General features: G+C 43.1%; 117 protein-coding genes and 2 rRNA genes (2 of these 119 only partly in view). 49 read left to right on the top strand and 70 right to left on the bottom strand.

What is annotated here, in order from left to right:
* Nucleotides 1-9, top strand: the 3' portion of a protein-coding gene (locus FTU44_RS15170; protein WP_257226389.1) for a hypothetical protein. 402 nt of this gene lie to the left of the window's left edge; 9 of the gene's 411 nt are visible here — the last part of the coding sequence; the start codon falls outside the window, past its left edge; its stop codon occupies nt 7-9.
* A protein-coding gene (locus FTU44_RS04005) for an LA2681 family HEPN domain-containing protein (protein WP_257226387.1) crosses the window boundary here: on the top strand, nt 1-1,142 show its 3' portion. 13 nt of this gene lie to the left of the window's left edge; only the last 1,142 of its 1,155 coding nucleotides appear in the window; its start codon lies off the left edge, out of view; its stop codon occupies nt 1,140-1,142. The genes FTU44_RS15170 and FTU44_RS04005 overlap by 22 nt, the downstream gene beginning before the upstream one ends.
* Before the next feature lie 286 nt (nt 1,143-1,428).
* Here FTU44_RS04005 and FTU44_RS15320 read toward each other — a convergent pair whose 3' ends face one another.
* The gene (locus tag FTU44_RS15320) at nt 1,429-1,545 is read right to left on the bottom strand and encodes a hypothetical protein (protein WP_086044934.1); all 117 of its coding nucleotides are present in this window, start codon (nt 1,543-1,545) and stop codon (nt 1,429-1,431) included.
* Between the two features lie 268 nt (nt 1,546-1,813).
* On the opposite strand from FTU44_RS15320, the gene FTU44_RS04000 reads away from it, so the two are divergent.
* Entirely contained in the window at nt 1,814-2,794 is a 981-nt protein-coding gene (locus FTU44_RS04000; protein WP_100534915.1) for an MBL fold metallo-hydrolase, read from the top strand.
* A gap of 77 nt (nt 2,795-2,871) precedes the next feature.
* On the opposite strand, the gene FTU44_RS03995 is transcribed toward FTU44_RS04000, so the two are convergent.
* Nucleotides 2,872-3,495, bottom strand: a complete 624-nt coding sequence (locus FTU44_RS03995) for a LysE family translocator (RefSeq protein ID WP_005097872.1) — start codon at nt 3,493-3,495, stop codon at nt 2,872-2,874.
* Nucleotides 3,496-3,598: 103 nt separating this feature from the next.
* Nucleotides 3,599-3,781, bottom strand: coding sequence for an NF038215 family lipoprotein (locus FTU44_RS03990; protein WP_005169654.1), 183 nt, complete (start codon nt 3,779-3,781; stop codon nt 3,599-3,601).
* A gap of 178 nt (nt 3,782-3,959) precedes the next feature.
* Here FTU44_RS03990 and FTU44_RS03985 point away from each other — a divergent pair, with 178 nt between their 5' ends.
* Complete coding sequence (locus FTU44_RS03985; RefSeq protein WP_180049556.1) at nt 3,960-4,841, top strand: 1-aminocyclopropane-1-carboxylate deaminase/D-cysteine desulfhydrase; 882 nt, start codon at nt 3,960-3,962, stop codon at nt 4,839-4,841.
* Here the strand turns inward: FTU44_RS03985 and FTU44_RS03980 are convergent.
* Nucleotides 4,838-5,161, bottom strand: coding sequence for a hypothetical protein (locus FTU44_RS03980; protein WP_005169649.1), 324 nt, complete (start codon nt 5,159-5,161; stop codon nt 4,838-4,840). The genes FTU44_RS03985 and FTU44_RS03980 overlap by 4 nt on opposite strands.
* A 191-nt stretch (nt 5,162-5,352) precedes the next feature.
* On the opposite strand from FTU44_RS03980, the gene FTU44_RS03975 reads away from it, so the two are divergent.
* Nucleotides 5,353-6,552 carry an NAD(P)/FAD-dependent oxidoreductase gene (locus FTU44_RS03975; protein WP_180049554.1) on the top strand — a complete coding sequence of 400 codons (1,200 nt, stop codon included), beginning with the start codon at nt 5,353-5,355 and terminating at the stop codon, nt 6,550-6,552.
* A 29-nt stretch (nt 6,553-6,581) separates the two neighbouring features.
* On the opposite strand, the gene FTU44_RS03970 is transcribed toward FTU44_RS03975, so the two are convergent.
* The 4 genes from FTU44_RS03970 to FTU44_RS03955 form a co-directional block, all read right to left on the bottom strand.
* Complete coding sequence (locus FTU44_RS03970; protein ID WP_167381268.1) at nt 6,582-6,734, bottom strand: hypothetical protein; 153 nt, start codon at nt 6,732-6,734, stop codon at nt 6,582-6,584.
* 125 nt (nt 6,735-6,859) lie between these two features.
* Nucleotides 6,860-7,027: a hypothetical protein gene (locus FTU44_RS03965; protein WP_005097883.1), complete on the bottom strand. Its 168-nt coding sequence runs from the start codon at nt 7,025-7,027 to the stop codon at nt 6,860-6,862.
* Nucleotides 7,028-7,095: 68 nt separating this feature from the next.
* Nucleotides 7,096-9,045, bottom strand: coding sequence for a mechanosensitive ion channel (locus FTU44_RS03960; RefSeq protein ID WP_074383455.1), 1,950 nt, complete (start codon nt 9,043-9,045; stop codon nt 7,096-7,098).
* 203 nt (nt 9,046-9,248) lie between these two features.
* A complete protein-coding gene (locus FTU44_RS03955; RefSeq protein WP_005097890.1) occupies nt 9,249-9,554 on the bottom strand; it encodes a hypothetical protein in 306 nt (101 codons plus the stop codon).
* A gap of 567 nt (nt 9,555-10,121) precedes the next feature.
* Here FTU44_RS03955 and FTU44_RS03950 point away from each other — a divergent pair.
* The 5 genes from FTU44_RS03950 (at nt 10,122) to FTU44_RS03930 (ending at nt 13,996) form a co-directional block, all read left to right on the top strand.
* Nucleotides 10,122-10,544 carry a hypothetical protein gene (locus FTU44_RS03950; RefSeq protein ID WP_005097893.1) on the top strand — a complete coding sequence of 141 codons (423 nt, stop codon included), beginning with the start codon at nt 10,122-10,124 and terminating at the stop codon, nt 10,542-10,544.
* Nucleotides 10,545-10,837: 293 nt separating this feature from the next.
* On the top strand, nt 10,838-11,770 hold the full coding sequence (locus FTU44_RS03945) for a transporter substrate-binding domain-containing protein (protein ID WP_074383456.1): 933 nt from the start codon (nt 10,838-10,840) through the stop codon (nt 11,768-11,770).
* A 59-nt stretch (nt 11,771-11,829) separates the two neighbouring features.
* Nucleotides 11,830-12,573 carry an amino acid ABC transporter permease gene (locus tag FTU44_RS03940; protein ID WP_074383457.1) on the top strand — a complete coding sequence of 248 codons (744 nt, stop codon included), beginning with the start codon at nt 11,830-11,832 and terminating at the stop codon, nt 12,571-12,573.
* Entirely contained in the window at nt 12,573-13,256 is a 684-nt protein-coding gene (locus tag FTU44_RS03935) for an ABC transporter permease subunit (RefSeq protein WP_100329146.1), read from the top strand. Before FTU44_RS03940 ends, FTU44_RS03935 begins: the two co-directional genes overlap by 1 nt.
* Nucleotides 13,257-13,270: 14 nt before the next feature.
* Nucleotides 13,271-13,996 (top strand): amino acid ABC transporter ATP-binding protein, encoded by a 726-nt coding sequence (locus FTU44_RS03930; RefSeq protein WP_171063342.1) that lies wholly within the window; start codon nt 13,271-13,273, stop codon nt 13,994-13,996.
* 71 nt (nt 13,997-14,067) lie between these two features.
* On the opposite strand, the gene FTU44_RS03925 is transcribed toward FTU44_RS03930, so the two are convergent.
* Nucleotides 14,068-14,829: a ferredoxin--NADP reductase gene (locus FTU44_RS03925; protein ID WP_100329147.1), complete on the bottom strand. Its 762-nt coding sequence runs from the start codon at nt 14,827-14,829 to the stop codon at nt 14,068-14,070.
* 85 nt (nt 14,830-14,914) lie between these two features.
* On the opposite strand from FTU44_RS03925, the gene gigC reads away from it, so the two are divergent.
* Nucleotides 14,915-15,793 (top strand): LysR family transcriptional regulator GigC, encoded by an 879-nt coding sequence (gene gigC / locus FTU44_RS03920; protein ID WP_005169640.1) that lies wholly within the window; start codon nt 14,915-14,917, stop codon nt 15,791-15,793.
* Nucleotides 15,794-15,841: 48 nt separating this feature from the next.
* Here the strand turns inward: gigC and FTU44_RS03915 are convergent, their stop codons facing one another.
* From FTU44_RS03915 to ndhC, 17 genes are all read right to left on the bottom strand, one after another.
* Entirely contained in the window at nt 15,842-16,564 is a 723-nt protein-coding gene (locus FTU44_RS03915) for a cold shock domain-containing protein (RefSeq protein WP_180049552.1), read from the bottom strand.
* 172 nt (nt 16,565-16,736) lie between these two features.
* A complete protein-coding gene (locus FTU44_RS03910; RefSeq protein WP_005097909.1) occupies nt 16,737-17,096 on the bottom strand; it encodes a hypothetical protein in 360 nt (119 codons plus the stop codon).
* Between the two features lie 202 nt (nt 17,097-17,298).
* Complete coding sequence (locus tag FTU44_RS03905; RefSeq protein WP_005097911.1) at nt 17,299-17,592, bottom strand: cold shock domain-containing protein; 294 nt, start codon at nt 17,590-17,592, stop codon at nt 17,299-17,301.
* 84 nt (nt 17,593-17,676) lie between these two features.
* On the bottom strand, nt 17,677-18,312 hold the full coding sequence (gene upp, locus FTU44_RS03900) for a uracil phosphoribosyltransferase (RefSeq protein WP_005097912.1): 636 nt from the start codon (nt 18,310-18,312) through the stop codon (nt 17,677-17,679).
* Between the two features lie 123 nt (nt 18,313-18,435).
* Nucleotides 18,436-19,980, bottom strand: a complete 1,545-nt coding sequence (nuoN, locus tag FTU44_RS03895) for an NADH-quinone oxidoreductase subunit NuoN (protein WP_074383461.1) — start codon at nt 19,978-19,980, stop codon at nt 18,436-18,438.
* A 3-nt stretch (nt 19,981-19,983) separates the two neighbouring features.
* Entirely contained in the window at nt 19,984-21,597 is a 1,614-nt protein-coding gene (nuoM, locus tag FTU44_RS03890) for an NADH-quinone oxidoreductase subunit M (RefSeq protein ID WP_100329150.1), read from the bottom strand.
* A 1-nt stretch (nt 21,598) separates the two neighbouring features.
* The gene (gene nuoL / locus FTU44_RS03885; protein ID WP_005097915.1) at nt 21,599-23,494 is read right to left on the bottom strand and encodes an NADH-quinone oxidoreductase subunit L; all 1,896 of its coding nucleotides are present in this window, start codon (nt 23,492-23,494) and stop codon (nt 21,599-21,601) included.
* Nucleotides 23,491-23,799 carry an NADH-quinone oxidoreductase subunit NuoK gene (gene nuoK, locus FTU44_RS03880; RefSeq protein ID WP_004280769.1) on the bottom strand — a complete coding sequence of 103 codons (309 nt, stop codon included), beginning with the start codon at nt 23,797-23,799 and terminating at the stop codon, nt 23,491-23,493. Before nuoK ends, nuoL begins: the two co-directional genes overlap by 4 nt.
* Nucleotides 23,799-24,317, bottom strand: a complete 519-nt coding sequence (gene nuoJ / locus FTU44_RS03875) for an NADH-quinone oxidoreductase subunit J (protein ID WP_171063341.1) — start codon at nt 24,315-24,317, stop codon at nt 23,799-23,801. Before nuoJ ends, nuoK begins: the two co-directional genes overlap by 1 nt.
* On the bottom strand, nt 24,317-24,859 hold the full coding sequence (nuoI, locus tag FTU44_RS03870; RefSeq protein WP_005097919.1) for an NADH-quinone oxidoreductase subunit NuoI: 543 nt from the start codon (nt 24,857-24,859) through the stop codon (nt 24,317-24,319). The genes nuoJ and nuoI overlap by 1 nt, the downstream gene beginning before the upstream one ends.
* 16 nt (nt 24,860-24,875) lie before the next feature.
* A complete protein-coding gene (nuoH, locus tag FTU44_RS03865) occupies nt 24,876-25,883 on the bottom strand; it encodes an NADH-quinone oxidoreductase subunit NuoH (protein ID WP_005097920.1) in 1,008 nt (335 codons plus the stop codon).
* 3 nt (nt 25,884-25,886) lie between these two features.
* Nucleotides 25,887-28,565 carry an NADH-quinone oxidoreductase subunit NuoG gene (gene nuoG, locus FTU44_RS03860; protein ID WP_180049550.1) on the bottom strand — a complete coding sequence of 893 codons (2,679 nt, stop codon included), beginning with the start codon at nt 28,563-28,565 and terminating at the stop codon, nt 25,887-25,889.
* Nucleotides 28,566-28,576: 11 nt separating this feature from the next.
* On the bottom strand, nt 28,577-29,908 hold the full coding sequence (gene nuoF / locus FTU44_RS03855) for an NADH-quinone oxidoreductase subunit NuoF (RefSeq protein ID WP_005097923.1): 1,332 nt from the start codon (nt 29,906-29,908) through the stop codon (nt 28,577-28,579).
* Entirely contained in the window at nt 29,905-30,414 is a 510-nt protein-coding gene (nuoE, locus tag FTU44_RS03850; protein ID WP_004280775.1) for an NADH-quinone oxidoreductase subunit NuoE, read from the bottom strand. The genes nuoF and nuoE overlap by 4 nt, the downstream gene beginning before the upstream one ends.
* Nucleotides 30,415-30,428: 14 nt before the next feature.
* Nucleotides 30,429-32,216, bottom strand: coding sequence for an NADH-quinone oxidoreductase subunit C/D (gene nuoC, locus FTU44_RS03845; protein ID WP_005097924.1), 1,788 nt, complete (start codon nt 32,214-32,216; stop codon nt 30,429-30,431).
* A 90-nt stretch (nt 32,217-32,306) separates the two neighbouring features.
* Nucleotides 32,307-32,987 carry an NADH-quinone oxidoreductase subunit B family protein gene (locus FTU44_RS03840; protein ID WP_005097925.1) on the bottom strand — a complete coding sequence of 227 codons (681 nt, stop codon included), beginning with the start codon at nt 32,985-32,987 and terminating at the stop codon, nt 32,307-32,309.
* Between the two features lie 6 nt (nt 32,988-32,993).
* Nucleotides 32,994-33,539: an NADH-quinone oxidoreductase subunit A gene (gene ndhC / locus FTU44_RS03835; RefSeq protein WP_005097926.1), complete on the bottom strand. Its 546-nt coding sequence runs from the start codon at nt 33,537-33,539 to the stop codon at nt 32,994-32,996.
* A gap of 572 nt (nt 33,540-34,111) precedes the next feature.
* On the opposite strand from ndhC, the gene FTU44_RS03830 reads away from it, so the two are divergent.
* Nucleotides 34,112-34,468, top strand: coding sequence for a hypothetical protein (locus tag FTU44_RS03830; RefSeq protein ID WP_100329152.1), 357 nt, complete (start codon nt 34,112-34,114; stop codon nt 34,466-34,468).
* A gap of 70 nt (nt 34,469-34,538) precedes the next feature.
* Here FTU44_RS03830 and bfmS read toward each other — a convergent pair whose 3' ends face one another.
* Entirely contained in the window at nt 34,539-36,206 is a 1,668-nt protein-coding gene (bfmS, locus tag FTU44_RS03825) for a sensor histidine kinase BfmS (protein WP_005097929.1), read from the bottom strand.
* A 42-nt stretch (nt 36,207-36,248) separates the two neighbouring features.
* A complete protein-coding gene (bfmR, locus tag FTU44_RS03820; RefSeq protein WP_005097931.1) occupies nt 36,249-36,965 on the bottom strand; it encodes a response regulator transcription factor BfmR in 717 nt (238 codons plus the stop codon).
* 566 nt (nt 36,966-37,531) lie between these two features.
* Between bfmR and FTU44_RS03815 the strand changes: the two genes are divergently transcribed.
* The 4 genes from FTU44_RS03815 (at nt 37,532) to FTU44_RS03805 (ending at nt 43,078) form a co-directional block, all read left to right on the top strand.
* Complete coding sequence (locus tag FTU44_RS03815; RefSeq protein WP_180049548.1) at nt 37,532-40,369, top strand: ribonucleoside-diphosphate reductase subunit alpha; 2,838 nt, start codon at nt 37,532-37,534, stop codon at nt 40,367-40,369.
* Between the two features lie 346 nt (nt 40,370-40,715).
* Nucleotides 40,716-40,844 (top strand): hypothetical protein, encoded by a 129-nt coding sequence (locus FTU44_RS15315; RefSeq protein ID WP_005169615.1) that lies wholly within the window; start codon nt 40,716-40,718, stop codon nt 40,842-40,844.
* 140 nt (nt 40,845-40,984) lie between these two features.
* On the top strand, nt 40,985-42,268 hold the full coding sequence (locus tag FTU44_RS03810) for a ribonucleotide-diphosphate reductase subunit beta (RefSeq protein ID WP_004645882.1): 1,284 nt from the start codon (nt 40,985-40,987) through the stop codon (nt 42,266-42,268).
* A 201-nt stretch (nt 42,269-42,469) separates the two neighbouring features.
* Nucleotides 42,470-43,078 (top strand): DUF805 domain-containing protein, encoded by a 609-nt coding sequence (locus FTU44_RS03805; protein WP_005169600.1) that lies wholly within the window; start codon nt 42,470-42,472, stop codon nt 43,076-43,078.
* Between the two features lie 47 nt (nt 43,079-43,125).
* Here the strand turns inward: FTU44_RS03805 and FTU44_RS03800 are convergent, their stop codons facing one another.
* The 4 genes from FTU44_RS03800 to FTU44_RS03785 form a co-directional block, all read right to left on the bottom strand.
* A complete protein-coding gene (locus FTU44_RS03800) occupies nt 43,126-43,539 on the bottom strand; it encodes a TM2 domain-containing protein (RefSeq protein WP_005169598.1) in 414 nt (137 codons plus the stop codon).
* Nucleotides 43,540-43,728: 189 nt separating this feature from the next.
* Nucleotides 43,729-44,319: a DUF4142 domain-containing protein gene (locus FTU44_RS03795; protein ID WP_180049546.1), complete on the bottom strand. Its 591-nt coding sequence runs from the start codon at nt 44,317-44,319 to the stop codon at nt 43,729-43,731.
* Nucleotides 44,320-44,623: 304 nt separating this feature from the next.
* Nucleotides 44,624-46,735 (bottom strand): TonB-dependent receptor, encoded by a 2,112-nt coding sequence (locus FTU44_RS03790; RefSeq protein ID WP_180049544.1) that lies wholly within the window; start codon nt 46,733-46,735, stop codon nt 44,624-44,626.
* A gap of 961 nt (nt 46,736-47,696) precedes the next feature.
* A complete protein-coding gene (locus FTU44_RS03785; RefSeq protein ID WP_005169586.1) occupies nt 47,697-48,344 on the bottom strand; it encodes an HAD family hydrolase in 648 nt (215 codons plus the stop codon).
* A gap of 98 nt (nt 48,345-48,442) precedes the next feature.
* On the opposite strand from FTU44_RS03785, the gene FTU44_RS03780 reads away from it, so the two are divergent.
* Complete coding sequence (locus FTU44_RS03780) at nt 48,443-49,210, top strand: hydroxymethylpyrimidine/phosphomethylpyrimidine kinase (RefSeq protein ID WP_100357951.1); 768 nt, start codon at nt 48,443-48,445, stop codon at nt 49,208-49,210.
* A gap of 75 nt (nt 49,211-49,285) precedes the next feature.
* Here FTU44_RS03780 and FTU44_RS03775 read toward each other — a convergent pair whose 3' ends face one another.
* From FTU44_RS03775 to acnD, 17 genes are all read right to left on the bottom strand, one after another.
* Complete coding sequence (locus FTU44_RS03775; protein WP_180049542.1) at nt 49,286-50,341, bottom strand: DUF1176 domain-containing protein; 1,056 nt, start codon at nt 50,339-50,341, stop codon at nt 49,286-49,288.
* 122 nt (nt 50,342-50,463) lie between these two features.
* Nucleotides 50,464-50,673, bottom strand: coding sequence for a hypothetical protein (locus FTU44_RS03770; protein ID WP_227523645.1), 210 nt, complete (start codon nt 50,671-50,673; stop codon nt 50,464-50,466).
* 50 nt (nt 50,674-50,723) lie between these two features.
* Nucleotides 50,724-51,164, bottom strand: coding sequence for a nuclear transport factor 2 family protein (locus FTU44_RS03765; RefSeq protein WP_159138664.1), 441 nt, complete (start codon nt 51,162-51,164; stop codon nt 50,724-50,726).
* A 487-nt stretch (nt 51,165-51,651) separates the two neighbouring features.
* On the bottom strand, nt 51,652-52,017 hold the full coding sequence (locus FTU44_RS03760; RefSeq protein WP_005097963.1) for a 5-carboxymethyl-2-hydroxymuconate Delta-isomerase: 366 nt from the start codon (nt 52,015-52,017) through the stop codon (nt 51,652-51,654).
* A 124-nt stretch (nt 52,018-52,141) separates the two neighbouring features.
* Entirely contained in the window at nt 52,142-52,480 is a 339-nt protein-coding gene (locus tag FTU44_RS03755; protein ID WP_005097964.1) for a zinc ribbon domain-containing protein YjdM, read from the bottom strand.
* Nucleotides 52,481-52,602: 122 nt separating this feature from the next.
* A complete protein-coding gene (locus tag FTU44_RS03750) occupies nt 52,603-53,049 on the bottom strand; it encodes an SRPBCC domain-containing protein (protein ID WP_005169565.1) in 447 nt (148 codons plus the stop codon).
* 234 nt (nt 53,050-53,283) lie between these two features.
* Nucleotides 53,284-53,673, bottom strand: coding sequence for a ribonuclease E inhibitor RraB (locus FTU44_RS03745; RefSeq protein WP_005097967.1), 390 nt, complete (start codon nt 53,671-53,673; stop codon nt 53,284-53,286).
* Between the two features lie 259 nt (nt 53,674-53,932).
* Entirely contained in the window at nt 53,933-54,865 is a 933-nt protein-coding gene (locus FTU44_RS03740) for a DUF4041 domain-containing protein (RefSeq protein ID WP_159138663.1), read from the bottom strand.
* A gap of 585 nt (nt 54,866-55,450) precedes the next feature.
* Complete coding sequence (locus FTU44_RS03735; protein ID WP_005169561.1) at nt 55,451-56,116, bottom strand: pseudouridine synthase; 666 nt, start codon at nt 56,114-56,116, stop codon at nt 55,451-55,453.
* 83 nt (nt 56,117-56,199) lie between these two features.
* A complete protein-coding gene (locus FTU44_RS03730; RefSeq protein WP_159138662.1) occupies nt 56,200-56,913 on the bottom strand; it encodes an SIMPL domain-containing protein in 714 nt (237 codons plus the stop codon).
* 96 nt (nt 56,914-57,009) lie between these two features.
* Entirely contained in the window at nt 57,010-57,258 is a 249-nt protein-coding gene (locus FTU44_RS03725; RefSeq protein WP_180049540.1) for a DUF6868 family protein, read from the bottom strand.
* Nucleotides 57,259-57,789: 531 nt separating this feature from the next.
* The gene (locus FTU44_RS03720; RefSeq protein ID WP_159138661.1) at nt 57,790-58,053 is read right to left on the bottom strand and encodes a hypothetical protein; all 264 of its coding nucleotides are present in this window, start codon (nt 58,051-58,053) and stop codon (nt 57,790-57,792) included.
* Between the two features lie 113 nt (nt 58,054-58,166).
* Complete coding sequence (locus tag FTU44_RS03715) at nt 58,167-58,388, bottom strand: hypothetical protein (protein WP_005097977.1); 222 nt, start codon at nt 58,386-58,388, stop codon at nt 58,167-58,169.
* A 149-nt stretch (nt 58,389-58,537) separates the two neighbouring features.
* Nucleotides 58,538-58,915 carry a hypothetical protein gene (locus FTU44_RS03710; protein ID WP_171509129.1) on the bottom strand — a complete coding sequence of 126 codons (378 nt, stop codon included), beginning with the start codon at nt 58,913-58,915 and terminating at the stop codon, nt 58,538-58,540.
* Nucleotides 58,916-59,187: 272 nt separating this feature from the next.
* Complete coding sequence (locus FTU44_RS03705) at nt 59,188-59,331, bottom strand: zinc ribbon-containing protein (protein ID WP_004645925.1); 144 nt, start codon at nt 59,329-59,331, stop codon at nt 59,188-59,190.
* Between the two features lie 110 nt (nt 59,332-59,441).
* Nucleotides 59,442-60,950 (bottom strand): hypothetical protein, encoded by a 1,509-nt coding sequence (locus tag FTU44_RS03700; protein WP_159138660.1) that lies wholly within the window; start codon nt 60,948-60,950, stop codon nt 59,442-59,444.
* Between the two features lie 69 nt (nt 60,951-61,019).
* Complete coding sequence (acnD, locus tag FTU44_RS03695; protein WP_180049538.1) at nt 61,020-63,635, bottom strand: Fe/S-dependent 2-methylisocitrate dehydratase AcnD; 2,616 nt, start codon at nt 63,633-63,635, stop codon at nt 61,020-61,022.
* Between the two features lie 785 nt (nt 63,636-64,420).
* Here acnD and FTU44_RS03690 point away from each other — a divergent pair.
* Nucleotides 64,421-66,538: a multicopper oxidase family protein gene (locus tag FTU44_RS03690; protein ID WP_180049536.1), complete on the top strand. Its 2,118-nt coding sequence runs from the start codon at nt 64,421-64,423 to the stop codon at nt 66,536-66,538.
* Nucleotides 66,539-66,654: 116 nt separating this feature from the next.
* Entirely contained in the window at nt 66,655-67,380 is a 726-nt protein-coding gene (locus FTU44_RS03685; protein ID WP_180049534.1) for a folate-binding protein YgfZ, read from the top strand.
* Between the two features lie 52 nt (nt 67,381-67,432).
* Here FTU44_RS03685 and FTU44_RS03680 read toward each other — a convergent pair whose 3' ends face one another.
* A complete protein-coding gene (locus FTU44_RS03680) occupies nt 67,433-67,678 on the bottom strand; it encodes a hypothetical protein (protein WP_005097984.1) in 246 nt (81 codons plus the stop codon).
* Nucleotides 67,679-68,105: 427 nt separating this feature from the next.
* On the opposite strand from FTU44_RS03680, the gene FTU44_RS03675 reads away from it, so the two are divergent.
* Both FTU44_RS03675 and FTU44_RS03670 read left to right on the top strand, forming a co-directional pair.
* Nucleotides 68,106-68,903, top strand: a complete 798-nt coding sequence (locus tag FTU44_RS03675; RefSeq protein WP_005097985.1) for a tetratricopeptide repeat protein — start codon at nt 68,106-68,108, stop codon at nt 68,901-68,903.
* Nucleotides 68,904-68,918: 15 nt separating this feature from the next.
* Nucleotides 68,919-69,161: a hypothetical protein gene (locus FTU44_RS03670; protein ID WP_180049532.1), complete on the top strand. Its 243-nt coding sequence runs from the start codon at nt 68,919-68,921 to the stop codon at nt 69,159-69,161.
* Between the two features lies 1 nt (nt 69,162).
* Here FTU44_RS03670 and FTU44_RS03665 read toward each other — a convergent pair whose 3' ends face one another.
* From FTU44_RS03665 to FTU44_RS03655, 3 genes are all read right to left on the bottom strand, one after another.
* Nucleotides 69,163-70,089: an AEC family transporter gene (locus tag FTU44_RS03665; RefSeq protein WP_005097988.1), complete on the bottom strand. Its 927-nt coding sequence runs from the start codon at nt 70,087-70,089 to the stop codon at nt 69,163-69,165.
* Nucleotides 70,090-70,151: 62 nt separating this feature from the next.
* Nucleotides 70,152-71,261, bottom strand: coding sequence for an NADH:flavin oxidoreductase/NADH oxidase (locus FTU44_RS03660; RefSeq protein WP_180049530.1), 1,110 nt, complete (start codon nt 71,259-71,261; stop codon nt 70,152-70,154).
* 93 nt (nt 71,262-71,354) lie between these two features.
* Nucleotides 71,355-72,620, bottom strand: coding sequence for a carbohydrate porin (locus FTU44_RS03655; RefSeq protein ID WP_180049529.1), 1,266 nt, complete (start codon nt 72,618-72,620; stop codon nt 71,355-71,357).
* A 397-nt stretch (nt 72,621-73,017) separates the two neighbouring features.
* On the opposite strand from FTU44_RS03655, the gene mutM reads away from it, so the two are divergent.
* Complete coding sequence (gene mutM, locus FTU44_RS03650; RefSeq protein ID WP_180049527.1) at nt 73,018-73,878, top strand: bifunctional DNA-formamidopyrimidine glycosylase/DNA-(apurinic or apyrimidinic site) lyase; 861 nt, start codon at nt 73,018-73,020, stop codon at nt 73,876-73,878.
* Entirely contained in the window at nt 73,875-74,159 is a 285-nt protein-coding gene (locus FTU44_RS03645) for a peptidylprolyl isomerase (RefSeq protein ID WP_004281718.1), read from the top strand. The genes mutM and FTU44_RS03645 overlap by 4 nt, the downstream gene beginning before the upstream one ends.
* Nucleotides 74,160-74,260: 101 nt before the next feature.
* Here FTU44_RS03645 and mscL read toward each other — a convergent pair whose 3' ends face one another.
* A complete protein-coding gene (gene mscL / locus FTU44_RS03640; protein ID WP_005097993.1) occupies nt 74,261-74,701 on the bottom strand; it encodes a large conductance mechanosensitive channel protein MscL in 441 nt (146 codons plus the stop codon).
* A 182-nt stretch (nt 74,702-74,883) separates the two neighbouring features.
* Nucleotides 74,884-76,722, bottom strand: a complete 1,839-nt coding sequence (typA, locus tag FTU44_RS03635) for a translational GTPase TypA (RefSeq protein ID WP_005097994.1) — start codon at nt 76,720-76,722, stop codon at nt 74,884-74,886.
* A 174-nt stretch (nt 76,723-76,896) separates the two neighbouring features.
* Between typA and FTU44_RS03630 the strand changes: the two genes are divergently transcribed.
* The 3 genes from FTU44_RS03630 (at nt 76,897) to FTU44_RS03620 (ending at nt 80,831) form a co-directional block, all read left to right on the top strand.
* Nucleotides 76,897-78,267 (top strand): uracil-xanthine permease family protein, encoded by a 1,371-nt coding sequence (locus FTU44_RS03630; RefSeq protein ID WP_005097996.1) that lies wholly within the window; start codon nt 76,897-76,899, stop codon nt 78,265-78,267.
* 66 nt (nt 78,268-78,333) lie between these two features.
* The gene (locus tag FTU44_RS03625; protein ID WP_074383488.1) at nt 78,334-79,368 is read left to right on the top strand and encodes a methyltransferase; all 1,035 of its coding nucleotides are present in this window, start codon (nt 78,334-78,336) and stop codon (nt 79,366-79,368) included.
* A complete protein-coding gene (locus FTU44_RS03620) occupies nt 79,368-80,831 on the top strand; it encodes an amino acid permease (protein WP_005097999.1) in 1,464 nt (487 codons plus the stop codon). The genes FTU44_RS03625 and FTU44_RS03620 overlap by 1 nt, the downstream gene beginning before the upstream one ends.
* Nucleotides 80,832-80,883: 52 nt before the next feature.
* Here the strand turns inward: FTU44_RS03620 and FTU44_RS03615 are convergent, their stop codons facing one another.
* On the bottom strand, nt 80,884-81,417 hold the full coding sequence (locus FTU44_RS03615; RefSeq protein ID WP_074383489.1) for a peptidase C39: 534 nt from the start codon (nt 81,415-81,417) through the stop codon (nt 80,884-80,886).
* A 101-nt stretch (nt 81,418-81,518) separates the two neighbouring features.
* Nucleotides 81,519-82,580 (bottom strand): outer membrane protein Omp38, encoded by a 1,062-nt coding sequence (gene omp38 / locus FTU44_RS03610; protein WP_180049525.1) that lies wholly within the window; start codon nt 82,578-82,580, stop codon nt 81,519-81,521.
* 375 nt (nt 82,581-82,955) lie between these two features.
* Between omp38 and FTU44_RS03605 the strand changes: the two genes are divergently transcribed.
* Together FTU44_RS03605 and FTU44_RS03600 are read left to right on the top strand one after the other, a co-directional pair.
* Nucleotides 82,956-83,477 carry a GspH/FimT family pseudopilin gene (locus FTU44_RS03605; RefSeq protein ID WP_180049523.1) on the top strand — a complete coding sequence of 174 codons (522 nt, stop codon included), beginning with the start codon at nt 82,956-82,958 and terminating at the stop codon, nt 83,475-83,477.
* A gap of 110 nt (nt 83,478-83,587) precedes the next feature.
* Complete coding sequence (locus tag FTU44_RS03600) at nt 83,588-84,763, top strand: acetyl-CoA C-acyltransferase (protein ID WP_180049521.1); 1,176 nt, start codon at nt 83,588-83,590, stop codon at nt 84,761-84,763.
* A gap of 174 nt (nt 84,764-84,937) precedes the next feature.
* Here the strand turns inward: FTU44_RS03600 and FTU44_RS03595 are convergent, their stop codons facing one another.
* The 4 genes from FTU44_RS03595 to FTU44_RS03580 form a co-directional block, all read right to left on the bottom strand.
* Nucleotides 84,938-85,924 carry a diaminopimelate dehydrogenase gene (locus FTU44_RS03595; protein ID WP_074383493.1) on the bottom strand — a complete coding sequence of 329 codons (987 nt, stop codon included), beginning with the start codon at nt 85,922-85,924 and terminating at the stop codon, nt 84,938-84,940.
* Between the two features lie 287 nt (nt 85,925-86,211).
* Nucleotides 86,212-86,697, bottom strand: coding sequence for a DUF934 domain-containing protein (locus tag FTU44_RS03590; RefSeq protein WP_005098005.1), 486 nt, complete (start codon nt 86,695-86,697; stop codon nt 86,212-86,214).
* The gene (locus FTU44_RS03585; RefSeq protein ID WP_005098006.1) at nt 86,690-88,333 is read right to left on the bottom strand and encodes a nitrite/sulfite reductase; all 1,644 of its coding nucleotides are present in this window, start codon (nt 88,331-88,333) and stop codon (nt 86,690-86,692) included. Before FTU44_RS03585 ends, FTU44_RS03590 begins: the two co-directional genes overlap by 8 nt.
* A gap of 256 nt (nt 88,334-88,589) precedes the next feature.
* Nucleotides 88,590-89,711 carry a CaiB/BaiF CoA-transferase family protein gene (locus FTU44_RS03580; RefSeq protein WP_180049519.1) on the bottom strand — a complete coding sequence of 374 codons (1,122 nt, stop codon included), beginning with the start codon at nt 89,709-89,711 and terminating at the stop codon, nt 88,590-88,592.
* 213 nt (nt 89,712-89,924) lie between these two features.
* Between FTU44_RS03580 and FTU44_RS03575 the strand changes: the two genes are divergently transcribed.
* The 4 genes from FTU44_RS03575 (at nt 89,925) to FTU44_RS03560 (ending at nt 95,245) form a co-directional block, all read left to right on the top strand.
* Nucleotides 89,925-90,935 (top strand): AraC family transcriptional regulator, encoded by a 1,011-nt coding sequence (locus FTU44_RS03575; protein WP_005169495.1) that lies wholly within the window; start codon nt 89,925-89,927, stop codon nt 90,933-90,935.
* Nucleotides 90,936-91,105: 170 nt separating this feature from the next.
* Complete coding sequence (locus FTU44_RS03570; protein ID WP_180049517.1) at nt 91,106-92,311, top strand: acetyl-CoA C-acetyltransferase; 1,206 nt, start codon at nt 91,106-91,108, stop codon at nt 92,309-92,311.
* Between the two features lie 296 nt (nt 92,312-92,607).
* Entirely contained in the window at nt 92,608-94,743 is a 2,136-nt protein-coding gene (locus tag FTU44_RS03565) for a 3-hydroxyacyl-CoA dehydrogenase NAD-binding domain-containing protein (RefSeq protein ID WP_180049516.1), read from the top strand.
* Between the two features lie 160 nt (nt 94,744-94,903).
* Nucleotides 94,904-95,245, top strand: a complete 342-nt coding sequence (locus tag FTU44_RS03560) for a hypothetical protein (RefSeq protein ID WP_034608399.1) — start codon at nt 94,904-94,906, stop codon at nt 95,243-95,245.
* Between the two features lie 70 nt (nt 95,246-95,315).
* On the opposite strand, the gene FTU44_RS03555 is transcribed toward FTU44_RS03560, so the two are convergent.
* Both FTU44_RS03555 and FTU44_RS03550 read right to left on the bottom strand, forming a co-directional pair.
* A complete protein-coding gene (locus tag FTU44_RS03555; protein WP_005169487.1) occupies nt 95,316-95,747 on the bottom strand; it encodes a GNAT family N-acetyltransferase in 432 nt (143 codons plus the stop codon).
* Nucleotides 95,741-96,964 carry an SAM-dependent methyltransferase gene (locus FTU44_RS03550; RefSeq protein WP_005169484.1) on the bottom strand — a complete coding sequence of 408 codons (1,224 nt, stop codon included), beginning with the start codon at nt 96,962-96,964 and terminating at the stop codon, nt 95,741-95,743. The genes FTU44_RS03555 and FTU44_RS03550 overlap by 7 nt, the downstream gene beginning before the upstream one ends.
* A gap of 103 nt (nt 96,965-97,067) precedes the next feature.
* Here FTU44_RS03550 and FTU44_RS03545 point away from each other — a divergent pair, with 103 nt between their 5' ends.
* The 3 genes from FTU44_RS03545 to FTU44_RS03535 all read left to right on the top strand — a co-directional run bounded on the left by FTU44_RS03545 (nt 97,068) and on the right by FTU44_RS03535 (nt 99,694).
* On the top strand, nt 97,068-97,712 hold the full coding sequence (locus tag FTU44_RS03545; protein WP_074383498.1) for a hemolysin III family protein: 645 nt from the start codon (nt 97,068-97,070) through the stop codon (nt 97,710-97,712).
* A 142-nt stretch (nt 97,713-97,854) separates the two neighbouring features.
* On the top strand, nt 97,855-99,162 hold the full coding sequence (locus FTU44_RS03540) for an MFS transporter (protein WP_074383499.1): 1,308 nt from the start codon (nt 97,855-97,857) through the stop codon (nt 99,160-99,162).
* Between the two features lie 130 nt (nt 99,163-99,292).
* Nucleotides 99,293-99,694: a hypothetical protein gene (locus FTU44_RS03535; protein ID WP_100357973.1), complete on the top strand. Its 402-nt coding sequence runs from the start codon at nt 99,293-99,295 to the stop codon at nt 99,692-99,694.
* A 24-nt stretch (nt 99,695-99,718) separates the two neighbouring features.
* Here the strand turns inward: FTU44_RS03535 and FTU44_RS03530 are convergent, their stop codons facing one another.
* Nucleotides 99,719-100,729 carry a metallophosphoesterase gene (locus FTU44_RS03530; RefSeq protein ID WP_034608396.1) on the bottom strand — a complete coding sequence of 337 codons (1,011 nt, stop codon included), beginning with the start codon at nt 100,727-100,729 and terminating at the stop codon, nt 99,719-99,721.
* Between the two features lie 101 nt (nt 100,730-100,830).
* Here FTU44_RS03530 and FTU44_RS03525 point away from each other — a divergent pair, with 101 nt between their 5' ends.
* Nucleotides 100,831-102,465, top strand: coding sequence for a phospholipase D family protein (locus FTU44_RS03525; RefSeq protein WP_100535391.1), 1,635 nt, complete (start codon nt 100,831-100,833; stop codon nt 102,463-102,465).
* Nucleotides 102,466-102,759: 294 nt separating this feature from the next.
* Here the strand turns inward: FTU44_RS03525 and FTU44_RS03520 are convergent, their stop codons facing one another.
* Nucleotides 102,760-103,566: a 1-acyl-sn-glycerol-3-phosphate acyltransferase gene (locus tag FTU44_RS03520; protein ID WP_005098020.1), complete on the bottom strand. Its 807-nt coding sequence runs from the start codon at nt 103,564-103,566 to the stop codon at nt 102,760-102,762.
* A gap of 189 nt (nt 103,567-103,755) precedes the next feature.
* Between FTU44_RS03520 and FTU44_RS15160 the strand changes: the two genes are divergently transcribed.
* From FTU44_RS15160 to FTU44_RS03485, 8 genes are all read left to right on the top strand, one after another.
* Nucleotides 103,756-103,887 carry a hypothetical protein gene (locus tag FTU44_RS15160; RefSeq protein ID WP_257226382.1) on the top strand — a complete coding sequence of 44 codons (132 nt, stop codon included), beginning with the start codon at nt 103,756-103,758 and terminating at the stop codon, nt 103,885-103,887.
* 77 nt (nt 103,888-103,964) lie between these two features.
* On the top strand, nt 103,965-105,305 hold the full coding sequence (hflX, locus tag FTU44_RS03515; protein ID WP_005098022.1) for a ribosome rescue GTPase HflX: 1,341 nt from the start codon (nt 103,965-103,967) through the stop codon (nt 105,303-105,305).
* Between the two features lie 35 nt (nt 105,306-105,340).
* The gene (locus FTU44_RS03510; RefSeq protein ID WP_180049514.1) at nt 105,341-105,712 is read left to right on the top strand and encodes a hypothetical protein; all 372 of its coding nucleotides are present in this window, start codon (nt 105,341-105,343) and stop codon (nt 105,710-105,712) included.
* A 9-nt stretch (nt 105,713-105,721) separates the two neighbouring features.
* Nucleotides 105,722-106,396 carry an LrgB family protein gene (locus tag FTU44_RS03505; RefSeq protein WP_005098028.1) on the top strand — a complete coding sequence of 225 codons (675 nt, stop codon included), beginning with the start codon at nt 105,722-105,724 and terminating at the stop codon, nt 106,394-106,396.
* Between the two features lie 86 nt (nt 106,397-106,482).
* A complete protein-coding gene (locus FTU44_RS03500; protein WP_180049512.1) occupies nt 106,483-106,929 on the top strand; it encodes a DUF2147 domain-containing protein in 447 nt (148 codons plus the stop codon).
* 183 nt (nt 106,930-107,112) lie between these two features.
* Nucleotides 107,113-107,562 carry a DUF2147 domain-containing protein gene (locus tag FTU44_RS03495; protein ID WP_005098031.1) on the top strand — a complete coding sequence of 150 codons (450 nt, stop codon included), beginning with the start codon at nt 107,113-107,115 and terminating at the stop codon, nt 107,560-107,562.
* A 61-nt stretch (nt 107,563-107,623) separates the two neighbouring features.
* Complete coding sequence (locus FTU44_RS03490) at nt 107,624-108,073, top strand: DUF2147 domain-containing protein (protein WP_005098033.1); 450 nt, start codon at nt 107,624-107,626, stop codon at nt 108,071-108,073.
* A gap of 148 nt (nt 108,074-108,221) precedes the next feature.
* Nucleotides 108,222-108,668: a DUF2147 domain-containing protein gene (locus FTU44_RS03485; RefSeq protein ID WP_005098035.1), complete on the top strand. Its 447-nt coding sequence runs from the start codon at nt 108,222-108,224 to the stop codon at nt 108,666-108,668.
* Nucleotides 108,669-108,720: 52 nt separating this feature from the next.
* On the opposite strand, the gene FTU44_RS03480 is transcribed toward FTU44_RS03485, so the two are convergent.
* The 3 genes from FTU44_RS03480 to pdxA are packed head-to-tail and all read right to left on the bottom strand — an operon-like array spanning nt 108,721 to nt 111,387.
* Nucleotides 108,721-109,566, bottom strand: coding sequence for a symmetrical bis(5'-nucleosyl)-tetraphosphatase (locus tag FTU44_RS03480; protein WP_179999777.1), 846 nt, complete (start codon nt 109,564-109,566; stop codon nt 108,721-108,723).
* 6 nt (nt 109,567-109,572) lie between these two features.
* Entirely contained in the window at nt 109,573-110,385 is an 813-nt protein-coding gene (gene rsmA, locus FTU44_RS03475) for a 16S rRNA (adenine(1518)-N(6)/adenine(1519)-N(6))-dimethyltransferase RsmA (protein WP_005169455.1), read from the bottom strand.
* Between the two features lie 33 nt (nt 110,386-110,418).
* Nucleotides 110,419-111,387: a 4-hydroxythreonine-4-phosphate dehydrogenase PdxA gene (pdxA, locus tag FTU44_RS03470; protein WP_180049510.1), complete on the bottom strand. Its 969-nt coding sequence runs from the start codon at nt 111,385-111,387 to the stop codon at nt 110,419-110,421.
* A gap of 305 nt (nt 111,388-111,692) precedes the next feature.
* Between pdxA and rplM the strand changes: the two genes are divergently transcribed.
* The 5 genes from rplM (at nt 111,693) to FTU44_RS03445 (ending at nt 114,617) form a co-directional block, all read left to right on the top strand.
* Nucleotides 111,693-112,121, top strand: a complete 429-nt coding sequence (rplM, locus tag FTU44_RS03465) for a 50S ribosomal protein L13 (RefSeq protein WP_004281682.1) — start codon at nt 111,693-111,695, stop codon at nt 112,119-112,121.
* 13 nt (nt 112,122-112,134) lie between these two features.
* Complete coding sequence (gene rpsI / locus FTU44_RS03460) at nt 112,135-112,521, top strand: 30S ribosomal protein S9 (RefSeq protein WP_005007735.1); 387 nt, start codon at nt 112,135-112,137, stop codon at nt 112,519-112,521.
* A 337-nt stretch (nt 112,522-112,858) separates the two neighbouring features.
* Entirely contained in the window at nt 112,859-113,512 is a 654-nt protein-coding gene (locus FTU44_RS03455) for a glutathione S-transferase N-terminal domain-containing protein (protein ID WP_005098044.1), read from the top strand.
* Nucleotides 113,513-113,521: 9 nt separating this feature from the next.
* Nucleotides 113,522-113,950 carry a ClpXP protease specificity-enhancing factor gene (locus tag FTU44_RS03450; protein WP_005098047.1) on the top strand — a complete coding sequence of 143 codons (429 nt, stop codon included), beginning with the start codon at nt 113,522-113,524 and terminating at the stop codon, nt 113,948-113,950.
* 19 nt (nt 113,951-113,969) lie between these two features.
* Nucleotides 113,970-114,617 carry a hypothetical protein gene (locus FTU44_RS03445; protein ID WP_005169443.1) on the top strand — a complete coding sequence of 216 codons (648 nt, stop codon included), beginning with the start codon at nt 113,970-113,972 and terminating at the stop codon, nt 114,615-114,617.
* Between the two features lie 292 nt (nt 114,618-114,909).
* Here FTU44_RS03445 and rrf read toward each other — a convergent pair.
* Together rrf and FTU44_RS03435 are read right to left on the bottom strand one after the other, a co-directional pair.
* Nucleotides 114,910-115,024 (bottom strand): 5S ribosomal RNA (gene rrf, locus FTU44_RS03440).
* A 215-nt stretch (nt 115,025-115,239) separates the two neighbouring features.
* Nucleotides 115,240-115,343, bottom strand: a 23S ribosomal RNA gene (locus FTU44_RS03435); the annotation flags it as partial.

Genomic DNA, 115,343 nt, shown 5'->3' with positions numbered 1-115,343 from the left:
AAACTATAGATAAAGATGCGGAATCTTCTCTCTATTATCAAAATATAATTAATTTGGCTAATACTCTAAAACAGCAGTATCGATTTTCCGAAGCGATGCATCTGTATGAGAAAATAGTCCGAACAAAATTAGATTATCCTGAAGCCTTTATCAATAGAACTACATGCTTAGAAATGTTTGATAAATTTCTAAATCATCGTAGTGAAAAAATGATTCAAGAAATTATAAAAGGTTATACCTTTGCATATTTTTCCCCATTTTCACCCAATGCATATAAGCAAGGTTACTTAGAAAAAATTCATTTTTTACAATCACAGATTAATAATTTTGATGAAGACACTGATATTAAAAAAAATAAAGAAGAACTATTGCAAATGTCTAAATTTAGACAATGGTGTATTAAGGAAAATTTAACACTTAATGTTCATGGCATGTACTGTTCATGTATAGCTAATGAACGAGATAATTTAACATTATTAGAAGGGATTATTTTTTCAAACAAAATTCTTCAACACGAGCAGTATTTGAACCGCATTAAAGCTGAATTTTCCCTAGTCAGAACTTTATACTATGAAGCAAAATTTACTGATAGTTCTATATTTGATTTTGAAAGTTGTTATTCGGAACTGCATGAACAAGAAATTATAAATATTGGGTCAGAGAAATTAAGGACGTGTTTTAGACTATGCTTTTCTATACTAGATAAATTAGCAATTTTTCTTTGCCAATATTTCGGATTAACAATTAATAAAAATACCGCTTTTAATAATTTTTGGCATACAAATAAATTAAAACTTGAAGAAAAAGAAAATTTTGCTTTGATTGCAATTAATAGTCTTATATACGATCTAAATGAAAAAAATGGGCAATTTGGATTTTATAAAATTTGGCGAAACTCGCTAGAGCATCATATTTTATTTTTAGTACCTGATTCATTTGAGTTCTCAAATGATTCGACACATACTTATGTAAAAATCAGCGATTTTGAAAGTAGTCTTCAGAATTTACTTCAATTTACTAGATCTGCTATTTTTTCGACTGTGTTCGCAATTGTTGAAGATTTACGCCAAACACAACCTAAAGATCACGTAAACGCAATGAGTATTACAATACATAAGAAAGATTTTAATCAAATTTACTAATATGATAAAAAAGAAACAATCCTTTAGAACCTAAAAGAAATCTATGAAAACTATAAAACCATTATTCCTAACGCTAGCTCTAAGCAGCCCTTACCACCCAAGCAACTGAACCCACAATTATCCAACCTCAAAAACAAGTCGCTGGCTACTACCATCACCAAATCGGCAACACCCAAATCACCATCCTACTCGATGATACAAACTACTTAAACCCATCCATGTTTAAAGGCTTAATCAATACATAAAAAAGCCTCTATCTCTAGAGGCTTTTTTATTGCTGGGTCACTTAGCCTTGCAACACAAATTCCCAAATCACATAGCCCAGTCCAAAACCAAGTAGTGAATATAAGGTAATAATGAAAAATACAAAGCTGGCATTGTTTTTTCTTTTCCAAAAACTCATCGCGACACCCAAAGCTTGTTCGTAATACCCTATGTTAACGAGCTTTTAATAAAAAGTGAAATACATCTAAGCATTTTATTTATAATAATATTTTTACAAAAAACACATTCTTTACTTTCAAAAAATCAATATACAGATTCACACTGAATTTTTAGTACAGATGCTAAATCGCCATTTCGATTTAAAAAAATAGTAAATATATTCATATTCTTTTTTATCAATATCCATGCTAATACATAGAGTTGACTTTAATTACATAAGAATAGCCATGAAATACCTCAGCTCTTCTCTTGTCGGATCACTCCTTGCTTTAGGTTCATTGGCAGGTATTTCCCCAACACACGCACAAACGCCTTCCACTTTAGAACAACAAAAACAGGTTCCCGGATATTATCAATACAGCTTTGGAGATTACCAGATTACTGCCCTGCTGGATGGCACCAATTATTTAGCCAAAGCCTTGTTTAAGGATATTCCTGAAGCAGAAGTGAATCAGATTTTAAAAAAATATTATGTTGACCAAAGCAAAGGCATCCAGACCTCCGTCAATGCTTTCCTGGTAAATACAGGCAAAGAACTGGTCTTGGTGGATAGCGGTGCTTCTAGCTGTAATGGGCCAAACTTTGGGTCTATTTATTCAAATTTACAGGCATCTGGACAAAAGCCTGAGCAAGTCAATTCAATCTTATTAACGCATTTACATCCTGATCATGTTTGCGGCATCAGTAATAACGGCGTTGCCAATTTTGTCAATGCGAATATTTATGTATCGCGAGCCGAACTGGATTTCTGGATGAATCCTAAAAGTGTAGAAAAATTACCAAAAGCAAAACAGGCTGGTTTTTTGGGTACAGTCGATAAAATCAAGAAAGCCATCGCACCTTATCAGGCCAAAGGTCAGTTAAAGACCTTTAAGGCTAGCGATAAAATCCATGGTTTTGATGTGATCAGTTCAGCTGGGCATACACCGGGACATTTTGGTTTTAGCTTAAAATCCAAGGGTCAGGAGATGATATTTATTGGGGATATTGTACATTCCCATACCATTCAGTTTGACCGTCCACAGACCGCTATAGATTTTGATATCGATCCGAAAAAAGCGGTTGAAACCCGCTTAAAGTATTTTGCGGAATATGCAAAGAATGGCCAGACGGTGGCAGCACCACATTTACCATTTCCGGGGATTGGGCATGTCTATTCTAAAGATGCTAAAAGCTACCAATGGATCCCCTTGCATTTTAAAGATTAATTTCAAATGATCAGCTGTCCCTTGGAAAGCTAGCAAGAATGATCACTTTCCAAGGATGAGGACTTCAACTGTTGAAACTATTTCATTCCGAAAATAAGTTTTAGTCCGAGCACGGTCATCACCGCACCTGCTGCCCGGTCAAACAATGCCTTAAACTTTAAATACACACGGCGCGGCTTTTCAGCAGAAAGTGCGACAGCCACGAGTGAGCACCAGCCAGCATCAATAAAGAAACATAAAATGGGCAAAGCAAAGTAGAAATAGTTCGGAATTTCTTTTGGTAATAAGGCGGTAAAAATACTGGCCAGCACAATCGCAATTTTTGGATTCGACAACTGCGTGATTAAACCTGTGGTAAAAGCGCGACGTAAAGACATCTGTTTGGTAATGCTCGAATCTGCCTCAATCGGATCTTTGGCATGCTTAATAATTTTAAAAGCCAGCCAAAGTAAATATAGCCCCCCACAAATTTTTAAGGCCAGATAAGCCGACGGCACAGCCAGCAAAAATGCCTGCAAACCCAGTACTGCCAGCAAACCGAAAATTGCTGCACCTAGACCAGTCCCCAGTGCAGTAAATAAACCATGTTTACGTGAAATCGCAATTGAATTTTTTGCCACATAAATAGAAGTCGGCCCGGGACTCATCGCACCTAACATCAGGGCAACAGCAATTGAGCCTAAAATCCAGAATGATTCCACGAGATAACCTGACTTAAAAATTGAAGGATTATTTTAAGCAAAAACCGAATCATTTGCTTTAAAAATTTCAGTATTGGTCAGGAATTTTAGTTACTGTAATGGCCTACTGTTTTAACTGATCCTGAGCAATGAATTGCGTGTCTAACAGTTGGTAATCCTGATCATGTACCGGTACACCACCAATAATCATGGTACGGGTCTCTGTTTTAGGTTTATTCATCGCATCATCACAGCCCGACAAACTGAGCATTACACCAACCAAAACAGCATAGGACAATATTTTCATTATTCTACCCTCCTCAGGGTTTCCTGTATTTAGATTAGCATCCCTGCTTAAATAATCAGCAGAATATTTGTGACATTCTGCGTCAATTTTTATCTCATGCCTAAAAATGACTTATTCTCAATCCCTAATCTTTACTGCTTTCGCTATAATGGCCGAATAACTGACTGTGTTAATTTTTATGTTTGCAGAGATTGCCCAAAATATTCCCGATCAACAGATTAATTTTCACGATATTATTTTAACAATACGTCGTCTGGATCTGGTACATCCGCAAATTTCAGGCAACAAGTTTTTTAAACTGAAATACAATTTTCTGGAAGCACAAAGACAGGGTTATCGGCAGATTCTCAGCTTTGGTGGTGCGTATTCCAATCATATTGCGGCCACTGCATTTGCCGCACAGCAGTTTGGTTTTCAGAGTGTGGGGGTTATTCGGGGTGAGGAGCTGGCCCATCGGCCACTCAATCCGACTTTAGCCACCGCACGGCAGTTGGGGATGCAGCTACATTTTGTCAGTCGTGAACACTATCGTCGCAAGCAACAGCCTGAGTATCTGGCCGAACTCGCACAACAATTTCCTGAGCATTATTTCATTCCTGAAGGTGGAACCAACGCTTTGGCCATTCGGGGCTGTCAGGAAATTTTGAGCCCGCAAGATACTCAATTTGATGTGGTTTGCTGCGCAGTAGGCACTGGTGGAACCATCACCGGTCTGATCGAAGCCAGTCAGGCGCATCAGCAGGTTTTAGGATTTTCAGCGCTGCAAGGCTCTTTTTTAAAAGATGAAGTCGCGCAACTAACCAGCAAAACCAACTGGACTATTCTGGATGATTATTGCTGTGGCGGCTATGCCAAAACCAGCACAGCCCTCATGCAGTTTATTCGGGATTTTGAAATCGAATTTGCCATTCCACTAGAGCAGGTCTATACCGCTAAAATGTTGATGGGCATCTTTGATTTGATTGAAAAAGATTATTTCCCAGCAGGATCTAGACTGCTGGTGATTCATAGCGGTGGGTTGCAAGGCCGTAACATGGATACTACTTCTACAATTGCTTAAGCCTGAATCGGTTGATTATTATTCAGCGCAATCATCCCTTTGACCAAGCGGTAGATATGCCAGATAAAGACCAAAAATATGATTAGAAATCCGATCAAGATCATAGTTAATAAGCCACCAACAATATAACCCAGCAAACTGACCCAGAAGGTTTTAATTTGCCAGTCCACATGACTTTCCAGCCAGGTGCCGCGCATTTCATCACGTTTAATATAGTTCATGATAATGGCTATAAATGGGGTCACACCCAGAAAAAACCCCAGAATATAAAGAATATAACTGATCAGGTTGTATTGTTTTAGATCCTCTGACGTTGCCATAAGCCCTGCCTTATTATTGTGACTTTTGTAAAACTGTACAAAAACTATGCATGATTTTAAGCCGACTTACAAATATTTTATGTTTAAACTCTAATACGGATTGGCAATCAGCCTGTTGATTGTTCAGGAATAGAGAAAGCGGAAATAAAATTGTCTATAATGCTTTCCTTTTGTTCTCCCTCGAGTGTTTTATGTCTTCCAAGCAATACGATGTTCTCGTCATAGGTGCCGGTGCTTCAGGTTTAATGACGGCGTATATGGCTGCACAACGTGGACGTAAAGTCGTAGTGGTGGAAAAAGCCAATAAAGTTGGCAAAAAAATCCTGATGTCTGGCGGCGGTAAATGTAATTTTACCAATCTGGAGGTCGAACCAAGCCATTATATTTCGCATAATCCACATTTCGTCATTTCAGCATTAACGCGTTATAGCAATTGGGACTTTATTGGCCTGGTCTGTGAATATGGTATTGCTTATGAAGAGCGCAAACATGGACAACTGTTTACCCTCAATGGTGCAAAAGATATTCTGTCGATGCTGTTGGCAGAATGTGACAAGACCGGTCTGGTCGATCTTAAAACCAGCTGCGAAGTAAAGGCAGTCAATCCAGTCGATGATCAAGGATTTCAAGTCGCTACATCACTTGGATATTTTGAGGTTGAATCTGTGGTGGTGGCATCGGGTGGCTTGTCCATCCCGACGCTGGGGGGTTCGGGCATTGGCTATGATATCGCAAAACAGTTTGGACATCATGTTTATCCAACCCGTGCCGGTTTGGTGCCCTTCACTTTCTCTGATGGATTTAAGGAGGTGACGACTCGTTTGAGTGGCAATGCCGTAGAAGCGACACTCTCCAATGAGCTCAACAGTTTCACCGAAGCACTGCTGTTTACCCATCGTGGTTTAAGTGGCCCAAGCTCCCTGCAATTGTCCAATTACTGGAATGTCGGTCAAAGCTTTCAAGTCGATTTCTTACCAAGTGTAGATTTACTGGATTTCTTTAAAACCAAAAAACAAAGCCAGCCCAAAGTGTTATTGCGCACTTTACTCAATGAGTTTTTACCGAAAAGTGTCGTGGCTGAATTACAGAGTCTAATCTGGACTGACGTCACTGAAACCGCAATTGGCAATATCAGTGATAATCAACTGGAGCAGATTGCGACACGGCTGCATGGTTTTGAAGTGAAACCATCCGGAACAGAAGGCTACCGTACTGCGGAAGTGACTTTGGGCGGTGTGGATACCAGCGAGGTTTCTTCAAAAACCATGGAAAGTCAAAAGCAGAAAGGCCTGTATTTTATTGGTGAGGTGCTGGACGTTACCGGACATTTGGGCGGCTATAATTTCCAATGGGCATGGTCATCTGCGCATGCCGCATCGGAATATATTTAATCAATAGATCATCAAGACTGATATTTAGTTCATTCCAGATAATCTGTCTTAAACAGCTTGAGATTGGCCGTATTTCCTAAACGGTCAATCGTCAGCTGCATTTTTCGAGTGGCTTCTCGCAAATATAGCGGTGCTTCATCTGCTGAAGTGTTCTTGAATGTATATGATAGTGTTTGCCACATGATGTTGATCTCCCTTTTTTATATTTTTAATGCAAGAAGAATACCAAAATCATTTTAGTATTCACCTGAATAGTATATATTTCTTAAAGGCCAAATTCTATTGTTTGTTATTCAGCAGAATTCTTTCAGTTAAATTCGTCTGTATCAGGTATTTTCCTATCCAGCGCTCGCTCTGACTGCTCGTCCTGTTTGCTCTTCACAAAAATAAATCGATAGGCCGCGGTAAAAAAGCCAATGGTAATTCCCGCGATAACCAAAGGAGCCAGAACTTTGTTGGGTTTCTTGCTATTCATTTATTTTTCCTCGTGACTGAAAAAAATCGACCACATGAGCGTGGCCGATTTTGGTTAAAAATGACAGGTTATTTCAGGTCATCTTTTTTCTGAGTGGAACGATCAATATCGACATTTGGTTCTTTTTCTCCGGTTGAACCAAATGGATTATTGACTGGCGGATGAGTCGGATCGACTTTTACTGAATCAGGTACGGCTTGATCCGCATCCGGATTGACCGGATCAATACCCAATGATTCATCATCCTGCGGTGCAGTGGTGAGGATTGCCGGTGTGGTATGCGATAAGTCCGTACTCATTGGCGTAGTACCCTCTGCGTCTGAATCTTGATTTGGCACAATACCTGCTCCTGGCGTAGTGGTTGAAGAATCAGTAGTACCGGTCATGTTTTGTGAACGGTCGGAGTATTGTCCCATTGATGTATCTGTAGAACCCATCCCCATCGCTGCACCTGTCGTGCCTGCCATGTCCGTTGTACTTGAAGTACTCTGAGTACCTAATCCTGAAAATATGCTGTTTTCAGCTTGATCTTTGACTGGATTCGGTTCTTTGGCTTCGCGTTTTGCTTTATCAATCAGATCTGTTAAAACTCGCTCCGCAGGCTGACGACCACCCAGACCAAAAGCCAGAGCAAATGCTACTGCGACAGCACCCAGCGTTAAACCAAATGCCAGGTTCACAATCGAGTCGGCAATACCCATGGCACGTAGACCCATGGCAACGACCAAGCCCATAATCAGGACACGCACCAGATTCGCTAACCAGCGTGAGCTGTTATATTCACCGCGTTGTACGATGTTCGCGACAATATTTGCCAGCCAGAAACCGATCACCAGAATCACGGCACCGAGCAAGATGTTGGCGCCGAAGTAAATAAACATCGCAATCAGGCCGCTCACCTGTTCAAAGCCGAGACGGTCTGCTGCTTCGGACACTGCAAATAACATGGTGAACAATACGATCAGATAACCGACCACACTCGAAAGTTTAGTGGTGCCTAAAAAACGCTGTACATCCAGTTTGGCAGGAATTTCATCAACACCTGTACCCGATACCACTTCAACCACCAGACGTGCGACCAGTTTAGAGACCACATAAGCCAGAATCAGAATTAAGGCAGCAGCAATAATATTCGGAATGGCATTCATGATTTCATACAGCATCGCCGTGGCAGGCTGAGAAATCGCTTCGACACCCAATGCTTCAAAAGCAATAATCAATGCAGTAATGATCACGACAGCGAAGATGAATGAACCAATCACCTGTGCCACATTGGAATTTTTGAAAATACCTACTTTTTCAGCTTGTTGTTGTACATTCAGACTGTTTAATAGGCCTTCAACAATACCGCGAACAATTTTTGCCAGAATATAACCGACAAAAATGATCACTGCAGCAATAAAGATATTTGGTAAGTAGCTTACGACATCAGTCAGCATATTCTGAACTGGTAACAACAGACCGTTGAGTCCCAGAATAGACAGTACGATTGGCAAGAACAGTAATAAAATTAACCAGTAAGCAATTTCACTGATGTTCTGACTAATGGGACTGACACCCACTTCAGCACTGAGTTTTTCGTCTAGTTGGGTTCGGTCAAGTAGCTTTTGTAGCCCTATTTTCACCAGGTTGGCGACAATCCACCCTATGAATCCGACTGCAATTGCACCTAGTAACTGCGGGATAAATAACAGGAATTGCTGAATCATATTACTGAAAGGACCACTGATACTGGTCAGGTTGAGTACATTCAGTGAACCAATTACGGCAATAATCAGAATAATCCAGAACACCACCCGGGCAATAATACTTTCGATATTAGAGCGATGGCCTGTCGCCGTATTTAAGTGTGTATTGGTTCCAAGTTTTTGCAAGACTTTCTTGACTGCTGCCGAAACCAGTAATGCAATGATCCAACCAATGACTAATATGGCAATTGCACTCAGAATGGGATGAAACTGATCCCAATAATACATGGCGTCGAAGCCGCCACGCGGACTTCTCATATAATCATTCATGTTGTTTTACCCTCTTTGTTATTAAGCTATTTATCTGAAATCGGGAGCCTATCCTTGAAACATTCAGCCCCTTCTTCTTTCGGATTCACCTTCAGATTTGATGTTTTTAGACTTGAGCCAGCTAGCTATCATTAGCTTAAACATCACAATATATTGCAAAAAAGCCCCAGTGGTTTCACTAGAGCTTTTGATATATGTCTGAGTTATCGAGCCGCCTGTGCATCATCTGTCGCAGTTGCTGTTGCTTCTGTTCCATCACCTAGCGTTGCAGTAGCTTCTGTAGGTTCACCGACTGGAGTCGTATTGTTTGGTGTCGCAGGTTGCACATTAGGGTTCGGATGTCCAGCAGGTGCATCATTTGCGTCTGGATTCATGTCAGCAAACATATAGAACAGTAATGCCAGTAAAAAGATACCTACCAAAATCAAGATGTAAACAGGAATACGCTTTTTTTGCGTCACTGCTGTCTGATGATCTAAAGGTGGTTTTTTATTGAAATCATCGACCATAACCATCCTCACTCTTTGTTATTCATAAGTAGATTTTTAGCATAACAAGCAGTTACAACAGCTTCTGTGACAAAACATGGTGAGATGGTGACGGGATGTAAGTTATATGTATGAATAATATTTAGAATAATCTTTAAGCAAGCGTGTTTATTTTTAATTCACTGATCGCTACTGGTTGATGGTGAACAGGTTTAACTCAGCATTATCCTGCTATTCATTTTTCCCTCATGTGAATGACATAGAAAATTACTGGCAGATCAACACATCTAATTGCTTGAATAATTGCAACACTATTCGCTTAAACCTTCTTATAGAGCGATATAAAGCGTATCAGAAAAGAAAAAGGCTCTATAATCACGCTGATAATGAGGTTTAGCTTCTCCATTCTTTTCCAATCCCAGTTTGCTTGAGTTGCCTGAGTGGTATGCAGTCCTTTGAAATTCAAGAGCTTCAGTACGCGACCTCAGGGCAGAACCAACACTAAAATTTGCGCTAAACAATAGCACTGCTCAGTTTCTATAAAATGGGCTATAATGTGTCCCTCATTTTTTTATTTCATCGAGCTCTATGGCGTATCGTCAACAAAGTGTATCGTTGGATCTTGACACTGATGTCACCCACCAATGCACTTTGCATCATACTCGCGATCAGCATCTGATCGGGATTATCGAATTCAGTAAACCGAGTTTTGCACTGCGCTGGCAAGACCTGGAGTATTTCCGTCGTCGTACTGAAGAGTTTTCCGTGATGCCTTTCCCGGACTGTGTCAACGCAATGATTATCGATATCCGAGATGTAACAGCATGGCTTGACAATGAAGTGCCAATTATTCCATGGCGTTTATTGGAAGAGGATTGTCCGGTACGCTTAGTCGTCCCTGCGGATCGTCTTGAGCACTACGCTGGATTCTTTGAACCGACCTGGCTCAGTTCCGATGTCGAAACGGCCATTCAAGAAATTCGTGAATCGATGGATATGTTTGTGCATTAAGCTTGAACCGATAAAAAAACCTCCAGTTTGGAGGTTTTTTTATGACTTTTTCTTTCTTATGCTTGTAGTTCAATCTCTTTATTTATTTGCATTCCTTTGAGCATCTCGCAGATTTCCTTTTCTGATTCAGTAACATTTCAGCAATAAATTCAGCTTGAGTCATGCTTGAATCATCAACTAAGATGAATATAAACGAATACTTAGACTTTATAGCAATAATCAGAATATTGTCTTAGCAGCGCCTGAAAACGGGCGTACTCATAATAATTGAAAATGAAAAATGGAGTTTCACGATGAAAGCAAAGACTCAATTCGCTACGCTGCTGTGTGCCAGTGCCCTGACCTTGGGACTGAGTGCCTGTAGTGATAATCAGGCACCAAGCAATCAGCAAGGCAGCCAGAATACTTCTGGCACGCTCAATAAGATCAAACAGTCCGGCACGATTGTATTAGGTTATCGTGACTCCTCGATTCCATTTTCTTATATCGCTGACAATCCGAATCAGCCGGTCGGCTATGCCCATGACCTGCAACTAAAAGTGGTCGAAGCCGTCAAACAAAAGCTGAATCTTCCTGATTTAAAAATCCGCTACAACCTGGTGACCAGCCAGAACCGGATTCCACTGGTCTCCAACGGTACGGTTGATCTGGAATGTGGCTCGACGACGAATAATAAGGAACGCCAGCAACAGGTCGATTTCTCTGTTGGCTTTTTTCAAGTAGGTTCCCGTCTATTAACCGCAACCAATTCTGGTATTCAAGATTTTAGCGATCTGAAAGGCAAAAAACTGGTGACCACTGCCGGCACCACATCGGAACGCTATATTCGTCAGCATGAAAAAGAATTGGGCATTGGTGAAATTATTTCGACCAAAGACCATGCAGAATCCTTTTTAATGCTGCAAAGTGGCCGTGCTGCTGCCTTTATGATGGATGACATTTTACTGGCGGGAGAAAAATCCAAGGCTAAAAATCCGCAACAATGGCACATTGTAGGTACAGCGCCCATCAATGAAATCTATGGCTGTATGTTACGTAAGGGAGACCCCGAATTTAAGCAGGTGGTAGATGACGCGATTAAAGCCACATATAGCTCCGGTGAAATCAATAGCATGTACCAGAAATGGTTCCAGTCGCCAATTCCACCGAAAAATATCAACCTGAACTTTGCCATGTCTGATGACTTGAAGGCCCTGATCAGCACCCCGCATGATCGCGATCAATAGACTCTGAATCTTATTCATCTGCTTAAGCATCACCTGTTTAAGCCCATTTTGGAGTGATCATGAATTACAGCTGGAATTGGGGTGTCTTATTACAACCGACCGGGATTGGTGATAGCACCTATCTCAACTGGATCATGACTGGCCTCGGCTGGTTAGCGGTCATTGCGATTGTAGCCTGGTCGATTGCCATGCTCTTGGGTAGCCTGCTGGGCATCATGCGCACCTTGCCCAGCCCAACGGCCCGGGCGATTGGTAGCGCTTATGTCACCATTTTTCGGAATGTGCCTTTACTGATCCAGTTATTTATCTGGTTCTATGTGGTTCCGAATTTTCTGCCGAACAGCATTCAAAGCTGGTGGATCAATGATCTGGGAGCCAATACCACGGCGCTGATTTCAGCCAGTATTGGTTTGGGACTGTTTACCGCAGCGCGGGTTTGTGAGCAGGTGCGTACCGGGATTGAAGCCATTCCACCCGGGCAGATCAATGCCGGCTATGCTATGGGGTTTAGCACCACACAATTATATCGCTATGTGATTTTACCGCAGTCTTTTCGCATGATCTTACCTCCCTTAAGTTCTGAGCTGACCAACTGTGTCAAGAACACCTCGGTGGCCTCACTGGTCGGGGTTGCGGAACTCATTTCCCAGATGAAAACCATCAGCGAATATACGCAAAATACCATTGAGATTTACACCTATGTCACCCTGATTTTTATCCTGATCAATGTCTGCCTGATTGGCTTGATGAACTTTCTGGAAAAGCGCCTTCAGGTGCCCGGTCTGATTGCGGGGACTAAATAATGGAATGGTTCACTGCATTTTTTCAGGATTTACAATTATCCGCACCTGCCCTATGGCATGGTCTGAGTATTACTTTAAAAGTCTTATTTTTTGCCACCATTGGCGGGGTCTTTATTGGCACCTTACTGGCATTAATGCGGCTGTCTTCAATCAAGGTGTTGAACTGGATTGCCAAGGGTTATGTCAATCTGTTCCGTTCGATTCCCCTGCTGCTGGTACTGATGTGGTTCTACTTCGCTGTGCCTTTTATCTATACTGGGGTGACTGGAAAATATCTGACCATGGATACGGCACTGGTGTCCAGTATTGTGGCTTTTATGCTGTTTGAAGCCGCCTATTTTTCCGAAATTGTCCGTGCCGGAATCCAGTCTATTCCGAAGGGACAAACAGATGCGGCCTCTGCCCTCGGCATGAGCTATGGCCAGTCCATGCGCCTGATTGTACTGCCTCAGGCCTTTCGCAAAATGACACCGCTATTATTACAACAGACCATTATTTTGTTTCAGGATTCCACCATGGTGTATGCAATTGGCCTGCTGGACTTTTTCCGCACCAATTATGTGCGTGGTGACCTGATGGGTTTACTCACCCAATATATTCTTTTTGCCGGTTTGGTCTATTTCACCATCAGTATGATCGCCACCTATATTGTTAAAAAATTACAGCAGAGGTTAACTGTATGAACGAAGCCAAAGTCATGATTGACCTCCAGCATGTCAGTAAATGGTATAAAGATTTTCAGGTACTGACCGACTGTACCACCCAGATTCGGCAAGGTGAAGTGGTGGTGGTTTGTGGTCCTTCCGGTTCAGGAAAATCCACCCTGATTAAAACTGTCAATGGTCTGGAACCTGTTCAGCAAGGCAGTATTCTGGTCGATGGAATTAAAATTAATGATCCGAAAACCAATTTAAATAAACTAAGAAGTCGCGTGGGCATGGTATTTCAGCATTTTGAATTGTTCCCGCATCTCAGTATTACCGAGAACCTGAGCATTGCCCAGATCAAGGTATTGGGTCGTTCTGAAGCCGAAGCCAAACAGAAAGGACTTGCCTATCTGGATCGTGTCGGCTTAAGTGCACAGGCCAATAAATTCCCGGCACAACTTTCTGGCGGACAACAGCAACGTGTCGCGATTGCCCGTGCGCTGAGCATGGATCCGATTGCCATGTTGTTTGATGAACCAACTTCTGCGCTTGACCCTGAAATGATTAATGAGGTGCTCGATGTCATGGTCGGTCTGGCCAAAGAAGGCATGACCATGATGTGTGTCACCCACGAAATGGGCTTTGCCCGACAGGTTGCCAACCGGGTCATCTTTATGGATCAGGGAAAAATTGTGGAAGATTGCAGTAAAGATGATTTCTTTAATACAGCGCGTGGTGAGCGTGCCCAGCAATTCCTGAACAAGATTCTGCACTAAGCTGTCATTATTCACCTTGCAGATAAAAAAGCTCATCCAAGGATGAGCTTTTGACAATCAGCAATTCAGACTTACCAATAATTCTCGACTGCAATATTGCCTTCACCACGCCGGTTCATGATCAGGCCACGGGCTTTTAAGGCTTCTTTGGTATCATCGACCATTTCCGGGTTACCGCAAAGCATGACATGGGTGGTTTGCGGATTGAGCTGCATACCTGCGGCTTTTTCCAGCTCGCCATTGGCAATCAGCACCGGTAAGCGGTCGTGCAAAGGTGCATCAGGCTCACGGGTAATAATCGGAATAAATTTAAATCCGCTATGTCCTTCGCCAAAGGTTTCGGCAATTTCCTGAATCCGTTCCACATAAGCGAGTTCAGCCCGGCTACGCACGCTATATACCAGATTGATTTTTTCGTATTTGCTCCAGGTTTCAAAGTCTTGCAACATACACAGAAACGGTGCCAGACCAGTTCCAGTGCCCAGTAACCACAAGTCTTTGGGCAAGGGCAACTGATAACGGGCCAGCGTCAGATAACCATACGGAATTTTTTCCAGAAACAGCTCATCCCCTACTTTAAGGTGCTGTAAATTGGAGGTAAATTTACCTTCTGGAACCACAATCGAAAAAAACTCCAGAGTTTCATCAAAAGGAGATGACACCACCGAATAGGCACGAACCACCAGTTCATCTCCCACTTGCAGGCCAATACGCGCAAATTGCCCCGCAGTGAATTTGAAGTGTGCCGGGCGTGTCATGGTGAAACTGAATAATGTATTGGTCCAGCGGTGTACAGATAAAACTTTTTCTTGGCTAAATTTTTCAATTGACATGATTTCAACGTGGCATGAAAGACTGTGCTCATGGTAGCATGGCAATATAATTTATTAATATTTTTTAAATGTTAAGGCTCTACTCATGCGCATGACTTTACGCCAATTGGCTGTTTTTGTAGCAGTGGCACAAGAGGGTACCGTAACGAAGGCTAGCGATGCCGTCAAACTTACTCAAAGTGCGGCTAGTATGGCTTTAGCAGATCTGGAAGATGGTCTGGGTGCTCCATTATTTGACCGTCTAGGCAAACGTTTACAGCTCAATGACTTGGGGCGCTTTCTTCTCCCTCAAGCGCTGGAAATTTTAGGTCGATGCGAATCTTTTGAACAGGTTGCGAAAGGTGAGCTTCAAAGTATCGATTTACGTTTAGGTGCAACCCTGACCATTTCAGATTACCTGATTCCTGACCTGATGGCCGATTTTCTAAAAATTCAGCCTCAAGCGCATTTACAGCTGCAAGTTGGTAATACCCGTCAAATGATTGAAGCGGTGAATCAGTTCCAGCTGGATCTGGCCTTGATCGAAGGCTCCTGTCATCTGCCACAACTGCAATGTATCCATTGGCGCGATGATGAACTGGCGGTGTGCTGTGCACCGGATCATCCCTTAGCGCAATTGAACCGTGAGCTGACCGCGGAAGATTTCAAATCTGTAGAGTGGATTCTGCGCGAAGAAGGTTCAGGTACTCGCGAAGTCTTTGATAATGCCATTTTGAAAGATGTGCCGGATGCCAATATCCGTCTGACACTTGGCCATAATGAAGCAATTTTGAAAATCGTAGCCGGCGGAATCGGCATGTCCTGTATTTCCAAACTTGCGATTGAGCCTTTACGCGAGAAAGGTCAACTGGTGATTCTCAATACTCCGTTCTGGTCTCTAACGCGTCCATTGTTTATGCTGGTACATCGCCAGAAATATCAGGGGCCAGGCCTGAGAGCCTTTATGAATTTCTGTGAAGCTTAAATTTGTTTTTCAATCAAAAAGCACCTTAAGGTGCTTTTTTATTCTATCTTAAAATTGGCTTTCACACGGGATGCCATCGCCGTCACCATCCATTTTAGTATTTGGACAGTTCCGGATAAAAAATAAAGCCTCTTCGTAAGAACCCATCTGACTACAGTGTTCTCGACCATCGCATTTAAATTGAGATATAGATGGCGAAGCCGTTTCTGGAGTTTTCAGATTAACCGGGTTACTTTGGCTTGGTACCTCAGTACCGCGATTTTCGAGGTTCTTTCTGCCCTGTTCAGATAATCCTTGCATAGCTAGATCACCTTGCGCTGCTCGCTGCTCAGCGACAATTCGTTGCTGCTCTACCATCAGTCCTTCAAGCTTTTGCTGTTTTTGAACTTGGTAGCTTTGGTATTTGTTATAAACAAGCCCAACAAGAATCGCAATAATAATTAATCCCGATATTGTGATTAGTTTGGATCGAGTTGATAATTTTGTCTTTTCATAACGTGGAGAAACATGTGCTTCAGGATCTTCATATAAATCATTATTCTGCTTAATAGCCAATTTTGATTTAATATCCAGCCGGATAATATGGTCTGCCTTAAACTTTCCATTATCTTCAACCATTAAAAACTTTAATTTTTCCCCAATTTTTAATGGAATATTTTGATTGGGAAAGTCTTTAATATGAAAAAATAAATCTTTAGATTCCCCTTCGATTTGAATAAAACCAAAACCACGCGCTTCGTGATAGGTTTTGATTTTCCCCTCTTGAAACATAATTCACTCTTGTCTTTGATATTTTTAATAATTGTAATAAAAAATACATCGAAAAGCTTTTATGAAATTCTTTAATAGAAAAACCAAAAAAGCACTTATAGGCGCTTTTTTAAATTGAAGAATAGAGAAATACCGAGTTAAAAATAGAAAATTAAAAATTTCTGGTTTAAATTTATACTTCGCCCAAAATTATAAAACCAACTGCGGATACCAGTGCCAACCATAGCGTTGGGCTAAAAAGAATTGAACGCTTTAACGGAACAGATATTGTGGGTGCCAAAGATGGTAATGCCACAACTTCCGCTACAAACTCGTCCTGTACTTTGACATCTAGGCGTACCATATTGTCCAATATTATGGTTTCCTGATGAGGAATCATTCTAAATTTAAGCAGTTCTCCAATTTGAGGATCAATTTCAGGTGAAGGTAAATCCTGTAGCCTAAAACTTAGTTCTTGAGCGTCATCTGCTAACTCAATGCTGCCTGTACCACGTTCGGAATCATAAGTTTTAATTTTTCCATTCCTAAACATGACATTTATCCCTATAAATCAACAGATAGTATTTTAAGTGAGAAGGAATAGAGATGATTGTAGCGCTTTGGTAGACGTTTTATTGTTTGCGTAACGAAGTACAAGCTTTAAGTTACAAAAACTGATGTAAGACTATAGTTCATGAATTTTTAGATAAAAAAGAGGCGAAAATGCCTCTTCATTTAGTCAAATTCACGGTTAATTAACGCTTGAGATTTGATAGTAATGCGGAAGTAATTGACTGGTTATGTGCAGCGACCTTAGATTTTTTAGCTTTCTTTGAAGTATCCTCAACACGTTCAATCTTAATGGCTTTATACTTATCGCCATTTTCTACCACATTAAATTTCACGCGTTCATTGCGTTTTGGCTCGCCTTCTGCCGCAGGAAAGTCTGAAATATGGAAGAACACATCTCCCTCAGCTGAACCAATAAAACCAAAACCTTTTGCAGGGTCGTACTGTTTGATTTTGCCCTGATATAATTCATCTTTCATGCTGTTGTCCTATGCTGAAAATGCCCGATCTACATTATATAAAAAAGAGGCTGTAGTAGCCCCTTTTTTCGTCCTGTTCAAAAATTAGTCTTTCTGAACTGAACCAAAGATTTTATCGCCAGCATCACCAAGACCCGGAACGATATAACCATTTTCATTTAAACCGCTGTCGATTGATGCAGTGAACATGATCACATCAGGATGTGCAGCCTCTACACGCTTAATACCTTCCGGTGCGGCAACCAGAACCATAACACGAATGTCTTTACAGCCACTGGCTTTGAGTACATCAATTGCAGCTACAAGAGAAGAACCTGTCGCCAACATCGGATCAATGATCATCGCGATACGGTTTTGTACGTCTGGAACCAGTTTTTTATAATAAGTACGGGCTTCCAGGGTTTCTTCATCACGCTCTAAACCGAGTACAGATACTTTTGCACTTGGAATCAGATTTAAGAAACCATCCAGCATGCCAATACCGGCACGTAGAATCGGCACAACCGTGATTTTTTTACCGGCAATACGGTCAACTGTGACAGCACCATTCCAGCCATCAATATCATGTTCAACCATTGGCAGGTCTTTAGTCGCTTCATAAGTCAGAAGCATGGTCACTTCTTGAGCTAACTCGCGGAAGTTTTTGGTACTGATATCTGCACGACGGAGTAAACCGAGCTTATGTCGGATGAGCGGATGACGGATTTCATGGATTGCCACAGGAGAACACCTAAAAGGTTAAAGATAAATTTCCGCTATTATAAAGGCTTTTATTGATTTGTATAAATAAAAAAGCCCCCAATCATGGAGGCTTTTTTGTAATAACGTCAATCTTCGCAGATATTAGTTAAAACCACTTTGAACCAAAGTGAAAATGAATTGCTGTAATTCAGGTGATATTGCGAAGAACGCATATTTAGAAATCGCAATCACTGGATCTGGATAAACACCAATCACAAGTACCGCAAGTGCAGCAAGTAATACCATGATACCGCCGACTTTTTGACCCCAATGATTCACCGCATCTAGACGTGGTGTTTCAGGTGGTGTCATGTACAGCACGACCATCACGCGCAGGTAGTAATACAAACCAATACCTGAACCCAGAATAACCATTGCAGTCAGGAACCAGGCTTCGCCTGCAACCGCAGTTTTAATCACCAGGAACTTACCGATAAAGCCGGCAGTTAAAGGAATACCTGCAAGAGACAGCATCATTACGGTTAATACAGCAGTCAGGACTGGACGGCGCCAGAACAGACCACGGTATTCAGCCAGACTACCCGCTTCATCCGTATTGTTATACGGACTCGACATCAGCGTCACAACACCGAAAGCACCAATCGTGGTTAATACATAAGTAATCACATACACGTTTACACTTTCAAAAGTCGCAAAACCTTGAACCTGTAAGAAATCGGTATTACGTGAACTGACGATGGCAACCAGCAAATAACCAAAGTGCGCAATTGAAGAGTATGCCAGAATACGTTTCAGGTTCACTTGGCGAACAGCCAGCAAGTTACCTGCAAGAATCGACAATACTGCAATAATCGAAATGATCGTTACGAAGCTGTCTGCCAGGATTAAACCTGAAGACAAAACATAACGAACAAACAGACCAATCATCGCCACTTTTGCCACAGTCGCAAGGAAAGTCGCGATTGGTGCTGGTGCACCTGCGTAGACGTCTGGTGTCCATTTGTGGAATGGTGCCAGCGATAATTTAAATGCCACAGCAAATACAATTAAGGCCAGACCAATTATCACAGCTGGCTGACTGAATACAGTAAACAGTTTGCCCGGTTCAGCAACGAAACTTAAAGTACCTGTGTAGGCATAAATATATGCCATACCCATCAGCAGCATTGCAGACGCAGTTGCTGAAAGCACCAGATATTTCACACCTGCTTCAAGCGATTGAGAACGTTGATGTGTATATGCCAACAGGCCGTATACAGGAATCGACATCAACTCAAGGCTAATAAAGAATGATGCATAGTGCGAGCTTGCCACCATTAACATTGCACCCGCGACGGATATCAACATCAAGATATACAGCTCTTCACGGTTATCTTTATAAGTTTCGATATACGCGTGTGACAAGGTACTACAGGCAAGTGCAGCAATCAGAATCACAAACTGGTACAACATCGTAAATGGATCTACGATGAACAGATTCATCACATTGGCAGGTGCAAATGTGCCTGCCAACAGAACGAAAATGATATAGAACGCCGCTAAGTTCAGACCAACAACAGTCGTCGTCGCAACAAGATTATGGTTACGCTTGATTGCCGTCAGCAACATCACGACGATCGCAGTTAACGACACGATCATCACAGGTGCGAGCGGCATAAGCTCAGAAAAAGACATTGTGAAGTTCATGGCTTATTGGATCTCCACATTTTCAAGTTGAGTCGTTACCTGATCAGCAACTTCAACCACTTCTTGAACTGGAATGTAGCTATTCGCTAACCACGCCATGCTTGAGTTAGACACATCAAGGAAGCTTTGTGGGTATAGACCAAGCCAAAGTAGACCAAACGCGCAGATCAACAATAACGCGATTTCACGTGCATTCAGATCTTTTAACGGATGTGTATAGTGCTGTTTTTGCGCTTCGTTTGGCACACCAAACAGGGCTTTGTGAATCAGGATCAGACCATACAGACCTGCAAAGACCAGACTGATTGCCGCAAGAATAGTGAACGCCGGGAATTGTGCATAAGCACCCATCAAGATCAGGAACTCACCAATGAAGTTACCCAGACCTGGAATACCGACAAGCGCCGCAACAAAGAACATCAGGAAGAATGCAAGATACGGGAACTGACCACGCATCCCCCCCATCAAACGCATGTCACGCGTATGCACACGCTCATATACCTGACCACACATAATGAACAGTGCAGCAGAGGAAATACCATGTGCCAACATCATGATCATCAGACCCTGGAAGGTCAGGATGTTACCTGCGTAAATCGCAAGTAAAACAAAGCCCATGTGGGAAATAGATGTGTACGCTAGTAAGCGTTTCATGTCGGTTTGCTGGAAAGCACACCAGGCACCGTAGAAGATACCGATTAAACCCAGAATGATCGCGATATCTGCAAACTGAGCCGAAGCTGCCGGGAAGAACGGAATCACGAAACGCAATAAACCGTACGCCGCAGTTTTAATCAAGATACCTGCAAGGTCAACAGAACCCGCTGTTGGTGCTTGCGCATGCGCATCTGGTAACCAGCCGTGTAATGGGAAAACTGGAAGTTTTACCGCAAAACCGATGAATAAACAGATCATGAATGCATAAGCAAGCGCTGGAACCTGAGCGTCAAGCGTATTCGCCACACCTAATAAATAGTTGTAGTCGAAACGGATTTCGCCAGTCATGGTATAGCCTACAGTCACCAGACCCAGGATACCAATCAGCATCACCAAACCGGCAACCTGCGTGTAAATGAAGAACTTGTTTGCTGCATAAACACGTGACTTGCCTTCTGCCCCTTTATGACCCCAAAGGGCAATCAGGAAGTAGATCGGCACCAGCATCATCTCCCAGAAGAAGAAGAACAGGAACAGGTCAATCGCCAGGAATACACCGATCACACCACCCAAAGACCATAAAAGGTTCAAGTGGAAGAAACCAACGTTCTTTTGAATCTCACCCCATGAACAGCCGACTGCCAGCACACCCAGGAGTGCAGTCAAACCAACCATAAGAAGTGATAAACCATCCACGGCTAAGTGAATGTTAATGCCGAGGGTCTGAATCCAAGGCAGTTTGAATTCGGCAGCCCACGAAGGTGTCGCAGCGCCTAATTCATAGTTATAGGTACCAGTTTGCCAAAGGACGATGGTCAGAACCAAAGTCACCAGCATACCGATTAGCGCGATATAACGCGGCAAGTGTTGGTCGAGTTTATCGACCAACCAGCATATGAAACCTGCAATGAACGGAATGAGGATCAGAGCCGGCAAAATAATATTGTTTGGAGCTTCCATTTTATTTCCCCACGACCTGAATCACGATCAAGATCATCAGTAGGACAACGACACCGAGCCCCATACTAGATGCATATTCACGCAGTGAACCGGTTTGACGTGAACTTGTAAAGCTGTGACCACTTTTGACCAGTGCAGGAAGTACCAGCCATAAGCCATCAATTGGATCACGACCGAACAGTTTAGCGAACAGCAAATATGGCTTGACGAAAATCAGGTCATAAAGCTTGTCGAAACCTAATGCATTACGGCAGATATTGACCAGACCCGCACCCACAGAAGTGGCAGCAAAACGTTTGACTGCATTGTAAGCAAAAGCGAACAGCACCACACCGACCACAAGACCCGTCAATGCAACAGCAATGGCGATGTATTCAGCACCATGTGCACCTGCTTCAAGCGCTTCAGGAATAATGAAGGCTGGAATTTGGGCTGCATCTAGAATGCTCATCACGGGTGCTTTCAGTACGATTGCCAGACCTGTCGAAAGGACAGCAAGAATCGCCAGTGGCGCCCAGTAAGTTGCACCTTTGATTTCATGATAAGGCGTGTTTTCTTTGCCGAAGAATACCACCCAGATTAGACGGAATGTATAAATCGAGGTTAAGAAAGCACCTGCAACACCGACCCAGTACAGCGTGTTATACACTGGTAAACCAGCAATATGACTTTGCGTCCAGACTGCAGCAAGAATTGCGTCTTTTGAGAAGAAACCAATGGTCAGGAATGGAATCGCTGCCAAGGCACCGCCACCAATCGCGAAACATGCAAACAGGAATTTGTTCTTGTAGAACAAACCGCCCATCTTGAAGATGTTTTGTTCGTGATGGTAAGCCAAAATTACCGCACCAGACGACAAGAACAAGAGTGCCTTGAAGAATGCGTGAGTCAGCATGTGGAATAGACCCGCCTGGTATGCTTCAGCACCTACTGCCATAAACATATAACCGAGCTGACTCATGGTTGAGTAAGCCAGAATACGTTTGATGTCGGTCTGAACCAATGCAGCAAAACCAGCCACAAGCAAGGTCACCGCACCTGTGATCGAAATAAACACCATCACTTCTGGCGCAAGTTCAAAGACTGCAAACAGACGGCAGCACAGGTAAACACCCGCCGTTACCATGGTTGCAGCATGGATCAATGCAGAAACAGGTGTTGGACCTGCCATTGCATCGGCCAACCATGTTTGTAATGGGATCTGTGCAGATTTACCTGCCGCACCCAAGAACAATAACAATGCTGTCCAGATGGTCAGCGAAGAACTTTGCGTCATTACAGTCGCTGCATTTTCAACGATGTACTGAATGTTCAAAGTACCGAATTGCTGGAAGATCAGGAACATGGCAATCAGCAGGAATACGTCACCGATACGGGTAACAGTAAACGCCTTGATTGCCGCCAGACCATTTGCAGGGTTCTGGTAGTAATAACCAATCAGCAGGTATGAACACAGACCTACACCTTCCCAACCTAAGAACAATAACGCCAAGTTATCGCCAAGCACGAGAAGCAACATGCTTGCAACGAACAGGTTGAAGTAAGAGAAGAAACGTGCAAAGTCTTCTTCACCACGCATGTACCATGATGCAAAGATGTGAATTAAGAAACCCACACCTGTCACCATGCCCAGCATTAGTAAAGACAAACCGTCGAGCTGCAAGCTGATGCCCGGTGCAAAACCACCGACATTGAACCAGGTCCACAGGTGCTGAACATAGAGTTCTTTACCATTGTTAACAAAGTCCAGACCCGCAATCAGTGCAAACAGTGCCGATAAACCAACCGCACCGACACCAATTATCGCTGCAACATTTTCAGGAAGCTTGTTGCGCCCCGCCGCTAACAGGACAAAACCAATGAGCGGAAATAAAATTGTTAGATATAAATAACTCATCCGCGCATCTCACTAGCAGCATCCACATCCAGGTGATGGAAGCGATGATAGAACTGAAGGACGATCGCAAGACCAATACAAGCCTCTGCCGCAGCAAGCGTCAGGATCAGGATGAACATGATCTGACCATCTGGCTGTGCCCATGCACTGCCCGCCAGGACGAACGCCAAAGCAGCAGCGTTCATCATGATTTCAAGGCTCATTAAAATAAATAGTAGGTTGCGTCGCACCATTACACCGTAAAAACCCAGTGCAAAGAGAATAGATGCAACGATCAAACCATGCTCTAAAGGGATGTTGCCCATTATTCTTTTTCCTCTTCTGCATCTGGCTCACGTTTACCCAAATGGAATGCAGCTACTAATGCAGCAAGCAATAACATCGCGGCAACTTCAACCAACAACAAGTACTGCGTAAAGAGTGCTTGACCCACGGCTTTCGGGCCCACCATTTCCACACCCATTACCAGTGAAGGCTGTGCGTAATCAGAGTTTAATACCCATACCAGTACCAGACCGATCAGGAAGCTCATCAGCGCCGGATAAGCCCACGCCGATGAAGTTAACCATTTACGTTCTTGTTCAACGGTTTGTTCACCCAGATTCAGCATCATCACCACGAACACGAACAACACCATGATCGCGCCAGCATAGACAATAATTTCGAGGGCAGCCGCGAACGGCGCACCAACGATCATGAACATGCCTGCAACAGCAAGCAAGGATACGATCAGGCTTAATAAAGCATGTACCGGATTCGCGTTAGTCACCACGCGAACCGTAGAGACAATGGCCACAAGGGCCATTAAATAAAATGGCCACATCATGGTAATAGACTCCGTACATCAACAGGTGCACTTTCACGCTGTGCTTGACCTTTGTCCTTGCCTGCAACTGCCATACCGGTGACACGGTAGAAGTTATAGTCAGGATATTTACCAGGACCAGAAATCAGCAAGTGTTCTTTTTCATAGACCAGGTCTTGACGAACATATTCACCGAGTTCGAAATCCGGGGTCATTTGAATGGCTGTGGTTGGACAGGCTTCTTCACACATACCGCAGAAAATACAACGTGAGAAGTTGATACGGAAAAACTCCGGATACCAGCGACCATCTTCACGTTCTGCTTTTTGTAATGAGATACAGCCTACCGGACAGGCAACCGCACACAGGTTACATGCGACACAACGCTCTTCGCCATCAGGGTCACGTGTTAATACAATACGACCACGGAAACGTGGTGGCACGATTTCTTCGGCCGGCACTTCTGGATATAAAATCGTGTCACGTTTACGCGTTACATGGCTAAACACCATCCAAAGCGAACGAACAATCGATCCAAATCCAGCTAGAAATTTAAACATTTTGTTCTCCCTGCCCTTACCACAAGATCACGGCACCAGTCACCAACAGGTTGACTAGAGCTAATGGCAAGCAAATTTTCCAACCAAAGTTCATTACCTGGTCATAACGTGGACGCATTAATGAACCACGTGCCAACACGAACATCATTACAAAGAATGCTGTTTTGATAATGAACCAGAATGCTGCTGGAAGGAACGGAATTTCAAGGTTGAATGGCGCGAGCCAGCCACCGAAGAATAACGTCACGATTAAAGCAGAGATCAGTACTACGTTGACGTATTCCGCAACGAAGAACATCCCCCACTTCATGCCGCCGTATTCGACATGATAACCTTCAGCCAGTTCTTGTTCTGCTTCTGGTTGGTCAAATGGATGACGATGCGTCACCGCAACACCCGCAACCACGAAGATCAGGAAGCCAAGGAACTGAGGCACTACGAACCAGACATCACGTTGTGCTTCAACGATTTCACGCATGTTGAATGAGCCGGCAATTGCCACCACACCCATCAGCGAGATCCCCAGGAACACTTCATAAGAAATGGTCTGAGCCGCAGAACGTAAACCACCGAGTAAGGCGTATTTGTTGTTGGATGACCAGCCACCGAACAGTACTGCATAGACTGCAATACCTGCCATTGCCATAAAGAACAACAGGCCGATGCTCATGTCTGCCACACCTAGATAAGGTGAAACAGGAATAACCATGAACGACAGCACCGCAGTTGCCATCGCAACTGCTGGCGCCATACGGAAAGTCAGTTTGTCAGCAAATTTTGGTGTCCAGTCTTCCTTGAACATGATTTTCAGCATGTCGGCAACAATCTGGAACATACCGCCCGGACCGACACGGTTCGGACCGTAACGGTCTTGCCACAAGCCGAGTAAACGGCGTTCAATAAAAGACATCAACGCAGCGATCAATACCACAACCAGTAAGATCACGATCGCTTGAATGACTGAATAGGCGATTGGCCAGTTTTCAGCCCACAACGGCGTTTGACGGATTAATTCTTGTTCCATGAATTACACTCCAACCGCGACTGAAACAGGCTCTGCCAGAGATACCGTCGGTGCAAGACCGATTGGGTAGCCAATATAACCTGTCGGTAAGTATTCAATGACTTGTACAGGCAGAACAATAGAGGTCTCGCCTGCTTTTACTGTCATTGTCTGACCATCTTGAACATTCAAGCGGGCTGCATCCTGTTCACCGACCGCAAATACCGCTTCAGGAATACGTGTTTCCATTGCTGGTGTTTTTACGGTGAATTCACCTGAACCAAAGATATGGTGCATTGGTACCAGACGGAAGCTTTCAGCATTAACCAAAACAGGTGCCGGTGCAACAAAGGTACGTGCCGGAAGTTTTGCCAAACGGTCGAATAAACGAACGCCTGAATCACCACCTTTCAAATGACCGCCGACATTGTCCTGGAATTTGTTCCAGGCTTGCGGCGAGTTCCAGCCGGCAGACCATGCAAATGGTACCAGTGCTGAAGGTGTTTGAGTTCCGACATAACCTTCCATCGAGAAGGTTAATGCAGAGTCGTTGTCCACTGGCTGTTTTGGCTCATGGACAGACAATGGCGCGCGCATCGAAGTACGACCTGAGTAACGACGTGGTTCACGTGCTACTTTAAGACCATGGACACGGAAGCCCGCATCAGGCGCAACATCCAGAATGCCTTCAAGTGCAGGTACGTTTTTCGCAACTGACTCGATCACATCATCCAGCAACGTCCAAGAAATCGCTTTGCCTTTCACGCCTGTTTCCAAAGCGTGTAACCAGCGCCAAGATTCTTTGATTGCCAATTCAGGATTGTAGTAGCTCGGGTCATACACTTGGTAGAAACGTTGTGCACGGCCTTCTTGCGATACCACCGTACCATCACCTTCAGCAAAGCTTGCAGCAGAAAGCACGATGTCGGCTTTTTTCACTGTTTCAGTTTCAGAGTGATCCAGTACGATCAGGTCTTTGCCTGCCAGTGCAGCATCCACTTGTGCAGCAGGTAGACGACGATACAGATCGTTTTCAACCACGATCACTGCATCATAATCTTGTGCAAAGGCTTGCTCTAAGCTTTGACCACCGAAGATTGCCATACCCATCGAGTTCACTTCAGGAACTGTCAAGGTCAAGCCTGCATTACCCAGATTTTGTGCAACTTGTGCAGCAGCTTCCATGATTGATGCATCTTGTAAGCTGGTACCCGAGATGATCAATGGTTTTTTCGCAGCTTTTAAGGTGTCGGCAATCGTTTGTGCAAATGCTTTCGCATCGTCATCTAAACCGAGAATTGCTTCGCCCTTCACGCCCGCAGCAACAGCAAAACCTAAACGTGCAATGTCGTTTGGAGAAGCAACCACTTCGCCTTCGGCAACATCAGACAGACGGGTTTGTGTCGCAGCCAGGATGTAAATCGGAGATTTCGCATCTTGAGCAATACGTTGCACCGGCTCAGCCAACCATTCCTGGGTACGACGTTCCGCTGCCATCTCTTTGCCTTTATTTTTCGCAGCTTGGCGAACAGATAAAGCCATACGAGGCGCAGTTTGGGTTAAGTCTTCACCTAAGATCAAAACTGCATCATAGCTTTCAATTTCACGCATATTCGGGTTGTAAACACCCTCGGTTTGCATGATTGAAGCTGCAAGTTCAACCAGATTTTGCTCTTTTTGAGATAAACCTGTTGAGAAGTTCTCTTGACCCACCAACTCACGCAGCGCGAAGTTTGATTCAAGTGATGCACGCGGTGAACCAATCCCCAAAACTTTTTTGTCCTGGATATTTGCAATGACCGTATCAAGTGCTGCATCTACTGAAACAGTTTCTACAGTCGCACCTTTACGGAATTGTGGCTGACGCGGACGGTCTTCGCGGTTCACATAACCTGTACCGAAACGGCCTTTATCGCATAGGAAGTATTGGTTAACTTCACCATTGAAACGGTTTTCGACACGGCGAAGTTCACCATAACGCTCACCCGGAGAAATGTTACAACCTGAAGAACAGCCTTGGCATACGCTTGGCGCATATTGCATGTCCCATTTACGGTTATAACGTGCCGAATGAGTTTTATCGGTAAATACACCTGTTGGACAAACTTCAGTCAGGTTACCCGAGAATTCAGATTCTAAAGTGCCTGATTCTGGACGACCGAAATACACACGTGATGCGTTGGCATACACGCCGAAGTCCGTACCACCTGCATAGTCTTTGTAATAACGCACACAACGGTAACAGGCGATACAACGGTTCATTTCGTGAGAAATGAATGAGCCAAGCTCTTGGTTGTAATGGGTACGTTTGGTGAAACGGTAGCGACGACGGTCATGCTGCGTCATTACGGTCATATCTTGTAAATGACAGTGACCACCCTCTTCACAGACCGGACAGTCGTGCGGGTGGTTGGTCATCAAGAATTCAACAATCGAAGCACGGAAATCTTTTGCTTCTTTGTCTTCAATCGAGATGTAGGTATTGTCAGATGCAGGCGTCATACATGACATGACCAAACGACCACGGGTATCTTCCGGATTCGCGTATTGAGTCACGGCACATTGACGGCAAGAACCGACAGAACCTAAGGACGGATGCCAACAAAAGTATGGGATATCAATGCCAAGACTCAAACATGCTTGTAGCAAGTTTTCCGAGCCGTTGACTTCATACGATTTGCCATCGACATGAATTGTAGCCATAGTCGAATTCCTTAAGCTTGTTCTACGGAGCTAACTTGAGCAGCGGCATTCACCACCTTCGCTTCAAATTCGCCACGGAAATGTTTGAGTGCGCCCATGAGCGGTTCCATTGCACCCGGTGCGTGGGCACAGAAAGTCTTACCGATCCAAAGCTTACGCGTTAACTCTTGTAAGTGATCGATATCTTCCTGTTTACCTGTGCCATTTTCCAGCGCTTTTAACGCTTTCACTGCCCAAGGCAAGCCATCACGGCAAGGGGTACAGAAACCACATGATTCGCGTGCAAAGAATTCTTCTAGGTTACGTGTTGCTGAAACCATACATTGGGTTTCATCAACCACCATGAGCAGACATGTTCCCAAACGAGAACCTGCTTTCATGATGCTTTCCGCATCCATCGGAAGATCGATATGCTCGGCCGCCAGGAAGTCCGTTGATGCACCACCCGGTAACCATGCTTTCAGCGTTAAGCCATCGCGCATACCACCCGCGTGATCTTCAATCACTTCACGCGCAGTCGTACCAAAAGGCAATTCCCATAGACCCGGGAATTTCACTTTACCTGATGCACCATAGATTTTCGTACCTGGATCTTTCGATTTGCCCGCAGACAAGCCGATATACCATTCAGGGCCACGCAGCATGATGGCGGGTAAGTTGTTGTAGGTCTCTACGTTGTTGACAATCGTAGGACGACCCCAAGCACCTGCAACTTGCGGGAATGGCGGTTTGGTACGCGGGTTGGCACGACGGCCTTCAAGCGAGTTAATCAATGCAGTTTCTTCACCACAGATATAACGACCTGCACCGGTATGCACGTGTAACTCGAAGTTCCAGCCGGTACCCAGGATGTTATCCCCTAAGTAACCTTTGGCACGAACTTGCTCAAGCGCTTCATTTAAGTACTGAGCCGCTTCGATGTACTCGCCACGGATAAAGATATAACCATGGGTTGCTTCAAGCGTATAACCCGCGATCAGCATCCCTTCGATCAGTTGATGTGGAAGATCTTCCATCAACAAACGGTCTTTGAAGGTACCTGGTTCCATCTCATCGGCATTACAAATCAGGTAACGTGGACCTGAATTGTCATTTGGCGCCATTAGTGACCATTTGATGCCTGCCGGGAAGCCTGCACCACCACGACCTTTAACAGTCGCTGCCTTCACCACGTCCAATACATCTTTAGGCGACATCGACAGGGCTTTTTTAAAGCCTGCATAACCTTCGAGCGCTTCGTAATCATCTGCATTACGTACGTTCGCTTGTTTGCTTAAACGCCATGTGAGTGGATGCGTTTCCGGGTTACCGTCGCCATAAATTGGTTTTGGTTCAGTATTCATACATACTTCTCCAACAGCTGTTTCACCGAAGTCACTTCAACCAGACCGTGCGTGTCTTCATCAATCATTAAGGTTGGACCTTTGTCACAGTTGCCCAGGCAGCAAATTGGCAGCAAGGTAAAACGACCATCTGCAGTCGTTTGACCAAACTGAATGCCTAATTCGCGCTGGAATGCTTCTGCCAAAGTTTCCGCACCCATCAAGAAGCACGCAATCGAATCACATAACAAAATTACGTGACGACCGACCGGCTGACGGTAAATACGGTTATAGAAGGTTGCCACACCTTCCAGATCTGCAACGCTCATGCTCAGCATTTGCGCGATGGCATTCATTTGCGCATCATCTACCCACCCATTACGGCGTTGTACACACTTTAGCGCGTCCAGACATGCCGCACGTGGGTATGGATAGTGCCCCATGTGATGTTCGATATCGTGAATTTCGTCCGCAGTCAAAATTCCTTCAACGTTCACACGTGGCTTTTTATCAGTCAAAATCATCATAATGCGTTTACCCCTTAGCGATCCACGTCAGCCATTACGACGTCAATGGTCGCTAAATAAATGATTAAGTCAGACATGAGGCTGCCGTTAATCACAGAAGGCATTTGCTGTAAATGCGTGAAGGTTGGTGTACGAATACGGGTACGGTAACTCATGGTTGACTTGTCTGAAGTCAAGTAGTAGTTCGACGCACCTTTCACCACTTCCGCCATCACAGATGCTTCACCTGCCGGCATTACAGGACCCCAAGATACGCTTAAGAAGTGCGTAATCAAGGTTTCAATATCTTGTAATGTCTTGTCTTTTGGTGGTGGAACAGCCAGTGGATGGTCTGCTTTGTACGCACCAGACGGCATGTTGTCTAGACATTGCTTGACGATTTTCAGTGATTCTTCGATTTCACGGAAGTGAACCATGACACGTGCATAAGCATCGCCTTCGTACTCTAAAGGAACCTCGAAATCGTAATTTTCGTAGCCGCTATACGGACGATATTTACGAACGTCAAAGTCAATACCTGTTGCACGAAGACCAGTACCGGTTACACCCCAAGCCAATGCAGATTTAGCGTCATATTGCGCTACACCTTGTGTACGACCCATGAATACAGAGTTGCGTAATGCAGCTGTGTAGTATTCATTCATACGCTTCGGCATCCAGTCGAGGATTTCGCGAATGAGGTGCTGCCAGTTGTTTGGAAGGTCGTGCGCAGTACCGCCAATACGGAACCAAGCTGGGTGCATACGGTAACCCGTGATCGCTTCAATCGCGTCATAAATCTTTTGACGGTCAGCGAACATATAGAATACTGGGGTCATACCGCCGGCATCCTGAATTGCAGTACCAATAAACAACAAGTGGTTATTGATACGGAACAATTCCGACATCATCACGCGGATACATTGCGCACGGTCCGGTACAGTAATGCCCGCCATTTGCTCCACGCCCATCACATAAGGCATGTTTTGTGCACAACCACCCAAGTAGTCGACACGGTCTGTATACGGAATGAATGAATGCCAGGTTTGACGTTCAGCCATCTTTTCCACACCACGGTGGTGATAACCGATATCAGGCACACAGTCTTTCACTTCTTCGCCGTCCAGCTGCAAAATCACACGGAATGCACCGTGCGCAGATGGATGGTTAGGCCCCAAGTTCAGGAACATGAAGTCTTCATCGGCATTACCGCGCTTCATACCCCAATCTTCAGGCACGAAACGCAGATGTTCCTGTTCGTAGTCCTGCTTGGCCTTGTCTTGCAAATACGGGGTATATTCAGTCGCACGTGCAGAATATTCTTTACGTAGCGGATGACCTTCCCAATAGGTTGGCAACAAGATACGACGGAGCATTGGATGCCCTTCGAAATTGATCCCAAACATATCGTAAGCTTCACGTTCGTACCAGTTGGCATTTGGCCAGATGTTGGTTGCCGTCGGAAGATTCAGATCACTTTCAGCTAAGGCAACCTTAATACGAATGTCAGTATTACGCTCGAGCGACAACAAGTGGTAGAACACTGTGAAGTCAGACGCAGGTAAACCGTCGCGGTGCGTACGCAGACGCTCATCTACCGCAGACAAGTCGAACAACATCACGTAAGGACGTGATACTGTACGCAAGAACATTAAAACTTCTTGTACACGTGCGCGCTCAACCCAGACTGTCGGGAAATCCTCGAAAGTCGTTTGCACATAGAAGTTCTCACCAAATTTGGTTTTGAGTTCTTCAATGATGGCAAATGCTGGGCGTGAATCAACTGGTGTTGATTCTGGCATAGCAATGTCAGTTTCAGCCATTGGCTTGGCTTCCTATTTAATACAAATTCAGTCAACCTAAACGACAATTACACCCATAGCGGGTGCAGCAAAAAAGACCAGTCGTTTAAATTATTTAATTTCATCCATAGAGCGCAAGTTCTTCACAGCAACACGCTGATCTTTCTTACGGTCACGTTCCGGCATCATCTTTGGCTTATACACTGGCTTAAGATCATCACCGATCACCGCAGAAAGCGGACGACGCTCGAGTTGAATCTGGTCTTGCAACAGCATTAATGCCTGAATCAAAGCTTCAGGACGTGGTGGGCAGCCGGGAACATAAACATCGACCGGGATGATTTTATCCACACCTTGTACCACTGAATAAATGTCGTACATCCCACCTGAGTTGGCACATGCCCCCATTGAAATGACCCATTTCGGTTCAAGCATCTGTTCATACAAACGTTGAATGACAGGCGCCATTTTCACAAAGCAGGTACCCGCCACAATCATTAAATCCGCCTGACGCGGTGAAGCACGAATCACCTCGGCACCAAAACGTGACAAGTCATGCACACCGGTTAAGGTCGTCGCATACTCTACATAGCAGCATGATGTACCAAAGTTAAACGGCCAAACTGAGTTTTTACGACCCCAGTTGACTGCTGTATGTACCACATCCTCTAAACGAGTCATGAATACATTCTTATTCACTTCTTCTTCAAGTAACGGATCTTCCACAAGGATACGCTCTTGAAGTGGATATTGATCAGCATCCGGATTCGCACGGGTTAATGTATATTTCATCCCGTCTTACTCCTTATCAGATGATTTAGCCGGTGAGCTTTTCACACGACCAGAGGATTGAGCTGGGATTTGACCTGTAGGGTCGATTACCAATTCTTCAATTGAGTTAAAGCGCGTAATTTCTGCTAGATCCATATTTGGCGAACCAATCTTAGCTTTAATTCCTGCGGCTTTACGTTTGTCTGAAGGTGCCCAGTTGAGTGCGCCTGTGGATAATTCGTAAACCAAACCAACAAGTAAAACTAAAATAAAGATAGCTGCAGTTGCAAAACCAATCCAACCTACTTCACGAACAGAAACCGCCCATGCATATAGATAAAGTGCTTCTAAATCAAACACCACGAAGAAAATTGCAACTAAATAGAACTTTGCAGACAAGCGGATACGAGCCCCACCTGCACCAACAACACCTGACTCAAACTGCTCCTGCTTGGCACGGCCCCATGATTTACCCCCGAGGAGTAATGGGACGGTCAGCATAAAGACGCATAAAAATGTAACGCCGATCACGAAGGCAATAATTGCCCATTCGTATGGAGTAATAGCACTCATGCGGGGATAACTCCTGGCAGGCCTATTTGTTAACAAAGAATGTATGTATTGGCCTTCAAATACACCAAACACAAAATTAATCCCGCCAATTGTACCTGATTTTGGATTTCACTTGCTAGTTTATAAGCCTTAGTCTTTGGGATGATTTTTTAGGCATTTCAGCATTTAATTTGCGTTTGATCTCTCAACATCCGATTTAATCGTTTTATTGGATTAAGTTTTAATTTTCTATTAATTTTTCTATAAACAGTATTCCTGAAAAATAAATCCATTTCAGATAATTCTTGCTTGGCCTCTGGCTTAGATATAGCCCCTTTCACGACCAAAGCAAAGAAAAATCAGACAAAAACTTATTCTATCCATAACTTTCAGCGGATAAAGCTTTTGATTTAATTTGATATTTAACATGATTTTCACATTTTAACTTGGATTAAAGCACTTTAAGCCCAGCCTCACTCAAGGCAAGCAATTGTATCTTTTTGCAACACACCCAACAGACTGATTCAGAATATGTTATTTGTATTTCTAAGCCACATAATGACATTAATAAAGTAACAATAAGGAGTCCTTGCATGTCTCTACGCTTCTCGCATAAGCCAAATTATTTTTTATTTGCCCAGTTACTGGTGCGACATATCCAAGATTATGTTCAGAAACACCCCAATATAAGTCAGGTCGCTTTTGACTTGCGCGATATCCATGCACTGTTTCAAGAGGATCATGCCTCTTCCAGCATTAATCTGGATGGCATCATGAATATTGCCGATGAATACAAAGTCGAAACTTTATCTGGTGATCAGAGGCTGATCCAGCGCTATAGCATTGATGGAAAAAATACCAAGCTAATGATCGACTTCAATCCTGAAGCCCTGCATGGCCTAAAAGAAGGCAAACCATTGATTGAGCCGGATGCCACCATTCAGGAATAAAATTCTTCCCCAATAAAAAAAACGATGCTCAGGCATCGTTTTTTTATAACTCAAAAGCATTTATATAACATCAAGCTGAATGATCACTGATTTCCTCAGTCTTTTCTGCCAACTTGCGCTTGCTCTTCTTTACATAACGCTGTGCAGGCCAGCTCATGATAAAGCGCGCACCACCCAAGCTCGGACTTTGATCCACGTGAATCTTGCCACCAAACCAGTACGCAATCCGGCTGACAATGGATAAACCCAAACCATAACCACCCGAAGCACGGGTACGGCTGTCATCCAGCCGGGCAAAGGCTTCAAAGACCCGGGCACGATCCACTTCCGGAATTCCCGGGCCATCATCTTCAACAGAGACATAAGCCTGACCATCCTGATCCAGACCACCACTGATCAGCACCTTATTGTCGCAATAACGCACCGCATTGCCGACCAGATTCTGAATTACGCGATGCAGATAACGGCGCTCTGCCTCAACCACCACATCAGGCATTGAATGTAGCTCAATGATTTTCTGGGTTTTTAATGCTTCAGTTTCCAGAGCTACCTGATTCAGCACTTCAAACAGATTGACCTTTTCAAACTCGATCGAAGGCATGCCCTGTTCTAGCTTGGCATAGGTCATGATCTCGTCAATCAGGGTATTCAGCGCTTCAATATCTTTATCAATCTGTTCGACCTGTTGCAGACGATAATCGTAATCATCTTCATCTGCCATCATTTCCACACCAAAACGAATCCGCGCCACTGGTGTACGAAGTTCATGCGACACCGCACGCATCAATTCACGCTGGGCTTCAATCAGTCGCTGAATATGATCAGACATATTGTTAAAGCTAGAGGCCAGCGTTGCCATTTCGTCACTTCCTTCTACAGGAAGACGCAATGACATATTACCGGTTTTCATTTTGTTTAAGGCATAGCTGACTTCACGCAACTTGCGCTGCATCGGCACCAGCAAACCATACACCCCCAGACTTAGCACAAACAGGCTCAATAAAGTAATACCGGTGGCCAACTGGAATGGCATCCAGTTAAACAATGGCACCGGCCCCATCACCAAGACTTGTGAGGTCGAACCTGGAATTGGCGAAATAATTGAAATGGTGGTGCCACGGATTGAGGCACTATCCCGATACAGGATAATACTGTGATCAAGACGCAAGCGCCCGATCTGCTCGGAATCTAAAGGTAAGCTCTGTACGTTTTCAATCGATACCGGATAAGAAAAATGATCCTGAATAGCGGACAGATATTCTTTTTCCTGACCCGGATAATAGACCAGATAATCCAGAATAAAGACCGGCAGCGCCTTCATCTGGCGCTCGGTAATACTGTCGGCCTTTATATACAGGTAATGATTCGGGTCATCGCGCAGCCCCACCACAATATAGGCAATGCCGGTTTTGGCATCCCAGCGCACCACGGCTTTACGATCTGCAATACGGCGACCTTCAGCACGGGTGATATCCACCTTACTGGCTTCTACATAGTGAATTGGCAATTCCAGCAAATCAGAAGCATCGGAAACCCAATCCATCTTTTGCTGAAGATTTGGCTGGCGCGCGACACCCTCACTGATGATATAGGCCATACCATCAGTCAGAGACTCACGATATTCTTGCGCACGCTGATAGTTGATAATCTGTACCAACAGATAGCCGAACACAGCCACCAACACGACAAGGATGACGAGTCCTGCGTATATACGCAAAAATATACTGTGTTTAAACACCTATAGTTTATCCCGCTCGTTCAAGCAACAACGTACATTTGCTTAAATACCATTAGTTTCTTTAACGAATAGATAACCTTTACTACGCACGGTTTTAATACGCTTCGGATTCTCTGGATCGTCACCAATTTTTGGACGGATACGCGAAATACGCACATCGATTGAACGATCCTGACCATCATATTCGATGCCACGTAAACGCTCGAAAATATCTTCGCGGGAAAGAATACGGCCAGCATTTGATGCAAGCAACCACAACAGGTCATATTCCGCACTGGTAAAATCAACCAGATCACCATTTAAAGTAACTGAACGACCACCATTGTCGATGACCAGATCATCAAATTCGATACGCTGTGCCACTTCATCTTCAGGCACCTTGTCCGTACGACGCAGTAATGCACGAATACGTGCCAGCAATACACGTGGTTGTACCGGTTTAGCGACATAGTCATCGGCACCCATTTCCAGACCCAAGACCTGATCCATGTCCTCAGTACGCGCAGTCAACATCAAGATCGGTTGATGATAATGCGGGCGCACTTCACGACAAATGGTCAAACCATCCGCTCCTGGTAACATCACATCCAGCACCACCATATCTGGCTGCTCAGCGATAATCCGGCGAATGGCACGGTTACCATCCGGCTCCACCCCAACCTCAAGTCCATTACGAATGAGGTATTCTTGCGTTAAACGAGCAAGACGCTCATCATCTTCAACAATTAAAATCTTGGGTAACTTTTCTTCTTGGCTCATGTATTGCCCCTTATTTGGTGGATCTACGCTATAGGCGTATCCTTTTGAAATCCAATAGATACGTTTTTAATATGCTTGCAATATACACACGTTTACATTGTAAACAAGATAGCGTTCACCAAACTGATACATCAAGATAGCATTTTGTAATATTTTATCGTGCATTTTTTGGGCAACTATGCTTGAAACAGTGATTTAGATCTGATTTGTGATTTACACAACTATTACATGAACAAAATATGACTGCTTGATTCAGCACTTTTTAGTTATCCACAATGTTATCTATAAGCACTTTCTCGGGACTTTGTTATGCTATGCCTTGCCTGATAAGGCTTATACAAAAATCAATAAAAATAGCGATATTTTTACAAGGATTAAAGCAAAACTTAAGAAAAATATTTAGCTAAATGTCAATATTGATCTACCCTAAATTTTCCCGTATCTTGTGTTCAATTAATTTTAAAACCACTAGGTCTTGTGTTTATTCCTCAAACACTGTGCATGAAACTTGCCCAGTTCAAACGGTCCATAAACATAAAAATAGATGACAATGGAGCTATGCTAACATGAGCGTAATCACTTCAACTCCTGGTCAACTTCAGGTGATTAAACGCACCGGTGATGTTGCCGCTTTTGATGCAGAAAAAATTTCTGTCGCAATTGGTAAAGCGTTTTTGGCGGTTGAAGGCCAGCAAAGCGCTGACTCGAGCCGGATCCATGATCGTATCGAGCAACTGACGGAAATGGTACTGAATACCTTTAAACGCCGTTTACCTTCTGGCGGAACGATTCATATCGAAGAAATTCAAGACCAAGTTGAACTTGCGCTAATGCGTACGGGCGAACAGAAAGTTGCACGCTCTTATGTCATTTACCGTGAACAACGTTCTGAAGCACGTAAACAGTTAGGTGCACACCATCACCCGACCCTGCAAATTACCGATGCTGAAGGCCAACTTAAGCCACTTGATTTAAGTGCTTTAACTGCGCATGTTACTAAAGCAGCAGAAGGCCTTGAAGGAATTGATGTACAAGCCATTGTCGATGAGACCGTGAAAAACCTGTACAACGGTGTAAAAGAATCTGACATCTCCACCACCATGATGATGGCCACCCGTACCCGGATCGAGCAAGAGCCGAACTACACCTATGTGACTGCACGTTTGTTGCGTGATGATCTGGTGGCGACTGGTTTGAAATTCCTGGGTCTGCCTACGGATACGCATGAAGGTGAAGCACTTGAAACTTTCCTGAAAAAAGGGATTGAGCTTGAGCTTATTTCACCAGAACTGCTTAACTTTGATCTGGCGAAACTGGCAGCGGCGATTCAACCAGAACGCTCAAACCAGTTTACCTACCTAGGTCTACAGACTTTATTTGACCGCTACTTCATCCATTCCGATGGCGTACGTTTCGAATTGCCGCAATTGTTCTTTATGCGTGTTTCTATGGGCTTGTCGCTCAATGAAGAAAACCGTGAAGAACGTGCCATCGAGTTCTATAACTTGTTGTCTAGCTTCGACTATATGGCATCGACGCCTACCCTGTTTAACTCAGGTACGCTTCGTCCACAATTGTCGAGCTGCTACTTAACCACCATTGATGATGACCTGTATGATATCTATGGCGCAATGCGTGATAACGCCATGCTGTCTAAATGGGCAGGCGGTTTGGGTAACGACTGGACACCAGTGCGTGCTTTAAACTCTTACATCAAAGGCACCAATGGTAAGTCGCAAGGTGTGGTTCCATTCCTTAAAGTCGCGAACGATACGGCTGTTGCGGTCAACCAAGGTGGCAAGCGTAAAGGTGCAGTTTGTGCATATCTTGAAACCTGGCACCTGGACATTGAAGAATTCCTGGAACTTCGTAAAAACACCGGTGATGACCGTCGTCGTACCCATGACATGAACACAGCGAACTGGGTTCCTGACCTGTTCATGCAACGTGTATTCGAAGATGCGGAATGGACATTGTTCACACCTTCTGAAACCCCAGATCTACATGATTTGACCGGTGCAGAATTCGCTGAGCGTTATGCACACTACGAAGGTATTGCCAAAGAAACAAACATGCTGCACAAGAAAATCCGTGCAAAAGATTTGTGGCGCAAAATGCTGTCGATGTTATTTGAAACTGGTCACCCGTGGATCACCTTCAAAGACGTATGTAACTTACGTTCACCACAGCAACACGTTGGTGTAGTGCACTCTTCTAACCTGTGTACCGAAATTACGTTGAACACCAGCAAAGAAGAAATCGCGGTATGTAACTTAGGTTCGATCAACCTGGTTCAACACGTGCAAGGCGGTGTACTGGATCGCGAAAAACTGGCACGTACAGTAAAAACTGCTGTGCGTATGCTCGACAACGTGATTGACATCAACTACTACGCTGTTCCACAAGCACGTAATTCAAACCTGAAACATCGTCCAGTCGGTATGGGTATCATGGGCTTCCAGGATGCTTTATACGAAATGAATCTGGCGTATGGTTCTGACGCGGCGGTTGAGTTTGCTGATGAATCGATGGAAGTGATTTCGTACTACGCGATTTCAACCTCAAGCGATTTGGCTGTTGAACGTGGTACATACGAAACATTCAAGGGTTCATTGTGGGATCAAGGTATCCTGCCAATCGACTCGCTTGATCTGGTTGCGAAAACTCGTCCTGAACGCATGTTCGAAGTCGACCGCACTCAACGTCTGGACTGGGACACTTTACGTGCCAAAGTTCAAAAAGACGGTATGCGTAACTCGAATGTGATGGCAATTGCTCCGACTGCTACGATTTCAAACATTTGTGGCGTGTCTCAATCGATTGAGCCTACTTTCCAGAACTTGTATGTGAAATCGAATCTGTCTGGCGAGTTCACCGTGATTAACCCGTACCTGGTACGTGCGTTGAAAGAACGTGACCTTTGGGATGCAGTAATGGTCAACGACCTGAAACATTTCGAAGGCTCTGTACAGAAGATTTCCCGTATTCCTGAAGAGCTTAAAGCCATCTTCGCGACTGCATTTGAAGTAGATACACGTTGGATCGTAGATGCTGCATCACGCCGTCAAAAATGGATCGATCAGGCTCAGTCTCTGAACCTTTACATCGCTGGTGCAAATGGTAAAAAACTGGACATCACTTACAAAATGGCTTGGTTACGTGGTCTTAAGACGACTTATTACCTACGTGCATTGGGTGCAACTTCTGCTGAAAAATCGACTATTAATACTGGCGCCTTGAATGCGGTTAAAGCAACCACCGTTGCTGCTCCTGCTGCGGCAGTTGCTCCGGTGGTTGAAGCGAAAAAATCTGAAGTTCCTGCAGAGGAAGATGGTTTTGCGCAAGCAGCACCAGTGCCAATGGCATGTTCAATTGACAACCCTGATTGTGAGGCTTGTCAGTAATTAACTAAAGGTATCTACGTCAGAATAAAGGCTACGCCTGTAGCCTCTCTGTTTTTTGAAACGTAAGGCTACGTTGGCATAGTTATTTAGAAAAAATAATTATGAAAGAAAAAATAGATATCTTTGGTTGGAAGTACCAACTTTCCGAAAATGAAATGCACTTTCTTCAAGCAGTTATGGTTTTTTTAGTAATGTGCTTGATCATCCTAAAGGGTTTAACAACACCCTTTGCTTACAAAATCTATGGAGTAAGCATATTTGGATGGTGTGTATATTTTTTTAAAAGCTTATTTAGTTGAAATTCATTAATGGATTTCAACTTCAATTAAAAACAAAGGAAACCTCAATGCCCCATATGACCCACAACTACATGTTAGGACTTGCGGCATTGCTGATTTCCTTTGCTATTACCTTTTACGCACCACTTGCTTATTTCTGGTTCAAATTACGCCAGCAGCGTAAACAAAATAAGTAGTGGGGATAGCGCTGCTGTATAAATTCACAGCATTCATCGACAAAACTTAATTTTGCTTACACAAATTAAGCGTATAGTAAGACATCTCAGCCAAGCTGAATGTCTCATAAAAGATATAAAGCAACGTAGAGAGAATTGATATGTCTATCCTAAGTTGGGACGATTTCGAAGATGATTCGCAAAAACCGGCTGCTCCTGAACAGCAGCCTGCGCCCGTCGAGCCGCAAAAAGCGACTAATTCACAGATGGTATCTGATGCAGGCAACGCATCGCCGGATGTGGCAGCTGCACAACCCCTTAGAGCCACTCAAAACCGAGGATCAAATCCAACCGATTCGCTGGCAAGAGCATCTGCTTCCCTAGAACAACTTGATGTTGCTCCAGGTCTGGAAGAGCTTGAAATGGGTGCACAGCGTGTACAGGTTGACGACAAGGCGATGATCAACTGTCGTGCCGACTTGAACCAGCTTGTTCCGTTCAAATACGAATGGGCTTGGCAAAAATATCTAGACGGTTGTGCCAACCACTGGATGCCACAAGAAGTCAACATGAACCATGACATCGCACTTTGGAAGTCTGAAAACGGCCTGACTGAAGATGAACGTACCATTGTCATGCGTTCACTCGGTTTTTTCTCGACTGCCGATTCACTGGTTGCAAACAACTTGGTATTGGCGATTTACCGTCACATTACCAACCCTGAATGCCGTCAATACATCTTGCGTCAGGCATTTGAAGAAGCGATTCATACACACGCTTACCAGTATTGTATCGAATCGCTCGGTATGGATGAAGGCGAAGTCTTCAACATGTACCGCGAAGTTCCGTCAGTGGCACGTAAAGCAGCGTGGGGTCTGAAATATACCCAGTCTTTAAGTGATCCTACTTTCAAAACCGGTACACCTGAAAATGATCAAATCCTGCTGCGCAACCTGATCGCATTCTACTGTGTACTTGAAGGGATTTTCTTCTACTGCGGTTTCAGCCAGATCCTGTCGATGGGCCGTCGTAACAAGATGAATGGTGTTGCCGAGCAATTTCAGTACATTTTGCGTGATGAATCCATGCACCTGAACTTCGGTATTGATATGATTAACCAGATCAAGATCGAAAACCCGGGTCTATGGACAACCGAGTTCCAGGAAGAAATCATTCAGATGATTCTTGAAGGCACAATGCTGGAAATCGAATATGCACGTGACACGATGCCACGTGGTGTATTGGGTATGAATGCGGGCATGATGGAAGAATATCTGAAGTTTATTGCCAACCGTCGTCTAGCGCAGTTGGGTTTGCCTGAACAGTTCGCTGGTGTGAATAACCCGTTCCAGTGGATGTCGGAGATGATGGACTTGCGTAAAGAGAAGAATTTCTTTGAGACGCGTGTTACGGATTATCAGACCGGCGGTGCTTTAAGCTGGTAAGTCAAAAAGAAAAAGTTTAGTGAAATCCCGCCCCAGTAGCGGGATTTTTTATATGAAATATAGCCTATTCAATGCATAAAAAAACCGACCATCTACATTAAAAATATTATAAAAAATAAGTGCCTAAATATACTATTATGATATTATCCACATGAATTTAAAAACAATTTATAAATTTAAACACAAAGAAAGAGGGTAAAAATGAAAGGGGTTATTTTAGATTATTCAGTGCAGCATAATGCTGGTGTGATTAGTGGCGACGACCAAAATCGGTACAATTTCACCGGTGCAGAATGGCGTGGACAGCACCCGCCTGCTCGTGGAGATCAAGTGGATTTCGATATCGATCCTACAGGGAATGCCATTCAAATTTTTACAGCATTAGGTCACAGCAATCCTGTACAAAATATTTCCAAGCAATTAGACAAAATTTCTGATCAGAATAAAGCTGAAGAACAATTCAATATGATTGATTGGTTTGTAAAGTGTTTAAAAAATTATGCGACGTTTATAGGGCGTGCTCGTCGTAAAGAATTCTGGTTTTTTACCTTAGTCCAATTTATTTTATTAATTATTGCTCAAATTATTGATGCAGTCATTGGAACTGAGTTTGTACTTTATGCCTTAGTAGTTTTAGCGTTATTTATTCCAGGCTTAGCAGTAACGATACGTCGTTTACATGATATTAATAAATCCGGTTGGTGGCTTTTAATTGCACTTATCCCGCTTATTGGCAGTATTTTATTAATTATCTGGCTAGCAACAGAGACCAAACAAGAAACCAATGAATGGGGGCAGCCTGCCAAATAACTTGACCAAAAAGAAAGGGCGATATCGCCCTTTCTCTCAATGAAAACTTAACCATACTTTCGTGCAAAATCTTCATCGGAAGTACATAGGTACATAATAAACTCAATAAATGCAATGATTGCCGGAATAAATGTCCAGAAGAAAATTAGATAGACAATTCCCCAACCGATACGACCTAGATAAAACTTATGTATACCAAATCCACCCAAGAAAAATGCGAGCAATGCCGCAACAATTCGATTTTTTTGCCCGACTTGATTGGTAAAGGGATTAGGAGCCGATACTAAATAAACGTCTTTGGCTTGTCCCTGCCCTAACACCTCAAAATCTACACGTTGTCCACGTGCTGGTAGCGCTTGGCCTCTCCATTCACTACCAGTAAATTGATAACGATTCTGATCATCCCCACTAATAATACCGGTATTATGCTGCACTGAATAATCTAAAATAGATCCTTGCATTATTATCTCTTTTTACGTGTTATTTACATGTTAAATTATAAGCATTCCACTATAGAAAAAATACTATATTTCAAATTACTATTGAAATAAAAAGATTTTCTATTTACTTACTTCTTCTCTACTTTAATTAAATATTATGAATAAAAAAACCGCCATTAATGGCGGTTTTTTTATTGAATGATTATTAAATTATTTCATCTTTTCAACGATTTGTTCAGCTTTCTTCAAATGTGCAGCAACCGCAGTACGGGTTTGCGTCAGCATATTCTTTAACTCTATATTTTTAGCATTTGGAATCAACTGCTTGTCGAGCATTGTCACCACTTTACGATGGACTTCAACTTGACTCATCATATAGTCCTTATCTGTTACGGATGACTGACTCAGTTTGGCCACCACCTTATCACTATCATTTTGCAATCCAGTACTGAGAGTGCTGGTTTGTGGCGTTAAATTTAAACGATTTGCCAAGGCTTGAGCTTTTTTCTCATTTGCTGAATGATCATTAATCATCATTTGGGCATACTTGCGGGCTTCATCCATTTTCAGTTTAGGCAGGGCTGTTTTTGCCTGCTTAATCTCACCGTTGTTCGCTGTACTTAATACCTTAATCACCTGACTGTCAGTTAAAGTCACACGACTGTCATTCGACACTTGGGAATGCTGTTGAGCAGTATTCTTAGATTGTTGATTCATTGCCATAGTTTGGCCTGCAGCAAAAACCAATACACCACTGACTGCAGCACACTGAATCATCTTCTTCATTAAAATAGCTTTCATAATGGCATCCTTTTAAGGTTTTATTGATTAATTTTGCCTTTATAAAATAGGTGAATTAGATTAAAAACAGTGTAATGTTTGAGTTGTTTTTTTAAGCAATATATAAAGCGTTTATTAAGTTAAGCAAAGACTGTTAGTGATTAGTTTATTTATTTCAGGTCAGTAAAAAATGGACTTATTAAAATAATCAATATGCGAATGGCAAGTTTTATATATTTTGACCCAGATTTCAAAATATACCAATCACCTGTCGTTTTTTTATTTTCTAGACACATAAAAATAAAGTAACTTTTAATGCTTTGAATTAAAATACTTTTGTCATACTCACCCCCGCACTCCAATGACGCCCTTCTGCCGGTTCATAGAAACGACCATTACTTTCATTGACGATGACTGAACCCGAATAGTCTTTATCCAACAGATTGTCCACCCGTGCAAAAGTATTCACTGCCCAATCCTGCATTTTCCAGTGATAGCCAATATTTGTACCAGCGACTGTGTAGCTTGGTGCAGTATCAGAATTTAAGTCATTCACATAAATCTTGTCGGAGTAACGCACATCGAGTCCTGCATGTAAGCCTTTTTCAGGCTTCCAGCCCAGACTGAAAAATGCCTGATTTTTGGCAATCCCCGGAATATAGTTTCCTTCTGCAATCGCAGCAACCGTACCAATAGCCGGAATATCGGCATCAAAGGTGGCATCTATATAGCTATAGCTGGCTTGAACTGCCAGATCACGCCACACATCTTTGTTCCAGGACAGCTCCATCCCTTCTCTAAAGGTTTTATCTGCATTACGGAAGGTAGCGCGCCCACCCTCATTTCCCGCAGAAACAATATCATTTTCGGTTCTGGTCCGAAAGGCGGCTACGGTGAAATCCCCCCAAGCATTAGCAGATTTCAAACCCACTTCATAGCTTTCACTTTCTGCTGCTTTTAAACTCAAGCTGCGGTTTTCAGCAGTATTTGCCGGATAAGACATTTCGGTAAAAGTTGGGGTTTCAAAACCTTGTGCATAACTGGCATACGCCATCAGCTCAGGTAAAATCTGCCAACTTAAAGCCAAGGATGGCAATAATTTTTGATAATCGGTTTGCCCCGAGTTATCGCCATTATCCAGAAACTTGTCTTCCGACTTAAAATGGACATTGGTATAACGTAAACCGGCATCAAATGTCCAGTTCGGCAAGAATGCATAGGAGGCTTGCAAATAAGGATCTAAATTCCACAAGTGATTATCTTCATTTCGGCGAAGCTGACCTTTCACACCTAAAATATCACCGGCAAAGTTTTGATAGCCTTTACGTTCTTCGCTCATGGCATCCACGGCAATACCAGCAATCAGTTTAGTATTTGGAAAAATATCTTTACCTGTCCAGCGCAGGTCAGTGCCGTAGAAATGACGGTCAAAATCAATCACGCCACCGGCATGATTGACTCCACCTTGCGCTGTACGAGGAATCGACTGGTACTGGGTCACTGCCCGTTGTCCCCAATAGGCCATCCCGTAGAGTTCATGCTGATCATTGATCGGTTTATTCCAGGTTATCCCGGTTTGCAGCTGTTCAATTTCCTTACGTGCATTATATAAAAGGACATTCGCAGCGACCTGTTTAGGATTGGCTTGCCACTGTTCGCGAGTTAAACCACCGGGATCATCCGCAGCAATTTTAACGTAATTATTAATCCAGTTAATTTTAGAGCCGTCCTCCAGATCCCAGGTTAGCTTGGCATTACTCAAGACTTTATGCGCACCGCTATGATCCCGAAAACCGTCAGTATCAAAATAGGATGAACTGATCATATAGCCCGGCTCATTGGCATTTTCTGAACCGCCCTGCAAAACCAGCTTGGTCTGACCTTTATGTTGACTGCCGGCAGAATGACCCAGTTCGATCGAATCAGCACCTTGCCCTTCCCGTGTGGTGGTTAAAATTGTCCCTCCGGAAGAATTACCATATAGCGATGAAAATGCACCGCCTAAAACTTCAATATGCTCCAGACTGTTCAAGTCAATATTCGAGGTTTGCCCCTGCCCATCCGGCATGGTCGCCGGAATTCCATCGACATATAAACGCACGCCGCGTACCCCAAAACTGGAACGGGCACCAAAGCCACGCATTGAAATTTGCAAATCTTGGGCATAGTTTTCACGATTATTGAGCTGTAGCCCTGGAACACCCTTTAAGGTTTCCGAAAGATTCACATTCAGGCTGTTCTGTTGTTCCTGATTGAGATAATACACTGAAGCGGGTGTGCTTAAACGCTCCCGGTCAGTACGGGTCGCCTGCACAATAATCGGTGCAAGTTTTTGTACTTCTGTTACCGCATTTTCGGCATAAAGCATCTGAGTCAGACAAGCGATTAGACAGGATAATGCGATTTTTATAGGAAAATATTGAAGTCGATGCTGCATAATTTTTGGTTCCTGTTTTTCGATATGACTCAGAAAAATCTATATACTGCTGGAGCAAATCAGGTTATTTATTCTTTAAACCGGATTGATCTTTAATGACCCGTAAATTCAAATTTTCTTTATCAGAATATGAATAGAAATTTTCTTCTTAAGCCGCGTGATCAGGTGTTTTTTGACATCAAAGCAATTTATAAAAGTCTTTCTTTGAATTTTTCAATATTGTGCTGTATACATATTTCTCTAGCATTCTAGAGAGTTATAAAGATATTTATAAGCTTAGGAAACAAATCAACAGCATTTCTACAGAACCTTGTTCTGCTGTATTTTCTGAACAAATATAAATAACTTAGAATCTCAAATGAAGTGCAACAGAGATTAAATCATTGAAAGATGCAAGATGAGCTAGCATGCTGTTTCCGACTGACCAAAGTCAAAATTGCATCATGAATTACACTCATCTTACCAAAGAAGAAAAATATCAGATTTATATATTAGATCAGTTTATGTCTGCACCCTCGGGCAAATTCTTCGGTAAATGAAAAAGACAGGACTGAATCAGACAGTCTTCAGCATAACGTACAATTCCTGAGGCTCTGGGCTCTAAAATCCTATCATTCGTAGCAACGTGAAATAAAGTTTGGTATTCGCGCCAATAGTCAGACAAAAAATGACTTTATCTGAGTAGTCTACATCGAGTTAGAATGCGTTCCTTGCTGCTTAACCACTCGATGAAATCTCGCTAGCATTTACACTTTGGTTCCGAAAGCTTCTTGGAGTCGAGGTACTTCATCCGCAGATAATGCATGAATGCCAAGAAAATTAGAGTACAAATATCAATCAAAAAAGTAGTCGTTTTCTGGTTTATGAAAGCGATCTAGTTATTAACAAATTCAATTAAAAAACCCCTCAAAAAATAATTTTTTAAGGGGTTTAAAATAAATTTAACCACAAAAATAAATATTTATTTTAAATAATCTAACAAGTCATCAAAGTTTTCTATTTTATATTCAGGTTGTGCACGTTGTAATTCATTTGCACTGCCATAGCCATATGTAACTGCAATAGATTTGATTCCATTGCGGCGTGCACCCAAAATATCGTATTCACGGTCACCGACCATGATGCAGCCTTCGGCCTTTAAATGTTGCTGTTCTAAAATATACTGAATCAGCTCACCTTTATTGGTTCTGTCACCATTGAGTTCGCTGCCATAAATTTCAGTAAAATACTGAGCCAGATCAAAATGCTCTAAAATCTGTTTGGCATAAACCGTCGGTTTTGCCGTAGCGACAAACAAACGATAACCACGGCGTTTCAGTTCTGCCAACGTTTCTGCCACACCCTCGAAAACGTGATTTTCATATAGGCCTTTCACTGCAAAACGTTCGCGATAAGCCATCAACGCCTGCTCAGCCAGAATATGATCGGTCTCGATATTTAAAAGTTTGGCCAGCGAGGCTTTTAAGGGAGGACCGATAATCCAGTCGATATTGATCTCATCGCTAATCGGATGACCCACCTTTTCCAGACCGTAACGCGCAGACGTGGTGATCCCCACTTTAGGATCAGTTAATGTCCCATCCAGATCAATTAAAATATTCTTAATCACAGCCCATCCCCTCTCATCAGCACCGATATAAATTAATATCGAGAGTTCATTCAAATTTGCCTATACTAATGTAATTTTAGTGAATGAAGGACATCATTTTGCGCCCTACCGTACTTTGCTTTTCCGGTTTAGACCCTTCAGGTGGAGCCGGTCTTCAGGCAGATATTGAAGCCATTGGTCAAAGTGGTGCACATGCAGCAATTGCCTGCACAGCCCTCACCATTCAAAATTCACAGCAGGTTTTTGGTTTTGAAGCGACATCTAAAGAGCTGCTGCTGGCTCAGGCCAATGCCGTGGTGAATGACCTGCCAATTCGCTGTATTAAATCTGGCATGTTAGGCACCACAGAGAATATCGCAGCACTGGCGGAGTTTTTGACTGCACATTCGGACTATCTGTATGTACTCGATCCGGTTCTGGTGGCAAATAGTGGCGGTTCATTGGGCAATCAGGCGACACTGGTCAAAGCATTTACCCAACTAATTCCATTGGCTACCCTTCTAACTCCGAATACGGTTGAACTGCGTGCTTTAACAGGTGAAGAAGACCTACAGCTGGCCACTCAAAAACTATTTGATATGGGTGCACAAGCAGTTCTGGTTAAAGGCGGTCATGAAGATACGCCGGATTATATTCAGAACAGTCTGTATATCGCGGGCAAGTTGATTAATGAGACCCGCTGTCCACGTCTGGAGGGTGAATATCATGGTTCGGGTTGTTCACTGGCCAGCTTTATCGCCGGGCGTCTGGCCATGGGTGATCAACTCAAAACGGCGGTACAGCATGCAGAAACCTGGTTGTTTGGGGTATTAAAAATTGCCGACATCCCTGTTCCGAATGGTCAGAGAATTCCAAAGCGCTTCTAAGATAATATTTTTTTTAAATTCAAAAGCCTGAATGATTCAGGCTTTTTTTATCACTTCTATTTTTCGAGGGTATTTCTATTTACCCTGAATGACTGTGCTTACATAGGTCGGCAAATCCCAGGCACCGCCAGCAAAGCCCTTGCATTGTACGGTCAGGCTACTGAAACTTTTGACAAATGTTTTACCATCCCATGCCCATTCGTCCTGACTCAGACAATCACCCAAACCACGTACTTTATGCCCGGAAAATATCTGGCCTTGGCTAAAGGTTTCTCCGGAGGTGGTCACCAGTTGTCTCGGTTGCTTGTTTTGATCTATCAGCCAAAAACCGCTGCCCATATTATAGGCTCCACGCCAGCAAGGGATCTGAATCAGCTGATTTTGAGCATTGATGGGATAAATCGTCATGACATCATCCGGCATAAAATGTTGGCTAAACAGCAAATCGCATTGATCTTCGTTAGTGCTCGCTTGCAGTTTCCGAATCATCTGCTGACCCGCCGCCGTATTCAGTTTCGCGTGAGTGATCTTGCCTGACTGATATTTGGGTATCATAATTTGCGGGATCGCTGCGGCTTTAAGCACCGCTTGACTGGATTTTTTCCCAGGCTTGATCAAGGCTGAGGGCGTAGAGAGGCGGTGCTGAAATTCATCCATCTTGAGCAAAACGGCACTGGCTCCGGCTGTCGACAAAGTCCAGCGTGATTGTGCATTCTTAAATATCACTGGATCCTTACCTTGAACTGCTTTTAATAAGGCTTGTGTTTGTGTACGACTCAGTTGACCTATCCCTTGCTGATCTAAACGAATAACACCATAGGGCTTACCCGCGATTTGTAACTGAAGCTGAGCTGTCGATGTTGCAGCTTGCAGGGGTAAAATTTGGACTTTTGCTTGTACCGCACTGGCCGTTCCTGCTGCGCGTGTTAATAAAACCGAAACTGGTCGATCAATCTCCTGATCCGACTGATAACCTGAAGCGCGGCAGGTACCGGTATTGTCGCAGGCCATTTCCCAATCTTTATGTGAAAAATGCAGCCCCTGAATAGCAGCAAGACTTAATGAGCTGATACTGGCCAGACCAAATGCGACACTCATTATTTTGATGCTGTATCTCCATTGTTGTTTCATCATTTAGTCCTTATTTAAAATGCTTGCCGAGGTGGCTGACTGCATCTCTTTACCATTCAGCAAAATCAGCACCATGAACAAAAACACAATCCCGATCATGGCCAGTGGATTCAGAATTGTATTCAGCTAATCCAGTGCGGCTTCTTCACTCGAAGGTTCCAGCCGACCACTTTGACATTCTGCACATTTGGATTCCTCGCTTCCTGCTTCGGGGTATCGATCGAATTTTCTAGCCTGTCAAAGGTCTGAATTGCACCGTCCCACATCCCGGCTCCCTGACGATAGTCTTTGAGTATATTCAGTTTTTGCTGAATGGTGTCCTGATAAAGCATGCCTGTAATCATTTACCAAGATATTGCACTTAATTTTTTAAGCTTATGACTTAACTGACGCTTTTGATCCTGCGCATCTTACGGGTTTCTAGCTGTACCGGTACTGAGGTATGTTGATGCAACAATTGCCATCGTCCCTGCTGCTTGCTGAGACACATACTGACCCGGCACCAACCCAACTGGAAAATTGGCTCAATTACCGCATAATTCACCCGAACATAGCCATCGACCAAGGCTAAATCAGTGCTCACATGAATATTGACATCTTGACGCTCTATCCGGATTCCTTCAGGGATAAAAGGCCGATATTGCAACCAGAGTGCCTGATAGGCATCTATGCCTTTTATTTCAGTACTGACATCGACCAGACGGATATCTGGCCGGCATAATTGAATAATATCCTGGATCTCCAGACTGCATATGGCATGGTCCCATTGCTGAAGAAATGCCATGACTTCCTGACTCAGTTGTTCATCCCCAAAAACCTGCATAAAGTCCCCCTCAATCAGGTATTCAGACCTGAAATCGGAATTAAAATTGTCCCCAATTTCTGGTCTTTTGCTTTTCTTATTTTGATTATGCTCAAGCACTATAATTGCTTGGCTATCCCCTTTGTGTTATTCACTGCAATTCATCTGAATATTATTTAAAACATTATTTTGATTTCAATCTTTAAGTTAAGTCCAAAACTTCATGCAATCTGCATAGACATACCACATTACAGCCCTATCAATCTTTATTTTTATTTAAATCAGGAATAGAGAGTTATCTGAACCCACTTTAAGACTTCTGCGGTATTATTGTAAATGATCAAAAATGTCATTTATAAAAAAAATATGTTTATATTTTAATAAGATGAAATGAATTTAGGAATAGTATTCATGTTCGGTCGTCTGATTTATTTTAGACTGAGCAATTGTAAAGAGTTTAAATACAACTCTTAAGCTGTCGCGATGCCACACAGCTAAAAGCCAGAATTTAAATCGTGACTTTGCTATAGGTCTGCTTTGGCATTTCAATAATTTCGACACAGAGCTGAATTTTTAATTCGGGCTGTGGAGCAATAGATTGCTGCATCACCTCAAGCACCAATGCAGAAATCGCCTGACGCACTTCGACACTACGTCCACTCAATAGTGAGACTTTGGCATGTGCATAGGCCTGATCTGTCTGTGGACTCAGTCCAATCACATAATCCTGCTGCATAATTGCACGACTTTTTAAATCATCGGGATCGGTGACATAGCCTGCATTGAACAATGCCTGATGCATGGCTAGCAAGAGCGGCTGAGTCTGGAGCAGATGTTGAAGATTGTCAGAATATTCCAGATGCAGATGTGGCATACGAGTGATCTCGAATCAAAAACGTGAGGATTGGGACTATATAAAAAATAAACGCTGAATTTTAGCAATGAGACGATTTATCCACCGTCTCATGTCCAGTTAAAATTCTAGTCTGATGCCAGATTTAAGCTTTCTTTACATATTCAGATTTTAGCTTCATCGGGCCCATTCCCTCGATTTTACAATCGATATCATGACCATCAGCAGCATCGGGCAATAGGCGGATACTTTTGACTTTAGTACCCACTTTCACCACTGAAGATGAACCTTTGATTTTCAGGTCTTTAATCACCGTCACGCTATCGCCGTCCGCCAGCACATTGCCATGAGCATCCTTAATGATCACTTGTTCTTCAGTAATTTCGCCTTCTTTCCACTCATGTGCACATTCAGGGCAGATCAGTAGATCGCCATCTGCATAGGTATATTCAGATTGGCATTTTGGACAGTTTGGCAGACCCATAAGAACCTCGAAAAAGAGAAAAATTAAATAAATGAAACAAATAAGATCACAGTATAGCATCTTTGCAGAGATGCGCTTTTGAACAGGAGTTTCGTTGAAGGTCAGCTCATAATCATCAAGCATTAATTATCCGGGATATGCGGATTCACCAGCAAGGAAAGTAGCTGGAATGATTCCTGCCAACTTAAGTGACATACCGCAGGCGGCACTAAATCGGGATAGCCGACCTGAATAATATGCAGGCCTGTACCGACTGAAACCTTTTCAAATATCACAGTGACTTCTATTTCACCTTGCAGATCTGGCGTCGAAAACTGATCGGTATAACGCAGTAACTGATTGGGAATCACCTCATGATAAATTCCATGAAAATGATGCTGGGTACCGGTGGAAAAATTGGTAAAGGTGGTTTTATAGCTGCCGCCGGGTTTGACTTCCGCATGTTCTACCTTAGCAATAAAACCATGTGGTGCCAACCATTTTGCCAGGGCATCCGGATGAACAAAAGCACGATACACCCGCTCCGGAGGTGCACTAAACACTCGATGCATTTTTAGGGTGTAACTCATTTTGTCTTGTCCCTTATTGTTATTATATATTTTTATTGAGGGATATTGCCCTTCTCTTGTATAAACTGACCAGACCAAGCTGAGCATCCATAGAACTGATTTTACGCAATCCTCAATCTGGTATATATAATGACTATGTATCTGTATTAAAGCCCTGACATTCCGATATAACTAAATATAAAGGATAAAAAAACCCGGCAGCACCGGGGTTTTTTTATTTAAATACAGGCACAATCAGCTATTACGCAGACTGCTTTCTTCTTCATCCAGCTCATCATCATAGACATAGGCCATGCAGCCCCAACCATCATATTCACCCTGAAATTCTGCAGCGATTTTGCTGAACCACTGTTCCAGATCCACAATATCCTCGTAGGTTGGTTCCATATAGACATAAATCGTGATAATCCATTCCAGGGTCGCGCTTTCTTCATCCTGAAACAGACTGATTTTTTGTTCTTCCTTTAAGAGATACAAGGCACAACGATCTGCCTGCTCTTCATCACTAAACACCAGCGAAAATTCGATTTCATGTGCTTCTTGCAGGTCGTCGCCATCCTGATGCATTTGCCACAGTACATTGCCATTTTCATCGTCAGGGAATTGATTGTAATCACGTGACATAGAAGTATCCTTATTATGATGCTGTTTTATTCTGCATCTAAGATTAGCTGATTTTTAGACAATTATCGAGATCCGGACAAAAAATATTATCTTTTAACCATAAATAAACATATGATTTTTATAAATATAAAAATTATCTGTCAAATAGGTATTTCTTAAATATTTACAGCCTATCACGTCCGGGAATATCGGTCTTTCGCTAAAACCCTATTCGTTATCAGCTACCATCAAGACTGAGTACTCTTGATGCATATCAAAACTATACGGTCTCTGGATGCCGGCCTTCTTGCTTCATGTGCACAACCAGCGCAGCAAACTTTAATTCCTCTAAACGTAAATCCAGATAGGATGACTGAATCATGGCCTGACTCAGTTGCTGTCCGGTATAATTCAGCAGGACATAATCATCCCTTAAGGCTTGCAACATCTGTCCCAAATTTTCTCTGTTTAATTGAGCAAGATATAAATCTGCCTTGCTATTAAAGGCCAAACTAAAGATTTCAATGATACTTCTACGGCGGCTGTCATCGATATAATTACAACTGGCGATCTGCTGTGTTGCTATGGCCTGCTGAATTTTTTCACGTACATCGAGCAGATGCCGAGCCGCATCCGTTTCACTATATCCTGCGATCAGCTGTTGTAAAAGTTGCGGTACTGGCAGACATAAACCGTAATGCTTGGCCTGGATTTTATGTTCCAGGGCATTCACTACGTCCTCTAAGTGCTGCTGTTGCTTGGCCTGTTGATAATAACCCGCTAAACTTTTTCTGGCCTGCTGTTCAACTTCGACTAAGGCTTTCGCTTGAAACTGGGCGAGATAGTCTTTCACGCTTTCAATATAAGCCTTGAGATCATCAATCATGATCGAAGCATCCAGTTTGGTCACTTCAACAAAATTTTCGGCCTGCAAAGTCCGGTTGATAATATATTGTTCGATATCACAGATATCCTGATATTTTTTATATTTATTCAGCTCAGTCGTTAAACTGCCATGCTGTACCCGCAGTTGGGTCACGTCATAATTCAGTTCATCGACTTGAGCGTCATAATCTGCCAGTCTGCTGCGTGAATGATCCAGATTTTCCTGTAAAAACTGGATATTGCTGCGTAATGAAGTCTGGATCTTCAAGCTCCAGAGCAAGGCACATAATAAAATACTCGCGAGAACGAAAAAAGCCATACTGAGCATTGTTCTGTCCTTTAACCCCGGGCATTGCCCTAAAACATCAAATTAAAAATTTATTATAAAGTACTGGTTAATTTTGCATCACTTTGACCAGATAATCAAAGCCATTAATCGCCACTAAGTCGTTCATTCATTTTATTTTTCTATAATTTTTTATGTGCAAGTCATACATCATGAATTGATTTGCAGCTTAAATCAAAACGATCCTGAAACAACTAACGGTATTTTTTATATCAAAGGATATAATTTAAAAGTTTAAAATTAATGACAGTAAAATTAAAAAAACCAATAGAAATAAAGATATCAAACTTATAAAAGCAGATAAAGACAATAAAAATTCCTAAACTCATCATCAAGATATGCAGCCAGCATTCACCGGTATGTTCTACATCGACAGAAGATTGGGCAATGCATAAGTATTAGATTTCAAATAAAAAACATGAAAAACCATTAATTTTCAGAGCATTGACTGAAATAAATTCTCACAATTTTTAATTCAGGTAGCCGATTTTAAATGGCAAATACCATTTTGAATGACTGTAAAAATAGAACTAATTTGACCGGATACCATCGTTTTTATAATCCACATCAAAACGGAACTACGACTTCAATCTCAACCGGAACACCACTCAGCGGCTGGCTAAAAGCCAGATAATTGGCATGCAAAGCCATACGATTTAAAGGACTGCGCTGTGGTTCTGGATGATAGATTTTATCGCCAGTAATGGGATGACCCAGATACAGCATATGTACTCGCAACTGATGAGAACGGCCTGTGATGGGCGTGAGTAAAACCCGACTAATGTCTTGCTGGGGCAAATATTCTATTGCCTGATATAAGGTTTTGGCAGTTTTGCCCAGTTCATAATGCACCATCTGACGCGGACGGTTTTCCCAGTCGGTCATCAAAGGCACTTCGACGCTGCCCTGACCTTCAAGTTTGCCTTGTACCAGTGCGACATAATTTTTATGCACGGTACGTGCCTGAAACATTTTACTCACCGCCACTTCTGCATCACGGTGTTTGGCAAACATCAAAATACCTGAAGTGGCCATATCCAGACGATGGGTGATTTTAGCCTGCGGATACTGGTCCAGAACCCGCAAATAAGCACTGTCATGATGTTCAGCTAAACGCCCGGGAACCGACAATAATCCGGCCGGCTTTTCAATCACCACCAGATCATCATCTTCATAAACAATATGCAACGGTTCTTGCGGTGGGCAATAGACAAAGTCGGGGTTGATGGGCATTTTAGGAATACAGCATCTGGAACAATGCGCGCAAAATAACAAGCTGTATTTAACCTGTCAATCACCGCGCATAGCCAGATAAATTAATCTGCCAGATAATAATCCACCGTCGAAACTACACGGACTTTTTTCAAATAGGGGGTATTGCTGTCGCGATCTTCGATACTAAACATGCCCTGATTGGCGGACTTGATTTTCCCCAGACTGCTTTTTGAATCTGCGGCAAATTTTTCTGCCACACTGCGGGCATTTTCGGTGGCTTGTTCAATCATCGCCGGCTTAATGTCATTCAACTTAGTAAATAAATATTCGGTTCTTTGTCCGGAATCATCTCCAGCAAAGGCAATGCCTTTTCGACCCAAAGCCATCAGACGGCTTTGTGCCTTGCGTACTGCATCGATGTTGTGGGTATAGACGGTAATGGTCTGACTGGCAGTATAGCGCAGTGCGACATTGGCATCACCGCCGTATTGCTGGGCGTATTTATCGGTAATACTCGGTGAAGCACTGGTGATCTCTTCGGCACTAAAACCTTCATTTTTTAGAAAGGTCTGAATTTCCTGGGTATTGTTTTGCATGGTATCGTACAACTGGGCCAGATCCTGGCTGCCTGCGTTAAAACGGATCGGCCAGACTGCTACATCAGCTTTGACTTCGCGTTCCGACAAACCTTTGACCGACACAATACGTTCATACTGTTTGATTTTTAAGGCGCTATTGCCCAGAATCCATCCTGAAATTATCATCCCCAAAGCAATCAGGACACCCAAGATCAGTGCCGGTTTAAATTGATTCATCTGTTTCAACTCCTTTAAAATTCTGTTTTAGTTTTTATACACCCTACTGATCCAAAGCTATTTTTCTGTCATTCAAGATTCAGTTCAGCATAGCGCTTAACTTTGCTTGATTAAATAGATTGCAATTAAAGGCGCCAGGTTAAACAGCAAAATCCCAATTTTATACAATGCAATACCTGAATAATGAATCACATCGAAGCTGGCTTCAGATAGCCGGAACCATTTTCCATGCAATTGTTTCATCCAGTTTCGGGCAAATACAAAAACCGTGAACCAGAGCATGAGAATAGTGTAATTGATGACTAAGGAAAATAGCAGAAAACGACACCAAATATCGAGATTCATCATAATTCCCCACTGGGCGCAGCTGATGCTTTAAAAATAACAGATTTGATCTGGGAAAATGAGAACTGATTTGTATCATGCTTGAATTGAATCTTGGTTTAAGCTTTTGATTTATTGTTATTTTAATGATTTATCATATTTGCACTGCTGGAGAATTTTTTAGGGTGTTGGGAAAACGTCTAATGGTTTACTTCAACTATCAATCTTTGTAAGACTTGATCTTATAGCCTATAAACTTGTGGTCTATAGCGTCCTAAGCCGGATCGAGACCTTTTGGGTTCGTACTGCACTCGCGTTTTGCGCCGCTCACAGCATGCTACTCTTTCCGATCCCATCACACCCTTGAGAGCTATATTAGGCAAAAATGGACGGGATTAATTTCCTATGTTTTTTTAATTTTTAGATTTTTTGAAAATTTATTTCATTATTAAACTAAATTTAGGGAAATAAATTTCATTCTTCATTTTTTACGCTTTTTTATTCTATAAAAATGGCCTTTATTGCAATTTATCTTCAAGACATGATGACTATTTATTGAAACAAAGCAGCCTGAATCCATTGTGCGCTAAACCACCAGATACTGATCGCCGACATCCCGCACAGCAGATTGGCCAGAACTTTATTGAGTCTCGTCAGTTCAGAGCTATAGATTTTCAGATTCAGTAAATATGCCATCACGCCGTAGAGCAAACCAATTGCACCTCCAAACAGGATCAGAATTAATGGCCATGCGGAGTAGAAATGGGCTTTTTTATCTAATTTTCCTGATTCGGGTGCGTACTCTCTGATTTCCATATGTGTTTGCCCTCTTTCCAATATGTGCACATGCACTATTTCAAGGCAGATATTTCGCTGTTATTAAATATTTGCCGATTAGGACTTTGATTGAAGCAAGAAGCAGACCAGTTTTAGTGTACAAAAAGCTGACGGGTATGTTGGTTGATATAGGCGTTCAGGCCATCGCCATATCGGGCGAGCTGTTTCATGTTTTCGACATGCTGATCACCGGCACTGCTATAACTATAAGTATAGACTTTCGAGGTTTTCTTAAATTGCACCCGAATAAATTCGTTACCAATCTCATAATTGGCAACACCTGAGTCGTGATTAAGATCAAGATAATGTTGCAATTCGGCAGCCTTAAATACGGTGAATCTAGGCTTTTATATGGAGATGATTTGGTTAATTTTCAATCAAAATCAAGGTTCAAAAAGATGTAAATTTACAAAAAAACATCCCACTCAATGATGGGATATTTTTTTCAATCTAATTGAATTAATTAGCAATTAGGATCAACGACATAACTTGTCTGGTTAAATTTTTGCCATGCTCCAGTAGCAGCGCCATCTACAACCAGAATAGAAATAAGTCCCCAATCCAGGAAAATACCTAATAAAGTTGTTGGATCAAATGTTTTCTGTGGAATAACGGTGTTGGTTTGACAGCCTTGCTTCTCTGCCTTAATCACATAGTTTTCTTTCTTTTTGAAAGTATAGACAGTATTACGCTGTCCCATATATTCTTCATTGACATATAACTTAGCCAATTCATCATTACTACGGATATTCACAGTTTGGGTTGAACCATTAAACATCGTGGCACAGCCTGAAGTAAATAAGATTGCACTGCCTAGTACTAAAGCTGCAAATTTTTTCATTGTTTCACCCCGGAAATATCTAACCTTAATTTAAAAGTGGTTAGCTAATTTTTAAAGCAGACAAGCTATACCGTTTATATTTAAATTTCAAATAATTTTTTGAATTTATTAGGTTTTACTTTAAATTAATAAGTTTCTATACATATATGATTGGCTTTTTCACCCTGATCTTTTGATTGCTACCTAAAAGGTTAGCTAATAAACAGCAAAAAGCCCTATCGAGTAATAGGGCTTTCGTTCAAAACAGAGGGTAACTGTTTGAGTTGTTTTGCTTAGGCATTCTTATTGTTAAATTGATTGCCTTGGCATTTGGTACACGGTGGTAAACGATCAGTACCAATTTCTAAGTAGGTGCGGTGTCCGCATTGAACACAAAAATAGAAGCCTGTTCCGGGTTTTTCGCCAGCAGTAACCATCTTTGTTCTCCATGGTTTTAGAAATGGTCTGTCTAGTATAACCCTCTGGTGATGAATGTCTATTGTCCATTTTTGTAAATGATGATGGCATTTGGGCGAAGAACCTTAATTTATTGTTCCCTTTGTTTTGCAAGAACGATTACACCTACATAAGATGATTTGGCTTTTTGAAAATCATGTTTTTCATCCAACTTATCACCTAAATATTTAATACCTACACTTCCGGCTCCTATAACTGAGATAAGTTGCCCAAGTAAAGGCATAAAATTAACTGCCAGTGTTCCTCCTGCGAGCCCTAAAGTTTGTATATTTTTAGATCTATACTTGCTTTTTAATCCATCCAATTCTTTAATATGTTGCTTAATTTTCACATCCAAAAATTGAGAAAACTCTCTAGAAATATAATCTATGTCTTCAATTTTTACATTTGAGATTGAACTTATAAAAGTTCTCATTTCATTTTTAAATAAAATATGTTCATCTGCTTTTCTAAGTATCTTAATTTCCTCATCATTAAAATTAGCCAAATAGTCCAAACGTTGGGATGTCAAAACATTTAGAATTGTATCAGTCTGTTTATCAATGGGATTATCGGCTTTGAATGACCAACTCATCTTTGAAATTAAATTATAATAATGAGCATGTTCAGGAATACACAAATAAGGATTACTGCTCATTTCCTGAGAGTTTTCAAACAAATGATATTGCGGAACTAGCCTCTCAACTATTCCATTAACTATGATATGAATATCAGATGCCAAATTTTTTTCACACCAATCAGCTGTCCTATGTTGGCTCGCATAATCCCTATAATTAGTAATAGAATCTTTTAGATTATGAATTTCCATTCCATTTGGCGAAATAAAAAGCCTTTTCCCTTGTACAGCATTAAAAAAATCATTTGAGTACTTAGATAGATAATTTACTAAATCTTCTTCGCAATTAATTTTTACATTTAGATAGAAACTTAAAAACTCGAACAACAGATGATTTAGATTTTCTTTGGTTACATCATCCTTTTCTTCTAATAATTTTTCCCAACTAGGAAAAATGAAAAATGGTGGTATCTCAAAATCTTCTTCAAGTAGATCTTTTAAATTTAAGACGAAATATACAGCCTCGATCATTCTTAGATTTTTAAGCTTTTCATCACATCTTTCCTTCTCGATCCACGGTAAAATAGGATCAGGAATTAATACAAGATCTGTCAATAATAATGATTTACGTACAGCATTTAATTGTGTTTTTAAGAATCGAGAGCTTCCCCCTAAATTAATTTTAAATACATCTAAATTTTGTGCAGCTTTAAAAGCTTGTGCTGATTCACTAGTATATAGATTTACTAATTTTTCTAGAAAATCCTCACGTATTTGAATTAAATGTGAAAAATAAGAGATGTTATTTTTATTATTTTCATACATTTCCTTTAGATGTAGTCCTATTGATTCAAAATCTTTGAACTCATCAGGATTTTTGCCTACAAATTTGATAAAGAAATTATGAATGATTTCAAAATAACTTTTTTGATAGATAATTAACTGATGTAAAAATTCTGTATTCACTAAATCATCCAAAATAAAACTCCACTTTAAAGTAGGGTCTTTTTTAAATAACTTCAATCCACCCCAACCCTCCTTTAAAAAAGGAGGGAGTTCCCCTCTTTATTAAAGAGGGGTTAGGGGAGATTCTTAAACATTCCCTTCTAAAAAGTCCTGTGCAAAGCGTTGCAACACCCCACCCGCTTCATACACATGCACTTCTTCTTCAGTATCCAGACGGCAAGTCACAGGCACTTCAATAATCTGGTTCTTACCATCATCGGTTGAACGCTCAATCACCAAAGTCAAAGTCGAACGTGGCGCGATATTACCAATCACGCTATACAGCTCCGTACCATCAAGACCTAAAGTCTTACGATCCGTACCCGGCTTAAACTCAAGCGGCAATACCCCCATACCGACCAAGTTGGTACGGTGGATACGCTCAAAACCTTCTGCGACAATCGCTTCTACACCCGCCAGACGCACACCTTTCGCCGCCCAGTCACGACTCGAACCCTGACCATAGTCTTTACCTGCAATAATGATCAACGGCTGTTTACGGTTCATGTAGGTTTCAATCGCTTCCCACATCCGCATCACTTCGCCTTCAGGCTCCACACGTGCTTTCGAACCCTGCTTGATGCTGCCGTCTGAACGCACCACCATTTCATTAAACAGTTTCGGGTTGGCAAATGTTGCACGTTGCGTAGTCAGGTGATCACCACGATGCGTTGCATAAGAGTTAAAGTCTTCCTCAGGCACGCCCATTTTTTTCAGGTATTCGCCTGAAGCACTGTCGAGTACAATTGCATTGGATGGTGACAAATGGTCGGTGGTGATGTTATCGCCCAAAATCGCCAGTGGACGCATATTGGCTAAGGTACGCGGTGCAGCAAGTGCACCTTCCCAATACGGCGGACGGCGGATATAAGTACTTTGCGGACGCCAGTCGTAGAGAGGACTTGCCGCCTTTTCATTCACACCCAAATCAAACATCGGAATATAGATTTGACGGAACTGTTCCGGCTTCACTGCCTCTTTGACCAGTGCATCAATTTCTTCATCCGATGGCCAGATGTCTTTTAGATAAATCGGGTTGCCATCTTTGTCATTACCAAGTGAATCCGTTTCGATATCAAAACGAATCGTACCGGCAATCGCATACGCTACGACCAACGGCGGGGAAGCCAAGAAGGCCTGCTTCGCATAAGGATGGATACGGCCATCGAAATTACGGTTGCCCGACAATACCGCTGTGGCATACAGGTCACGGTCAATAATTTCTTGCTGAATTTTTGGATCTAGCGCGCCCGACATGCCGTTACAGGTAGTACAGGCATAAGCCACGATACCAAAGCCCAGTTTTTCTAAATCTTTGAGTACGCCAGCTTCTTCAAGATATAACGCCGCAGCTTTAGAACCCGGTGCAAAAGATGATTTCACCCAAGGCTTACGGATCAAGCCCAATTCATTGGCCTTACGCGCCAGCAAACCTGCCGCCACGGTATTTCGCGGGTTTGAGGTATTGGTACAAGACGTAATCGCCGCGATAATCACCGCGCCATCTGGCATTAAACCTTCAGCTTCTTGCGCACGTGCAGCCTCTAGATTACCGGCAATGCCTTTTTCTTTTAAGTCAGATGTCGAGACACGAGCATGCGGATTGGATGGGCCAGCAATGTTACGGGTTACTGTTGAAAGATCAAAACGCAATACACGTGGATATTCTGCCTGAGTCATATCCGATGCCCACAGACCAATCTCTTTGGCATAAGTTTCAACCAGTTTGACTTGCTCTGCTTCACGACCGGTCAAAGTCAGATAATCAATGGTGTTCTGATCGATATAGAACATCGCAGCGGTTGCACCGTATTCCGGAGTCATGTTGGAAATCGTGGCACGATCACCCACTGACATGCTGTCGGCACCTTCACCGAAGAATTCTAAGTATGCCCCGACCACACGTTCTTTACGCAGGAATTCTGTCAGTGCGAGCACAATATCGGTTGCGGTAATGCCCGGCTGACGCTGACCAACAAACTCCACACCAATGATGTCAGGCAGACGCATCCAAGATGCACGGCCCAGCATCACATTTTCCGCTTCCAAGCCGCCAACACCAATCGAGATCACGCCCAATGCATCTGTATGAGGCGTATGCGAATCTGTACCGACACAGGTGTCCGGGAATGCCAGACCGTCACGGTTTTGAATCACCGGAGACATTTTCTCCAGGTTGATCTGGTGCATGATGCCATTACCGGCAGGAATCACATCGACATTTTCAAACGCGGTTTTGGTCCATTCAATAAAATGAAAACGGTCTTCATTACGACGGTCTTCAATCGCGCGGTTTTTCTCAAAAGCATCCGGATCAAAACCACCAAACTCAACCGCCAGTGAATGATCGACAATCAGCTGGGTCGGTACCACTGGATTGACTTTAGCCGGGTCACCGCCCTGTTCTGCAATTGCATCACGTAAGCCGGCAAGATCGACCAAAGCTGTTTGTCCCAAGATATCGTGACAGACCACACGTGCCGGATACCATGGAAAATCATGTTCCTGTTTACGCTCAATCAGCTGTCGCAAAGACTGTTCTAAAATGGCAGGATCACAACGACGAACCAGCTGCTCAGCAAGCACTTTGGAGGTATAAGGAAGTTTGGCATATGCGCCTGGCTGAATATCTTCTACGGCCTGACGCACGTCATAATATTCCAGCTGGGTGGATTGCAGCGGTTTACGGTAGTTGTTGTTCATAGCTTGCCTGCCCTCGTTTATTACTCTTTTTTGCACATCAAAATTTATTGATGACTTGTTTTTTAATAAAGGCATTGTACGCTGCCGAAAGTCCATTTCCCAAATCTTATAATTTTCAATAGTTTAATTGTAGAAATCGGTCTATTTTAATAAATTTGTTATCTGGCCTTTAGAATTTTGGCTCTAAACTTCTATTTTTTTGAAAAATCGTAGAAAATTCATCTCATTCTTTAGTATGAGACACTCACAACAGTATAAAAAACAATCAACATATAGGCGCAATAAACAGGCTTTATTTCATAGTCATGCAACTTTTATGAGCTGTATTTTAAGCAGCGAATAGACCCTATAACCGATTAAAAGCCAACTATTAAAAGCCAAATAAGTCTCTTCTCTTACATTTAGGTCTTTATATGCAAGCGGCTTGTTGATAAAAACTGGATATTAAGCATATCTTCAAAACATCCTTATACAATAATTCCGAAAATCATCGTATTTCAGCGATAGAACCATTTAAAAGCTGTGTCCTGATTCAATTCCATAATTTTCGTAAGACTTTCTTACAAATTTTACAACTATTTTAATATGTATAAATATTATCGAATAATTAAAGATTTACATAAAAATTAGCACATTCAACACCAAAGAAAAAATACTTTAGACATACCGTTTATCTGCCTCCCCCTAATTTGGTGATAACAGTTTTTCTCTCAATTAAGTAAATCTAAACAGTAATTACTTCACAACAACAATACTCATCACAAAAGTAGATAAAGGTGATTACGATGTTACAGCTTGCGATTATCGGTGTCATAGCAGCGGTCATAGCCGTACTGGCATCAAACTGGAATGGAGCTAAAAACCCTCCTAATCCTTATAACCCTTCAAATCCAAATAATCCGTCAAATCCAAGTAACCCAAACAACCCGACTCAGCCACCACCTGCTCCAACAGCACCGGATTCTCTGATCAGTAATCCGCCATTGCTACAGAAAAATGCCAAAGGCAAATACGAACTGATCATCGCATATAAAACGGATAAGTTGTATAACCCCAGAAAAGGAACATGGGATCAACTGGTGCTACGTGGCTATGTGACCAAGCCCAGTTTATTTAATAAGAAAAAAGCAGGTGAATATGTCGAAGACCGGCTGGTCGGGCCACAGATTCGGGTCAAACAGGGAGAAACCTTTTCTGTGCATTTGAATAACCAACTGCCCACGGAGTCCACAGCAACCTGCCCAGAACATATTCTCGATGCGAATGACCCGCATTGTTTTAATACCACCAATCTGCACACTCATGGCCTCTGGGTCAGCCCGCAAGGCAATAGTGACAATGTTTTCCTGAAGTTCAAACCACAGGAAAAGTTTGACTATCAATTCAAAATGGAACCGAATCATCCTGCGGGTACTTACTGGTATCACGCTCATCTACATGGTTCAACGGCTATTCAGGTCTCTAGCGGCATGGCTGGCCCATTAATCGTAGAAGGCAGCCGTATTCCTCAAGTCAGGAATGGCAAAATCACATCGACGGGAGACATGGATATTCTGTGGAAAGATAAAGGCAAGAACAGCTATTCTAATGAAAATATCCTCCTGTTTCAGCAAATTCAGTATCGATGCACTCACCCGGCAGGCACGACCAATATCAATAATTGTGATGCTGGTGAAGTCGGTATGCTGGAAGATTATCAAGGCCTGAATGCCTTTAATTCATGGGGAGCAAATCATTATTACACCTCGATTAATGGCAAAGTACATGGCGAGATTCAAGTTGAGCAAAACCAGTTTAAGCGCTGGCGTATGATTCATGGTGGTGTTCGCGACACCCTTGGTCTTATTATTAAGGAACTGCCAAAATCACAAAAATTTACCGCTGAACAAACCATTAAAGCTTGTTCTGAATTTCAGGAAGAAGACAAAAAAGCAGATTTTGATCAGCTCACCAGCTTGCCGGTCTATACCATTGCTCAGGATGGTTTAACCATGGATCATGTGCAGACACGTAGAATCTCGATATTTCAACCCGGTTACCGTCACGATGCAATGGTCGCCTTCCCAAGCACGAATAGATACTGTATTTTTGACACCAACTTGAACATTGATGATGAAATCAATGCCATCCCTACATCCGGACAAATTACCCCTCAACTCGCTCCGGGTAATACGTTAAATGCCCAACTACTGGGATGGGTGAATGTCAAAGCGAGTAAATTAAAAGCGCAAACGCCAGCCCAGTTTTTACAAGCTCAGGCACAGAAAATTGGCTTAAACAAAGAAATTCAGACCCAGCTCTCACAGTTAAAACTTTCTGCCTTTATCGACCACCCATCGCTGATGACCACTGAAATTGAAAATCGCTTAAAGAACCGTCCACCACAACGCTCAACCTTCGATGCCAGCTTTGGTCCAAATGGTAAGTTTGGCTACCGTTACAGTGATATTGAGGGAATCTATAGTTTTGGTGACCTCTTTACCGGCGCGGATGCAGTAGAAGGTGCATATGTACGGAAACTGGAATTTGGGCAAATTGATGAATGGATTCTTAGCAGTAATAACCTGAATCATCCTTATCATATCCATGTGAACCCCTTCCAGATTGTAAAAGTACTGGATCCAACGGGTAAGGATGTCAGCGATATTCCGCTGGCAGTAGATCCAAATCCTAATCTGGAAGATATTCAATACCGCGGCTTAAAAGGACAGTTTAAAGATACAATCTTTGTTAAACAGGGGTATCAGGTAATTGTCCGCAGCCATTACAAGAAATTTGAAGGTGATTTTGTACAGCATTGTCATATTCTCGATCATGAAGATCAGGGCATGATGGAATATGTTCGGATTTGTGGCGGTAAATTCCCTTGTGATTCGCCATTACCGGCTAGCCATCACCACTAAATATTATCATTCCATAAAAGCCGATGATTTAGATTGTTGGCTTTTTTGTTTGCCTCTATTTGATGCTTGCTGCACAATAACTGCATTGATTTATAGTATTCAAACTGGGGCTTATCATGGCAACGTCTCCTGCTTTTACATTGTTTAGTCTGAATGGTGTTGATGCACAAAAATTCCTTCAAGGTCAGGTGACTTTGAATACTGAAACATTGGCTGAAAACCAGACACGTTATACCGCGATCTGTAGCTTGAAAGGCCGTATTCAATTTGGCTTATGGCTTAAAAAGCTCAGTCCGGAAAGCTTTGAAATTGTAAGTACTGACGATCAGGCCACTGAACTGGCGAATCATATTAAAAAATTTGGTGCCTTTTCAAAAATGAAACTGGAACTGGTCGGTGCGGTTTATCCTGTGATCAATGATATTCACACTGACTTTGTTGCGACTGAAACCGATGTGGCGACCTGGGAGCAGCAAGCCATTGAATCAGGTCAGGCCTGGATTCAGGCGGCCACTGCGACCCTGTTTCAACCACAGGAATTGCGCTTACATCAACGTGAAAGCATTCACTATGACAAAGGTTGTTATTTAGGTCAGGAAGTCATTGCACGCTTATGGTTTAAAGCCAAGCCAAAACATTGGCTGCATCTGATTCAAGCGACGGGTGAAGCACCTGTAGTCGGCACTCAGCTCAACAACAATGTTGAAGTCGTGAATAGCATCAGTCTGAAGGATGGCTATAAAGCCTTGGTCGTAGCCAAACCTGAAGCATTGGCCGAGTTGGGTCTAGAGGTTCTGGAACTTCCTGAAGCTTTGAGCGGTGATGTAGCACGTCCGCAATAATTCCGGTTTAGGCCCTAAAAAAGCCAAGACTTAACTCTTGGCTTTTTTTGTTTTAGAAACCATGAAACAGCTTATTCATATCTTTCACCACATAATCTTTGAAGTGATAAGCACGAGCATGTTTGGCATCAAATTTTGTGGTTAATTCACCTTTTTGAAAGGTGTAGACCCGGTCTTCCTGACTAATCAAAAATTCTGCACCGAGCTTCATCAGCAGTGCGTCAATCTTGTCTTCATCCGCAATCGTTTCATCTACGTTAATTCTGTCATAGTGGCGTTTAATCGTTTTGACAAACATGGCTCAATCCTGGGAGGCTGATTTAAACCGAGATTTAACCAGAGAAGTTCCTTTAAGCAAAGTAATCCTTTCAATATCTGAATGATTGATAGGAAAGTTATCCAGATCAGTGATCTGGTTAAATCGGTATATCCTGCTTTGATGATTTATTTTGATTAAATCCCTTTCATAACTCAAGAAATGATAATTTTATTCATATTTAAATAGAGGTTGAACGCTCCTTCTCCCTTCGGGAGGAGGAGCATGCTGCGCAAGTCTCCGACAAGAAGATAGAATTTCATTTATAATAATTAAAAAATGATTTATGAAAGAACTCTAATGACAAATTGTATATTTACAAAGCACAAAATCCTTTTATGATGTAAGTGAAAATGATTAAAACCGCACCAAGGACTTAGGTGCCAGCAATAATAAGGTTATAGGAACCATGAAAAAGTTAATACTCGCTACCGTTCTTGCAGTTTCTGCGCAATTCACTCTGGCAAATACTGTAAAAGATCAGGCCGACCCCCAGTTTGTAAAAATTGAAGCCATGGTGAAAGCCAATAATTTCAAAGGCGCCTATGACGCTTTAAATCAATTGGCTAGTCAGGGAAATGCCCAAGCCATATATAACTTAGGCTATTTAACCCAGACCGGCCAGGGCACTGCCAAAGACGAGAAAAAAGCCATCCAGCTCTATGAACAGGCAGCCAGCAAAGGTTACCCTGTGGCCAATTATGTACTGGGCAAAAATTATGCGGCGGGTACATTAGGACTAAAGCAGGATTTAAGCAAAGCCAAACAGTATCTGGAACGTGCCTCAGCAGCCAACTTTGATGATGCCAGTGTAGATCTGGCTGTGCTGTTATTTGCTGAAAATACCCCCGCCTCAAATAAAATCGGACTACAAAAGCTGCAACCATTAATCACAAAAGGTAATATGCAAGCGATTCACGCCAAAGCCTTATATGACATCAGCTCTGGTTTTAAAAACAAAGATGAAAAACCGATTCAGCAAGGTTTAAGCAGTATTCAGGATCTGGCTAAAAAAGGCTATATCCCTGCCCTGATGGCAGTCGGCAATATGTTTGCCAATGGCAGTATCGTGCAGCAAAACTTGCCTGAAGCGAAAAAAATCTTTGCTGCATTGGCACAGCAAAATATTCCGCAGGCTAAAGAGTCTTTGGCAGCAGTAGACAAAATGATGGCGGAGCAGAAAAAAATACCTGCCAAAAAGAGTTAATTTGGTTTCGCCCCAATGAAAAGCGGAGCTTCGCAAGAAAAGTATCTTGCGGAGCCATACTCTCATCGCAAAACTCGTCAGCCAGCATCCACTGGTAAATTTGTCGCAAAAACAATCATTTTTAATCTTGCGGTACAATACACCGTATGCCTCAAACAGTTGCGGCTGACTTTTCTACCTGTAAAATATAATCATAAATTTAAAAAAGAAAATGCCAATATGGGGCTTTTTATAAGGAGAGAATCAATCCTGGAATGAGCTATCCCCACCACAAGGCAATTAGGCCGCTGGTCACGATAAAACCAGCGATGGTGCTCATCAGCAGTGGTGTTAAGGCTCGATCATTTAAACCATAGGCCTGTCCCAACATACCGAAGATTGTTGGCATCGGTAAGGCAGCAATCAAAGTACCCGCATGAACCATTTCCTGACTTAAACTGGTCAATTGACTGAGGCCAAGATACATCAGCAGCGGCATCATAATGTTGTTAGAAAACACCAGATAGAAACTTTGCAGATTAACGTATTTCAGGCTCATTCCCACAATACCGCCACCAATTGCAAACAAGGCCAATGGCGATGCTGTCTGCCCGATCAAGGCAAAAACCTGATCGATATAGAGCGGAATTTTAATCTGGAAAATCGCACAGGCCATACCCAGTACGACCCCCATAAATAAGGGGTTTGTTACTAAAGTCAGCACCACACTTTTAAAAATGGAGCCAAGATTTGCCTGATGCTGTGTTCCCAGCGCAGCCATGACCAGTACCAAAGGAATCAGCAACATACTTTCAATGATGACCACCAGAGAAGTATAAGTCATGGCCTGCTGCCCGATTAACAGACTAAGCACGGCCGTACCAATAAGTCCGGTATTCGACATCGCGGCGCCCAGCGACAATACTGCACTCTGCGAATGCGTATTCTGAAAATAACGGCGCATCATCCAGAAACCGCTACCATAGAGCAGTAAAGTTACGCTGCTATACACCGCAAAGTATTCAAAATACCAGATTTCATGCAGGTCTTTAGAGGCGAGAGACTGGAAAAACAGCAGAGGCAACGCCACTTTAATGACAAAAGCACCGACTGTACCCACTTGCTCTTTGTCTAACACTTGACTTTTTACAGTCAGATAACCCAGTGCCAACAATAAAAAAATGGGCACAATGACCGCAAAAATCATAATGCAGCGTCCTCATTTGCAATGAGTGACTATTATACGACCTTCCTGCTTAGAAAAGATTGTTAAAAAGGCTCAAACAGATGGTTTAGACCATGCGGGGCACTGCGAAGATATTGGGGTGAAATCTTTAGTTTTTCTTCAAGTGCCGCAGCTGCATGCCAAGGCCAATGTGGATCGTAGAGAATCGCCCGTGCAATAGCGATAGCATCGGCCTGCCCTTTTTGCAGAATATGTTCTGCCTGTTCTGCTTCGGTAATTAAACCTACAGCAATTACCGGAATATTGACGGCTTTTTTGATGATATCTGCAAAAGGTACTTGATAGTTCGGTTTCACATCAATGTTCTGTTTGACATGTAAACCGGCACTGGAAATATGAATATAAGCTGCGCCCATCGCTTCGAGGGCTTTAGAGAGTTCAACCGAAGAATCAATATTCCAGCTATCCTCATGCTCCATCCAGTCACTCGCTGAAATACGCACTCCGATTGGATAATCTTCCGGAACTGCTGCCTGCATGGCTTGCAATACTTCCAGCGTCAGGCGAATCCGGTTTTCCAGTGAACCGCCATATTTATCCTCACGTTTATTGGAAAGTGGCGACATAAACTGATGTAACAGATAACCATGTGCTGCATGTAGTTCAATCAGGTCAAAGCCTGCATCAACTGCGCGTTTGGCACTTTCTGCAAAGTTTGCAATGACCTGATCAATCTCTGCCTGATTCAGCGCTTTAGGAGGATGTTCGTCTGCCTGAAAAGGAAGATCACTGGCAGAAACAGTTTGCCAGCCATGTGCCTCATCCGGTTTAAACTGGCCTCTACCTGCCCATGGTTTATCTGTAGAGGCTTTACGTCCGGCATGTGCAAGCTGGATAGCAAATGGCATTGGCGATATAGATTTAACTTTGGCCAATAATGCTTTGATCTGGGCAGCTTGCTGATCATTCCACAATCCCAGGTCTGCATAACTGATACGACCTTCTGGTTGTACAGCAGTCGCCTCGACAATACAGAGTCCGGCGCCAGAGAGCGCATAATTCGCCCATTGCTGCTCATGCCAATACGTGATTTCACCCTCATCTGTGGCTGAATATTGACACATGGGTGCAATAATAATTTTATTGCTGAGTGATAATGAACCAAACTTTAGCGGTTGAAATAATAATGTCACGTGGCAATCCCTCTTTATTCATGTGAAGTATGATCGGGCAATAAAAAACAGGCTTTAAAAAGCCTGCTTAGTTATAACGTGAACGATCACTTTTTAGAAGATGATGCGGCTGGTTAAACCAAGTAGCAGTGCATTATCTACGTTGTTGGTTGCCCCTGGATTGACTACATATTGCAGGTTTGGACGTAGCATCAGCCACTTTGTTGCATTATAGCTATAGTTAAGTTCGATATTGTATTCTGCATCGGCATTGAATGCTGGACGCGAATCTGCAAAGCGATTATTCACGTGCACACGGTTAACTGCCAGACCCAAAATATCATTCGGTTGACTGTCGAGCAGGCCAATATATTTCACCCCAAGCTGTTGTGAATGATCGACTTTATTGGTTACACGGTCATGCCAGGTGAAATTGGCAAATGAATGCAGGCCCTGACGCCCCTGACCTGTTGAAGTTAATTGCTGTTCGATGGCCAACCAGCCTGCAAAGGTACGATCTTCAGCTTGGCCAGTGACAATATCTTTTTGATTGATTGGATCATCCGCAGTATTGTACATTCCACCCACACGGTAGCTACCCGGCAAGTTATTGATGAGTGATTTGGGTGTCCATACAATTTCTGCTGGAATGGTCACGCCATCGGCATGCTTAGTATCCAAACTCCAGCCTTGACCTTCTTTAGCCCCATTGCCATTGTCCGGATTAAACTCATAAACACCGACTTGTACCGCAAGTTCAGGGTTCAGCTGCTGCTTTATACGCACACCCCATTGTGATACTGGCGTATTCATCCAGATATTGCCTTGCCATTTACCCATCTGCGCAGCACAAAATGCTGTACTGGCAAAGTCACAGGCCATCACATTAAAGTCCATGCCCAGCCCCAAACGGCCAGCCTTAATACTCAGTCCTTGTTCTTTATAATTCTTTTCAATCGAAAGTTCACTCAGACGGCTATCCTGATTGCCACGCCCAAACGTACCTTGTGCATTGGCCATCTGTGGCGCTGATGGATCTTGCAAATCACGGATAGACGTACTTTGGCCTTGGCGCGCACTCATTGCAGCACGTACCGTGACACCGTTCCATCCTGCCAGTTTTTCCAGGTCCAGTTGAGTTCCCAACCATAACTGGGCAGAAGTTAATGGATCTGCGCCTGCATTCCGGCCACCATCCGCAAGATAGGCTGTATCAGTTAGCAGATTGGCTTCAAATTTAATTCCTTGCTGAGCCAGTTCTGTACGTTGACTATTCCAGTCCCCCAGTAAATATTGACCTTGCGGATCAAATGCAGATTCTGCCTGCGCGGTTGTCATGGCAGCCATTAATGGCAATAAAGCGAAACCTAAATATTTCATGTAAAACCTAAACATTCGGAGAGAAAAACAAGCAAGGTTTTTAAAATTGCTATTAGGTGCATGAATTTACATAACTTTTCCTATAAATTCTTATTATTTTTTTTATTATTGATTAAACTTTTAGTTATGCCTTAATACAAAAAATATAATTTTATTTCAAAATAGTTAAATTATTTATATGTTTTTCAAAAACTTAGGATTTATTTATTTTTTCATTCCTTTTATTTCTTTAATTTTTGGTCTAAACATGCAAAAAAACAGCTTATTCTTTAAGCTCTTACACCTCCAATAAACATGAAATCCCCAGTCATTTTCTAATGGTTGCATCCCCATTAAGACTTGTAATCTCCGTAAATTCGCCCAATATTAGCTGCATCTCCCTCGCCTCTGATGTGTTATGCCTGAATTACCAGAAGTAGAAACCACCAAAACCAGTTTATTACCCTTGTTAGAACAACGTGTAAAACGGGTTGAAATCCGTCAGTCAAGTTTGCGCTGGCCCATTCCCGAAAATATACAAAAGCTGGTCGGGCAGAAATTACTCAACCTGTCGCGCCGTTCCAAATATATTCTGGCTGAGTTTGAGCACGACACCATGCTCTGGCATTTAGGCATGTCTGGCAGCTTTCGTTTGTGTGAAACAAGTGAAGAATTACGCAAACATGATCATCTGATTATTCAGTTTGATGATATTGAATTGCGTTATCATGATCCGCGTCGTTTTGGCTGTATTTTATGGCTGGATGCGCAGTCACAAAGCAAACTGATTGATACGCTGGGACCAGAACCCCTGAGTGAAAATTTTAATTCTCAGTATTTATTTGAAAAATTGAAAAATAAAAATGTTGGCACCAAAGTTGCGATTATGGATAACCATGTGGTGGTAGGTGTCGGCAATATTTATGCAACCGAAAGTCTGTTCAATATGGGCATTCATCCAGCACAACCCGCCTCGACTTTAAGCTTGGCACAGATCGAAAAATTAGTGCTGGAAATCAAGCGCATATTAAAACAGGCCATTGATTTAGGCGGGTCGACATTACGGGATTACACCAACGCCATGGGGGAAAATGGCTATTTTCAGCAAACGCTGCTGGCCTATGGTCGTGCCGGGGAAATGTGCGTGAACTGTGAGACCACGCTTGAAAATATTAAACTGGGACAACGTGCTTCTGTGTTCTGTCCAGAATGTCAGCCTTTGAAAAAGATGCAACTCCCTGTCAAAAAACTGGCAACTGTACGAGGGGAAAAGTCATGAAAACAGCCATTGTGCGTCATATTCTGGTTAAAGATAAAGAAACTGCCGAGCAGCTTAAAAAGAAGATTTTGAGTGGCGCTGACTTTAATAAAATCGCCAAACAATATTCAACCTGTAATTCTGCCAAGCGTGGCGGAGAACTGGGCGAAGTAAAAAAAGGCCAACTGGTGCCTGTCATTGATAAGCTGGTGTTTACGGCTGCTGAACGGGTCTTACATGGTCCGGTCAAAAGCCAGTTTGGTTTTCATTTGGTAGAAATTAAGTTCCGGATGGATTTTTAATCTTATAAATCTCTCCCCACCTCCCTTTAACAAAAGGGGGGATTTAGGCGGATTAAAAAAACGGCGCAAGAGGCGCCGTTTTTTTATTTGTGTCAGAACGCTTATGCTTCAGGACGTTTTTTCAATTCATCACGAATTTCACGCAGTAATTCGATATCTTCAGGGGTGGCTTCAGGTGCAGGTGCTTCTTCTGCCTGTTTACGACGAAGTTTATTCATCATTTTCACCAGTAAGAATACCACCCATGCCAACAACAGGAAATTAATCAGAATCGTTAGGAAGTTACCATAAGCAAATACATTCAGGCCTTCAGCCTGTGCATTTGCCAAAGAAGTGACATTATTAGGATTATCACCCAGTACCAGGAACCAGTTAGAATAGTCAACATCCCCACCTAAAATCCAGCTAACGATTGGCATGATGATATCTTTTACAAAAGAATCAATAATTTTACCAAATGCTCCACCAATAATGACACCGACCGCGAGGTCCATCACATTGCCTTTGACAGCAAACTCTTTAAATTCTTGAATAATACTCATTTTTTCTCCAATAATTCATTTTAAAGTTTGTGATGAATTATACATTAATTATAAGTGATTTCATTTTCATATAAGGTGATGTTTTTTATAAGTTTTATGGTTCTAGTTAAAATTTTAATACAAAAAACCGCAACCTTTGAAAAGATTGCGGCTTTAGGAATCTTAGATCAATAATCTACAGATTATTTACCTGAACGGTTACGTTTACGTTCGTTTTCAGTCAAATAACGCTTACGGATACGGATTGACTTCGGTGTTACTTCAACTAGTTCGTCATCTTCAATGAATTCAAGCGCTTGTTCAAGCGTATATTCAACTGCAGGAACAAGTGTTAATGCTTCATCAGTACCAGATGCACGTACGTTGGTTAACTGTTTTGCCTTAGTCGGGTTCACAGTCATGTCGTCAGAACGTGAGTTAATACCAATAATCATACCTTCGTAAACTTCTAACTGAGGCTTAGCGAATAGACGACCACGGTCTTGTAATGTGAACAATGCATAGCCCAGGCAAGTACCTTGAACCATAGAGATCAACACACCGTTTTGACGTTTCGCAACTTGGCCTTGTTTCATTGGACCATAATGCGAGAAGCTTGATGTCATGATACCCGTACCTGAAGTCATCGTCATGAATTCAGAACGGAAACCGATCAAGCCACGTGAAGGAACAGTTGCTTCAATACGGATACGGCCTTTACCGTCAACTTCCATATTGGTCATCTCGCCTTTACGGCTGCCCATTTGCTCCATTACAGAACCTTGGTGCTGTTCTTCAACGTCAAAAGTCACGTTTTCGTACGGTTCTTGCATTTGACCGTCAATTTCTTTCAAGATGACTTGCGGACGAGATACACCCATCTCGAAGCCTTCACGGCGCATGTTCTCAATTAAAACTGAAAGGTGAAGTTCACCACGGCCAGACACTTTGAAACGGTCAGGACTGTCAGTGTCTTCAACACGTAATGCGACGTTGTGGATCAATTCGCGATCTAGACGCTCACGAATGTTACGTGAAGTTACGAATTTACCTTCTTTACCAGCAAACGGTGAGTTGTTTACCTGGAATGTCATTGTGACTGTAGGTTCATCTACAGAAAGCGGTGGAAGCGCTTCAACAGCTTTCGGATCACAAATCGTGTCAGAAATGTTCAATGCATCGATACCCGTTACGCAAACGATATCACCTGCGTTGGCTTCTTCGATGTCCACACGATCTAAACCATGATAACCCATGATTTTTAAGATACGACCGTTACGTGTTTTGCCTTCTTTGTCGATCACAGTCACTTGCGTGTTCAATTTAACTGAACCACGTTGAATACGACCAACACCGATAACGCCTACGAAGCTGTTATAGTCAAGTGAAGACACTTGCATTTGGAATGGACCATCAACGTCAACTGCTGGCGGTTCAACGATGTCTACAATTGTTTGGAACAATGGTGTCATGTCGTCAGCAAGTTCTTCTGGAGAAGGACCCGCCACACCACGAAGACCAGATGCATAAACGACCGGGAAGTCTAACTGTTCGTCAGAACCACCTAAGTTATCGAACAAATCGAATACCTGGTCAATCACCCAGTCTGGACGTGCGCTTGGCTTATCAACTTTGTTAATAATTACGATTGGCTTCAAACCACGTGCGAACGCTTTTTGCGTTACGAAACGTGTTTGTGGCATCGGGCCTTCTTGTGAATCGACAAGAAGAAGTACGCAGTCAACCATCGACATTACACGTTCAACTTCACCACCGAAGTCGGCGTGTCCCGGGGTGTCCACGATGTTAATACGGTATTCAGTATTGGTACGTGCATCCGTCCATTTAATTGCAGTGTTTTTTGCAAGAATGGTAATACCACGTTCACTTTCGATAGCGCCAGAATCCATGACACGCTCAATCTCACCCGCGCGATCACCGAGAGCACCTGATTGTTGCAAAAGTTTGTCTACAAGAGTGGTTTTACCATGATCGACGTGCGCAATAATGGCGATGTTACGGAGAGTTTTAATATCTGACATGTAAATTCAATGCGTATGTAATTTGAGGGCAAATTATACAGAAAAATACAAAACTTTTATAGTCACTGTTACCACACTCCTCAACTTTTTTTAAGGAGATGGGCTTTTTTTGATTTTGTAAAGGCGTGTAACTCGATTAGAATAGCGCCACCCTGCCTTAATTTGCATTGACACATGTCTGATTTTAATCAATCTCCTCCTCCTAAAGATCAACTCGACCTGGTATATGGTCTGGATGATCGTCCAAAACCATTTATTGCTTTTTTAGCTGCATTCCAACATTTATTGGCAATTATTGTCCCGATCGTGACCCCTGGCTTGCTAATTTGTCTGGCACTTGGGGTATCCAAAGAAGATACCAACATGATTTTGTCCATGTCCCTGGTGATCTCGGGTATCGCGACTTTTTTACAGTCTAAAAAAGTCGGACCTTTTGGTGCCGGTCTGTTGATTGTTCAGGGAACCAGCTTTAACTTTATCGGCCCAATTATTGGTATTGGTTCAGCCATGGTTGCTGCCGGTACGCCAGTTGAGTCAGTCATGGCAGCAATTTTTGGTGTGGTGATTGCAGGTGCATTTATTGAAATGGGCGTGTCCCAGATTCTGCCTTGGATAAAAAAACTGATTACCCCTTTGGTAACCGGGATTGTCGTCCTTCTGATTGGTTTAACCTTAATTAAAGAAGGTCTAATCAGTATGGGCGGTGGTTATCAGGCCATGAGCGATAAAACTTTTGCCAATGCAGACAACCTAATCATGTCCTGCACAGTCTTGGCGCTGATCATTATCCTGAACCGTATCCGGATTACCTGGGTAAAAAGTTCTGCCATTTTGATTGCCCTGGTTTGTGGTTATATTCTGGCCGGCTTTATGGGCCATCTGGATTTTTCCGGCTTAAAAGATGCCCCACTGGTACAGATTCCAACTCCAATGCATTTCGGTTTAAGCTTCTCCTGGAGCCTGTTTATTCCGATGGCATTCATTTATCTGGTGACCTCTTTAGAAGCGATTGGCGATATCACGGCGACCTCAAAGCTTTCTAACCAGCCAGTCGATGGGCCAAAATGGATGCAGCGCATTAAAGGCGGTGTACTGGTCAATGGCGCCAATTCATTCCTTGCCGGTATTTTTAACACCTTCCCAAGTTCGGTATTTGCACAAAATAACGGTGTGATTCAGTTGACGGGTGTAGCGAGCCGTTATGTCGGCATCTGGATTGCTGCTTTACTGATCATTCTGGGTTTGCTGCCTGCGGTTGCCGGGATTATCCAGGCGGTTCCGCAAGCGGTACTGGGTGGTGCAGTGATGGTGATGTTTGGTGCAGTAGCAGCTTCCGGCATTAATATTCTGTCTGGCGTACATCTGGACCGCCGTGCCCTGCTGATTATTGCGATTTCACTGGCACTGGGTTTAGGTGTTGCACAAGTTCCACAAATTCTTGAGCATCTTCCTGAGTTATTCCGTAATATCTTTAGCTCAGGCGTTGCCACTGGCGGTATTGCTGCCCTTATTCTGAATGTTGTACTTCCTGAAACAAAGAAGTAATTTCATGTCCAAAGAACACTGTCTAGGTCAGACTTAGGCAGTGTTCTTTATATTGGAGAGATACCTATGGATCCTAAAAGCGAAGTTTTATTAAGACAATATGATTTTTTGTCGGGTCGCATCTTACTCATTAATGCACCGACAGATGATCTACTCGCTGAATTCGATGCCTCTATCAATCCCGCTGTCTGGACATGGAATTTTAATGATTTTCAATATTTCCAGTCGCAACAAGCAGATGTCCACTTTGGCGCAGAGATGCCTGAAGCTGAGTTTGATCAGGCGGTTATTTTTGTACCCAAGTCTAAAGAACTGCTCAATTATTTACTGCATAATGTGGCAGCACAACTTAAACCGGGCAGCAGTATTTTCCTGGTCGGTGAAAAGAAAGGCGGGATAGAGCGTGCAGCCAAACAGTTGCAGCCTTATGGTAAAACCCTCAAACTGGATAGCGCACGTCATTGCCAGCTTTGGCAACTGGTTCTAGACCACACGGTCGAGAAAAAATCACTTGCTGACTGGGCACAGCGTTATAGCGTCTCGACCCCGAATGGTGACCTGAATATTTGTGCCCTGCCAGGCGTGTTTAGTCAAAACCGTTTAGATATTGGGACTGCCACCTTATTACCTTATTTATCACAAGTCACCTCGGGTAAAATCGCTGACTTTGGTTGTGGCGCAGGTGTAATTAGTGCGTATCTGGCAAAGTTGAATCCGAAAAACCGGATTTTTGCCATGGATGTGGATGCCTTTGCGCTGGCCTCCACCCAAATGACCTTTGATGAAAACCAGCTTAGCCCTGAACAGATCGAAATTAAAGCGGTCACTGGCATTGCTGATGCACCCTTGTTCTTGCATGCCATTGTCAGTAATCCGCCTTTTCATATGGGAATCGAGACCGATTACACGGCCAGCGAAACCTTGTGTAAAACTTCGCGTCGTCATTTAAAATCAGGTGGCGAGCTTTGGATCGTGGCCAACCGTTTCTTAAACTACCCGACCCTGATTGAACAAAACTTTGGTCGCTGCACAGTGAAAGCGGATCAACAAGGCTTTAAAGTGCTGTTCGCTAGCACACAAAAAAATGTTAAGGAATCATGATGAGCGAAACGCAAAATACGATGCAGCTGCAGCGTAAGCTGGGTGCTCGTCATCTGAATATGATCGCCATTGGCGGATCCATCGGTACAGGTCTATTCCTGGCCTCGGGTGCGACCATTGCCAATGCCGGGCCAGGCGGAGCACTACTTGCTTATGCACTGATTGGTGTCATGATTTATTTCTTGATGACCAGTTTGGGCGAACTCGCCACGCATAATCCCACCTCGGGTGCATTTTTCACTTATGGCACTAAATATGTCGAGGGCGGTTTTGGTTTCGCCTTGGGCTGGAACTACTGGTACAACTGGGCCATTACCGTAGCTTTTGAGCTGGTTGCCGTTCAGTTCATCATGAAATTCTGGTTTCCCGATATTCCTGGTGTTTATTGGAGTGCAATTTTCCTGGCCATTATTTTTGGGATTAATGCCCTGACAGTTAAAGGCTTTGGTGAATCTGAATTCTTCTTCTCTCTGGTGAAAGTTGTCGCGATTATTGCCTTTATCATTATCGGTATCTGGATGATCGTGAAGATTATGCTGACCCCAGGCGCAGAAGCATTTGCCAACTGGAGTATTGGTGACGCACCTTTTGTCGGTGGTTTCCAAGCCTTAATTGGCGTGGCGATGATTGCCGGATTCTCCTTTCAAGGAACCGAAATGGTCGGGGTGGCTGCGGGCGAATCGAAAGATCCAAAGAAAACCATTCCGGTGGCAATCAAGCAGATTTTCTGGCGTATCCTGTTATTTTATATCGTGTGTATTTTCATTATCGGCACATTAATTGCCTACAATGACCCACGCTTATTACAGGCGGCTGCGACCGACAATATTGCGCTTTCTCCTTTTACCCTGCTCTATGAAAAGGCCGGCTTTGCCTTTGCTGCGAGCATTATGAATGCGGTGATTTTGACAGCCATTCTGTCTGCGGGTAACTCAGGCATGTATTCATCTACACGCATGCTATTTGATATGGCACGTAAAGGTAGTGCGCCAAAACTGTTTGGCCGTCTGGATCCACGTGGTGTACCGATGAATGCCCTGTATGCCACCACTGCGATCGCAGCACTGTGTTTCCTGACTACCTTCTTCGGTGAACAGGAAGTCTTTAACTGGCTACTCAATATGTCGGGCATGTGCGGCTTTATTGTCTGGCTCGGGATTGCGATTTCACACTATCGCTTCCGCAAAGGTTACTTGGCTCAAGGCTACAAACTGGAAGATCTGGCTTATCGCGCCAAGTTCTTCCCCTTTGCTCCTTGGTTTGCTTTTATTCTCTGTGCGATTGTCGTCCTTGGTCAAAACTATCAGGATGTTCTGGCAGGTCAATGGATGGGGGTTCTCTCGACCTATATCAGTATTCCATTGTTCTTGGCAATCTGGTTCGGATACAAATGGAAGAAAAAATCCAAACTGGTGTCTTATCAAGAGATGGATGTACAACCTATGAAACTTGATCAGGAATAAACCATCATAAATTAAAAAATCAGTCTACGGGCTGATTTTTTAATTTCTTAGATTAGTTATGCCGCATGACAAAATTACGGTCATCAATCACAATCACTTGCTGACAGATCCCCTCTGCCTGACGCTGCTGCTCGAATACATCTGCCGGCATCGCATCAAAACTGTCAAAGAAACTGATCTCATGTTCATCTATTGCATAGATCAATGAATGATTACCGACCCCTTCTAAGGTATCGTAGAAAACAATCACGAAACGGCCTGCTTCCACCTGCTGCTGGATTTCTGCATAAGAGATCACACGCTCTTCAACAGGTATTTTAAGTGTCTGTGCTTGTTGATAAAAATCAAGCTCGACTGGCTGTTTATCTGCATCATATTCGCTAAAAAAAGCAACATCCAGTCCCAGCGTCTGCAAAGCCACTGCAAGGGCAATAGTTGAAGTTCCCATTTCCGGATTGTGACGACAGAGCTGAACCAAGTCCGGAATATGCAGGTCAATTCCATAATGATGGAAAATCATCCAGATCGAGAAAATTCCACTATTGGCTTCCAGATTTTGTAAATCTTCAGGAATTTCAACACCCATGTTATCACTCAATTACATCTTTAATGACTCAGTGTAGTCAAAATTCAAATATAAAAAAAGCGGCTCATAGGAGCCGCTTTTTTTAACAATTCAATAATTAATTATTGAGCTTGTTGTTGACCTTCAACTAGTACAGTACGGCTACCAGTGATCGTCGCGAATACACGACGGTTCATAGCACGACCTTCTTTAGTGTTGTTGTCAGCAATCGGTTGATCCCAAGCAAAACCTTGAGTAGACAAGCGAGATGCATCTACGTTGTATTCATTCACAAGTGAAGATTTAACAGAGTTAGCACGAGCCAGAGACAAACGTTCGTTCAGTGCACGTGGACCAGTGTTATCAGTGTGACCTTCGATGCGAGCAGTAGCGTTTGGATATTCAACTAACTTCTCAGCAACTTTCGCGATTTCAGGTTTGTATTGATCTTTGATGTTTGATTTGTTGGTATCAAAGAACACACGAAGTTCCATGTTCAGGTCTTCAGTCAACTCTTGTGGAGCTGGAGCAACCGGAGTTACAGGCTCAACTGGAGCAACTTCTACTACTGGAGCAGCTGGTTTCAGACGGCCACCTAGAACGACGTTAAGACCAGCAAGCGCTGTATAGTTCCAGAATTTTTCGTCAAAGTGGTAAGTACCACGAGCTTCAGTACGTAGTGCCAAGGCATCGTTGATGTGCCAGAATGCACCGATACCAGCGTTACCTAGCGTACCTTCTTCTTCATTACCACGACCTTCGCGATCTACACCATCAAATTTGTATTTGTAGTGACCAGCACCTAACAATGCATATGGTTTGATCTTGCTGTCATAGTTACCAGTGAACACATCAGAAGTTGCGTAGAAGTTACCTGCGATGTTTTGGCCTTTATATTCTGCACCAGGCTGCTCAGCACCGTCAACATCACCTTTAACTTGGCTGTATTCAGCTTCAAAACCTAACCAAGGAGTAAGTTCTACACCAATCGCAGCACCAACGAATAAATCGTCTTGCATTTCACCTTGATTAGAAACTAATAACTCACCATCATTACCGCCATTGTTGTGCTGAGTGTCTTGGAATGTATAACCTAACATCAACGGAGTAACAGTTACGCCTGCATTTGCAGCAGCAAAAGGTGCAGCTACAAGCATAGCTAAAGCAATACGACTCATTTTCATGGATTTATCCTCCAGAGATAACAATTGTTGTTCAAGCTCAAGCCCGTAATAGGCCATCCTGAGATAGGCTTTTTATTACCCCAGTTTTATTCTTAAGCTATTCACATGGCATCATACAAACACTTTATTATCTTTCCAAGTGCTTGATTAATTTAATCAAGTAAATTATTGACAAAATTACTTACAATTTCCGTTGTAATTCAGTAATTTTTTACTCAATTTTTTATTCTGAATGACCTATTGTGATTGCCAATTATTTTTTAATAGCTTTCTTGAATTTTGAGTAACAGCTAAATTACACGCTCAACAAAGCATAAAAAACGCATAATTAATAACATGTTTCCTATAAAAATAATATATAAATCAGGTAACTCTATGTATAGAAAAATAACAAGAGCGTTCACTATTGTTGAATTGATTATCTGTGTTGCAGTGCTTGCAATTTTGGCCAGTATTGCCCTGCCTTACTTTCATGAATATCAGTCCAGACAGGAAGCCAAAAATATCCCAATCAAATTATCTGCGGTTAACCGTTATGCACGTAGTCAGGCTGCCGTGTTTCACCAGAATATTGTGATCTGTCCCAGTCAGGATTCACTCAGCTGTCACCCCAATCAATGGAATAAAAATATACTGGTCTTTATTGATAAAAATAAAAACCGGCAAGTCGATGCAGGCGAACAAATTTTACACATTGATGCTCTAAATCTTAAATATGGCAACCTGAGTTGGCGAGGCGCATTAAGTTCACCAAGTGTCACTTATCAGGCACGTACCGCCCTTCCGATTGGTTCGAATGGCAGTTTCTATTATTGTTCGGCGCAAATCTCCAGCCAGCAGCGTATTGTACTGAGTAAAATGGGACATATCCGGGTAGAAAGTCTCCCTTCTTGCTAACAGAACTATGCAGTTTATGATTGACTGCGATTAGCGCTTCAATCCTGAGTTTTTTTCAATATACTGCTTATGTTTGAAAAATTGATTAAAACTCATACGGAGATATAACAATGACTGATATCGTAATTGTCAATGGTGCACGCACAGCCATGGGTGGCTTTCAGGGTAGCCTTGCCAGTGTAACTGCACCTGAACTGGGTGCGGCTTCAATTAAAGAAGCGATTGCTCGCGCAGGCTTACAAGCAGCAGATATTGAAGAAGTCATTATGGGTTGTGTCCTTCCTGCGGGTTTGAAACAAGGCCCTGCCCGTCAAGCGATGCGTCAAGCCGGCCTTCCGGATTCAACGGGTGCTGTGACCATTAACAAACTCTGTGGTTCTGGCATGAAAGCGGTGATGCAAGCAGCCGATATGATTAAAGCCGGTTCTGCAAATATTGTGGTTGCAGGGGGGATGGAATCAATGACCAACGCGCCTTATGTATTGCCGAAAGCGCGCGGCGGCTTCCGCATGGGACATGGCGAAATTAAAGATCATATGTTCCTAGATGGTCTTGAAGATGCTGAGACAGGTCGTTTGATGGGTTCATTTGCCCAAGATATGGCAAATACCAAAGGCTATACTCGCGAACAGATGGATGATTTCGCCATTCGCTCATTGAAACGTGCACAAACTGCTGTGAATGAAGGCTATTTTTCTGATGAAATCGTAGCAGTTACGGTAAAAACACGTAAAGGTGATGTGGTTGTTGATAAAGATGAACAACCCTTCAATGCCAATATTGATAAAATTCCAACCCTGCGTCCAGCCTTTGCCAAAGACGGCACCATTACCGCTGCCAATGCCAGCTCAATTTCTGATGGTGCATCAGCTCTGGTGATTAGCTCAGCGGATCATGCCGCAGCAAAAGGTTTAAATCCTTTGGCCAAAATTGTTGCCTATGCTTCAAATTCACAGCATCCTTCTGAATTTACCATAGCGCCAGTGGGTGCAATTCAAAAGGTTCTCGATAAAGCAGGTTGGAATGCTCAAGATGTCGACCTCTGGGAAATCAATGAAGCCTTTGCCATGGTGACCATGTGTCCAATGGATGAATTCAAGCTTGGTCCTGAAAAAGTCAATATTAATGGCGGTGCCTGTGCCCTGGGTCATCCTGTCGGTTCAACCGGTTCACGTATTATCCTGACTTTGATTCATGCGCTGAAACGTACCGGTGGTAAACGTGGTATTGCTGCACTTTGTATCGGTGGCGGTGAAGCGACTGCTGTGGCGATTGAGTTGCTTTAATTAAAAGCCTCCCTTTTAAAAAAGAGATTTAGAGGGATTTTATAAATCCTCCCCTCTTGCGGAACATCGTTCCTCATCCTTTAATAAAGGAGGGGGAATTTTAGAAATCAAAAAGCCTCCGATTGGAGGCTTTTTATCGTCAAATATTCAAAGCTGTACTTTAAATGATAAGACTTAAAGAATTTCTTTACGAAGTTGCTCAGGTGATTTCATTGACAACAAGCCCGGTGCCACATCAAATGCTGTTTTTGCACCATACTGCTGCATTTGATTTAAACGATAAGTTGCACGTGCATAAGCAACTAAAACGCTGGCTGTAAATTCTGGATTACTTTCTAGTTTTAATGAAAACTCAAGCACTTGTTTATGTGCATCACTGGTGTTTCCACTACGAATCACAAAACCACCATGCGGCATACGCTGGTGATCTTGTGCTAAAGTTGCTTCATCAATGAAATTCACAGTCGTGTCATAGTCGGCAAAATAATCCGGCATGGTCACAATCGCTTGCTTCACTGCTTCTGCATCTGCACCCTCTGCAAGCACCACATAACACTCACGGGTATGTTTTTCTTTGGTCGTTAATACTGGACGAATACCACTACGTACTTTCTCAATTGCTTCTGTTGAAGGAATGGTATATTGCACCCCTGCTTTCACACCTTCTACACGACGAATGGCATCTGAATGACCCTGGCTTAAGCCTTTGCCCCAGAAAGTATAGGTTTCACCGTCTGGCAGTAAAGCTTCACCAAATAAGCGATTGATCGAGAACATGCCTGGATCCCAACCAATAGAGATCATCGCAGTTTTCTTGCTGGCTGTTGCAGGTGCATCGACCGCTGCATAATATTCAGGAATACGTGCGTGGGTGTCAAAACTATCGACAATATTAAACTGGCTGGCCAAGATCGGACCTTGTTGCGGTAAGTCGTCTTTTGAACCGCCACATAAAATCAGCACATCAATTTTATCTTGGAAATCTGTCAGTGAGTCCATATGGAACACTTGGGTTGCTGCGAAGCAAGGAGATACCGTTTCAGGCGCACGACGGGTAAAAATACCCACAAGTTGTAAATCTGGATTCTTTTGAATGGCGGTTTCAACGCCACGACCCAAGTTGCCATAACCAGCAATACCAATACGGATAGAATTTTGCATAAAGACAAGTCACTTCATCATGAAAAAATTTAAAAAATAAATCAGATGACGATCCGATTAAAATCGCCCTCTTGATTGATTTTGCATACTCGAAAATTAGCGCTCTGCTCGCGTTACTCTCAGCATAAAGATACTTATGCTACAGCAATTCGCAGCAATTTAAAGCATTCAGGATAGTATAGAAACAATCATATCTATCGTCCAAAGCAAACAAAAAGCCTGCATTGCAGGCTTTTTGTTTATAAGAAAAACAGACTTATTTACAGACAAGCTTTTTAACTTTCAGGTTAGGCACCTGTTTGATAATTTGCCTGATTCACCGCGGTCGATGCTTGGTACGGATTTTTAAAATCATTTAAACCGGCAGCCGCCTCCTGAATGTCTTTACCTTCTTTAATCACGAAAGTATCGAAACCAGAACGCTTCATGTAGTTCAACACATCTTTGAATACATCACCAGTGGCACGAAGTTCGCCTTGGAAACCTTGACGGCGTAAAAGTGCCGCAAATGAATAGCCACGGCCATCATTAAAACCGGCGAATTCAATAAAGATTGCATCTAATTGAGCTAGCGGAAATTCATTGCTTTCAGGTGAAGCATCAACGGTTAAGTACAATGCTTTTTTACCTGAAACATGGCGAAGCTGATCTAACTGATCTACCGTCAGAACCACATCACCTTGTGGTAAAACACCCTCTTCACCGATGAGCTGGTAAGTATTTTCTGTCACTGTGCCATCTTTAGAGAGCACTGCGAGTGCGGTATTAAGCATATGCACGCTCCTTGAATGGTTGGATGCCAACACGGCGATAAGTATCGATAAACTCTTCAGCGTCCTGACGTAGATCAAGATAGGTATTTAGAATTTCTTCTACAATATCCGGCACCACATCTGCTGCAAATGACGGCCCAAGAATATCGCCAATTGAGGCATCATGGTCTGCATTACCGCCAAGCGTGATCTGGTAGAATTCAGCGCCTTTTTTATCAACACCCAAGATCCCGATATTACCGACATGATGATGACCACAGGCATTCATACAACCTGAGATGTTCAAGTCCAGTTTACCCAAGTTGTAAATGGTATCCAGATCATCAAAACGGCGTGAAATCGCTTCAGAAATCGGAATCGATTTTGCATTGGCCAATGAACAGAAATCACCGCCCGGGCAGCAGATGATGTCGGTCAAGAAACCGATATGCGCGCGTGCCAGATTGTTTTGTTCAAGGGTTTGCCATACAGCAAACAAATCTTTTTGCGGCACATCGACCAGCGAGATATTTTGTTCATGCGTGGTACGTAATTCACCGAAAGTGTACTGATCGGCAAGATCTGCAATCAGGTTCATTTCTTCAGTGCTGACATCACCCGGTGCAATGCCGGCACGTTTCAGTGAAATCGTCACAATACGATAACCTTTCACTTTATGTGCATTGGTATTGATATTGAACCACTGTTTGAATTTTGGATATTGCGCAAACAATTCAGTAAAATCTTCATCTGCATAATCTTGATAATCAAATGGGGTGAAGTTCTCATCCATTTTTGCCAAGGTGTCTGCATCGATTTTCAAAGTCTTAACAGTATGCGCAAATTCAGCTTCAACTTTCTCAGCAAATACCGCTGGCGTTAAAGCTTTGACCAAAATTTTGATACGGGCTTTATATTTGTTGTCGCGACGACCATGCAAGTTATACACACGAAGCACTGCTTCAAGATAAGCAATCAGGTCTTCACGTGGCAGGAACTCACGGATAAAGCTGCCAATCACTGGAGTACGGCCAAGACCACCACCCACTTTGATTTTATAGCCCATTTCGCCGGCTTCATTACGCACAATATATACACCGATATCGTGGAATGCAGTGGCGGCACGATCGGTTTCTTCAAGCGCAGAGACTGCAATCTTGAACTTACGTGGCAAGAAGGCAAATTCCGGATGGAAAGTTGACCATTGACGGATCAATTCACAGGTCGGACGCGGATCGGCAATTTCACCAGCCACTACACCGGCATACTGATCCGTCGTGGTATTACGGATACAGTTGCCTGAAGTCTGAATCGCATGCATTTGCACGGTCGCCAGTTCAGCCAGCATATCTGGCACGTTTTCCAGTGCCGGCCAGTTAAACTGGATGTTTTGACGGGTCGAAATATGCGCGTAACCACGGTCATATTCTTTAGCCAAATCAGCCACTTTACGCAGTTGCTTTGAGTTCATCAAACCATAAGGCACTGCAATACGTAACATCGGCGCATAACGCTGTACATACAGACCATTTTGCAGACGAAGCGGACGATACTCATCTTCGGTGAGTTTACCGGCTAAATAACGTTCCGTTTGGTCACGGAACTGTGCAACACGTTCATTAATCAGTTGCTGATCGAAATCAGTATATAAATACATGGCGTACAGCTGCTAGTAGTTTCTATTATATCGATCGCAAGGATAGCGAGATTAAACCTATCAATAAAATGCTTTTTATACATATTTCATAGCTGTTTTATTGATAAGCCTGCCAAAGTTTCACTGATATCACGGTTTAGCGCATTTAGTGTAGTTTTAAAGCAATAATGCTTTAATTCATCAATCGTTAGCAGTTATCTTCATATATTGATATTTCAATCTTTTACCCTTTTTGTCTTTTAAATAATTAAAAATATTACCATTTTTCACTCTCACCCAAAAACTGACCGACAAAATCATAACGTATCTTTGAACGTGAAAATTTAATCGGACAGGCCAGTTGTGCTTCGGTCTGCTGACTATCGGGTTTTAATGGAACCTGTACTAGCCATTCTCGCTGTTGCGCTAAATCAGAATGCAAAGCTTCTTCAAGTTTTAGCACCGGCTCAACACAGACATCCAGCGCTGCGAATAGTGTTTGCCATTCCGCTAATGGTTTTGACTTTATTCTATTTTGAATTGCCTGTTTCACCGCAGCATGATCTTCTGGAGCAAAAGAATTGCCTTTTTCTAGAATAATCGGCAGCTCTAAAGCCTGTGCCAATCCCTGCATAAATTGAGGTTCCAGACTGCCAATCGACAGATAACGTCCATCCTGTGTTGCATAATAGTCATAGAAAGTCCCGCCATTCAGATAGCCAGACTCAGGTCGTTGATGCTGATTGCCAGCCAAACTGGCGGATGCGGCCAGATTATTCATGGTGACTACACAATCGGTCATGGAAATATCAATATATTGACCTTTACCGCTGCGCTGGCGTTCGATCACCGCCGCCAAAATCGCAATTACGGCATGCATGGAACCACCGGCTACATCGGCAACCTGAATGCCTAAAGCAGGTGGCCCACTTTCAATCCGGCCACTGTGTCCAGCAATACCGGACAAGGCCAGATAGTTAATATCATGTCCTGCTTTCGCTTTGTAAGTACCGGTTTGGCCATAGCCAGTGATGGAACAGTAAATTAATTTGGGGTTAATTTCGCTTAAGGTTGAGTAGTCCAGCCCAAGCCGTTGCATCACGCCGGGACGGAATTGCTCAATCACAATGTCATAATCTGCAATCTTGGATTTGACCAGTTCGATATTGGTCGGATCTTTCAAATCCAGTGCTACCGATTGCTTGTTTCGGTTCAGATAACTCTGTGAAGTGGCCTGTCCATTGGCAAAGGGGGGCATTAATCGCAACAGGTCCGGGCGGGTCGGTGATTCAATATGCACAACCTCGGCGCCGAGATCAGCCAGATATAATGTCGCGAATGGGCCCGGCAATAATGTAGAAAAGTCTAGAATTTTCAATCCTTTTAAGGTATATGACATTGGAGTATTTGCTCTACTTATATTGCTTTTTTCAGCATCATAGAAACATAAATGCATAAAAACAATGTCATGTTCAGCCATTTACCTTGATAGTTTCGGCAATCTAATATGTAAGAAAATGGCAAAGGTGTTCTTGTAAATTGCCATTGCTTTATTATTTTTCGTCATTTAGGTCAAATATTAGTGAACATTAAAGAGACTGAAGGATTAAACATGAGTCGTGATACGATCAGTATCCATTTCGTCAATGCAGCCTTATCTGGCGTCAAGCGCTTAGGCATGGATGTCGATACTTTATTGTCTCACGTCGGAATTGAAGCAGAACTGCTGCATCAACCTAAAGCCCGTATTTCACCTGAACAATATACCCGCTTTATTAAAATGTTATGGATGGTGACCCAGGACGAGCATGTTGGCTTTGACAAACAGCAACGCCGATTGGGCACTTTTGCCATCATGTGTCAGCTCATCATTCATGCCAAAACCTTAGGTGATGCACTGGAACTTTCCTCGCAGTTCTATAAACTCTTCGGTGATGACTGGTCGGTGACCCTGGAACGTGACAAACACGAAGCACGTCTGGTGCCCCTCATTCCAAATGCAATGGATCCGGATCATTTTATTACCGAAAGTATGCTGATGATCTGGCATGGTCTGGCATCTTGGCTGATTGAACGTCGTTTACCGCTGGAACGTGTGCATTTTAGCTATCCACGTCCAGCCCATGCTGACGAATATGATGCCCTGTTCTTTGCGCCGGTAATGCAGTTCGACATGCCACGCACCGAAATCACTTTTGCTGCGGACTATCTGGACCTGCCGATCCGTCAGAATGAAGAAACCTTAGAGGAATTCTTGAAAGCTGCGCCTGCTCAGCTCTTGGTGAAGTTTAAAAATACCAACTCGCTGACCTCAAGAATCCGTGATGTATTGAAGAGCCAGATTGGCGAAGAAATGCCGACATTGAATGATGTCGCGTCAATGCTGTATTTATCTCCTCAAACCTTGCGCCGCCGTCTGGCAGCCGAAGGTAAAAGCTATCAAGGTGTGAAAGATGCCTTGCGCCGTGATGCCGCGATTCATCTGTTATTGAATCCAGATCTAACCCTCGAAGATGTCGCGCAGCAGGTCGGTTTCAGTGAAACCAGTACCTTCCATCGTGCCTTCAAGAAATGGACCGGTGTAACCCCAGGTCTATATCGCCAGTTGCATGGTTATCATTAATTAAAATTCTGGATATCCTCTTATCCAGCCCAGGTTTCCAGACCTGGGCTTTTTTTATTGGCAAAAATCATCAAATGATCTGGTCCGTTCTCGTCATTGCACTTCAAAATTTAAGTATTACACTCGAGTCATTAGAATAATTTTCAGCAAATTAATAAAAGGGACATGCTATGAGCGAGGCATATATTATCGACGCCATTCGCACGCCACGCGGAAAAGGTAAAAAAGATGGATCTTTACATCAAGTCAAACCCATTTCATTACTGACTGGCTTGCTTAACGAACTTCAGACACGTCATCAATTTGATACATCAAAAGTCGATGATATTGTGCTGGGTTGTGTCACTCCGATTGGTGATCAAGGCGCCGATATTGCCAAAACCGCGGCGATCGCAGCGGGTTGGGACAATGATGTCGCCGGTGTACAAATCAACCGTTTCTGTGCTTCCGGTCTGGAAGCTGTCAATCTGGCTGCACAAAAAGTCCGTTCTGGCTGGGAAGATCTGGTCGTTGCAGGCGGTGTCGAATCCATGTCCCGCGTGCCGATGGGTTCCGATGGTGGCCCTTGGGCACTGGATCCTGAAACCAATATGGCCTGTGATTTTATTCCGCAAGGTATTAGCGCGGACTTGATTGCCACGATTGACGGTTATAGCCGCACCGACGTAGACCAGTTTGCCGAGCAATCCCAGAAGAAAGCCGCTGCCGCACAAGCCAATGGTTATTTCAACGCTTCTGTTATCCCGGTCAAAGACAAGGCCGGTGTGGTGATTCTGGACAAAGACGAATTTATCAAACCGACCACAACTGCTGAAGGCTTAGGCAAACTCAATCCTAGTTTCGCGACCATGGGACAGATGGGCTTTGATGCCATCGCCCTACAAAAATATCCTGAAGTTGGCATGGTGAATCATGTGCATCATGCCGGGAATTCTTCCGGAATCGTCGATGGTGCAGCCGTGGTTCTCATCGCATCGGAACAAGCGGTCAAAGAACAAGGTTTAAAACCGCGTGCCAAAGTACTGGCCACGGCGCTGGTCGGGGCTGATCCTACCATTATGCTGACCGGCCCTGCCCCGGCAGCACGTAAAGCTTTGGCTAAAGCTGGCTTGACGATTGATGATATTGACCTGTTTGAAGTCAATGAAGCTTTTGCTGCGGTGGTGATGCGATTTATTAGCGAACTCAATGTTGATCCAGCGAAAGTGAATGTGAATGGTGGTGCAATCGCTATGGGTCATCCATTGGGCGCAACAGGCGCGATGATTCTGGGAACTTTACTGGATGAGTTAGAACGCCAAGGCAAAAAACGTGGACTAGCCACACTGTGTGTCGGTGGCGGTATGGGCATCGCCACCATTATTGAATTGGTTTAACTCAAATATTTAAAGTGTTTGATTCACGTTTTAGTCATATGCAACCTGAGCAAAACCAAAGCACTGCTTTGGTTTTAGCGCAAGATCATTGTTTTACAAAATTAATAGATTTTGCGTATGACAATGGTTTTGCCTACTTTTGCTAAATGAGAAATACATTTCGTAAGGCAGGTCGAACTGAAGCTTAAACCAAGAATTTAGATGAATTTGGAAAGGCTCCGGAATAAGGAAAATTTCTAAAATCTAATCAGGATATTAATGCCAAATTCATCCCATTATGATCTGGATAAAAATTTATGAGCGCAATTCAATATCAAAAAACTGAAGATAATATCGTCATTCTGACCTTTGATTCTCCAAACCAGTCTGCCAATACCATGAATGCAGATTTTCGTAGCGCTTTGGCTGAAACCGTAGAAAAACTCAAAGCTGATGAAAATATTACTGGCATCATTTTCCGGTCTGCGAAAAAAACCTTCTTTGCCGGTGGCGATCTGGATGAACTGATTCAAGCTACACCTGAACATGCGACTGAATTCTTCAACATGATTGAAGAGATGAAAGCACAGATGCGTTATATCGAAACCCGCGGCATTCCGGTTGTGGCTGCACTAAATGGCACAGCACTGGGCGGTGGCTGGGAGATTGCTCTGTGTGCCCATCATCGTATTGCCTTGAATGACCCTAAAAGCAAGTTTGGCCTGCCTGAAGTCACACTGGGTTTACTACCCGGTGGCGGTGGTATTGTCCGTAGCGTGCGCCTGCTCGGCCTGCAAAATGCCTTTCCCTTGTTGATGGAAGGCAAACAGTTGGGTGTAGAGAAAGCCCGATCTTTAGGGCTGATTCACGATGTGGCAGACAATACCGATGAACTCTTAGACAAAGCCATTGTCTGGATCAAAGCCAATCCGAAGTCACAACAGCCTTTTGATGTAAAAGGCTACAAAATTCCGGGTGGTAGCCCTTCAACGCCAGCAGTTGCACAGATGCTGGCGATTGCCCCAGCGATGCTGCGTGATAAAACCAAAGGTTGCTATCCTGCACCTGAAGCAATCATGTCGGCAGCGGTAGAAGGTGCTCAGGTCGATGTCGATACGGCGCTGACCATTGAATCGCGTTACTTTACTTATCTGGCCACCGGTCAGATTTCTAAAAATATGATCGCTACTTTTTGGCATGGATTGAATGCGATCAAATCCGGTGCCAGCCGTCCCCAAAAGGTTGCGAAATGGAAAGCCACTAAAGTTGGCATTCTGGGCGCAGGCATGATGGGTGCAGGCATTGCTTATGTGACTGCCAGCAAAGCCATTCAGGTTATTTTAAAAGACATTTCGATTGAAGCGGCTGAAAAAGGTAAAGCTTATAGCCAGAAACTGCTGGATAAAAAAGTAGCTCAAGGACGTTTATCTGCTGATCAACGAGATCAGGTTTTAAGCCTGATTCAAGCGACTGCATCCAATCAAGATCTGGCCGGTTGTGACCTGATCATTGAAGCGGTGTTTGAAAATCCCGCACTGAAAGCTCAAGTCACACAAGAAGCAGAACAGTATCTTGCCAGTCATGGCGTGATGGCATCGAATACTTCGACCCTGCCTATTACAGATTTAGCTCAGGCTTCAAAAAATGATCAAAACTTTATCGGTCTGCATTTCTTTAGTCCGGTCGATAAAATGCAGCTGGTCGAAATCATCAAGGGGCAAAATACTTCAGCAGAAACACTGGCCAAAGCCTTTGACTTTGTCCAGCAGATTGGCAAATTACCGATTGTGGTAAATGACAGCCGTGGCTTCTTTACCAGTCGTGTCTTTGGTACGTTCGTTCAAGAAGGTTTGCGCCTGCTGGCAGAAGGCGTGCATCCGGCGCGGATTGAAATGGCTGCACTCAAAGCCGGTATGCCAGTCGGGCCATTGGCCATTCAGGATGAAGTGTCCTTGACCCTCTCCGAACATGTGGCCAATGAAAGATACAAAGTCTTAGAAGCACAAGGTCAGACCATCACCAAATCACCCGCAGATGAAGTCATTCACAGTATGATTCATGAGTTTAACCGTAAAGGTAAGGCTGCCGGTGCAGGTTTTTATGATTATCCAGAAAATGGTAAAAAGCAGCTCTGGACGGGTCTCAACCACTGGAAAAAAGAGGTTGATCTTTCTGAACAGGAAATGATGGATCGTTTCCTGTTTGTGCAGGCACTGGATACCGTGCGCTGTCTGGAAGAAGGCGTGCTGGAGTCTGTGGTCGATGCCAATGTCGGTTCCATTTTTGGCATTGGCTTTGCAGCCTGGACGGGTGGCGCGGTGCAATTCTTAAATCAGTATGGTCTGGCCAAGGCGCTGACCCGTGCCAAGGTACTCGAAAACAAGTATGGTGAACGCTTCAAAGCACCACAACTCCTGAAAGACCGGGCAGCAGAAGGCCAGCCGATTCAATAATTTTGAGCTCTAAATAAAAAGAGGAACTGAGTTGCTCTTTTTATTTTCCGGATCTGGCTGAATCACTGGATACACTCGTCTAATGACAGATTTTGATCTGCTTTTTGATCAATTTATGTTATAAAGTTACATAAGTTTGATATCCACGTGGGTAAGACCTATGACTGATCACAGTTCACCTGAAAAATCCCCTTGGGGTTGGAAAGCACTTATTATCTTCTGTATTTTAGGTGGATTATTCATGTTTATTTTTTGGCTTGCGGTGACGAATGAACCGGATTACATGCCAAGCCAGCAAAATAAACAAACCACCCAGCAGCATGCTTTTAAAAATGCACCGACCATGTCTCCTGAAGCAATTGCGAAGGCTCAAGCAGATCGTGAGGCACGTGCGACTGCCAATACGGCTCATTCCGATACAACAGCGAATGAACATAATATGTCAACTGAAGAACATGCCAATATGGAGAGTGCCGAGCATAGCTCAGCGCATGGCCACTGATCTTGATTCAGTAAGGGCGTAAAAAAGCGAGGTCAATGCCTCGCTTTTTTGTATCTCAATAACTAAAAAATTAAAGGTTTAAATACATATTAATATGCGGGATGCCGCAATCCAGATAGTCTTCGCCCTGAACCTTAAAACCCAATGCCTGATAAAAACCGATGGCATGTACTTGCGAAGACAGTTTTAAATCTTTTCGATGATCTGCTTTGGCATAATCGATAATCGCCTGCATCAATTGCTGCCCGATCTTCAAGCCACGATGTGGCTTTAACACTGCAACACGACCTACACTGTTATTCGCCAGCAATCTTGCAGTGGCTATCGCATGCCCCTTTTCATAGACCACAAAATGGATGGAAATGGCATCTTGCTCATCCCATTCTTCTTCAGCAGCGATATTCTGTTCTTGAATAAACACGGCTTCGCGAATGGTTTTGGCATGCTTCGCTAAATCCTCCCAACCACCCGAAACAATTTTAAGCTCTGAATCCTTTAGCATTTAGAACCAATCCCCTGCTGATCCCACTGATTATTCAATAACAATTCCAGTGAATGTTTTTGGATAGCGTACATTTCTTTCAAGTCCTGAATCTGTTTCAAGACCTCCTGATCGGGTTGTTGGTAATCTTTGCGTTTCGTCGCCAGAATCATTTTATTTTTACTGGTATGTTCCAGTGCCACAAACTCAAAAACTTTGGTTTCATAACCATAGGCTTTCAGCAATAACGCACGAATGGTATCGGTCAGCATTTCTGCCTGTTGACCGGCATGAATACCAAATTGCAGCATCGGACTCAGCACTTTTGGCGCCTGTAACTGTGGGCGCAATTCCTTATGGCAACATGGCGCACACATGATCATCTGTGCATTCAGGCGAATACCGCTGTGAATCGCAAAATCCGTTGCCACATCACAGGCATGCAAAGCGATCATTACATCCAGGCGTTTCGGTGCATAAGTACGCACATCGCCCTGAAAAAAGTCGAGCTGATCAAAGCCAGATTGTTGCGCGACCTTTTGGCAGAACTCGACCATTTTCGGATTCAGTTCCACCCCTGTAACCCACGGCGTCTCACCATGTTTTTGCATATAGTCATATAAAGCACAGGTCAGATAGCCTTTACCGGAGCCAAAATCCACCACACGCAGACCTTCGACTTGTGGCTTGAGCTGCGCCAATGCACCCGAAAAAATCTCGACAAATTTATTAATCTGTTTCCATTTACGCGCCATGCTCGGAATGATCTGCGCGTTATGATCGCTAATGCCGAGATGCTGTAAAAAGATGCTGTCCTGATCAACATAACGTTGTTTAATCCGGTCATGACCCTGTTCAGCGGACTTGACCTGAAGCGTCGAGTTTTTGTTTTTAGTACGGGTCAACATGGCTTTTTTCTTGTTTTTTTTCAGCTGTAATTCTTCATCTAGCGTCATTAAATTGGCTTGCTTGCAACATGCTAATAATACTGTCACCTGTGCCAGTGCATCCGCTAAAGGATAGTTTTTGGTGACATCCTGAGTTTTATGGCGATACAAACAGCTCAGTACTTTTTGCCCATTTAATGAAATGACTCGCAAGGTCATTTTCTCTAAATCCTGCAGTTCACCTTTATACTGGCTTAAGATCAGACGATCAAATTGATCACTTTCAACAGCTTGCTGAAATACATCTAAAAACTGCTGTTCTTGGTCTGAGAGAGTTGCCAACGTTGACATAGATAAAACCTGAAATGAATTGCCCCTCAAGTTTAAATCTTCTTAACCTAAAAGCAAAATTGAATTACTATACAAATGTATATTTTAAAGAAGAATGACAATCATGCAGAATGCGCCGCTGGTTCCAGATTATGATCACACTGAGGAACGAATTAATTATATCAGTCATGCTGTGGGTGCTGGACTATCGGTAATTGCTGGTATTCTTTTGATTATTAAAGGGTCTTATCTCAGTACTGGACAATGGATTGGACTTTGGGTCTATGCGCTGAGCATGATCTTGCTCTTCTCTGCGTCCATGCTCTATCACATGGCCACCGCAGCAGACCGTCGTTATTTTTATAAAAAAGTTGATCATACTGCAATTTATTATTTAATCGCCGGAACCTATACGCCTTTCCTGTCAATTGCCATTCCAACAGCCAAAGCCCAGTATTTATTGATTGCACTCTGGGTGATCGCCCTCATTGGTACACTGTTCAAGTTCGTTTTCATTCATCGTTTCCAGAAAATTTCTTTGGCGGCTTATCTGGTCATGGGCTGGCTGGCGCTGCTGGTGATGGATGATATGCAACAATATCTTAGTGCTCAATCTTTGACCTTTCTGATCATTGGCGGATTGGCTTATACCGTAGGTGCATTGTTTTACGCTTTAAAAAGAGTAAGATATACCCACGCTATCTGGCACATATTTGTATTGATAGGCGCAGGATCACATTTTCTGTCTATCTATCTTTACGTGATTTAATCATCTTCTTTTTCATTTCAGTGACCCTGAGCGAGTTAAAGCGAGAAGATTGCAGTTGTTTTTTTAAAAAATTACGCCTTTTTTAAAAAGATTACGCTTTTAAAACTAAGCTTTTTTATTTTTAGTAAGTGTAAGGTTCTCCATGGCGTCGTCTAATTCTGCTGCTCAGCCAGCACAAAATTCAAAATTTCGCGTTTTAACCGCGAGCTTGGTCGGTACTACAATCGAGTTCTTCGATTTTTATATCTATGCCACTGCTGCTGTCATTATTTTTCCATATCTGTTCTTCCCTGCAAGTACAGATCCGATGACTGCCACCATTCAGTCGCTTGCCACTTTCGCCATTGCCTTTATTGCCCGCCCGATTGGTGCGGCACTCTTTGGTCATTTGGGTGACCGGATCGGGCGAAAAGCCACATTGGTCGCTGCCTTGCTGACCATGGGTATTTCCACCGTTGCGATTGGCCTCTTGCCCACTTATGCGCAAATCGGGATTGCTGCACCACTCTTGCTTGCACTCTGTCGTTTAGGTCAGGGCTTGGGGCTGGGTGGTGAATGGTCAGGTGCCGTACTTCTTGCCACCGAGAATGCACCTGAAGGTAAACGTGCCTGGTATGGCATGTTCCCGCAACTGGGTGCTCCAATCGGCTTTATTCTGGCAACAGGTTCTTTCCTGACGTTGGGCGCTTTCATGTCTGAGGCTGACTTTATGGCTTGGGGCTGGCGTATTCCATTTATCTCAAGTGCCTTGCTGGTGATTGTCGGTTTATGGATTCGTTTAAAACTGCATGAAACCCCGGCATTCCAAAAGGTGCTAGATAAACAAAAAGAAGTGAACATTCCATTTGTTCAAGTCTTCAAAAAACATTCTCGCATGCTGGTACTCGGCACCATCGCTGCAATTTGTACCTTCGTGGTGTTCTACCTCACCACAGTATTTGCATTGCAATGGGGTACTAAACAGCTAGGTTATTCTCGTGAAGAATTCCTGCAATTGCAGTTGGTTGCAACCCTATGTTTTGCTGCCTTTATTCCACTTTCTGCAGTATTGGCCGAGAAATTTGGCCGTAAAACCACCTCGATTGCAGTCTGTGTTATCTCTGCCATCTTCGGGATTTTCTTTGCAGATATGCTGGAATCTGGCAGCACGCTGGTGGTATTCCTGTTCTTGTGTATTGGTCTGGCGATCATGGGCTTAACCTATGGGCCAATCGGTACTGTATTGTCTGAAATATTCCCGACTTCAGTACGTTATACCGGTTCTGCATTGACCTTTAACCTGGCAGGCATCTTTGGTGCATCCTTTGCTCCGCTGATTGCCACCAAACTGGCAACAACTTACGGTCTGTCTGCAGTCGGTTATTACCTGACCGCAGCATCAATCCTGTCACTGATTGCATTTCTGTTGATTCGTGAAACCAAGAATGATGATGTAAATAATCAAATTTAAAGTCTTAGTTTGATTTAAAAGCCAGCATTCGATGCTGGCTTTTTTATGATTTCACAACAAAACTCTGCTACTTATCTCGTTAAATTTGCTCAACAATCAAATGGACTCAACCAGACAATGAGGCAAGGCAATGCAGGAGCTTATTGAATCCCTAACCCAGGAACAGTTGGTCAATATTATCATTTTGCTGGAAGATGATAAAAAAATAGAGGCCGTTCGCTATATCACCGAGCACACGACCTTGGATGAAATCCAGGCGCTGCAAGTGATTGAGGAAATTGTCCGTGAGCACGATGTGGTCATGAAAACTGAAAGCACAGGACCGCGCTTTAGTGATGATGCGGGTGAGATTGACCTGGTAACGCCTCCCCTTGAAATTCCGACCCATCCGAGCCTGAATACCCCCACAGAAGCTGAAATCACCGCACGACAATTACGCGAAGACGTCCCAACCCGAAAAATTGAAAATAAAATCTGGATTCTGGCAGCCATTGCAGTGCTGTTATTGATCCTGATCTGGATCATCAGTTAAAGCTGAACAGGACAATATCTCCATTTAGATCAGTTCAATAATATCAATGGTGGGTGGTACTCGAAAACGAAAAGGTACGCCGACCAAACCGGTGCCAACCGTGACAAACACATCTGCATGTTCATGACGGTACATGCCCTTCTTGTGCCCCAAAATTGATACTTTTTTCATGACATAATCGGTCAGCCAAGGCAATTCCACCTGTCCGCCATGGGTATGTCCAGCCAGCATGAGAGGACGTGTCGGCAATTTGGGAATCATATCCACCGTATCGGGATTATGCGACAAAATGACCCAAGGCTTGTCCTGAGGTAAATCTGGCAGACTGCGCATATCGGCTTTACCCGCCCAGAGATCGCCCACACCCAAGAGCCGAAATTCATCAAATTCGACAATTTGCCCTTCAATATCCATGACCTGATTGACTTGCAGTGCATAATGCAACAGTTCCTGAATCGGTGGTCCCGGATATTGCTCGTCATGATTGCCATTGACGGAATAGACTGGGGCATGAATTTCTTTTAAAACTGCCAGTTCTTGTGCCAGTTTATTTTCCGGCTCATAAGTCCAGTCTCCGGCCACCACCACCAAATCGGGTTGAACATGATTTAACTTATGCACAATTTGTCGCAACTGCCGTTCATGACCAGAAAACAGACCGATATGTAAATCTGCAATCAGGGCAATCCGGACGGGTTGCTTTAAGCGTTTATCCGCATTGATCTGATATTGTGTCGTTTTCACTTGAATTAAATGCGGCTCGATAAAGCGTGCATAACTCAAGACGGCGCTGATCAAAAATACAAAAACAGCTTCATGCAAGGAATAATAACCGCTCCATCCGGCATAAATACTGAAGAACACCAGTGGAACCAGTAAATAGGACAGGTAAAAAGCCAACAAATGACAAAATGCTTTAAATGGATGAATGGTCTCGGTACGAGATTGACTCGACCATGCCTGGTACACAGCCCAGATGGCCAGAATGGCCATGCCTAAATAAAAATAAAAAAGTACGGAACTGGTATCCCACATAGATTTGCCTTGTCGAGTCGAGAAGCTGATTACTGGCTTTATATTTATCTTTTCATAGCTGGCAATTATACTCAATTCTAATTTTTCATTCTTCGACTTATATGGCCACTGCTCCCCACGTTCAAGCTCATTCAAAATCTCCCAGCTTTTCATCAATTTACCGCTATAAAGCTGGGATTTTACTGAGCTGTAGCATGATCTTGGGTCTTCCTGCATGCAGTACTTTGCCCAAGCAAACTGAGCAGCCTAGCCAGATGGCATTTGAAACAGATACCTCACAAACCAGTTTGGCGCAAATTGTTGAACCTTTACGTGAACAGAACATCGGCCTGACCGGCTATCGTGTGCTCTATGACCCACTCGAAGCACTGGGTGCGCGTATCCAGCTGATTAAGAAGGCCGAGCGTAGTCTGGATCTACAATATTATATTTGGGACAACGACCGGATTGGCACCCTTGCCCTGCATGCGATTATTCAGGCGGCAGATCGTGGCGTAAAAGTGCGTCTGCTAATGGATGACAATAATGCCAAGAAAATGGAAGGTATTTATCTGGCCTTAAACCAGCATCAGAATATCGATGTTAAACTGTATAATCCCTACCGTTTTCGAAAATATCGTGCCATGGACATGGTGCTGGATTTAAAGCGTATTAATCGCCGCATGCATAATAAAAGTTTTATTGCCGACAACCAGATTGCCCTGATTGGTGGACGCAATATGAGTAACCAATATTATAATGTCAGTGAAATTTATCAGTTTTCCGATGTCGATGTGATGCTGGTCGGTGCAGCATCGGATGAAATCATTCATTCCTTCGATGAATACTGGAATGATGATTATGCCTATCCGGTGCAACAGATTGTCAATCCGCGCCATCATGGCTTACGCTTTCCAAGCCTGAAACAACAACTGGAAAAGCACAGTCAGGATCAGGCCACACAGAATTATCTGGATCTGGCCAATCGTTCCAGAGCATTTGACCAATGGCTGGAACAAAACATTCAACTGGATTGGGTCGAAGCCGAAGTGGTCAAAGATCCTCCAAGCAAAATCAAGGCCAAGGCCAAAGCCGAAGAACATCTCAACTTCCAGTTATTACAACATCTGGAAAAACCTGAACAAAGTGTTGATATTGTCTCTGCCTATTTTGTTCCGGAAAAAATTGGCGCAGATCGTTTAAAGAAACTGGCGGATGAAAATATCGAGGTCCGTGTCTTGACCAATTCGTTTAAAGCCAATGATGTTGCCGTTGTACATGCCTTTTATGCCAAATATCGTCAGGATTTATTGGAAAATGATGTGCAGCTATATGAGTTCCTTGCAGCGCCAGATGCCGATCATCTCAATGCCAATACAGCGGAAATTTCCAAAAAAGCCAAAGTCAGCCTGAAAGGTCTGAGCCGCTCCAGCCTGCATGCCAAGCTGATGGCAATCGATCAAAAACAGGTGTTTATTGGTTCTTTTAACTTTGATCCACGTTCTGCCTATCTCAACACTGAAATTGGTGTCTTACTGAATAGTCCCTCTTTAGCACAGGCAGTGCACCAAACCATGGATCAGAACTTAAGTAAATATGCCTATAAACTGGTGCTGGATGCCAACCAGAATATTAACTGGAAAATCAAGAAAGCCAATGGAGAGGTTAAAACCTTCACCAAAGAACCCGGAATAAGATGGTACCAAAAAGCTGGGCTCAAACTGGTGTCCTGGTTACCAATCGAAGGGTTTATGTAAGTGACAAACAGCTTGAGTTGAACTATTTAAAATAGCCTCTTATTTAACGCTGCCTGCTTCTCATGGATTTGCCCAAGTTTCAGACATTCGAGTGTGGCAAGGATGTCACATATTATCTATCACGACAGGACGTCGTGTATGGCTAATAAAGACTTTTGCCTACTTTTGGTCTGTCAAAAGTAGAGTTTCGCCAACACAAAGCCATTTAAATGTTTAAAGCAAAGATAAGGCTATACACGTCTATTCCCAAGAATAGATATCAAATGCCTAAATTTCTCATCCAGTTGTTTTTTATTAAGTCTTTTCTAGTACACGCGATTGCAACTCCACCAAGCCAGCCTGCATGGTTTGCTGTACCACACGGGTCAGGCTTTCAACAGTGTGCCCCTCAGTCGCGATTGCAGGTAAAGCCACTAAATGTGCAATCACTTGTGGCATTTCCAGTACTTTTTTGACATGGGCTGCAAAACTGATGTCATTGATAAACGGCGCAACCACATCGAGGTCGCCCTGCTGATTCACATAACAAATCAGGCAAATTTGCACAGGACGCTGTGCCTCAATCGCAGCACCCAAAATCCGGCCGTGTACTTTTTTAATGGCTCGCCCATCTGAAGTGGTGGCTTCAGGAAAAAATAATACGGGAATATTCTGTTTTAAAAATCCGGTAATCTGTTCGCGGATACGCACCGAATCACCAGAACCACGTTTGATAAATAAAGTGCCGCCACCTTTGGCCAATTTACCCAGAATTGGCCAGTTTTCAATTTCTGCTTTGGCCAGAAAAAATACGCGTGCCCCTGAACCTAAAACTGCAATATCGAGCCAGGACACATGGTTACTCACCCATAAAGCGGGTTCGCGCGGAATTTCACCGTGCACCTGGACTTCTATGTTGAATACTTTGCACAACTGTCGACAAAAATGTTGCACATAACGGGTATTGGTTGGATTGTTCGGATTTTTGTATAAACCGTGACGGAAAACCAAATAGAACCCTTCACTGATAACAGCCAGTGAAGCTGTTACTTTTCGCGTATAAAGCCAGAATTTTGCCAAGCCATGTCGGTGAGATGTTTGATCTTGTACAGTTGGGTTCATAAAAACGTCACTAAATCCTAAGCTAGATACAGGGAATATCCACGAATTAAACTCATTCTATACTGTTCATTCGCAACATGCATTGATAATAAAAACCGACCAATAAGATCTATATCTTCAATTTTAATTGGATTAATAAATCATTTAGAATAAAAACATCGGAATATTAGATTAAAAAGGATCGCTGCCATGCCAGATCAAACCCAGCCTGCGAATGAAAAGCTTCAGCCTTTACAAGTGCTCAAATATATTTTGGGTGGTACCTGTATCTATGCCTCTGTACTGGTAACACTTGCACAACTGTTTGTCACCGCACTTTAAACCAAAGCCGCGCTAATTCAGTATCTGCCTCGCTCTTTTTCAACTACACTAAAGCTTTCAAGTGGAGATTGGCCTGAGTGGAATATTTAGAACAACATCGGGGGAAAGAACGCGTCATTCTGGTGAGTGTCAGCGTACAAATGCTGGATGACCTTGATGCTGAAGAGTTTAATCTGCTGGCGCAATCTGCAGATGCCGAAATTCTGGAACATATTCATGCTCAACGCGTCAAACCGGATGCCAAATTTTTTATCGGGTCAGGCAAAGCAGAAGAAATCGCCGAACGCGTAAAAGAACTGGACGCCAATCTGGTCATTGTCGATCATGCCCTGACACCGGCCCAGGCCCGTAATCTGGAACAGGTCATCAAGTGCCGTGTGGTCGATCGTACCGAACTGATTTTAGATATTTTCGCCCAGCGTGCCCGTACCTATGAAGGCAAGCTGCAAGTCGAACTGGCACAACTGCAACATTTATCATCCCGCTTAATTCGCAGCCGTGGCAATCTCGACAGCCAAAAAGGCGGCATTGGCTTGCGTGGCCCGGGTGAAACCCTGCTTGAAACTGACCGTCGTTTACTGCGTATTCGCATGGGACAACTGAAAGCCAAAATTGATAAAGTCCGCCAGACCCGAATGCAAGGTCGTATTGCCCGTCAAAAAGCAGCTGTCCCCACTGTGTCTTTGGTCGGTTATACCAATGCCGGCAAATCGACCCTGTTTAACCTGCTGGCCAAGAGTGATGTCTATGCAGCCGATCAGCTTTTTGCCACCTTGGACCCGACTTTAAGACGTCTGGAATGGGATGGCATCGGTAATCTGGTATTGGCAGATACGGTGGGTTTTGTTCGCAATCTTTCCCACTCGCTGGTTGAATCCTTTAAGGCGACCCTGGAAGAAACCGTAGAAGCTACCCTGTTGCTGCATGTCATCGATTCAAGTAGTCCAGAAATGCTGGAGCAGATTGAAGCGGTTGAAAAAGTCTTGAAAGAAATTGGTGCCGATGTTCCGATCCTGCAGGTTTACAATAAAATTGACTGTAGCGGCGATGAGGCCAAAATTATTTATCGACGCCCGGGTGAGCCAGAACGTGTCTATGTTTCAGCACATAGTGGCGAAGGGATCGACCTGCTGCGTAAAGCGGTACATGAAGCCCTGATGGGACAATTGCAATCCTTTGACCTGATTCTGAAACCCGCCTACGGCAAGCTGCGCAACCAGCTTTATGGTTTAAATGTAATCCAGTCAGAACATTATGATGATGAAGGTCAGCTGCATTTACATATTCGGATTGCAGCACAAAAATTGGAGCAGCTGATTAAACAGGCGCATTTACCTTTAGATGAAATTTTGGGAAAACAGGCGCAGCAGTTTCAACGTCCACTGGAAGCGTTTGAAATCCGGTCAAAGATCGAGTAAAACTTGATAAGTAAACTTAATAATTGATCATACGAATGAACTGGATAAAACGAATAGACTGGCCAGCATGGATCGGCACCCTGTTACTTATTATTGTCTTTCGGGAAGCATCCGTCTGGCTCATGACCCAGCTGGATCATCCTGAATTGGGCAATCTGGTAGGGTTACTCAGCTTATTGATTGCCCTTTTTACCTGGCGCTATTTCGGTAAACTTCCCACTCGTCTCGTAGACACCAATAACAAGCTGATGAAGGAAAGCGCCTTTGCTTTCCTGCCTGTCAGTGCAGGTGCACTGATGATGCTGGTCCATATGGGCCAGAAAATTCCGGCATTTTTGTTCATCATGTTTTTCAGCACCCTGATTCCTTTATGGATTTACGCCAAAATGGCCAAGCGCTGGTTATAGGAGTACCGCATGTTATCTATTTTATATGGCTTTGCGGTCACGCTGATGGCCTATCTGATTGCCAAACCCTGTAACCGGATCATCCCGCAAATTCCTGTCATCGTATTTAGCATGTTCTTTGTGCTTGCAATTTTATTTGTGCTCGGGATTCCTTATCAAAATTACATGGATCAAGTGAATCCGCTCTTCAATCATTTACTTGGCTATGTGACCGTCGCCCTGGCCATTCCACTGGCTGCAATGCGCTATGATGACTTACCACTAAAAGCGATTATCGGTATCTTGGTTTTTGCCAGTATCAGTGCTGTCGCCCTACCAATGGGACTGGCATATCTGCTGCATATGTCTTCCGCAGATATTATGGCTTTCGCGACTCGGGCGGTGACGACACCCATTGCGATTAATATCGCCACCTTGCTGGATGCTCCAATCAGTATGGTGATTCTGATTGTGATTCTTTCCGGAGTGATTGGCGCAGCATTTTCACCGTTTATCCTGCGGCATATCAATGATGAACGTGCTTCCGGACTGGCCTTAGGATTGGCAGCACATGCGATTGGTACAGCTCAGGCCTGGCAGCGTGGCAGTGTTGCAGGACGTTATGCCGCTTTCGGTATGGCAGTCAATGCGGTGTTTACTGCCATCTGGCTGCCTACTTTTATACTTTATTTGCAAAAAATGTGACTAGTGAATCATTTTAATTGTTTGTTTTGTGCTTTAATCGTTCCTAATATACAAACATAAAACAATTTTATTCAAGGAACAGAAATATGAAAAAGGTTCAATTATTCTCGGCTTTACTTTTAACCTCTTTCAGCCATCTGGCCTTAGCTTCGGATCTGTCAGGGACATGGCGCAATATCGATGATAAAACCGGTTCACCTAAAGCATTCCTGGAAATTCGCGAAACAGCTACAGGCACTTATACGGCCAAAATTACCAAAATCACGCCGCGCCCGGACTATACCCCAAAAGAAAATTGTGTCTCTTGTCCTGCACCTTATACCAATAAACCGATTCTTGGACTGGATGTACTGACAGGCCTGAAGCACACCGGCAATAATAACTTTGCTCAAGGCAAACTACTCGATCCATTATCCGGGAATGTGTATAGCACCAAGGCAAAATTAAGCAGTAATGGTAAACGTCTGACTTTACGCGGCTATGTAGGCGTTTCGGCCCTGGGTCGCAGCCAGACCTGGATTAAACAGGATTAATTCATACTCTATTGAATAAAATGTGATGAGTTTAAAATTTAGCAGAGAGAAGCTTGCATTTTCATACATTAAGTTGTATGAATATTGAACATATGCTTTTCTCATGGATTATGAAAGTATAATAAGTAGAATTTACATAATATGTATCAAATGGAATTTGATGCGTTGTCATAAGGATATCGTATGCAGAAAATTGCAATTTTAGGTGTATTTACAGCCTCTATAGTCACCTGCTCCATGGCATTTGCGCAGGAGTTATCGGGTTTCTGGCAACAGATTGACGATAAAACCGGCTCACCTAAAGCACTGATTGAAATGAAAACTCAGGCAGATGGTTCTTATACTGGGAACATTCACAAAGTTACACCGCGACCAGGCTATACGCCACGGGAAAAATGTATAAAGTGCCCACCCCCATATACAGACAAACCGATTTTAGGACTAGAGATCATTAAAGGGCTGAAACCAACCAGCAAGAATAACTATGGACATGGTCAAATACTCGACCCTTTAACTGGCAAAATTTATGATTTAAAAGGGCGGATTTCTGCCAATGGGAAACGACTGACTCTACGTGGATACATTGGGATATCTGCCATCGGCCGTACACAAACCTGGATTCGCCAGGATTAATAAAGCAGCACATTTGTGTTGGAGATATTTTATTTCATCTATAAAAAAAAGGATAAATATAATGAAACAATCTAAATTAGGATTAATATTCATCGCTGCCATGATGACTGGCACTGCGTATGCACAGGACTTAACAGGCACCTGGCAACAAATTGATGACAAAACCGGTTCACCAAAAGCAGTGATTGAAATTCGCCAAAATGATAACGGTACGTTTGCCGGAAAAATTATCAAAGTTACGCCACGTCCGGGCTATACCCCACAGAAAACCTGTAATAAATGTCCTGCTCCCTATACCAATCAACCTATTCTGGGCATGGATGTACTGACTGGCTTAAAACATGTGGAAGGCACCAATAACTATGAAAAAGGCCGTGTGATCGACCCGTTGGCGGGTAAAATTTACGATGCCAGAGTACGTCTGAATGCCAATGGTAAACGTTTAACCTTGCGTGGTTATGTCGGCGTTTCTGCTTTAGGCCGCAGCCAGACCTGGATTCGTCAGGATTAGTATCCAATTCTCAATATTAATAAAAGCTGCCAACTTGGCAGCTTTTTTTAGTACATTAACTCTATAGTATTCAGATAATTATTGACTATTTAATCATAGTTCCTAACATGAGGGCGCGATGACAAAAAACTCTCTGGAATGACTCTCTATGTTAAAAAAAATATTACTTGCCGCATTGACCACAGGGTTTAGCATGACCCTTTGGGCGGAAGATATTACTGGAACTTGGCAACAAATTGATGATAAAACGGGAGCTGCCAAAGCGATTATCGTAATTAGCCAAGAGCCTAACGACACTTACTCTGCTAAAATTGTGAAAGTTACCCCGCGTCCGGGCTATACACCACGTGAAAAATGTAATGCCTGCCCTGCTCCCTATACCAATCAGCCTATTTTAGGCATGACAATTATCAAGGGCTTAAAACATGTTAAAGGCACCAATAACTATGAAAAAGGTAAAGTGATTGATCCTTTAGCAGGTAAAATTTATGATGCAAAAATGCGTTTAAACAACACTGGCAAACGTTTAACCCTGCGCGCCAGTGTAGGTGTTTCAGTTCTAGGCCGTAACCAGACCTGGATTCGTGCAGACTAAATTTTAAAACTAAAAAAGCCACGTAATCACGTGGCTTTTTTATGAAATGTGCTTACATCACCGGATTATCAACCGCGAACATCTGCTGATCTTCCAAGCGGAATGCCATCAGTTGATTGCCCCAAACACAACCGCCATCTACATTTTGAATCTTGTTTGAAATGGTTTTACCGTTCAAGGCGGCCCAGTGACCAAACAGAATCTGATGGCTTTGCGCTGCTAATGACTCAAATTCAAACCAGGGTTTAAATCCTTCCGGCATTGGATCATCCAGCGCATCTTTAAAGCTGTATTCCAGACGCCCCTCTGCATCAGTGAGACGCATTCGGGTCAAATAATTCACGATACAGCGAATACGCTCATGGCCCTTTAGCTGGTCTGACCACAGTGCGGGTTCTTTCCCAAACATCTCTTTCAAAAAATCATCCAGCACATCGAAGTCATCATTAGAAATGATGGCTTCAACTTCTTGTGCCAATTGAGCAGTTTTTTCTGCATTCCAGATATTCGGAATCCCTGCATGGGTCAGAATAGTCTGCTCATTTGGAAATAGACACAGCGGCTGTTTACGCAGCCAGTCAATCAGGTCATCGCTGTCGATGGCATCAATCACATCACGAACATTGTCTTTTTCTTTAATCGGCTTGATGCCGCGGGCATAGGCCAATAAAGTCAAATCATGATTACCCAAGACTGTTGCAGCCGATCCCTGTTCGGCCAGCTTCTTGATAAACCGCAGTGCAGCAATTGAGTTTTCACCTCGTGCCACCAAGTCTCCAGCAAACCAGATAAAGTCCTGATCTGCATCGAAGCGGATTTCTTTGAGCAGAGCTTTCAAGGCCTCAAAACAGCCTTGCACATCGCCAATTACATAATTATATCGAACAGTGCGGTTCATCGTTATTTAAGCCACCATTTGATCTGAAAGTGCAACAAACTGTTCAAGGGTCAGAGTTTCTGGACGTGCCATCGGGTCAACACCCGCTTTTTCAAAACCATCTTCAACCAGCATGCCTTTTAAGCTATTGCGCAAGGTTTTACGACGCTGGGTAAAGACATGAGATACCAGACGTGCCAGCGCTTTTTCATTTTTGGCCACAATCGGCTTGTCTGCATAAGGCTCTAAACGAAATACCGCCGAGGTTACTTTTGGTGGCGGATTGAAAGATCCCGGTGGTACTTCAAACAGGAAAGTCGGTTTGCAGAAATACTGGATCATGACTGACAAACGGCCATATTCCTTAGTATTTGGTAATGCGGTAATCCGATCAACCACTTCTTTTTGCAGCATGAAGTGCATGTCCTGCACTTTGCCACCAAATTCCAAAAGATGAAAAAGCAGGGGAGTAGAAATATTATAGGGCAAGTTACCAACCACGCGCAGCGGACGGCCTTCTTCAAATAATGTTGAATAATCAAAGCGCAGTGCATCGGCTTCAATAATGGTTAAACGTTCTGGATGTGGTACACGACCCGGCAGGCCCGCAGCCAAATCACGGTCAAGTTCGACCACAGTCAATGCATCACATTCACCAATCAAAGGTGAGGTCAATGCGGCCAGACCCGGCCCAATTTCCAGAATGTTCTGACCTGGACGTGGGTTGACTGAGCGTACAATTTTGGCAATGACACGTTGGTCATGTAAGAAGTTTTGACCAAATCGTTTTCGAGCCTGATGCCCTTCTTCTTTTGGGTTTAAGGCATTAATTTGATACATAAAAACATTTCCAACGTGAGTGATGAACAATAATCAGTGGCGCGCCAGATCGAGGGCTAAATCGACAGCAACGTGCAGGCTGGAACTTTTCGCAAGTCCCGTACCCGCAAGGGAGAGTGCTGTGCCATGATCTACAGATGTACGAATAAAGGGTAAGCCGAGGGTAATATTAATGGCTTCACCAAAGCCCTGTGATTTTAACACAGGTAAGCCCTGATCGTGATACATCGCCAGAACCGCATCGGCATCTTTTAAGTTTTCCGGGGTAAATAACGTATCTGCGGGCAAGCTTAAACTCATATTGATGCCTTGAGCACGGTAGCTTTCGAGTACCGGATTAATCACTTCAATTTCTTCCATACCCAAATAGCCACCCTCGCCTGCATGCGGATTGAGACCGCAAACCAAAATATGCGGATGTTCAATCTTAAATTTGGATTTCAGATCGTGAATCAGGATATCAATGACTTGATGCAAACGCTCTTTGCTAATCGCATCGGCAACGGCACGTAAAGGAAGATGCGTCGTTGCTAAAGCCACACGTAAAGTCTTGGTCGCCAGCATCATCACCACCCGCTCAACGCCTGCAAATTCTTGATAATATTCGGTATGACCGCTGAAATGGATGCCAGCTTCATTCATCACAGACTTTTGCACCGGTGCAGTTGCCACGCCGACACTTTTAGCTGACATGGCATAGTCCGCAGATCGTCGCAGTTGTTCTAATACATAAGCGGCATTGTTTGGGTTCAATTCACCTAATACCACAGGCTGATTGAGTGGCACATGTTCAACATACAGCTGACCTTTTTTTGAAGATGCGTCCTGTCCGGTATATTCAATCAACGCCACAGACAATTTCAATTGATCTGCACGGGCTTTCAGCATATTCAGATCGGCTAATACTATAATCGGACGTTCATCCACACGTTCTGCCAGACTCAGGCAAATATCGGGACCAATTCCGGCAGGTTCCCCGCTGGTGACATATAAAGGCAGCATCATCTTCTCAATTTGGCAAAGCTGAGAAATATTATAACCCGATCATATCCAGGCTGCAGCGATCATTGCAAAGCGTCCTTATAAATCAATATTTTGATACGATTGAAGGGATAGTTACAAATATAGTCATCGTTTTTGCGAGATATCCAGGTTTATGCCTTTCCTTATTTCAGGAGATTAGATAAAATACAGCGCTTGAAATTTCAATTTTCATTTGTGATTCTTCACGTATTCGTTTAGAATCGCGTCTCCTTTAGTTTGGACAGATTCCATAGTCCAAACCAACTATAATAGGTAGTGGTTTAATGAAAACTCTCAGCGCTAAGCCAGCTGAGGTTCAACACGACTGGTACGTTGTTGATGCTTCTGGCAAAACTTTAGGTCGCCTTGCGACTGAAATCGCTCGTCGTTTACGCGGTAAGCACAAGACTTCTTATACTCCTCACGTTGACACTGGCGATTATATCGTTGTAATCAATGCTGAAGAAATCACTGTGACTGGTAAAAAGTCACAAGATAAGAAATACTATCGCCACACTGGTTTCCCTGGTGGTATCCGTGAGACTAACTTTGAAAAGTTAATCGCTCACAAACCAGAAGCAGTTCTAGAAAAAGCTGTTAAAGGTATGTTACCTAAAGGTCCTCTTGGTTATGCAATGATCAAGAAAATGAAAGTGTATGCAGGTACTGAGCATCCACACGCTGCTCAACAGCCACAAGTTTTGGACATCTAAGGGATAACAGCACATGGCTACTAATTATGGTACAGGTCGCCGTAAGACCGCAACTGCACGTGTTTTCCTATCAGCTGGTACTGGTAAACTCGTAATTAACAACCGTACTCTTGAACAGTATTTCGGTCGTGAAACTGCTCGTATGGTGGTTAACCAACCTCTTGAGCTGCTTGAAGCAACTGAGAAATATGACCTTTACATCACTGTTGCTGGTGGTGGTATCGGTGGTCAAGCAGGCGCAATCCGTCACGGTATTACTCGTGCATTGATCGCTTCTGACGAGACTTTAAAACCTGCTCTTCGTCAAGCTGGTTTCGTTACTCGTGATGCTCGTGAAGTTGAACGTAAGAAACTTGGTTTACGTAAAGCTCGTAAACGTCCTCAGTTCTCTAAACGTTAATTCGTTTACCGAACCGGACAAAAAAGCCTTGGATTATTCCAAGGCTTTTTTTATAAGTATTCATTATCAATATTGAAGGATATTTTTGCGGTTATTGTTCATGTATATCTTTACCCCAGCCCCCGTCATGGCACCAAAATGATTTACTCAGATAATAATTTGCCACACCAATAACAATAAATAGCAGGATGATGAGCGGTTTAATAAGCATGCTGTTTTTCTCCAGATATTTTTCTTATAATCTACCTTGGCTCAAGCCGATTGATCTTTGATGCTTGGTGCTTTTTAGGTTGAATTTTAGTATCCTAGTCTATTCATTAGAACTTCATCAGGATTTATGTCAGTCGAAAGCGCGCCTCTTCAAGGAATTACCTTATATAGTCATGCCGATGACTTCCGTTCCCATTGGATTCGCTATGTGCTTGCCGAGAAGCAAATTAAATACAACCTGATTCTGGTAGATACAGATGACGAGGATCTGGCCAGTCTCAATCCTTATAATCAGTTGCCGATGCTAATCGAAAATGAACTCAAATTATTCAATACTTCAATTATTTCTGAATATGTAGATGATCGCTATCGTCAGAATAAACTGTATGCCGATGCGCCGATGCCGCGTGCGGAGCAACGTCAATACATCTGGCGCTTTGAAAATGACTGGCTACAACTGGCCGATATCATGTTACGTCATCCAGACACCCTAGATAAAAAAGCCAAAAACCAGGCACAGAAGCAGTTACAAGATATCCTGACCTCATTGATGCCACTATTCCAGCATTTTCCCTATTTTATGTCTGAACAATTCAGTATTCTGGATTGCATGTTGGCGCCAATTTTTATCCGCCTGAAACAGATGGGCATAGAATTACCGCAGCAGCAATGCCGTCCATTTTATTTATATTGCCAGCGAATTTTCAGTCGTCCTGCCTTTGTAAAATCTATGACATTGCAGGAAAAAAACCGTTATTCAGCACAAATCAAGAACCTGTAGAGAAACATCATGTCCGAACAAGAATTCAACCTTAGCCCTACTCGTCCCTATATGGCACGCGCAATCTATGAGTGGGTTTGCGATAACAATATGACGCCCTACTTGCTGGTCGATGCGACACGTCCAAATACCATGGTTCCTGAGCAGTTTATTAAAGATGGGCAGATTGTGCTGAATATTGTGCCTCATGCGGTACATGCGCTACATATGAGCAATGATGCAATTAGCTTCTCTGCTCGCTTTGGTGGTGTCTCTCGTGATATCTATGTCCCTATGGCAGCCGTACTCGGTATTTACGCACGTGAAAACGGCCAAGGTTTATTCTTTGATCCAAGTGAATATGAACATACACAAACCGATGAAGATGCTTTAAAATCAAGCACTGAAGAAAAACCTGAACAGCCAAAGAAAAAACCAACTTTAAGGTTATTAGATTAAAAAATAATGGAGCAAGTGAATGGCTTTTGATTTAGTACAATATTTTGTTGAACAGATAGAAACTCAAAAGCCTGAGCTTCTAAAAGACCATACGAAAGAAGAAAGACGAAAATATATAACTGAAATTAATGCCTTAACTTTAGGCAAACTGATTACCGAGTGGCGCAACAATCCACAAAAAATTTATAACGAAATTAATCATCCTGATGAATTATATATACTGGAAGTCGTGCGTCATCTGGCCACCCATTCGGAAAACCAGTCAGCTCTGGATCGAACTCAACTAGAACAAAGCACCTCGGAAATTTTCCATTTACAGCTCACTGAATTAAAACAGTTACATGATACCGGCAATCATAATCTTAACAGCATTCAAGAACTACTCACCGGCCAGATTGAACATTTATCCGGTCAAGCAGATGATTGGGTTTGGACAACAAACAACCTAACAGAACTCAAAGGCTCTAAACCAATTGTACAAGAAGAGCTATCATTGGAGGCATCAATGAAGGAGTTTAATCAAATGGTAAGCCAGAATCATCAGCATCAAGATGTTGAAGACGTCGTTCTTGTAGAAACCCCAACATGGGCAAAGATTGTTGAACCCATCATCGCCATTGCAATTCTTTGGGTATTAATCGCAGCCGTAATGCGCGTATTTGGTTAAAATGAACTGCAATCAAAAACCAGCATTTTGCTGGTTTTTTTATTTGCCAAGATTTATAAGATCGGCCTATCAATTATTTTAGAGCAAACCCAAGATTCAAGATCTCCTATCACTCCTATAAGAACAACCCTCCTAAGAAAGTTTTGATCAGCTTTGAAATATAAATATATTTAAGCACTTCAATAAGTTTGAGAAGCTCTAGTAGTTTCAATATTGCTTATTAAAAGTTCTTAAAAATCCCGCACACAAAAAAACACCCCCCTGCTTATGCAGGGGGGTGTTTCGAATAATGAGCTGGCGATGACTTACTCTCACATGGGTAACCCCACACTACCATCAGCGCAAAGAGGTTTCACTTCTGAGTTCGGGAAGGGATCAGGTGGTTCACTCTTGCTATTGTCGCCAGCACAACTGTTATGGACTTGTTCGGGTCTTATTTAACTACTTTTTTGTAGTGTTTGCCTTACTTAGTACCAAAAGAGTTATTAACAGAATGTTATTTGAGTCAAAGTATATGTTCTAGCGTATTCTGAATCAAGATCAGTCAGTATTGACTGTTTGGTTTTGAATCAATTCCAGCTCACTGCTTGCGCAGTTCGTACAACAACTGTTTGGGTGTTGTATAGTCAAGCCTCACGAGCAATTAGTATTGGTCAGCTTCACATATCACTATGCTTCCACATCCAACCTATCAACGTCGTAGTCTTCAACGGCTCTTTAGAGGAC

It is taken from the genome of Acinetobacter sp. YH12105, from assembly GCF_013419095.1.
In the GTDB taxonomy this organism is placed as follows: domain Bacteria; phylum Pseudomonadota; class Gammaproteobacteria; order Pseudomonadales; family Moraxellaceae; genus Acinetobacter; species Acinetobacter pseudolwoffii.
Note: the sequence above shows the minus strand (reverse complement) of the source record. Positions and strands in the feature narration are given on the sequence as shown.

Excerpts from the sequence above, each read along its gene's own strand:
- FTU44_RS03765 (WP_159138664.1), bottom strand. The coding sequence starts at position 51,164 with ATGCAGGTTTTTGGGGATGAACAACTGAGTCAGGAAGTCATGGCATTT.
- FTU44_RS03585 (WP_005098006.1), bottom strand. The coding sequence starts at position 88,333 with ATGTATTTATATACTGATTTCGATCAGCAACTGATTAATGAACGTGTT.
- FTU44_RS03535 (WP_100357973.1), top strand. The coding sequence starts at position 99,293 with ATGCAGGAGCTTATTGAATCCCTAACCCAGGAACAGTTGGTCAATATT.
- FTU44_RS03690 (WP_180049536.1), top strand. The coding sequence starts at position 64,421 with ATGTTACAGCTTGCGATTATCGGTGTCATAGCAGCGGTCATAGCCGTA.
- FTU44_RS03625 (WP_074383488.1), top strand. The coding sequence starts at position 78,334 with ATGGATCCTAAAAGCGAAGTTTTATTAAGACAATATGATTTTTTGTCG.
- rpsI (WP_005007735.1), top strand. The coding sequence starts at position 112,135 with ATGGCTACTAATTATGGTACAGGTCGCCGTAAGACCGCAACTGCACGT.
- FTU44_RS03620 (WP_005097999.1), top strand. The coding sequence starts at position 79,368 with ATGAGCGAAACGCAAAATACGATGCAGCTGCAGCGTAAGCTGGGTGCT.
- nuoE (WP_004280775.1), bottom strand. The coding sequence starts at position 30,414 with ATGATGATTTTGACTGATAAAAAGCCACGTGTGAACGTTGAAGGAATT.
- FTU44_RS03560 (WP_034608399.1), top strand. The coding sequence starts at position 94,904 with ATGACTGATCACAGTTCACCTGAAAAATCCCCTTGGGGTTGGAAAGCA.
- FTU44_RS03775 (WP_180049542.1), bottom strand. The coding sequence starts at position 50,341 with ATGAAACAACAATGGAGATACAGCATCAAAATAATGAGTGTCGCATTT.
- FTU44_RS03760 (WP_005097963.1), bottom strand. The coding sequence starts at position 52,017 with ATGCCACATCTGCATCTGGAATATTCTGACAATCTTCAACATCTGCTC.
- FTU44_RS03595 (WP_074383493.1), bottom strand. The coding sequence starts at position 85,924 with ATGCAAAATTCTATCCGTATTGGTATTGCTGGTTATGGCAACTTGGGT.
- FTU44_RS03945 (WP_074383456.1), top strand. The coding sequence starts at position 10,838 with ATGAAAGCAAAGACTCAATTCGCTACGCTGCTGTGTGCCAGTGCCCTG.
- FTU44_RS03915 (WP_180049552.1), bottom strand. The coding sequence starts at position 16,564 with ATGTTTCAAGAGGGGAAAATCAAAACCTATCACGAAGCGCGTGGTTTT.
- FTU44_RS03735 (WP_005169561.1), bottom strand. The coding sequence starts at position 56,116 with ATGCCCATCAACCCCGACTTTGTCTATTGCCCACCGCAAGAACCGTTG.
- FTU44_RS03675 (WP_005097985.1), top strand. The coding sequence starts at position 68,106 with ATGAAAAAGTTAATACTCGCTACCGTTCTTGCAGTTTCTGCGCAATTC.
- pdxA (WP_180049510.1), bottom strand. The coding sequence starts at position 111,387 with ATGCTGCCTTTATATGTCACCAGCGGGGAACCTGCCGGAATTGGTCCC.
- FTU44_RS03550 (WP_005169484.1), bottom strand. The coding sequence starts at position 96,964 with ATGTCAACGTTGGCAACTCTCTCAGACCAAGAACAGCAGTTTTTAGAT.
- FTU44_RS03935 (WP_100329146.1), top strand. The coding sequence starts at position 12,573 with ATGGAATGGTTCACTGCATTTTTTCAGGATTTACAATTATCCGCACCT.
- FTU44_RS03960 (WP_074383455.1), bottom strand. The coding sequence starts at position 9,045 with ATGAATGATTATATGAGAAGTCCGCGTGGCGGCTTCGACGCCATGTAT.
- FTU44_RS03530 (WP_034608396.1), bottom strand. The coding sequence starts at position 100,729 with ATGTGGGATACCAGTTCCGTACTTTTTTATTTTTATTTAGGCATGGCC.
- nuoN (WP_074383461.1), bottom strand. The coding sequence starts at position 19,980 with ATGAACTTCACAATGTCTTTTTCTGAGCTTATGCCGCTCGCACCTGTG.
- omp38 (WP_180049525.1), bottom strand. The coding sequence starts at position 82,580 with ATGAAAATGAGTCGTATTGCTTTAGCTATGCTTGTAGCTGCACCTTTT.
- FTU44_RS03910 (WP_005097909.1), bottom strand. The coding sequence starts at position 17,096 with ATGTTTAGGAATGGAAAAATTAAAACTTATGATTCCGAACGTGGTACA.
- FTU44_RS03570 (WP_180049517.1), top strand. The coding sequence starts at position 91,106 with ATGAGCGAGGCATATATTATCGACGCCATTCGCACGCCACGCGGAAAA.
- FTU44_RS03495 (WP_005098031.1), top strand. The coding sequence starts at position 107,113 with ATGCAGAAAATTGCAATTTTAGGTGTATTTACAGCCTCTATAGTCACC.
- FTU44_RS03740 (WP_159138663.1), bottom strand. The coding sequence starts at position 54,865 with ATGCTCAGTATGGCTTTTTTCGTTCTCGCGAGTATTTTATTATGTGCC.
- FTU44_RS03630 (WP_005097996.1), top strand. The coding sequence starts at position 76,897 with ATGTCTGATTTTAATCAATCTCCTCCTCCTAAAGATCAACTCGACCTG.
- FTU44_RS03505 (WP_005098028.1), top strand. The coding sequence starts at position 105,722 with ATGTTATCTATTTTATATGGCTTTGCGGTCACGCTGATGGCCTATCTG.
- FTU44_RS03925 (WP_100329147.1), bottom strand. The coding sequence starts at position 14,829 with ATGTCAATTGAAAAATTTAGCCAAGAAAAAGTTTTATCTGTACACCGC.
- FTU44_RS03520 (WP_005098020.1), bottom strand. The coding sequence starts at position 103,566 with ATGAACCCAACTGTACAAGATCAAACATCTCACCGACATGGCTTGGCA.
- bfmR (WP_005097931.1), bottom strand. The coding sequence starts at position 36,965 with ATGAGCCAAGAAGAAAAGTTACCCAAGATTTTAATTGTTGAAGATGAT.
- nuoF (WP_005097923.1), bottom strand. The coding sequence starts at position 29,908 with ATGAATACTGAACCAAAACCAATTTATGGCGACGGTAACCCGGAAACG.
- FTU44_RS03575 (WP_005169495.1), top strand. The coding sequence starts at position 89,925 with ATGAGTCGTGATACGATCAGTATCCATTTCGTCAATGCAGCCTTATCT.
- mutM (WP_180049527.1), top strand. The coding sequence starts at position 73,018 with ATGCCTGAATTACCAGAAGTAGAAACCACCAAAACCAGTTTATTACCC.
- FTU44_RS03840 (WP_005097925.1), bottom strand. The coding sequence starts at position 32,987 with ATGAAATATACATTAACCCGTGCGAATCCGGATGCTGATCAATATCCA.
- rplM (WP_004281682.1), top strand. The coding sequence starts at position 111,693 with ATGAAAACTCTCAGCGCTAAGCCAGCTGAGGTTCAACACGACTGGTAC.
- FTU44_RS03730 (WP_159138662.1), bottom strand. The coding sequence starts at position 56,913 with ATGAATCAATTTAAACCGGCACTGATCTTGGGTGTCCTGATTGCTTTG.
- FTU44_RS03615 (WP_074383489.1), bottom strand. The coding sequence starts at position 81,417 with ATGGGTGTTGAAATTCCTGAAGATTTACAAAATCTGGAAGCCAATAGT.
- FTU44_RS03480 (WP_179999777.1), bottom strand. The coding sequence starts at position 109,566 with ATGAACCGCACTGTTCGATATAATTATGTAATTGGCGATGTGCAAGGC.
- FTU44_RS03930 (WP_171063342.1), top strand. The coding sequence starts at position 13,271 with ATGATTGACCTCCAGCATGTCAGTAAATGGTATAAAGATTTTCAGGTA.
- FTU44_RS03955 (WP_005097890.1), bottom strand. The coding sequence starts at position 9,554 with ATGGTCGATGATTTCAATAAAAAACCACCTTTAGATCATCAGACAGCA.
- gigC (WP_005169640.1), top strand. The coding sequence starts at position 14,915 with ATGCGCATGACTTTACGCCAATTGGCTGTTTTTGTAGCAGTGGCACAA.
- nuoM (WP_100329150.1), bottom strand. The coding sequence starts at position 21,597 with ATGGAAGCTCCAAACAATATTATTTTGCCGGCTCTGATCCTCATTCCG.
- nuoC (WP_005097924.1), bottom strand. The coding sequence starts at position 32,216 with ATGGCTGAAACTGACATTGCTATGCCAGAATCAACACCAGTTGATTCA.
- FTU44_RS03555 (WP_005169487.1), bottom strand. The coding sequence starts at position 95,747 with ATGCTAAAGGATTCAGAGCTTAAAATTGTTTCGGGTGGTTGGGAGGAT.
- FTU44_RS03815 (WP_180049548.1), top strand. The coding sequence starts at position 37,532 with ATGAGCGTAATCACTTCAACTCCTGGTCAACTTCAGGTGATTAAACGC.
- FTU44_RS03685 (WP_180049534.1), top strand. The coding sequence starts at position 66,655 with ATGGCAACGTCTCCTGCTTTTACATTGTTTAGTCTGAATGGTGTTGAT.
- FTU44_RS03790 (WP_180049544.1), bottom strand. The coding sequence starts at position 46,735 with ATGCAGCATCGACTTCAATATTTTCCTATAAAAATCGCATTATCCTGT.
- FTU44_RS15320 (WP_086044934.1), bottom strand. The coding sequence starts at position 1,545 with ATGAGTTTTTGGAAAAGAAAAAACAATGCCAGCTTTGTATTTTTCATT.
- nuoL (WP_005097915.1), bottom strand. The coding sequence starts at position 23,494 with ATGAGTTATTTATATCTAACAATTTTATTTCCGCTCATTGGTTTTGTC.
- FTU44_RS03665 (WP_005097988.1), bottom strand. The coding sequence starts at position 70,089 with ATGATTTTTGCGGTCATTGTGCCCATTTTTTTATTGTTGGCACTGGGT.
- nuoH (WP_005097920.1), bottom strand. The coding sequence starts at position 25,883 with ATGGAACAAGAATTAATCCGTCAAACGCCGTTGTGGGCTGAAAACTGG.
- FTU44_RS03720 (WP_159138661.1), bottom strand. The coding sequence starts at position 58,053 with ATGGAAATCAGAGAGTACGCACCCGAATCAGGAAAATTAGATAAAAAA.
- FTU44_RS03810 (WP_004645882.1), top strand. The coding sequence starts at position 40,985 with ATGTCTATCCTAAGTTGGGACGATTTCGAAGATGATTCGCAAAAACCG.
- mscL (WP_005097993.1), bottom strand. The coding sequence starts at position 74,701 with ATGAGTATTATTCAAGAATTTAAAGAGTTTGCTGTCAAAGGCAATGTG.
- FTU44_RS03750 (WP_005169565.1), bottom strand. The coding sequence starts at position 53,049 with ATGAGTTACACCCTAAAAATGCATCGAGTGTTTAGTGCACCTCCGGAG.
- FTU44_RS03490 (WP_005098033.1), top strand. The coding sequence starts at position 107,624 with ATGAAACAATCTAAATTAGGATTAATATTCATCGCTGCCATGATGACT.
- FTU44_RS03950 (WP_005097893.1), top strand. The coding sequence starts at position 10,122 with ATGGCGTATCGTCAACAAAGTGTATCGTTGGATCTTGACACTGATGTC.
- FTU44_RS03710 (WP_171509129.1), bottom strand. The coding sequence starts at position 58,915 with ATGAAAAAATTTGCAGCTTTAGTACTAGGCAGTGCAATCTTATTTACT.
- FTU44_RS03565 (WP_180049516.1), top strand. The coding sequence starts at position 92,608 with ATGAGCGCAATTCAATATCAAAAAACTGAAGATAATATCGTCATTCTG.
- FTU44_RS03705 (WP_004645925.1), bottom strand. The coding sequence starts at position 59,331 with ATGGTTACTGCTGGCGAAAAACCCGGAACAGGCTTCTATTTTTGTGTT.
- FTU44_RS03985 (WP_180049556.1), top strand. The coding sequence starts at position 3,960 with ATGTTTGCAGAGATTGCCCAAAATATTCCCGATCAACAGATTAATTTT.
- FTU44_RS15160 (WP_257226382.1), top strand. The coding sequence starts at position 103,756 with ATGCCAGATCAAACCCAGCCTGCGAATGAAAAGCTTCAGCCTTTACAA.
- FTU44_RS03500 (WP_180049512.1), top strand. The coding sequence starts at position 106,483 with ATGAAAAAGGTTCAATTATTCTCGGCTTTACTTTTAACCTCTTTCAGC.
- FTU44_RS03510 (WP_180049514.1), top strand. The coding sequence starts at position 105,341 with ATGAACTGGATAAAACGAATAGACTGGCCAGCATGGATCGGCACCCTG.
- FTU44_RS03970 (WP_167381268.1), bottom strand. The coding sequence starts at position 6,734 with ATGTGGCAAACACTATCATATACATTCAAGAACACTTCAGCAGATGAA.
- nuoK (WP_004280769.1), bottom strand. The coding sequence starts at position 23,799 with ATGGGCAACATCCCTTTAGAGCATGGTTTGATCGTTGCATCTATTCTC.
- FTU44_RS03680 (WP_005097984.1), bottom strand. The coding sequence starts at position 67,678 with ATGTTTGTCAAAACGATTAAACGCCACTATGACAGAATTAACGTAGAT.
- FTU44_RS03805 (WP_005169600.1), top strand. The coding sequence starts at position 42,470 with ATGAAAGGGGTTATTTTAGATTATTCAGTGCAGCATAATGCTGGTGTG.
- nuoJ (WP_171063341.1), bottom strand. The coding sequence starts at position 24,317 with ATGTGGCCATTTTATTTAATGGCCCTTGTGGCCATTGTCTCTACGGTT.
- FTU44_RS03800 (WP_005169598.1), bottom strand. The coding sequence starts at position 43,539 with ATGCAAGGATCTATTTTAGATTATTCAGTGCAGCATAATACCGGTATT.
- FTU44_RS03770 (WP_227523645.1), bottom strand. The coding sequence starts at position 50,673 with ATGCTTTATCAGGACACCATTCAGCAAAAACTGAATATACTCAAAGAC.
- FTU44_RS03605 (WP_180049523.1), top strand. The coding sequence starts at position 82,956 with ATGTATAGAAAAATAACAAGAGCGTTCACTATTGTTGAATTGATTATC.
- FTU44_RS03600 (WP_180049521.1), top strand. The coding sequence starts at position 83,588 with ATGACTGATATCGTAATTGTCAATGGTGCACGCACAGCCATGGGTGGC.
- FTU44_RS03725 (WP_180049540.1), bottom strand. The coding sequence starts at position 57,258 with ATGAATCTCGATATTTGGTGTCGTTTTCTGCTATTTTCCTTAGTCATC.
- FTU44_RS03445 (WP_005169443.1), top strand. The coding sequence starts at position 113,970 with ATGGCTTTTGATTTAGTACAATATTTTGTTGAACAGATAGAAACTCAA.
- FTU44_RS03485 (WP_005098035.1), top strand. The coding sequence starts at position 108,222 with ATGTTAAAAAAAATATTACTTGCCGCATTGACCACAGGGTTTAGCATG.
- FTU44_RS03590 (WP_005098005.1), bottom strand. The coding sequence starts at position 86,697 with ATGCTTAATACCGCACTCGCAGTGCTCTCTAAAGATGGCACAGTGACA.
- FTU44_RS03670 (WP_180049532.1), top strand. The coding sequence starts at position 68,919 with ATGAAAAGCGGAGCTTCGCAAGAAAAGTATCTTGCGGAGCCATACTCT.
- nuoI (WP_005097919.1), bottom strand. The coding sequence starts at position 24,859 with ATGTTTAAATTTCTAGCTGGATTTGGATCGATTGTTCGTTCGCTTTGG.
- FTU44_RS03540 (WP_074383499.1), top strand. The coding sequence starts at position 97,855 with ATGGCGTCGTCTAATTCTGCTGCTCAGCCAGCACAAAATTCAAAATTT.
- FTU44_RS03905 (WP_005097911.1), bottom strand. The coding sequence starts at position 17,592 with ATGAAAGATGAATTATATCAGGGCAAAATCAAACAGTACGACCCTGCA.
- FTU44_RS03975 (WP_180049554.1), top strand. The coding sequence starts at position 5,353 with ATGTCTTCCAAGCAATACGATGTTCTCGTCATAGGTGCCGGTGCTTCA.
- FTU44_RS15315 (WP_005169615.1), top strand. The coding sequence starts at position 40,716 with ATGCCCCATATGACCCACAACTACATGTTAGGACTTGCGGCATTGCTG.
- typA (WP_005097994.1), bottom strand. The coding sequence starts at position 76,722 with ATGTCAGATATTAAAACTCTCCGTAACATCGCCATTATTGCGCACGTC.
- FTU44_RS03450 (WP_005098047.1), top strand. The coding sequence starts at position 113,522 with ATGTCCGAACAAGAATTCAACCTTAGCCCTACTCGTCCCTATATGGCA.
- rsmA (WP_005169455.1), bottom strand. The coding sequence starts at position 110,385 with ATGTATCAAATTAATGCCTTAAACCCAAAAGAAGAAGGGCATCAGGCT.
- FTU44_RS04000 (WP_100534915.1), top strand. The coding sequence starts at position 1,814 with ATGAAATACCTCAGCTCTTCTCTTGTCGGATCACTCCTTGCTTTAGGT.
- FTU44_RS03580 (WP_180049519.1), bottom strand. The coding sequence starts at position 89,711 with ATGTCATATACCTTAAAAGGATTGAAAATTCTAGACTTTTCTACATTA.
- FTU44_RS03940 (WP_074383457.1), top strand. The coding sequence starts at position 11,830 with ATGAATTACAGCTGGAATTGGGGTGTCTTATTACAACCGACCGGGATT.
- FTU44_RS03455 (WP_005098044.1), top strand. The coding sequence starts at position 112,859 with ATGTCAGTCGAAAGCGCGCCTCTTCAAGGAATTACCTTATATAGTCAT.
- FTU44_RS03965 (WP_005097883.1), bottom strand. The coding sequence starts at position 7,027 with ATGAATAGCAAGAAACCCAACAAAGTTCTGGCTCCTTTGGTTATCGCG.
- FTU44_RS03745 (WP_005097967.1), bottom strand. The coding sequence starts at position 53,673 with ATGTCACGTGATTACAATCAATTCCCTGACGATGAAAATGGCAATGTA.
- FTU44_RS03545 (WP_074383498.1), top strand. The coding sequence starts at position 97,068 with ATGCAGAATGCGCCGCTGGTTCCAGATTATGATCACACTGAGGAACGA.
- ndhC (WP_005097926.1), bottom strand. The coding sequence starts at position 33,539 with ATGAGTGCTATTACTCCATACGAATGGGCAATTATTGCCTTCGTGATC.
- FTU44_RS03755 (WP_005097964.1), bottom strand. The coding sequence starts at position 52,480 with ATGGGTCTGCCAAACTGTCCAAAATGCCAATCTGAATATACCTATGCA.
- FTU44_RS03645 (WP_004281718.1), top strand. The coding sequence starts at position 73,875 with ATGAAAACAGCCATTGTGCGTCATATTCTGGTTAAAGATAAAGAAACT.
- FTU44_RS03795 (WP_180049546.1), bottom strand. The coding sequence starts at position 44,319 with ATGAAAGCTATTTTAATGAAGAAGATGATTCAGTGTGCTGCAGTCAGT.
- FTU44_RS03990 (WP_005169654.1), bottom strand. The coding sequence starts at position 3,781 with ATGAAAATATTGTCCTATGCTGTTTTGGTTGGTGTAATGCTCAGTTTG.
- FTU44_RS03830 (WP_100329152.1), top strand. The coding sequence starts at position 34,112 with ATGTCTCTACGCTTCTCGCATAAGCCAAATTATTTTTTATTTGCCCAG.
- acnD (WP_180049538.1), bottom strand. The coding sequence starts at position 63,635 with ATGAACAACAACTACCGTAAACCGCTGCAATCCACCCAGCTGGAATAT.
- FTU44_RS03525 (WP_100535391.1), top strand. The coding sequence starts at position 100,831 with ATGGCCACTGCTCCCCACGTTCAAGCTCATTCAAAATCTCCCAGCTTT.
- FTU44_RS03980 (WP_005169649.1), bottom strand. The coding sequence starts at position 5,161 with ATGGCAACGTCAGAGGATCTAAAACAATACAACCTGATCAGTTATATT.
- FTU44_RS03655 (WP_180049529.1), bottom strand. The coding sequence starts at position 72,620 with ATGAAATATTTAGGTTTCGCTTTATTGCCATTAATGGCTGCCATGACA.
- nuoG (WP_180049550.1), bottom strand. The coding sequence starts at position 28,565 with ATGGCTACAATTCATGTCGATGGCAAATCGTATGAAGTCAACGGCTCG.